Below are 115,343 nucleotides of genomic sequence, written 5' to 3'. Positions count from 1 at the left end.
ACGGACTGGCACAAAGGCGGTCTTGTCCCGCTTGAGCTTTCATATGATATGACGATGGATGACTTGCAGTTTTCTATGCCGATGGGCGTGAAAATGCGGAATGCGGTTATTATGGAGCCATATATGATTGAGATCGACAATTCGATGGAACAGCTCTCGTTTGACCATGATGAAAGTTATTTGACGATGCTCGACAGACACGGGAAATGGCGCGTCAATACGATGATAAAAGGGTTTGCCTCAAGCGTGCAGGGATTTGTAAGCTCCTTTACGACGACGGGCGACATTGTCGCGATTGGAAAAAATAAAGCGGATATGCTGCTCGCTTTCGCCCGCATGAAAGAAATCGGAGGAGGAATTGTTTTAGCGGAGAACGGAAACATTCTGCATGAAATCCCGCTTGCGCTGTGCGGCTGCGCCTCTTCGGAAGCGTATGAAGACGTGCTTGAGAAGGAACAAAAGCTGAGAGATCTTTTGACTGAAAGAGGCTATGAGTTTTGCGATCCTATCTATACGCTGCTCTTTTTGCAAAGTACGCACCTTCCGTATATACGCATTACGCCAAGAGGAATATTCGACGTCATGAAAAAAACTGTACTCTTTCCATCGATAATGCGTTAAAATATAAAAGAGCAGGGAGCCGACATATGAAAAAATGGATGACAGTTTGCGCGCTGTGTTTCGTGTTTTTTCTGCTGGTATCCTGCCAGCAGAAGGATGCTGTCCCGGATACTGCAAAGAAGCTGAAAGCTCCTTTAACGGGGCTAAAGACTGAACAGAAAGTGACTGAACGCCGCCCTGTTGCTGTTGTGGTGAACAATCACCCGAAGGCGAGGCCGCAGTCGGGTCTGTCTAAAGCCGACATTGTCATAGAAGCGCTAGCCGAAGGGCAAATCACAAGATTTCTGGCCATTTTCCAAAGCCAGATGCCTGAAACTGTCGGACCTGTGCGGAGCGCGCGGGAATATTTCGTCACTCTCAGCAATGGCTTTGACAGCATATTTGTCCACCACGGCTGGAGTCCCGGCGCCAAAAAGCAGCTGGAATCCGGAGCTGCCGATTATATGAACGGATTGGATTTTGACGGAAGCTTATTTTGGAGAGCTGATTTCAGCAAACCGCCCCACAATTCCTATACGTCTTATGATTACATAAAAAAGGCGGCAGAACAAAAGGGTTATAAGCTGAAGCAGGAAACAAATCCGCTGCTGTTTCAAACATCAGATGCAAAACCTGCAAATGAATCTTACAATGTTCGGGTAGATTATGGAACAAATAACGTTACAAATCTTGTCGAATACAACTATGATAAAAAAGCTGAATTTTATACAAGAAGCTCTGATGGTGTCATAACGACAGACCGGGAAACCGGAAAGCCGGTTGCAATGCAAAATATTTTCATTGTTGAAGCCAGCCATCATATTATTGATCAAGATGGAAGGCGGGACATCGACTTGGAATCAGGAGGAAAAGGTCTGTTGTTTCAGCACGGAAACGTCATTGAAACAGACTGGAAACAAGTGAATGGCAGAATTGTGCCGGTAAAAGACGGCAAGTGGCTTCCGTTTGTGCCAGGAAAGACTTGGATCAATATCGTACCTGATCTTGATGCGGCTTCCATTAGTAAAGGAGAAGGTGTGTAACGATGCAAATCGATAAATTACGCGGCAAAGAGCTGGACCAGTTATTTAACTCGATCTTATCGCTGAAAGACCTGGAGGAATGTTACCGATTCTTCGATGATCTATGCACAATTAACGAAATTCAATCGCTGGCTCAGCGCCTTGAAGTGGCGCGCATGCTTCGCGAAGGAAACACGTATCATAAGATTGAAACAGAAACAGGCGCTTCCACGGCTACGATTTCCCGTGTGAAACGCTGCTTAAATTACGGAAATGACGCTTATGAAATGGCGCTTGACCGTGTGAAGGAGACGGAAACAGAGTCTTCTTCCAAATAAAAAACCGCCCTGCCGTCTGGCAAGGGCGGTTTCTTTATGAAACAAATTGATGGATCAGGTTGTCGATATTGATGATACTGCCATCCTCTTTCCGATAGACAACATGCTCCTTGGAAAAATGAATCGGCGAATTAATCCCTGCTGCGGCTGCAAGGTTAAATAGTCCCTCGCGCAATGAAATAACGTAGTTGCAGACACGATGCTGTTTTTCCTCAACGCTCAGTGCTTTTTGCAATTTCGGATCTGTCGTCGCCACACCTGCCGGACAGGTGTTGGTGTGGCAGACGAGAGCGCGGATGCAGCCAACGGAAAACATCATGCCGCGTGCGATGTTAACAAAGTCAGCGCCGAGGGCTAAGGCGACCGCGATTTTATCAGGAGTCAGGAGCTTTCCGGAAGCAAAGATTTTCAGCTGGCTGCGCAAGCCGTACTGTTTAAGAAGCGTGTCCACAATAGGCAGCGCTGTCATAATCGGAAGGCCGACTGTATCCGCGAGCTCGTAAAAGGAAGCTCCGGTACCGCCTTCACTTCCGTCGATCGTGATAAAATCCGGATGCTTTCCGCTTTTCTGCATATGAGAGAAAAGCTCATGCAATTCTTCAGGATGCCCTGCGACCAGTTTGATGCCGACTGGCTTTTGTCCGACATCTCTAAGTTTTTCAATAAAGTCGAGCATTTCAGGAGGGTTTGAGAATTCATAAAAGCGGTTCGGGCTGTCAATCGACTTTCCAGGTTCGACATTCCGAATGTCTGCCACTTCCTCTGATACTTTGGCGCCGTCCACATGGCCGCCGCGGGTTTTCGCTCCTTGTGCCAGCTTTAGCTCAAACGCTTTAATCTGGTCAATCCTGCTTTTTCTTTTAAATTCCTCCCACGAAAATTCCCCGTTTCTTTTGCGCACGCCGAATAGGCCCGGTCCGATTTGGCAAATGATATCGGCGCCGCCCTTTAAGTGATATTCAGACAATCCCCCTTCACCTGTATTCATCCAGGTGCCGCCTGCCAGATGGAGCCCTTTTGAGAGCGCCGTAACAGCCCGTTCTCCAAGAGAACCGTAGCTCATGGCAGACTGGCCGACTAAGCCCTTCACATAAAATGGCTTCTCGCATGTATGCTCGCCAATCACCTGTACATCATCAGGATGGAGAAAATACGGGTCTGCCTTGATATGTTCGGCATGCTCCTTGCGTTTGAACAGATTGTCAGCATCCATTTTATAGATTTGGGTTTCAATTTTTGGCGTTTGATTTACGTGCATTTCTTCCCTTTGTTTTGGAAACATAGCGTTACGGATATAATAGCCAGGTTTATCAAAATCTCTTACAGATCCAAAGCCCATCATTCTGCTTTTGTATTTGCCGGAGATGACGGTTTGCTCATATTCCTTTCGTGAAAAAGGCTGCTCCTCATTGTCATTGCTGTATAAATACTGTCTGAGCTCCGGCCCGATTTTTTCAAGGATATACCGAAACCTTCCGATGACGGGATAGTTGCGAAGAATTGAGTGCTCCTGCTGTTTTTCATCCTTTATGTAGATCCAGGCAAACAAGACGATCGGGATAGCGATGATCCCTATGATAAATGCGATGAGTGCTATTATGATGGTTTCCATCTCTCAGCCTCCCTTTTTATGTAACCATTTCCACAGTTGAACACTTTCCAAACAATAGCAGAAGGAATCTGGTGAAAAATGTGTGCTTCTGCCGATACAGGACTCACCATGCAGGTCTGCCTCCTGCTCTCTTTTTTTATGAAAAAAGAATCAAAACACCTTTTTCAGTGAATAACGAGATTAACGGCTTTTTCCGTTTTTCCGCGCTATGTGAATTTGTTATAATGTTTAAATGGTAACAAACGAATGGAGGAACGTATGACGTGTACGATGTAACGGAGTGGAAGCATGTCTTTAAACTCGATCCAAATAAAGATTTGCCTGACGAACAGCTGGAGATTCTTTGCGAATCAGGAACGGATGCGGTCATTATCGGAGGCAGTGATGGTGTGACAGAGGATAATGTCCTGCGGATGATGTCTAAGGTAAGACGGTTTTTGGTGCCGTGTGTCCTAGAGGTATCAGCGATTGAAGCGATCGTTCCCGGCTTTGACTTATATTTTATTCCGAGTGTATTAAACAGCAAAAACGCGGATTGGATTGTCGGAATGCACCAGAAAGCCATGAAGGAATACGGAGAACTGATGTCTATGGAAGAAATCGTGGCGGAGGGCTACTGCATCGCAAATCCAGATTGCAAAGCCGCGGCACTGACTGAAGCGGACGCCGATCTGAATATGGATGATATTGTCGCCTATGCGCGTGTGTCGGAGCTGCTGCAACTGCCGATTTTTTATTTAGAATACAGCGGCGTGCTTGGAGACATAGAAGCTGTCAAGAAAACGAAGGCTGTATTGGAAACGTCCACCTTGTTTTACGGCGGCGGCATCAAGGATGCGGAAATGGCCAAACAGTATGCAGAGCATGCGGACGTGATCGTTGTAGGCAATGCGGTGTATGAAGATTTTGACAGGGCTTTGAAAACAGTAGCGGCTGTGAAAGGCGAGTAGTAAATTGTACGGATTTGGTTTATGATAGAACATATGTTTTGTATAGGCGGGTGAACAAATTTTGAATTATATTAGCAATCAATTACTAAGCGGTTTAAACCCCGTTCAGCAGGAAGCAGTCAAAACAACGGACGGGCCCCTTTTGCTGATGGCGGGAGCGGGAAGCGGAAAGACGCGTGTCCTGACACACAGAATTGCTTATTTAATGGCAGAGAAGCATGTGGCGCCGTGGAACATTCTGGCGATCACATTTACAAATAAAGCGGCACGCGAAATGAAAGAACGTGTGGAAAGCATCCTTGGACCCGGCGCGGACGATATCTGGATTTCCACATTCCACAGCATGTGCGTGCGGATCTTGCGCAGAGATATCGACCGGATTGGGATCAACCGAAATTTCTCCATCCTTGATACGGCTGACCAGCTTTCAGTGATCAAGGGGATTTTGAAGGAGCGCAATCTTGATCCGAAGAAGTTTGACCCGAGAAGCATCCTCGGTACGATCAGCAGTGCGAAAAACGAATTGACCGAACCGGAGGAATTCTCTAAAGTTGCTGGCGGCTACTACGATCAGGTGGTCAGCGATGTATATGCTGATTATCAGAAGAAGCTATTGAAAAACCAGTCGCTCGATTTTGACGATTTGATTATGACGACGATTAAACTGTTTGACCGAGTGCCTGAAGTGCTTGAATTTTATCAGCGCAAATTCCAGTACATCCATGTTGATGAGTATCAGGATACGAACAGGGCGCAATACATGCTCGTTAAGCAGCTTGCCGAGCGTTTCCAGAACCTTTGCGTTGTGGGGGATTCTGATCAGTCAATCTACAGATGGCGCGGCGCGGATATCACCAACATCCTTTCATTTGAAAAAGATTATCCGAATGCAAGCGTGATTTTGCTAGAACAAAACTATCGTTCAACGAAACGGATTTTGCGCGCGGCAAACGAGGTCATTAAAAACAACTCTAACCGCAAACCGAAAAATTTGTGGACGGAAAACGACGAGGGCATCAAAATTTCCTATTATCGCGGTGATAATGAATTCGGTGAAGGACAATTTGTGGCCGGTAAAATTCATCAGCTTCACAGCTCAGGCAAGCGGAAGCTGTCGGATATCGCCATTTTATACCGGACAAACGCGCAGTCCCGTGTGATTGAGGAAACGCTTCTCAAAGCGGGTTTGAACTATAACATTGTCGGCGGCACAAAGTTCTATGACAGAAAAGAAATTAAAGACATTCTTGCGTACCTGCGCCTCGTATCCAATCCGGATGACGATATCAGTTTCACGCGCATTGTCAATGTGCCGAAGCGCGGAGTCGGCGCGACATCACTTGAAAAAATCGCTTCGTATGCGGCCATAAACGGCTTGTCCTTTTTCCAAGCGATTCAGCAGGTTGATTTTATCGGCGTCAGTGCCAAAGCGGCAAACGCGCTTGACAGCTTTAGACAGATGATTGAAAACCTGACCAATATGCAGGATTACTTATCCATTACAGAGCTGACAGAAGAAATTCTTGATAAGACGGAATACAGAGAAATGCTGAAGGCCGAGAAATCGATCGAAGCCCAAAGCCGTTTAGAAAACATCGACGAGTTCCTGTCTGTTACGAAAAACTTTGAACAGAAAAGTGAAGACAAGACACTCGTTGCGTTCCTGACAGACTTGGCGTTAATCGCAGATATTGATCAGCTCGACCAGAAGGAGGAAGAGTCAGGCGGCAAGGATGCAATCACGCTGATGACACTGCACGCCGCGAAAGGACTGGAGTTCCCGGTTGTTTTCTTGATGGGGCTTGAAGAAGGCGTCTTCCCGCATAGCCGTTCACTCATGGAGGAAGCGGAAATGGAAGAAGAACGCCGCCTTGCGTACGTTGGGATTACAAGGGCTGAACAGGAGCTTTATCTGACCAATGCTAAAATGCGCACCTTGTTTGGCCGGACAAATATGAACCCGGAATCTCGCTTCATTGCTGAAATACCGGATGATTTATTGGAAAACCTAAATGAGAAAAAAGAAACGAGAGCGACGTCTGCGAGAAAAATGCAGCCGAGACGCGGCCCTGTTTCACGCCCGGTATCCTACGCCAGCAAAACAGGCGGCGACACCTTGAACTGGGCAGTCGGAGATAAGGCGGGCCATAAAAAATGGGGAACAGGAACTGTCGTCAGCGTGAAAGGCGAAGGAGAAGGGACGGAGCTCGATATTGCCTTCCCGAGCCCTGTCGGCGTGAAACGCCTGTTAGCAGCATTTGCTCCTATTGAAAAGCAGTAATTGAAGAGGAAAGGAAGAAGCAGATGGACAAAGAAACAGCGAAGCAGCGGGCAGAAGAACTGCGCCGCACCATCAACAAGTATAGCTATGAATATTACACCTTAGATGAACCGAGCGTCCCAGATGCCGAATACGACAGATTGATGCAGGAGCTGATTGCGATTGAGGAGGAGCACCCAGACCTCAGAACGCCTGACTCTCCTACGCAGCGCGTCGGCGGAGCTGTGCTTGAAGCGTTTCAGAAAGTCACCCACGGCACACCGATGCTCAGTCTGGGCAACGCCTTTAATGCTGATGATCTTCGTGATTTCGACCGCCGTGTGCGCCAAGCCGTCGGTGACGATGTGGCGTATAATGTGGAGCTGAAAATAGACGGTCTTGCTGTTTCTCTCCGTTATGAAGACGGCTATTTTGTCAGAGGGGCCACAAGAGGTGACGGAACGACGGGAGAGGATATTACGGAGAATCTGAAGACGATCCGCAATATCCCGCTTAAAATGAACCGTGAGCTGTCGATCGAAGTGCGCGGCGAGGCGTATATGCCGAAGCGTTCGTTTGAAGCACTCAATGAGGAACGGATTAAAAATGAGGAAGAACCGTTCGCCAATCCGCGAAATGCCGCGGCGGGATCTCTCAGACAGCTCGATCCGAAAATTGCAGCGAAACGAAACCTCGATATCTTCGTCTACAGTATAGCGGAGCTTGACGAGATGGGTGTAGAGACGCAAAGCCAAGGGCTTGATTTTCTCGACGAACTCGGATTTAAAACGAATCAGGAACGAAAAAAATGCGGCAGCATAGAAGAAGTCATTACGCTGATCGATGAGCTTCAGGCGAAGCGCGCGGACCTGCCGTACGAAATAGACGGCATTGTCATTAAAGTCGATTCTCTCGATCAACAGGAGGAGCTCGGTTTTACGGCGAAAAGCCCGCGCTGGGCCATCGCGTATAAGTTTCCTGCTGAAGAGGTCGTGACGAAGCTTCTCGATATCGAATTAAATGTCGGCAGAACGGGTGTGATTACGCCGACTGCGATTCTTGAGCCGGTAAAAGTTGCCGGCACAACGGTCTCAAGAGCATCCCTTCATAACGAAGATTTAATTAAAGAGAAGGACATTCGGATTTTGGATAAGGTTGTCGTCAAAAAAGCGGGCGATATCATCCCGGAAGTTGTGAATGTCCTCGTTGACCAGCGCACAGGAGAAGAAAAGGAATTCAGCATGCCGACGGAATGTCCTGAATGCGGCAGTGAACTCGTCCGGATCGAAGGAGAAGTGGCGCTTCGCTGCATTAACCCTGAATGTCCGGCGCAAATCCGGGAAGGGCTTATCCATTTCGTTTCCCGGAATGCCATGAACATTGATGGGCTCGGCGAACGAGTGATCACACAGCTGTTTGAGGAAAACCTTGTCCGCAATGTGGCAGATTTATATAAGCTGACGAAGGAACGAGTCATCCAGCTCGAGCGCATGGGCGAAAAGTCCACTGAAAACCTGATCAGCTCCATCCAAAAATCAAAAGAAAATTCGTTAGAGCGCCTGCTGTTTGGGCTTGGCATCCGTTTTATCGGATCAAAGGCCGCAAAGACGCTTGCCATGCATTTTGAAAGCTTGGAGAACCTGAAAAAAGCCTCTAAAGAGGAACTTCTCGCGGTAGATGAAATCGGTGAAAAAATGGCTGATGCTGTGATCACCTATTTTCATAAAGAAGAAATGCTTGAACTCTTGAATGAACTTCAGGAGCTGGGCGTAAACACGCTCTACAAAGGCCCGAAAAAAGTAAAAGCAGAGGACAGCGACTCTTACTTTGCTGGTAAAACAATTGTTCTGACAGGAAAGCTGGAAGAGCTGTCAAGAAACGAAGCCAAAGCGCAAATCGAAGCGCTGGGCGGAAAGCTGACTGGAAGCGTCAGCAAAAACACAGACTTAGTCATCGCCGGAGAAGCGGCGGGAAGCAAGCTGACAAAAGCACAAGAGCTGAACATTGAAGTGTGGAATGAAGAACAGTTAATGGGAGAGCTAAAGAAATAAGAGGAGTGTTTTCTATTGAAAAAGACGTTGGCATTGGCGGCAACGGCGGCAGTATTAATGCTGTCTGCCTGCTCGTCAGGTTTCGGGGGGAGAAGGAGGAAGAGATTACGCAAAAGACGGCGAAATCGTCAGAAAAAGCGATTGTCCCGAAATATAATATCTCTGACTCCTATTACAAAATGGTGCTGCCGTTTAAGGCAGGCAAAGCGCGCGGCTTAACAACGGAACAGCTGAATACAAGGCTGGACATTGACGAATTTGAAACAGGGCTGATGCGCCTTGCCCAAGATTCTTTCTCAACTGACGATTATCTGTTCCAAGAAGGACAATATTTAGATGAGGATACAGTATTAAGCTGGCTGGCACGGAAAAAAACGGGCTCTGATTTGAAAAAAGCCGAAAAAGAAGATAAGAACTTCAAAAATGAAGGCTTGAACCCGGCGCTCCCGAGTTCTGGTTCAACAGAAGAAAAGAACGAAAGCAGCCCGATTTATTTAGCATCCATGCTTGAGCACGATTATTTAGTCAGAAAAGACAAGAATTCTATCCAGCTTGGCGGCGTCATGATCGGACTGGCGTTAAACTCCGTGTATTACTATCGTGAAAAAACTGGCGACCCGCAAAAAGAAGTGGAGATTAAGGACAGCACGCTCCGCCAGCAGGGAGAAAAAATTGCACAGGAGGTTATTAACCGCCTCCGTAAAAAAGATAACTTGAAGAATGTGCCGATTACTGTCGCACTCTACAAGCAGGCGTCAAAAACATCGATTGTGCCGGGGAACTTCATCGCCAAAACAGAGGTCAAAGCAGGCTCTACTGATATCTCAAATTGGGATGATATTAATGAAAAATATGTATTCTATCCGGCAGATACAACCACAGCAGAAAAATACCCGGATGACACCGAGGTCTTTAAGCGGTTCAAAAACTCAATTGAAGAATATTTCCCGAACTATACAGGCGTTGTCGGTACAGCGCTGTATGAAAATGATGAAATGAAGAAAATGAAGATTGACATACCAATGCAATTCTACGGAAAAAGTGAAGTTGTCGCGTTTACCCAGTTCTTAACGGGTGAAGTGATGGACTACTACTCTAAGAGCTCAGTTGATGTCGAAGTCAATATCACGTCCTCAGACGGACAGGAAGCGGTCATTATCCGCAATGCCGGAGATAAAGAGCCGACTGTTCACATTTATGACTGATAGAAAACCCTTGTGCCATATTGGCACAAGGGTTTTTATGTTACAATTAACAGGAAAAGGGAAATTGTTTCCGCTTCTGCCGAAACACAAATCAAGGGGAGGTATGTTGATGCTGGAAATCGTGTGAAAACAATCATTATCAAATCTATAGCAATGAAAGGATGTTAGACGTGCATAAAGATATCAAAAAAATATTTCATGAAGAGCAGGTTTTGGCAGAAGCTGCAGCGAGATACGGTTTCTCAAAAGATCAGGTGCGTTTTCTGGCTGATGCGGAAAACTATGTATATGAATGTATGAAAGACAATCAACCTTATATTTTAAAGATTACCCATACGATTCGGAGATCTTCTGATTATATAATGGGAGAGATGGAATGGCTCCGTCACCTTGCAATAGGGGGAATTTCAGTAGCCAAACCGCTCCCGTCGCTGAACGGAAAAGACGTAGAAGCAGTGCCGGACGGAAACGGCGGGTCATTTTTATTGAGAGTGTATGAGAAAGCTCCGGGGCAAAAAGTGGATGAATCGGACTGGAATGAAACGCTATTTTATGAGCTTGGCAGATACACAGGCAGCATGCACAGCCTGACAAAAAGCTACAAATTGAGCAATCCCGCTTTCAAAAGACAGGAATGGGATGAAGAGGAGCAATTAAAGCTGAGAAAATATGTGCCTGAAGATCAGATAAAGGTGTTTCAGCAAGCCGATTCTTTGATGAATGAACTGCGGAGGCTCCCGAAAAGCCAGGACAGCTACGGCTTGGTGCATGCGGATCTGCACCATGGCAATTTTAACTGGGATCATGGCAAAATCACGGCATTTGATTTTGATGATATCGGCTACAACTGGTTTGTTAACGATATTAGCATTCTTCTCTACAATGTCCTGTGGTATCCTGTTGTGCCATATGATGATAAAGCTGCGTTTACAGAAGAATTTATGACGCATTTTATGAAAGGGTACTGGGAGGAAAATGAGCTTGACCCTGCATGGCTGATGATAATACCTGATTTCCTCCGCCTTCGCCATATGCTGATTTACGGATTGCTGCATCAGATGTTTGACCTTAACACAATAGGAGAAGAAGAAAAAGAAATGCTGGCCGGTTTCAGAAGAGATATAGAGAATGGCACGCCGATTACAGCATTTGATTTTTCAGCACTGGTGTAGATAGAAAAAGCCAATGGGATTCCAGTCCCATTGGCTTTTATAATGTATCACACTTCACGCCGACTACGCCTTCAATGGCTTTAATGTCATAGTAGACATCGGTCGTGTATCTGTTTTTATGGACGCGGACCTTCACTTCCATAATTGGAAAATCCTTTTCGCCCAGGTCGTCGATCCGAACGGAGTGTGCTTTGATATCTCTTCTTTTCATTTCTTTTAAAATCTCTGTCATTTTGTCTTTATCAGAAAGCGACATTCTGATGCGGATGTCTTTTTCCTGCAGGCGGTCGGGGCCTATTTTTCTGACCACCCATGGGAGAAATTCCACGCTGATCAGGATGAACAGAAGACTGGCAAACGCTTCTTTATAAAAACCGGCTCCCGTAGCAAGCCCGAGCCCCGCTGCCCCCAGATCATGGCCGATGTCGTCAGGCCGGAAATGACATCATTGCTTTTTCGCAGGATGACACCGGCTCCGATAAACCCGACGCCGGAGATGATTTGTGCCGGCAGACGAAGCGGATCCATCATGATGCGGTAGTATTTAGGGAAATGATATGCCGCATTAATACTGACGATCGTCAGCATGCATGAGCTGACTGCGATGACAATACAGGTTTTTAATCCGAGCGGCTTATTTTTTAATTCGCGTTCAAGCCCGATGACCATGCCAATCAATGTGGCAATGCCCAATTTCAATAAAATATCAGGATCAATATACCAGCTCAACAGCAACTTCCCCCTTCTCTATGGTGTTTTTAAATAAATATGATTTTCTCACAGTATTTATAGCAAAACAAGAGCACAAAAGCCACCAAGCTGCGCTTGATGGCTTATTGCTTACTTTTTGCGTTTTAACAGCTTTTCCATGACACCGAATAATCGGTAAGAGGCTTTTGCAGGACGTTTTGTGATCATGCTGACAATGATGCCGGCAATCATACTGAGAATAAACCCAGGGATGATTTCGTACACACCGGTTGATTTTGCCAGGCCGGTTGTAATCCAGATCAACACGGTCGCAGCCCCGACAATCATGGCAGCAAGCGCGCCCCATTCGTTCATTCGCTTCCAATATAGACTGAGCAGAATCGCAGGTCCGAAAGCTGAACCGAAGCCGGCCCAAGCGTATCCGACCAAATCAAGAATGGTGCTGTTCGGGTTCAATGACAAGAGTACCGCGATAACGGCAATGACTAAGACGGACAATCGCCCGATCATGACCAATTCTTTATCAGAAGCTTTTCGTCTGAAAAATGACCGGTATAAATCCTCTGTTACAGCACTTGCTGTAACCAAGAGCTGTGAGGAAATCGAACTCATGATGGCAGCCAAAATAGCTGACAATAAGAACCCTGTAATTAATGGGTGGAACAAGATTTTAGAGAAGATAATGAAGATCATCTCCGGATCTTTTACAGCAACTCCGAATTTATGGGCGTATGCAACACCGATTAAACCCGTCAGCACGGAACCTAGAACTGTAATGATCATCCAGCTCATGCCGATTCGGCGTGCAGGCTTCAAATCTTTAATGTTTTTAATCGCCATAAATCGGACGATGATATGAGGCTGGCCGTAGTAGCCCAAGCCCCAGGCTAAATAGGAAATAATGCTAATGACGCTCGCGCCTTTAAAAATATCCAATAAGTGTGGGTTAACAGCGCCGATTTCATGGAGAGTCGGAGCAACGCCGCCCACATGGGTAAAAGCAACGATCGGCACAAGCACTAGTGCTGCAAACATGATCGCACCCTGCACGAAGTCAGTCAGACTGACAGCAAGGAAACCGCCAAACAGTGTGTATAACACGACAACTGCGGTGGTCAGAAACAGGCCTAATTTGTAATCCGCACCAAAAGCAGATTCAAACAGCCGTCCGCCAGATACCATACCGGAAGAGGTATACAATGTGAAAAAGATCATGATGATCAATGCAGATACGATTTTCAGCAGTGATGAAGAATGCTGGAATCGTTTATCAAAGAAATCAGGAATCGTAATCGCATCATCCGCCGCTTCCGTATAAGCACGCAGCCTTGGAGCCAGCAGCAAGTAATTTGAGTACGCCCCGATTGTAAGACCTAAAGCAAGCCATAAGGTGGACAGCCCTGTCGCAAACATCGCGCCGGGAACACCCATCAGCATCCATCCGCTCATATCGGCCGCACCGGCAGACAAAGCAGTAACGAATGGTCCGAGGCCTCTTCCTCCAAGCATGTAATCATTGATGTCAGTGGTTTTCTTGAATGCATACCAGCCGATTAACAGCATGGCAATAAAGTAAATTCCTAAAGATATAATAATTTCAATACTCACGTTTTACCCTCTCTTCATTTCTAATAATGTTGCATCACCTCTCAAATTGATGGTGCCAGTTAAGCAGCCTGGCGTAAGTGCAAAACAAAAGAAATTCCTTTGCGGGTGCACTTGGTAACTTAACCTAACAAAGTATTCCCGGCCATTCAAGCGATGAAACCTTGATCATGAGCGGGGAAAACCGTTGCAAACCTAGAAGGGAATAAAGAATAAAACGCTTTCAAGAAATAATTAAAGTAAAAATATTCAGAAAAATATTTCGTTTCTCCTTCTCCTCATTTTAGTATAAAATATATAGGGTATTGTTTCGAAAACACAGGCCTGTCTCAAGGCGTTTTGTTGCTTTAAAGGGCTTGTTTTTGATATGATCAGTATTATATGACTTAACGGAGAAATATGTGGAGGTGGATCATATGTCACGAATTTCAATAGAAGAAGTAAAGCACGTTGCGCACCTTGCAAGACTTGCAATTACTGAAGAAGAAGCAAAAATGTTCACTGAACAGCTCGACAGTATCATTTCATTTGCCGAGGAGCTTAATGAGGTTAACACAGACAATGTGGAGCCTACAACTCACGTGCTGAAAATGAAAAATGTCATGAGAGAAGATGAAGCGGGTAAAGGTCTTCCGGTTGAGGATGTCATGAAAAATGCGCCTGACCATAAAGACGGCTATATTCGTGTGCCATCAATTCTGGACTAAAGGAGGGACACAAGAATGTCATTATTTGATCATAAAATCACAGAATTAAAACAGCTCATACATAAAAAAGAGATTAAGATTTCTGATCTGGTTGACGAATCTTATAAACGCATCCAAGCGGTTGATGATAAGGTACAAGCCTTTTTGGCATTAGATGAAGAAAGAGCGCGCGCATACGCGAAGGAGCTTGATGAGGCGGTTGACGGGCGTTCTGAGCACGGTCTTCTTTTCGGTATGCCGATCGGCGTAAAAGATAATATCGTAACAAAAGGGCTGCGCACAACATGCTCCAGCAAAATTCTCGAAAACTTTGATCCGATCTATGACGCTACTGTCGTTCAGCGCCTTCAAGACGCTGAAGCGGTCACAATCGGAAAACTGAACATGGACGAATTCGCCATGGGATCATCTACCGAAAACTCAGCTTACAAGCTGACGAAAAACCCTTGGAACTTAGAAACAGTTCCCGGCGGTTCAAGCGGCGGATCTGCGGCTGCGGTTGCTGCGGGAGAAGTTCCGTTTTCTCTTGGATCTGACACAGGCGGCTCCATCCGTCAGCCGGCATCTTTCTGCGGCGTTGTCGGATTAAAACCTACATACGGACGTGTATCTCGTTACGGTCTGGTCGCATTTGCGTCTTCATTAGACCAAATCGGGCCGATTACACGTACGGTTGAGGATAACGCGTTTTTACTTCAAGCGATTTCCGGCGTAGACAAAATGGACTCCACGAGTGCAAATGTGGACGTGCCTGATTTTCTTTCTTCATTAACTGGCGACATCAAAGGACTGAAAATCGCCGTTCCGAAAGAATACCTTGGTGAAGGTGTCGGCAAAGAAGCGAGAGAATCTGTCCTGGCAGCGCTGAAAGTCCTTGAAGGTCTCGGCGCTACATGGGAAGAAGTGTCTCTTCCGCACAGTAAATACGCGCTTGCGACATATTACCTGCTGTCATCTTCTGAAGCGTCAGCGAACCTTGCACGCTTTGACGGCATCCGTTACGGCTACCGCACAGACAACGCGGATAACCTGATCGACCTTTACAAGCAAACGCGCGCTGAAGGTTTCGGAAATGAAGTCAAACGCCGCATCATGCTCGGAACGTTTGCTTTAAGCTCAGGCTACTACGATGCGTACTACAAAAAAGCGCAAAAAGTGCGTACGTTGATTAAGAAGGATTTCGAGGACGTATTTGAAAAATATGATGTTATTGTTGGACCGACTACACCGACACCTGCGTTTAAAATCGGTGAAAACACGAAGGATCCGCTCACAATGTACGCAAACGATATCTTAACGATTCCGGTCAACCTTGCCGGCGTACCGGGAATCAGCGTGCCATGCGGATTAGCAGACGGACTTCCGCTCGGCCTGCAAATCATCGGAAAACACTTTGATGAAAGCACTGTATACCGCGTTGCTCATGCATTTGAACAAGCGACAGACCATCATAAAGCAAAACCTGAACTGTAAGGGGTGAAAAGAATTGAACTTTGAAACGGTAATCGGACTTGAAGTCCACGTTGAGTTAAAAACAAAATCAAAAATTTTCTCAAGCTCTCCAACGCCATTCGGCGCGGAGGCGAATACGCAGACAAGCGTTATTGACCTCGGATATCCGGGCGTCCTGCCTGTTCTGAACAAAGAAGCCGTTGAATTCGCAATGAAAGCCGCTATGGCGCTCAACTGTGAGATCGCAACGGATACGAAGTTTGACCGCAAAAACTATTTCTATCCTGACAACCCGAAAGCGTATCAGATTTCTCAATTTGATAAGCCAATCGGCGAAAACGGCTGGATCGAAATTGAAGTCGGCGGAAAAACAAAACGCATCGGCATCACGCGCCTTCACCTTGAAGAAGATGCCGGAAAACTGACACACACAGGCGACGGCTATTCTCTTGTTGACTTCAACCGCCAAGGAACGCCGCTTGTTGAGATCGTATCAGAGCCGGATATCCGCACGCCGGAAGAAGCGTACGCGTATCTTGAAAAGCTGAAATCCATCATCCAGTATACAGGCGTTTCTGACTGTAAAATGGAAGAAGGCTCACTTCGCTGTGACGCCAATATCTCTCTTCGTCCGATCGGCCAAGAGGAATTCGGCACAAAAACAGAATTAAAAAACTTGAACTCCTTTGCGTTTGTTCAAAAAGGCCTTGAGCATGAAGAAAAACGCCAGGAGCAGGTTCTTCTTTCCGGCGGCGTCATCCAGCAAGAAACTCGCCGTTATGATGAAGCAACGAAGAAAACCATTCTTATGCGTGTCAAAGAGGGATCTGACGACTACCGTTACTTCCCAGAGCCGGATCTAGTCGAGCTCTACATTGATGATGAATGGAAGGAACGCGTAAAAGCAAGCATTCCTGAGCTTCCGGATGAGCGCCGCAAGCGTTATATCGAAGAGCTTGGCTTGCCTGCATATGACGCGATGGTTCTGACGCTGACAAAAGAAATGGCTGATTTCTTCGAAGAAACCGTTCAAAAAGGCGCTGAAGCCAAACAAGCGTCTAACTGGCTGATGGGTGAAGTGTCAGCTTACCTAAACGCTGAGCAAAAAGAGCTTGCCGATGTTGCCCTGACACCTGAAGGCCTTGCCGGCATGATCAAATTGATTGAAAAAGGAACCATTTCTTCTAAGATCGCGAAGAAAGTGTTTAAAGAATTGATTGAAAAAGGCGGCGACGCTGAGAAGATTGTGAAAGAGAAAGGCCTTGTTCAGATTTCTGACGAAGGCGTGCTTCTGAAGCTTGTCACTGAGGCGCTTGACAACAATCCTCAATCAATCGAAGACTTTAAAAACGGAAAAGACCGCGCGATCGGCTTCCTAGTCGGACAGATTATGAAAGCGTCCAAAGGACAAGCCAACCCGCCGATGGTCAACAAAATTCTGCTTGAAGAAATTAAAAAACGCTAATAAAAAAGCAGCCCTTAGAGGCTGCTTTTTTTATGGTCAAATTGAGATAAAGACAGAGATGAGGGCCCGAAGCCTTTCAACTTCTTTGTCGTTGGTTCCGGTCAAATTGGACAGCATGCCTTTAATAATCGGCTTGCGCGGTTTATCCTGAGTCAATTCTTCCTCGATAACATCAAGTGACACGGTGATATCCTCGGGCAGCGTGCTGTTTTCTTTCACTTTCTGAATGTCCTCAAGCAGCTGGTCTTTTCCCGCAGGCATCGGGTTGAAAATGTCTTTTGATACAATCGGATTGAGTGCAGAACGGCTCAGCCCCTGTACAAGATCATTCAGTCTCTCAATAATAAAGGCTGAGATTTCTTCTGCATCGATATTAAGCTCACCGTTAAATACCATCACGTTCATATAGGAATGCACAATGCCTCTTGCCATGATGGACAGATCTGCGACATACCGCTCGATTCCTTCGCCATAGGATACCAGCAAGGCGTTCCGGTACAGCTTATCCGTCTCCATGGTTACTTTGTAAAAGTATTGCTTGATTTCTTGATTTTCCGGAATGATATTTTCGGTAAGCAAAAGAACGATAAAATCTTTATGATCGCGAAAATCCTCAAATTGAGCGCCAATTTGCTTTTTTAACACTTCCTTAGGGGGCTTTCCGGCGAGATCTTCTTCTATATTTTTCATTTTGTTCATAGACATACCGATATAATATTCACAGGCAGATAACAGCAGCGCTTCTTTCGATTTGAAGTGCAAATAAAAAGCGCCCTTCGAAATGCCGCATTCACTGGCGATTTCTTGGATCGTCGTAGCTGCGAATCCTTTTTTCGCAAATAAACGAATGCTGGTTTTTATGATTCTCTCTTTTTTTTCATTCATGACGTGCTTCCCCTTAATCCTTGAAAAATTTAGTAAAATTTTCTGGTATATGAGTTGACGTTGTTGCGTTATAACGTTTAGTATTATATAGAATGACCAGTCAGTCAATAAAAAATGTAATGGAGGATATGATGAATCACGTTATTAATTTCGTTCTGAAAAACAAATTCGCCGTATGGCTGATGACGATTATTGTAACGGCAGCCGGCTTGTATGCGGGTATGAATATGAAGCAAGAGTCTATTCCTGACGTGAACATGCCTTACTTGACGATCAGCACGACATATCCGGGTGCGACACCAAGCCAAGTGGCTGATGAAGTGACCAAACCGGTTGAACAAGCCGTGCAGAACTTGGACGGTGTCAGTGTTGTGACTTCGACGTCCTATGAAAACGCATCGTCGGTCATGATTGAATATGATTATGAGAAAGATATGGACAAAGCGAAAACAGAAGCAGCTGAAGCGTTAGAAAACGTCAACCTGCCTGATGACGCGAAAGATCCGGAGATTTCACGCTACAGCTTGAACTCATTCCCGATTCTGACGCTGAGCGTGTCCAGTGATAAAGATAACCTGCAAGAGCTGACGAAACAAGTGGAGGACAGCCTCGTTTCTAAACTTGAAGGCATAGAAGGCGTTGCGTCCGTCCAAGTATCAGGCCAGCAGGTGGAAGAGGTTGAATTCTCTTTCAAAGAAGACAAACTGAAGGAATACGGCCTTGATGAAGATACAGTCAAGCAAGTGATTCAAGGTTCAGATGTGACAACTCCGCTTGGATTGTACACATTCGGAAATGAAGAAAAATCTGTCGTCGTCAGCGGCGATATTGAAACAATTAAAGATTTGAAGAATATGAGAATCCCGACGGCATCTGCTTCAAGTGCAGGCAGCAGCGCAGCATCTCAAGCGGGTGCGCAGAGTGCTCAAGCAGCCCAAAGCGCACAAGCGGCAGCACAGGCGCAGCAAAGCGCAAGCACAGCAGTGCCGACAGTCAAGCTTTCTGACATTGCTACAATTAAAGATGTGAAAAAAGCTGAATCTGTTTCACGCACAAATGGCAAAGACAGCATCGGCATCAATATCGTCAAAGCAAACGATGCGAATACGGTAGAGGTTGCCGACAATGTCAAAGCTGAGCTGAAGAAGTTCAAAGAAGACCATAAAGGCTTCAATTACAGCGCAACTCTCGACATGGCGGAGCCGATCACACAGTCAGTTGACACGATGTTAAGCAAAGCCATCTTCGGTGCTATTTTTGCGATTGTGATTATTCTCTTATTCTTAAGAGATATCAAATCAACATTAATTTCTGTTGTTTCAATTCCATTATCATTGCTGATCGCACTCCTTGTGCTGCAGCAGCTTGATATCACATTGAATATTATGACGCTCGGCGCAATGACCGTTGCCATCGGACGTGTAGTCGATGACTCCATCGTTGTGATCGAGAACATTTACCGCCGCATGAGACTCAAAGATGAGCCGCTCCGCGGAAAAGCATTGGTTCGTGAAGCGACGAAGGAAATGTTTAAACCGATCATGTCATCAACGATTGTGACAATCGCGGTATTCCTGCCACTCGCACTTGTAGGCGGACAAATCGGTGAATTGTTTATTCCATTTGCCTTAACGATTGTTTTTGCGCTTGCCGCATCCCTGGTGATTTCAATCACGCTTGTGCCGATGCTCGCACACAGCCTGTTCAAAAAATCATTAACGGGTGCGCCGATTAAAGCGAAAGAACACAAACCTGGCAGACTTGCAAACATCTATAAAAAAGTATTGAACTGGGCGCTGAGCCACAAATGGATCACGTCTATCATCGCTGTTCTGATGCTCCTTGGAAGCTTGTTCCTCGTACCGCTAATCGGTGCCAGCTACCTGCCGTCCGAGGAAGAAAAAACGATGCAGCTCACATACAGCCCAGAACCGGGTGAAACGAAAAAAGAAGCCGAAAATGAAGCTGAAAAAGCGGAAAAAATCCTGCTTGACCGCAAGCATGTCGATACGGTTCAGTATTCATTAGGCTCTGGCAGCCCGCTTGCCGGAGGAGATTCTAACGGCGCGTTATTCTATATCAAATATGAAAGCGACACACCTGACTTTGATAAAGAAAAAGATAACGTTCTGAAGGAAATCCAAAAGCAATCTGACCGCGGAGAATGGAAGTCACAGGACTTCAGCTCTTCAGGCAATAACAACGAATTAACATACTATGTGTATGGCGATTCTGAAAACGATATTAAAAACACGGTTAAAGACATTGAAAAAATCATGAAAGATGAAAAGGATCTGAAAAACGTAAATTCAGGCCTTTCCAGCACATATGATGAGTACACATTTGTCGCTGACCAAGAAAAACTAAGCAAACTCGGTTTAACCGCGTCTCAAATTTCTCAGGCCTTAATGTCACAAACATCGCAAGAACCGCTCACAACCGTGAAAAAAGACGGCAAAGAGCTTGATGTGAACATTAAGACAGAAAAAGACGAGTATAAGAGTGTGAAAGATTTAGAGAATAAAAAGATCACTTCCGCGACTGGCCAGGAAGTCAAAATCGGCGATGTGGCAAAAGTGAAGGAAGGATCAACATCAGATACCGTGTCAAAACGTGACGGAAAAGTCTATGCGGATGTCACAGGTGAGGTTACCTCTGACAACGTCACAGCCGTATCAGCTGCTATCCAGAAGAAAATTGATAAGCTTGACCATCCTGATAACGTATCGATTGACACAGGCGGCGTATCAGCGGATATCGCTGATTCCTTCACGAAGCTCGGTTTAGCGATGCTGGCAGCAATAGCGATCGTTTACCTTGTGCTCGTGATTACCTTCGGCGGAGCACTAGCGCCATTTGCAATCCTGTTCTCATTGCCGTTCACCGTCATCGGTGCACTTGTCGGACTTTACGTATCAGGTGAAACGATCAGTCTGAACGCAATGATCGGTATGCTCATGCTGATCGGTATCGTTGTCACGAATGCGATTGTCTTAATTGACCGCGTGATTCATAAGGAAGCGGAAGGCCTGTCTACGAGAGAAGCGCTCTTGGAAGCCGGCTCTACACGACTCCGTCCGATCCTGATGACAGCCATTGCGACAATCGGTGCCTTGATTCCATTAGCCCTCGGCTTCGAAGGCGGAAGCCAGGTCATTTCAAAAGGACTCGGCGTCACGGTTATCGGCGGTTTGATCAGTTCAACGCTTCTGACGCTCTTGATCGTGCCAATCGTATATGAAGTATTGGCGAAGTTCCGCAAGAAAAAACCGGGAACAGAAGAAGAGTAAAAAACAAAAAGCCTCAGCTCTGCTGGGGCTTTTGTGCGTTTTCACCTGTAAGATTATGTACATTTTGTTGCGATTTTTTTAACTCATAGTATAATTAAAGGTTGTTAGTGTAAAAATGGATCGGATACTCTTAAGTAGGATGATGAGATAATGAAACGTGCACGCATAATATACAATCCGACTTCAGGACGGGAGATCTTTAAAAAGCATCTTGCCCAGGTCCTGCAAAAATTTGAACAAGCCGGCTATGAAACCTCCACCCATGCGACGACATGCGCAGGAGACGCTACACACGCTGCCAAGGAAGCGGCATTGCGTGAGTTTGACCTGATCATTGCGGCAGGCGGAGACGGAACGATCAACGAGGTCGTCAACGGGCTTGCGCCTTTAGACAACCGTCCGACACTCGGTGTGATTCCTGTCGGCACAACGAACGACTTTGCCAGAGCGCTCGGCATTCCGCGAGAGGATATTTTAAAAGCGGCAGATACTGTCATTAACGGCGTTGCCCGCCCAATTGATATCGGACAGGTCAACGGCCAGTATTTTATCAATATCGCCGGAGGAGGCCGTCTGACAGAGCTGACGTACGACGTGCCAAGCAAACTCAAAACAATGCTAGGCCAGCTTGCTTATTATTTAAAAGGAATGGAAATGCTGCCTTCACTTCGTCCGACAGAAGTCGAGATTGAATATGACGGCAAGCTGTTTCAAGGTGAAATCATGCTGTTTTTGGTCACGCTGACAAATTCCGTCGGCGGGTTCGAAAAGCTCGCGCCGGATTCCAGCCTGAATGACGGCATGTTTGATTTGATGATACTAAAGAAAGCAAACCTTGCTGAATTTATCAGGGTCGCCACGATGGCGCTTCGCGGCGAACACATCAACGACCAGCACATTATTTATACAAAAGCGAACCGCGTGAAAGTCAATGTATCAGAAAAGATGCAGCTGAACCTGGACGGCGAGTACGGCGGCATGCTGCCGGGCGAATTCGTGAATCTGTATCGACACATTCACGTCGTCATGCCGAAGGAGAAAGCGGAACAGCTGGATGACTAAAACTTGGCTTGAATAGCCAAGTTTTTCTTTCGCTTAAAACAAGAGGTGAACATACATGAAAATGAAACCCCCAGTAGAAAAAAATGAATACTACGACGTGACATTTGAGGATTTGACCCACGAAGGAGCGGGCGTCGCAAAGATCCAAGGCTTCCCGATCTTCGTGCCGAACGCCCTGCCGGAGGAAAAAGCCCAAATCAAAGTGACACGCGTCAAAAAAGGGTTCGCCTTCGGCCGTCTGATTGAGCTGAAGGAAGAAAGCCCGCATAGAACGGACGCCCCATGCCCGATTTACAAGCAATGCGGAGGCTGTCAGCTTCAGCACATGACCTACGAAGGACAGCTCCTGTTTAAACAGAAACAAGTCAAAGACGTCTTAGAACGCATCGGCAAGCTGGACCTTTCAAACGTCACCGTGCACCCGACTCTCGGCATGGAAGACCCGTGGAACTACAGAAACAAAGCGCAGGTGCCGGTAGGAGAACGGGAAGGCGGACTCGTCGCGGGATTCTATCAGCAAAGAAGCCATGACATCATTGACATGAGCGGCTGCCTGATCCAGCAATCCAAAAACGACGAAGCCGTCCAAGCCGTCAAAGACATTTGCGCAAACTACGGTGTCAAAGCCTACAATGAAGAACGCCACAAAGGCTGGCTCCGACACATCATGGTCAGATACGGCGTTGTTACGGGCGAAATGATGATCGTCTTCATCACAAAAACAAACGATTTCCCGCATAAAGCGAAGATCATCGAAGACATCACAGCTCAATTCCCGCACGTCAAATCCATCGTGCAAAACATCAACCCGAACAAAACAAACGTCATTTTTGGCAACGAAACAAACGTCATCTGGGGCGAAGAATACATCTACGACCTCATCGGAGACGTCAAATTCGCCATTTCCGCCAGATCGTTTTATCAGGTCAACCCAGAGCAGACAAAGGTGCTCTACGACAAAGCGCTTGAGTACGCGGAGTTGAAAGGCGAAGAAACCGTCATTGACGCCTACTGCGGCATCGGAACGATTTCTCTCTTCCTGGCAAAGCAGGCGAAAAAAGTGTACGGTGTAGAGATTGTGCCGGAAGCAATTGCAGATGCGAAGCGAAATGCTGAATTAAACGGCATCACAAACGCTGAGTTTGCGGTTGGAGAAGCGGAAACCGTGATTCCGAAGTGGTATGAAGAAGGCATTACGGCCGATACGCTAGTCGTCGACCCGCCAAGAAAAGGCTGCGACGAAGCCCTCCTGCGGACGATTGTGGAGATGAAGCCGAAGCGGGTGGTGTATGTGTCCTGTAATCCGGGGACGCTTGCGAGAGATTTGCGGGTGCTTGAGGATGGCGGGTATCAGACGCTCGAAGTGCAGCCTGTGGATATGTTTCCGCATACGAATCATGTGGAGTGTGTCTCACAATTAATTTTAAAAGATAGTTGAGGGGGATAAATCCTTCTCAACTTTTATGATTTTTTATAACTTTACCTTCAGTTCCATACCGACTGTTCTAAATGTAGAAACACAACTACTAAATTGTTTTCTTGATGGCAGTAATGTGAGTGAAAGCGCTTTCTTATCTTGTGTAGTTTACTCTACAAAAATTTTAAAATCTTTGTTATGAAAAGTGTAATGTAAAATGAGAATAGATTGATTTGTAGAGAAAAATAGACAAATACTGATAAAAATATGGCATAATTAAACATAGACGTATATTATAGTTAATAACGTAATGTCAATGGTTATGAAAGAGGGTAATTAGATGATTGATTTAAGTAAGTGTGAACTTGAAAAAGCAATTATACACTATATCGCAAATCCTCTGGAAAAGGTGAAAAGTGTTATTTCAAACAATGTGATAGATGATAACGTACTTTTTCAAAAACCATTCTTAAAATTATCTTTTAATAAATTTGAAGAAAATGAAATATGCGAATTTTCCCATGAATCAGAGATAAATCTTAATGAGGTTTATTTTTTTTCTAGTCAAATACTAAAAGACGGGCATGATTTTATTACAAATTCTCAGAACATAGCAAAACACCTTATAGAAGTATCTCGGCATCCAAACATTAAAGGTGGAGAATTACTCATATTAAAATTTAAAGGTGCTAGATACGAAGATAAAGAAGTGGAAATCTTAAGTATTATAAAAGTTGAAGATAAAGAGCAATTTTTACAAGTTAATAATTTGGATGAAAAACTAACCGTTTCCAGTTTCAAGGGCATTGACCTAAAACAAAACAATAAACTCGGATTAATTATGTTTTTTAAGGAAAAAAGTGAATTCTTAGTTTTTGTAAATAATAGAAGAAAAGATGATGCAGTATTTTGGAAAGAGAACTTTCTAAATGTAAAGTACAAAGTTGATGATAGGTATAAGACAGAGCATCTATTAAAAGAGTGTAGAAAATTTATAAGTAATAGTTCTAAATTTTCTCCAGAAGAAAAAGTAGAGTATCTATCAAAAAGTATTGAATTTTTTAAAGAGGAAACTTATTTTGATACTGAGAAGTATTTTGAAAAGGTATTTAAAGAGAAAAATGAGGATATTGATTATTTGCATGAGCAAATAAAGCCATTAGAAACCAATATTGCTCCAGATACAGTAAGAAAAGTTGAGAAGAAGTTTGTTAAAACAATAGTACTTGATGATGATATAAAAATAAGAATATCAATGGGTGATATCGGTGGAATGAGTGATATATTGGAAAAAGGTTTTGATGTAGAGAAAAATAAGAGTTTTTACAAGATTTATTTTGAGGAGGAGAAATAGAGTGGCAGGAGGAGAGGGAGCAAAAAATTCAGGAGAACTTGGAGAAAAAATTGTAGCTAGATTGTTAGAGATGTTCGGTTGGATAAAGCCAGATAGCGGGGTTACAATAAAATGTATTCGAAGTAAAAAACATGGTAATGAAACTAAATCTAGGCTAAAACATGGAATTGATAATGTATATCAATATAAATCAAACCTAATAGATAATACTAGACAAGACGTATTAGTGAGCGTGAAGTGTAGAGATAAATATCCGGCTACTGAAGTAGGAATAAAATCCAAATTCAGAGAATTTTATGAAGATCTTTCTGCAGCAGCAGAATGCTATCCATCTTCAGATTTGTTTAAGAGAAGAATTAAAGGTACAAAGGCAAGAAAAATAGATGGTGTAATTTTCTGGATTGATAGGAATGCTAGTGAAGGCACAGAGTATATTGGTTTGTTGGATAAGTTAGATAACGTTAGGGTAACAGAAACATCTGCATTAGACTCTTTAACACTTGTGGACAATAAAAGAGCGCAATTTCTCTTTGAGGCAATTTCTTTTGCACATCAAGAATATGGGGAAAAAAATGTGGAGTATTTTTATCTTGATTCAGGTTTAAATAACTCTTCAATAGATAAAATATATTCAGGAAAACAGTTACCGCTTGAATATATTTCCTCACCTGTAATACCATTTTCTATTAATATTAACGGAAACAAGACATTACTTTTGGTAACTGAAGAACTTTTCGATGAGAATTATTTAAAGCGATTAATTGGTTTAGCTCAATCTTTTACAAGGGATTGGTCAAGTGAAGTGGTAATTGTTTTTCCTGACTATCATGATTTGCATCATAAAGATGCGGTAGGGAATGCTTACAGTTCTTTTAGTTCAGAGGAATTTATTGAGAAGGTAAAATTGAAGAAGTTGAATCCTGACTTTAGGGATGGTGTTTTTCAATGAATAGAGATTCATCGGTATTACTCCCAAACGGAGAAAAATTAAAGCCACTATTAAAGAAATCAGTAATTACGGAAAGCGATATGCAAAAGCTTTTGAAAAAAAGAGGTGTCTTTAATGTAAGTAAAGACAGAAAAAATGCTGTGCAATTTCTTACAACAACGTTGATTAGTCCGAAAGAGTTTGAAGAATTACAAGAAATTCAAAAAACAAAAGAAGATAATGTGAAAGTGAGAAATACTGCTTTACAAAGTAAGACTAAAAACGATCTTGTTGAAGTAATTGACACTGATTTGATAGATAGTGAGGAATTAGAAAAATTAGAGGATACTTGTACTTTTCAAACAGACACGGCCTTAAATGTAGAAAATGAAAATCATTTATATATCGAGTATGAAGTACTAAGAGAAGATGTGACATTAGATTGGGCACATATTAATAGAAAATTTTCAGGTAGAATAGATATTATCAAAGATGTTGATACAGGTGACATACGTTTTTCTAGTGAGTATACGTCAGGTGAAACTGAAGAAATTAATTCTGAGATAATTAAAAAAATAAGCACCTCATTAAAAGAACAAGATGAAATTGAGACGAGTACTATATTAGCACAGTACAGCTCGGATAAATTGAACAATAGTTATCGAATGAAATTTATGTTAGCTCTAGCGAATGATATTCACGAAGAAAATCTAAAATTTAACGCCGTTAAAAATATTGAGATTGGTAGAGATAAAGCTCAGCAAGTTGCAATGCAAGAAGCAGGGTTACTTTTTGATGATGGTGTTAGAAATGTGATAATTAATGGTGAAAAGGGGGAAACATTAAATAACATAGAATATATTGTTAATGAAGCTTATTACAATTTTTTAATACTTAGAGCACTTCAGGTTGAGTATAAATTTGATTATGGATATGCAAAAGGTGTTTGTATTCTTGAATTTGGGTTTCCGCATTTTTTCAGGAAATCTAAAAAGTCTAAAGAGTTTGAAGTTATAGTTAATAAAGTATTTCTTAATAAAGGGAGTAGGAGTGAGAATATAAAATCAGTTACAAGGAAGATACTAAAAGATTTTAATAGTTTCTATCAAAAAGAATTTAATGCTATGCAGGAACAACAAGAACATCACGACTAGGGATCGTAAACCACTATACATAAGTCCTAAACTTATCTAAATAAATATTTATTATTTGATTTCACATATCTTTAAAAAGTTATTGTTAAATGTGGAATGTGTCCGTTGTGCTTTTCAAGAAAGACAAATTAAAAATATAAGCCTCTCGAGTTCAGAGAGGCTTATATTCGTTTATATAAAGTTTTATATATTAAATCAAGTCCTAATTTTACAAGTCAGTTAACAATTAGGGAATGCATGTTACTATAAGAATATCAACAAGCAAAAAATGAGAGTTTTATAATCCTAACTTTGTGGTGTGTTAAAGAAAAATAAACTTCTGATAAATCTCAAATATTTCCGCATAAAGAACGATTTTTGTCCATTCAGATGGAATCATTTCATTAAGTTGTTCTGCTATTTGTTGATATAACTGTCCCATATCAGAAATTAATTTAAATTTTTCCTTCGTTAGCCTTGATATACTCCTCTAAAAAGTCTCTTACCGTTTTCCTTTTTGGCAGTAAACCTAGATTTTTATACACCCAAACAGCCTTTCTTTGAGATCCATTTAGCTCTGAAGCAATTACATCTTCATAATTATAATCTATAGAAAACTGGCCTGTCCTATTTAGTTTCAAAGTCAAGTTCGTCCAAGTTTCTGGATTATTTTCCTTATATTCTTCGCGTAATTCTTCGAATGATTCTTGAAGTTCGATTAATAAATCATCATAAATATCTTCGCTTACATTAAAATGTTCTGGAATGTTATGTGAGTATAAGAATTCATTCTCGCCCGGTATATTAAAATAAAAATATACTTCCGAAGAGTCGTCTAATATTTCAGCGTAAAGATATACATTTTCCCATTCAGAGGGAATGATTGCATTTATCTGATTTGCTATTCTTTGATATAAGTCACCCATTTTTGGTGTTTCCATGATCTCAACCTCCGGATTGATTCTTTAATGTTACTTTTTCAAAATCAGCATCTCCAATTCTGTACTTAACGATGAATTTGTCTGGTCTTAGTGAATCACCTTTATATATGGCTTTTATATTAACGTTAACTTTTTGCGGAGGTTCTTCTTTAAGAGCCTTTGCCCATTCTTGCTCCATTTCATACCATCTGCCGCCGCTCCTATTAATCTGAGAATTCATCGGCACGATGTTGTCGAATTGACCTGAGCCTTTGAATTGAGTGGCGATTAGGTGGCCTCCGTCGTCATCAGTCAGACGGTCTGGTTTACCTGCTTTTGACTGTGCATATTGGTTGCGTTTTGCTTCTCCCAGCTGCAAGTCTGCTTTGACACTTGTAATTCTACCATAGTTGTCAGTGGTGTACGTGTAGCCTTCTTTTGTTTTATAGATGACATTCGGCTTCAATACTTTCTTCCTGGTCCATTTTGCGTAGTGCTCGCCATATTTGACGGTTACCGGCGGTACATGTGGCGCTGGAGTTCGTCTTCCGCTTGATGACGTTCCGTATGGTTTCGGAAGGATGACCTTGGCGAATTTTTGCAGTCCCTCTTTAAGTGTGACCCCGTTGACTGCGTTGTAAGGAACGCCTGCCGGCACTAAATCGTGACGGGGATGATAGGGGAGAATATCCGCAAGTGTGAGATCACCGATTTGATTTAACTTGGTTTTGACGTGTTTTTTTGATACTTCAATGCCTGTGTTTACTTTTTGTTTGATGTGATCAACGGTTTGTTTTGAGACCGTTATGGCTTTTTGGGCTGTTGCTGATTTGCTTGCTGCTGTTTTGACTTTGGTCGTCACTTTGGCGGCTGTGCCAGTTTTTGAGACGGCTCCTACGCCTTTTGTGCCGACAATTGATGTGACAACAGTGCCAACCGCATATGACACCCATCTTGCTCTTGAGTAGGTGTCACCATTCACCATGTCTTTTTGATACGATTCTTCGATTGCCGCTGAAATGGCTTCATACGTTTTGATCGGGTGAGCCATCGCTCCGGTAATCGCTTCAACGGTTCCTCCCGGATCTGTGACCATATCCCACAGGCCTACGACCGCGTCTTTCCCGGAATCATAAAGGCCGACGGCAACCCCTTTGAAGCCTGCTTCAAACTCACGCGTGTTTTCAATTTGGGTGAAATATCTCTGTTGTTCTGCTGTCAGATTTTCATAGCCGATCGTTTTTGCCATTTCGTAGAATTCATCGGCATCTGCATAATCGTAGTTTTTCAGTCTTTCTTTTAATTTTTCAATCTTGCGTTCCTTCGCTTCCTCTTTCTTAATCTTCAAGTAAGCATCCGTCCGCTTTTCAATGTCGCCTTTTTTCTTATGTATGTCGCTCTCACGGTAAGCCTTGGCGTTGTAGTGGATGGGTGTGGCGTTTTTGCCTTTGCCTGTTGCTTCTTGGAGCTTTTGGAAGTCGGATTTGATGAATTGTTCGTTTGGTTCTGACAGGGCGTATTCTGTCTTCAGGTCTTCGTCCAAGGCGTCCAATTTTTCCAGTGTTTTTTTGCGTTTGTCGTTGGCATCTGCCAGCTCGTCTTTGAAGGTTTCTGTTGAAAACAGGTCGAGCGGGAGGATGTCGTCGATATCGTTTAAGATATCTTTCATCGCTTTTTTCTGTTCAGACATGATGGATTTCGATTTTTTGTGCGCATTTTCCAGTTCATGCTCCAGGAAAGATTCTTCGATGTATGCGTCAGAGAGGCCTTTGTCCTCGGCGGCTCCGGCGATGCTGTTGAAAAATGCGATTTTCATGTCGATGTAGTCGATCCATTGGTCGGTGACGCCGACGTGGTCGTGATAGAAGGCTTTGATGTTGCTGGCGCCTTTTCCTGAAAATTCGCTGTCACTGAGATCAGCGACGCTTTTTAACGCTTTTCTCAAATTTACCATTTGCGTTCTTAGTTCTTTGTACTCTTTTGCACGGTCTGTCGCTTCCGAAAGCAGTGTTTTCGCTTCAAATACTTTCATGACCATTTCCCTTCTTTTATTCGCTCAATATCAAAATTTTACCACGGGGCGGGATGGGGGTGGGTGTGAGAACGTGTTTTGGTGGAAAAATGAGTCATTTGGCATGTGTCTAAGTGCACCGTTTTGATAAGATGATGATAGATCAATAAAAAGGGGAAGAGCTCATTTGGATAAAGATTTCTTAATCATAAAGATCAAGGATATTCAAAAAGGCGACACGCTAACGAACCGCGCTTGCGGGAACTGGGATATGAAATTGTCCAGAGCAAAGGAATGTAAACGGGCAATTGTTGTTCGGAGCGGTGTGATTTTAAATGTTTACAAGATCGTTGACGCTTGGGAATCTGAAGAACCCGCCAAGATCACTAAAACGAATAATAGAGTCCGGTTTCAATTGGCAGAGTGCCGTGACTATTCTTATTTAATTGGCAGTACACTGAAAACAAAAACGCAAAATCCGGTTTCGAGTCTATCCTTAGAAACCTTAATGGAACTAGTAAAATAAAAGGAGCCCAGCATGTATCTCTATAAAGTAAACAACCAAAATCAGCTAGAAGATATTCGCGAGAAACCGTTTAAAAAAGAAAAAGAGATTCAGGATTTATTTGAGACCAATCTTCAGCAAATGTTGGGGCTCAGTTTTGTGAAATCTGAATTCAGGATTAGCAATTTCCGCATTGATACGTTAGCGTTTGATGCTGAGACGAAATCTTTTGTGATTATCGAGTATAAAAATACGAAGAACTTCAGTGTTGTTGACCAGGGCTACGCCTATTTAGCGGCAATGCTCAATCATAAAGCTGATTTCATTCTTGAGTACAATGAGAATCATGATCGTCCGTTAAAGCGGGATGATGTGGATTGGTCGCAGTCGAAGGTCATTTTTATTTCACCTGTTTTTACGGTGTATCAAAAGCAATCCATCCATTTTAAAGACCTGCCAATTGAATTATGGGAGATTAAAAGGTACGAAAATGATCTGATCCAGTTGAATCAAATGAAGGCTGATGGCGTCTCCGAGTCGATTAAGACCATTTCGCAGCAAAGTGAGACCATTCAAGAGGTCAGCAAAGAAATTAAAGTGTTTTCTGAAGAGGATCATCTTGCAGATAAACCGTTTGACATCATAGAGCTTTATCAGCAGCTAAAGGAATTCATTTTTAATTTGGACGATCATATTTCAATCAAACCGACAAAGCTTTATATTGCGTTTACATCTAGTAAGCGAAACTTCGTTGATATTCTACTTTTAAAAAGCGGACTTAAGGTGTGGGTGAATATGAAAAAGGGAGAATTGCATGATCCCGAGGAGAAAATGCGCGATGTCTCTGAGACCGGTCACTGGGGAAATGGAGACTATGAGATTTTCATAAAAGATGACGAACACATTGAATATATTATGGGGTTGATCAAACAATCCTATGAGAAAAATAAGTGAGAACTTCCATTGAGAAGTTCTTTTTTATTGTGGCATAGCTAAAGAAGAATTCATTTCAGTCTCTTTCTGCCTATGTAAAAATCAAATGTACAAACCTACAAAAGACCTATAAAATAAGAAAGCTACCATGAGAGAGCAGAAGGGTGAGAAGAGACAATGAGTTATAAATTGGGTGCGCTGCTTTTATCTGTTTTATTCCTATTATCGGCGTGTTCTGATAGCGGAGCTTCTGATAAGGATCAGGAAAAGCAAGCTGTGAAGAAAGCGAGCGTTGCGAAGCTGACAGAGCAGGAAGTAAAATCAGCTTTGAAAAACGATATTGATTCGATCTTCAACGCATTTGATAAAGCGGGAACAGAAAACGGCTGGAGCACAACGAATAAGGCTGATTTCAGCAAGCTGCGGCCTAGTCTGCTGCCTTATGCAACAGAGACGTTTGCAGATCAGACCTTAAAGGATTTGGCTGGGGAGTACTTTTGCGAGTGTGATGCTCCTTTTCAATCCGGCACTGATTTTGATGTGCGTTTTACATATGAACAGAACAAGAATAAGATAGAGGCTTCATCAATAGACCCGGCAACAGAATTAAACAACATGGGCACGGCATGGACATTTGAATTGGTGAAGCAAGATGGCGATTGGAAGATCAACAAATGGGACAGTAAGTCGCTTCAAGGGGATGATATCAAGCTGACAAAAGAAGAAGCAAAAACGATTCTGTCTAGAAACGGTGAAACGGCGGAATTTGTGAAGTCCTATGAATCGAAGGCTGCCGGCGGAACAGCTTATCTTTTCAATGTGAAAAGTTCAAATGGGGAAAGACAGGCGGCGATCAGCTCAAAGGATACCAGTATAGTGAGTGATAATGAAGACGAGACTGAGGCTCCGGAGCAAGAAAAAGTTCAAACGGCTGAGGAAACCGAGTCATCAGATAACGCGGATACACAGAGCAGTGAGCAGGAAAAGGGAAACACAAAAGCAGATTATGCTGCCAAATTGTCAGCGACAGAACAGAAAGAAAAGCACAATGACTATCAAAGTGATTATCAGATGATTGAGGATTACGGTTACAATTATCAAATGTGGGACGGATTGCTGAACGAGATATACGGCGTGCTGCAAAAACAGCTTCCTGCTTCAGACATGGCGGCATTAAAAGTGAAACAGCGCCAATGGATGAAGGATAGGGATGCTGCGGCCCAGAAACGATATGATGAGGAGGGCGGCGGTTCATTATCCCGAGTCGTCCAAACGGAAGAGCTTGCCAAACAGACGAAAGAGCGCTGTTACGAGCTCGTGAATACGTATATGAAATAGAATGACAAAGACCCTTGGGTAAAGGGTCTTTTTTGCGTAGAAAAACAAATTGACAGGATGAAAAAACAATTTCTTCCTTCTGTATTGTTTTCAAAATTTGGGATTGATAGAATATGACATATCTCATAGAGAAGGAGGGAAGCCGTTGAGTCAAGCCATACCGTCTTCGCGTGTTGGTGTTAAGATTAATGAATGGTATAAAATGATTCGCCAGTTCAGTGTTCCGGATGCTGAGGTTCTGAAAGCGGAGGTGGAGCAGGACATTCAGAGGATGGAAGAGGATCAGGATTTGCTGATCTATTATTCTCTGATGTGTTTCCGGCACCAGCTGATGCTGGATTATTTGGAGCCGGGACAACCTTACGGGAATCGCCCTACAGTGACAGAGCTTCTTGAATCGATTGAGACCCCTCAGAAAAAACTCACAGGCCTTTTGAAATACTACTCTTTGTTTTTCCGCGGCATGTATGAATTTGATCAAAAAGAATATGTGGAAGCGATCGGGTATTATCGCGAGGCGGAGAAAGAACTGCCGTTTGTGTCAGATGAAATTGAGAAAGCGGAATTCCATTTTAAAGTGGCCGAAGCGTATTATCACATGAAGCAAACCCATGTGTCGATGCATCATATTCTTCAAGCCTTAGACATTTATCAAAAAAATCCCCTATACAGCATTAGAACGATACAAAGCTTGTTTGTGATCGCCGGCAACTATGATGATTTCAAACATTATGATAAAGCGCTCCCGCATTTAGAGGCGGCGCTGGAATTGGCAATGGACATTCAAAATGACAGGTTTATCGCCATTTCTCTATTGAACATCGCGAACAGCTATGACAGATCAGGAGATGATCAGATGGCTGTAGAACATTTCCAAAAAGCGGCGAAAGTAAGCAGAGAGAAAGTGCCTGATCTGCTTCCGAAAGTCTTGTTTGGATTAAGCTGGACATTATGTAAAGCGGGCCAAACACAGAAGGCGTTTCAGTTCATAGAGGAAGGATTAGACCATATCACAGCACGTTCTCACAAATTTTATAAAGAATTGTTTCTGTTCTTGCAGGCCGTGTACAAGGAGACTGTTGACGAACGAAAAATTCATGATCTTATAAGCTATTTCGAAAAAAAGAACCTGCACGCGTACATTGAAGCATGTGCCCGGAGTGCTGCCGCTGTTTTTGAAATCAGCTGTCACTTTGAACAAGCCGCTGCGTTTTATCGGAAAGTGCTGAAAGCCCAAGAAGATATTCTAAAAGGAGAGTGTTTATATGCCTATTAAGAAAAAAGTGATGATGTGCCTAGCTGTTACTCTAGTTTTCGGAAGCATGTCGTTTCCAACCCTGACAAACTCCGGCGGATTTAAGAAATCAACAGATCGAAATACGACGTATATCGATCATTCCCCTTACAAACTCAGTGATCAGAAGAAAGCCCTTAGCTAGGGCTTTTTCTTGCTTTACGGAAGACGTTCCATTTTCCACATCGCGGCATTCCTTCTATTTCTAACGCAAGACACTCGAAACAACCAAACCATTTGAGGTATAATGGATAAAGTGAATAACAGTATTTAGATTGATATATATGAAAGAGAGTGGAACATCATGGGCCGTAAGTGGAACAATATTAAAGAGAAGAAGGCGTCTAAGGACGCAAATACGAGTCGGATTTATGCGAAGTTTGGCCGTGAGATTTATGTGGCGGCGAAACAGGGCGAGCCTGATCCGGAATCCAACCAGGCGCTGAAGGTTGTGCTTGAGCGTGCGAAGACTTACAGCGTGCCGAAAAACATCATTGAACGTGCGATCGAGAAGGCGAAGGGCGGAGCGGAAGAGAATTACGATGAGCTTCGCTATGAGGGCTTCGGGCCGAACGGATCAATGATTATCGTTGATGCGCTGACGAATAATGTAAACCGTACGGCGCCGGAAGTGCGTGCGGCGTTCGGGAAAAACGGCGGAAACATGGGTGTGAGCGGATCTGTTGCTTACATGTTTGATGCGACGGCTGTAATCGGTGTGGAAGGCAAAACTGCTGACGAAGCGCTTGAAATCCTGATGGAAGCGGATGTTGATGTACGTGACATTTTAGAAGAGGATGACAGCGTGATCGTATATGCTGAGCCTGATCAATTCCATGCGGTGCAAGAGGCGTTTAAAAACGCGGGTGTCGAGGAATTTACAGTAGCGGAGCTGACAATGCTTGCGCAAAGTGAAGTAACGCTTCCGGATGATGCAAAGGAACAGTTTGAAAAATTGATTGATGCATTAGAAGATTTGGAAGATGTTCAGCAGGTATATCATAACGTTGATTTAGGTGAGTAAGGAGTGAGCAGGCTGTTATGGCCTGCTTTTTTTGTCCTGGAAATTGTTTTAGCTGTATGTAGGCGGCCGCCTATACGATCTGTAAGATATTCTCATACTCTGGACTGTAACCTATGTGAAGGAGAGAGTGAATATGACTGATACAAGACATATGTATGGCGGACCTGGTTTTGGTCATTATCAGGGCTTTGGTATTGGCTATCCGGGCTATGGCATGCAAAGCACAGGCTATCCGGGCTATGGCATGTATGGAGGCTACCCAGATCATGGCATACATGGCGGAGTCGGCGGGTATCCGGGCTATGGTGGTGGGTACGGTGGTTACCCAAGCGGCGGCTATGGAGGCTCTCCGGGAACTGTAAGTTATCCGAACATGCACCATGAAAATGATGGCCATCACCACTATTATCACCATCATCATGATGGAAAAGATAACCTTCATCACCATCATCACCATGTTGGAAAGGATAATCACCACCACCATCATGATGGTCATTATGGCCACCATCACCACCATATGGGCCACTGGGGAAAAGACGGTTATAAATAAAGAAGATGATGGTATAAAGAGGACACTCTTGCAGATCAAGAGTGTTTTTTATCTTTTTTTCTTGATTGTTCAGTCTGGAAACTGGTAACATTTGTTTCGGGAGGTGATCGTCTTTTGGGGAGGAATAAAGAATTTGATACGGCGCTTGTTCTTCACAGGGCGATAGAGGTTTTCGGAGAGTATGGCTACGAAGGAACGTCTCTTCAGGATCTGCTCTCTCATTTAGGCATTGCGCGCCAGAGCTTGTATGATACGTATGGCACGAAGCGTGATTTGTTTTTGTCCGCTGTGAAAACGTATCTTGAAGGGAAAAACACTGCCGTTATGGAAAGGCTTGAAGCGCCAGGAGCTGTAAAAGAAGCCATTCGTGATATTTTTCAGGAAGGTGTCAATGCTTTGAGGGATCCTGAACGGGCGAAGGCGTGCTACATTATGAACAGTGCGATTGAACAGATCCCGCATGACCCTGAGCTTGCCCGGTATTTTGAAAGACAATCCAAGCAGCTTGAGGACGCTTTTTATCAGGCGCTTTTAAGGGCGAAGGATCAAGGAGAATTGAATGGCGAAGATCCTGATATATCTGCGCTCGCCCGGTACCTGAATCAGAGCAGGCTGTCACTGACATTTATTGCAAAAGTGACGGCAGATATGGATCGGCTTCAGGACCATGTTGACGTGAGTTTATCAGTGCTTGATTAACATGTGGTAAAGGATTCTTTGCCCATGTATGTACTTTTTGGACTGAATAGTCTAGAAATAAAAATGAGGTGATGATGAATGTTGATGAATGAGTTTGAAAAAGCATGTGAAACATTGAGAAAGTTTATGGCTTATATGCTTGAGAAGGACATGAAGAGCTGGATGGAGCTTTGGGATGAGGATGCTGTATTTGAGTTTCCTTATGCGCCGGAGGGATCACCAAAAAAAATAGAAGGAAAAGCGGCCATTTACAACTATATTAAGGATTATCCTAAGCAGATTCATCTTTCTTCATTTACCACTCCGACAGTGTACCGTTCAGCAGACTCGAATACAGTGATTGCGGAGTTTCAATGTGACGGCCATGTGATTGAGACTGGACTGCCTTATCGCCAAAGTTATATCAGTGTCATCGAAACGAGAGACGGCTGCATTGTGCGTTATAAGGATTATTGGAATCCGCTTGTTGTAAAAGAGGCCTTTGGAGGATCATTTTTGCAAACAGAGGAGAGTGGGAAATGATGAAACAGAATCCGATTTTAATCACGGGCGGGACTGGCACAGTCGGCAGTCGAATCGCCAGCCGTTTAATAAAGCTGGGATACAGAGTGCGTATTGCAAGCCGAAAAAAGGGCGCGCTTGCAAGTGCGGAGTATGTGTATTTTGATTGGAAGGATGCCTCTAGTTTTACGCTTGCTCTGGAACAGGTAAAAGACATCTATCTTGTTGCTCCGGTTGGTGTACTTGATCCGGCTCCCTATGTGCTTCCCTTTTTAAAGGAAGCAAAGCGTCTCGGCGCAAAGCGGGTAGTGATGCAAAGTGCGTCTGTTGTCTCCGAGAACGGTCCCGTGTTTGGCGCGCTTCACCAGGCAGTGCGCGAGTTTCCAGAATGGACGGTGCTGCGGCCCTCATACTTTATGCAAAATTTCATCAATGTCCAGCATCGCATGTCTATTCAAACGGAGGGGCGCATCACAACGGCTTCGGGTGAAGGAAAACTTGGGTTTATTGACGCTGATGACATCGCAGAAACAGCCGTCAGGGCTTTGATTGATGATGTTCCTCATCAAACACATCATATTCTGACAGGTCCCGAGGCGCTGAGCTATGCCGAAGCGGCGGAGATCATTGGAGCTGCGGCGGGACGCCGGGTGGAGCATGTCAGCATTTCTCGTTCCGAGCTGCAGCATAAAATGGAGGCAGGAGGTTTGCCCGCGGATTATGCCCATTTTATGGCGAAGCTTGATGAGGCAATCAGCCATGGTGCGGAACATCGGGTAACGGATACAGTGAAGCGTGTGACGGGAAAAGAACCTCGTTCGCTGTCAGAGTTTGCGGCTGCTCATGCTGTGTATTGGAAACACTGATCTTATTTCAGACTAAATAGTCTAGAAAGACCTTCGGCGCTTCCGAAGGTCTTCTTATTGAAAAAGCTAAGTCGTGTTTCAGTCATAATCCTGCCTCCTGCCTCATACCTATTAAGGTCATTGTTTTTGAGAAAGGAGGAGCCGGAATGAAGGATATGCAGCCGTTTACGCCTGTCAAATCATATACGCCCTTTCACAGCCGTTTTGATCCCTGTCCGCCTATAGGGAAGAAATATTACAGAACGCCCCCTAACCTTTATATGACCTTTCAGCCTGAGCACATGGAGCAGTTTTCGCCGATGGAGGCTTTGAGGAAAGGCACCCTTTGGAAGGATCTCTATGATTTTTATGAAAACCCTTATCGAGGGGGAGACGCACATGGCAAAAAAGGTTGACGCCGAATATTATCGTCAGCTTGAGCAAATACAGGCTGCTGATTTTGTGCTTGTTGAGCTGAGTCTTTATTTAAATACACATCCTCATGATGAAGATGCGCTGAAGCAATTCAATCAATATTCCGGCTATTCAAGGCACTTAAAAAGACAGTTCGAATCCTCTTACGGACCGCTTCTGCAGTTCGGAAACAGCCCCGCGGGCAAGGATTGGGATTGGGGAAAAGGGCCATGGCCGTGGCAAGTATAAGGAGGAATGCCTGAATGTGGGTGTATGAAAAGAAGCTGCAATACCCTGTCAAGGTCAGTACGTGCAACCCGACGCTGGCGAAGTATTTGATTGAGCAGTATGGCGGAGCGGACGGCGAGCTGGCCGCAGCTCTCCGGTATTTGAACCAGCGTTATACGATTCCTGATAAGGTCATCGGCCTTTTAACAGATATCGGCACGGAGGAGTTTGCCCATTTGGAAATGATTGCGACCATGGTCTATAAGTTAACAAAAGACGCCACACCGGAGCAGCTGCGTGAAGCTGGGCTTGGCGATCATTACGTCAATCACGACAGCGCGCTTTTTTATCATAATGCGGCGGGCGTGCCGTTTACCGCGAGCTATATCCAAGCGAAGGGCGATCCGATTGCCGATTTATACGAAGATATTGCCGCAGAAGAAAAGGCGCGGGCGACGTATCAATGGCTGATTGATATTTCGGATGATCCTGATTTAAACGATTCCCTGCGTTTTTTGCGTGAGCGTGAAATCGTACACTCTATGCGCTTCAGAGAAGCGGTTGAAATTTTAAAAGAAGAACGGGATAAAAAGAAGATTTTCTAATAGGCAGATTGGCCTCTCTTTCATACACCCTTTTACATACAGAGAAAATGGTCTGTTTTTGCAGTTTGGTCTGCATTATAATCAAGATGTGTGTGCAAGCTTACTTTTTGATTGGGAGGCCTTTATGTCAGCTTTTAAGATTGAGAACGAAACGATTGCAGATGGATTTTACGCGTGTCCGGCCGTCTATGAGGATGCAGAATCGATTACCGGGTTGCTCGTCCGAACAGCTGAATGGCTCCGGGATCGGGGTTCTAACCAATGGAGCGGACTTCTAAAAGGGCAAGATATACATGATATCACGGGGTCAATTGAAAAGGGACATGTGTTTGTGTTTAAAAAAGATGAAGAGCTTGCGGCTGTCGTGATGCTGCTGCCTGAACCGAGCGAGTGGGACCGGGCGCTTTGGGGAGACGATGGGCATGAGGAGTCCATTTATTTGCATCGCCTCGCAGTAAGCCGCCGGTTTGCGGGACAGGGGCTTGGAGCCCGCGTCCTTCAATGGGCGGAGACGGGCATACACTTTCCGGAAAAAACGCGGATCCGGCTTGACTGTGTCGCTGATAGCGACGCCCTGCATTCCTTTTATCGGCGTATGGGATATGAATTCATGGGTGCTGATGCGTCCGGATATCATTTGTTTGAGAAAGAGATTACGGCAGAATAAGCGTCCTTTGCAGGGGGCTTTTTTGTCTTTTTCTAAAAGGGAGGGCAGGCGATGTGTGGGCAATATTATTTGTGACAGGGATCGTGACGGCTTGTCTGTTTGCTGGCGTATCCGTTTTGATGCGGATGAGATTTCCTGACAAAAGTCGGCCGGAATGGATGTTGGCCGGGCTGATCGTCCTTGGTGTGTTTCTGATCTGGTAGAGCCTCGTGTATGTACGCGGCTGGGAAGGGGCTGCGCTCGGAATGCTTGGATTCAATGTCATTTTCGGAGCCATTGCCGGATATTTGATCGATAAGGCCATCCGGCGTTACAGGAAAAGATAAGGCTGCTGCCGTCTCTCATCATGTCGAAATTTTCACAGACCGGCAGGAATTTTCTTTCGAAAGGAGAAATACATATTACTTTAAAATGAAAGCGTTTTCCAAAGCGGGAAGGTGATGTTGATGATACACAGTGTGACAAATGGGCTGAATGGTTTTTGTACGTGGGTGATGAGATTGGCCTATTTGAATGTGCTTTGGATTTTGTTTTCTCTTGCAGGCCTGGTTGTGTTTGGGCTGATGCCCGCTACTGCCGCGATGTTTACAGTGGCGAGAGAATGGGCGAAGGGGAATACAGATGCCCCGGTGTTTTCTGTCTTTTTTCGGACGTTTAAAAAGGAATGGCGGGCATCACAGATCCTCGGGCTTATCGTTGTGACGGCTGCCCTGTTTCTGTTTGCGGATATGCGGATAGCGGCACAGATGGACCAGCCTGTGCTCGTCAATGTATTCCTGAGCATTAGTTTGATTTTCGCGTTTGTTGTGCTGTATGTGTTCCCGGTATTTTCTCATTTTGACGTAAAAATCAGAGAGGTGCTGAGCATCAGCTTTTTCATTGCTTTCAGCCGTCCGGCGGTGACGCTTTTGATGGCGGCGGGCGCTGTCGGTGTGCTTTGTCTCGTTCTGTTTCATGTCACGTTTCTATTGTTTTTCAGCGGGAGTTTACTCAGCCTGATCTTAACGAAGCTGTCCTTTAAAGCGTTTCGGTCAATGGATCAGCGGCAGGAGAAAGAAAAGGCGGCATGAAGAAAAGAGTTGCTGGCTGGTACAGGCGGATGAAGATTAAGGATAAGCTGTTTGTGTTTCTATCGTTGATTATGGCCGTATCCTTTCTGTTTGTATACAGCGGGGTCCAGTATGCCTTTCATGTGTATGATGAGCAGATTTACCGCAAGTCCTCGGAGGTGCTTCGGATGTCTTCTGAAAGGATCGAAGACGAGCTGAAGAAGATAGAGGATGTGTCATATGAAATCATTACGGACGAACAGATTCAGCGCATCCTGAGCATGCAAAATCGCGATGATACGTACGATCAGTATCAAATGAAGCAGGAGCTCTGGGATCAGCTGGCTGGATATGCCAGCGATGAAAAGTACATCGATTCCATTCATGTGATTGATGCCCGCGGCTCAGAGTATTCAGCCGGAAGCAGTTCTTCAGATCTTTTGCAGCAGGAGCAGGAAGAGGTATTTAAGCGAGTGAAAGCGAAAAATGGAAGAAATCTTTGGATGACGCTCGGCGGGTCAGATCCTGTCCTGATTTCAGCACGGCAGATCAGGTCCTATCACCAGCTGAGTCTGAACGGCTTGGGCATGGTGCTGATCCAAGTCAATGTAAAACAAATGATTCGTGATGTGCCGAAGGATTGGGGCGATTCAGTCGGAGACATTATGATTGCTGACCAAGGCGGGAATTTGGTGTATACGGCACATGCATCAGCGCATGTTCCTGAGGCAGCAAAAGAGACGCTGAAGCACCCCGGTTATGACTTGATAAAAAAGAATGGCAAACGTTACTTTATTTCTTATCTTCAATCATCCTACCAAAATTGGAGCTACTATAACGTTATCCCCTTTGATCAGATATTCGCGAAAATTTCCTTTATGAAAACAGTGATCGGCACATGCTTTCTCCTCTTTTTCTGTGTGGTTTTGCTTTTCGGAAGGAAAATCGCCAACAGCATCACGGAGCCGATTGAACAGCTTGTGACCGCGATGAAATCGGTGCAGCACGGCGGCATTGAAGCAGGTGTGTCGCTTTCTCTGCCGGAACATACACAGGATGAGGCCGGCATGCTGAACCGTCATTTTACTGTCATGATGAAACGGATTAATGAGCTGATGGAAGAAAATGTGGAAAAACAGCTCATCATTAAAGAAACCGAATTGAAAGCACTGCAAGCCCAGATCAATCCGCATTTTTTATATAACACGCTCGAGTCCATCAATTGGCTGGCCAAGGCGAATCAGCAAAAGCAAATCTCAAAAATGGTGGAATCGCTCGGTTTTCTTCTGCGAAACAGCATACATATGAAGAAGGATATCGTGACCATTCAGGAGGAGGCGGACATCGTACTCCACTATATGACCATTCAGCGATTTCGATTTGAAGAGCGTCTGAACTTCACGTTGGATATTGACGATGAGGTCAAGCATTGCCTCATTCCGAAACTGACGCTCCAGCCGCTTGCGGAAAATGCGATTCAATACGCGCTTGAACCCTTTACAAGGCCGTGCGCCATCCGGATTCAGGCGAAAAAGGTGAAGGGCTGTGTCTGTATGACGGTCGAAGATAACGGCCCTGGCATGGATGGACGGATTCTTGAATCAACGGGCGGAAGAGGAATCGGACTTTGGAATATTCGCGAGCGCATCAGCCTGACATTCGGAGAGCCATACGGCTTGCGGATTCATAGTGAGCATGAAAAGGGGACGAGGATTGTGATCACAATACCGTGCCGAAATGAGGTGGTGTGATGTATAAAATACTGCTGGCTGATGATGAGAGGATTATCCTTGATGGAATGGCGGGAATCATTGAGTGGGAGTCGCTTGGCGCCTCATTGATCGGTAAAGCGCAGAACGGACATGAAGCATATGAAAAGATTGTACATAAGCAGCCGCATATCGTCATCACAGACGTCAAAATGCCCGGCATGGACGGACTTGAGTTGATCAAAAAGGTGTCGGCCATCAGCCCGTCGGTGCAATTTATCGTCCTGTCCGGGTTTGGAGAGTTTGAGTACGCAAAGGAAGCCATGAAATATGGGGTGAAGCATTATTTGCTGAAGCCCTGCAATGAACAGCAGATTATCAGCTCGCTGGAGGAAATCATTGCTGAGCTGAAGCGGCAAGATGTGCACGAAAAGAAAACAGCCCATCTGAAACACGAGCTGGACCATATCCGTTCCTTTGCAGCCGATCAATACTTGGAAGGCTTGATCGCCGGTGTGGCCCAGCTGTCTCCGCCGCCTTCACTTGCCGGAAAAAAGATCCGCCTCTTGATCTTAAAAGGGGAACAATCTATTGATGCCGCAGCCAGAGAGGCATTCGGGTCGGCACTGACAGCGGTTTGCAGCAGCGGAGAATGGACCGTACTCGCCGTAGAGGAGAACGCCGCTGAAAAGGTGGCGGAGGTTTTTGCAACCCGCAAGCTGGCCATCAGTCAGGCGGGAGAACTCCGGCACGCGGGGCAGCTGTTTCGTGACACAGCTGAAGCGTCTGGTGACCTGCATGGGAGCGCAGTGATTTCAAAAATGATCAGGCTTATTGCCGACGAGCTCGGAAATCCGAATCTATCCTTAAAATGGGCGGCGAAGGATATGCTGTTTATGAATCCTGATTATCTCGGGAAGTTATTTAAGCAGGAAACAGGCGAGAAATTTTCCCAATATGTTACACGGGTGCGTCTTGAGCATGCGATGAAGCAGATGAAAATAAAGAGGGACGTGAGCGTTTCAGAAATTGCTGAAGAAATCGGGTTTGGCGATAATCCGAAGTATTTCAGTCTTGTTTTTAAAAAATATACCGGTCTGACACCGTCAGAATTCAGAAGAAAACAGGGAGGCGCTTCCGCAGGATAGCCATCTCTGTTTTTTTGACTTTCGCCACTGTTTTTTGAGTGTTTCGCCCTATCCGAACGCTTTAAAATAAAATGTAAGCACTTACATTAAAGGGGGGATTGGTTTGAAGAAGATTTGTTACGTGCTGTTATCCCTTGTCTGCGTCTTTTTTTTCAGCGGATGTTCAGCGGGTGAAGAGGCCTCGGGAAAAAAAGAAGACGTTACACTCAGAATCGCGTGGTGGGGCGGGCAGCCAAGGCATGATTATACAACAAAGGTAATTGAACTTTACGAGAAAAAGAATCCGCACGTCCATATTGAAGCGGAATTTGCGAACTGGGATGACTACTGGAAAAAGCTCGCGCCCATGTCTGCCGCCGGCCAGCTTCCGGATGTCATTCAAATGGATACCGCTTACTTAGCCCAATACGGAAAGAAGAACCAGCTGGAGGATTTAACGCCGTATACAAAGGATGGAACGATTGACGTCAGTTCAATCGACGAGAATATGCTGTCAGGCGGAAAAATCGACAATAGGCTTTATGGATTTACGCTAGGTGTCAACGTGCTGTCTGTGATTGCCAATGAAGATTTGCTGAAAAAAGCCGGTGTGTCTATCAATCAGGAAAACTGGACGTGGGAGGATTACGAGAAGCTGGCGTATGATCTTCAGGAAAAAGCCGGTGTCTACGGTTCCAACGGAATGCATCCGCCTGATATTTTCTTCCCTTATTATTTGCGCACAAAGGGTGAGCGCTTTTATAAAGAAGACGGCACTGGCCTCGCGTATCAAGATGATCAGCTGTTTGTCGATTACTTTGAACGGCAGCTGAGGCTGGTGAAAGCGAAAACGTCCCCAACACCTGATGAAAGCGCACAGATTAAAGGGATGGAAGACGATTTTATCGTCAAAGGCAAGTCAGCGATTACATGGAACTACTCCAATCAATATTTGGGCTTTGCCCGGCTGACAGACTCGCCGCTGTCTCTCTATCTGCCGCCGGAGCAAATGAAGGAAAAGGCGCTGACATTGAAGCCGAGTATGCTGTTTTCCATTCCGAAAAGCTCTGAGCATAAAAAAGAGGCAGCGAAATTTATTAATTTCTTCGTGAATAATGAGGAAGCGAACCAGCTGATTAAAGGCGAGCGAGGCGTTCCAGTCTCCGACAAGGTGGCGGATGCGATTAAACCGAAGCTGAATGAGGAAGAAGCCAACATCGTGGAGTATGTAGAAACCGCGTCAAAAAACATCAGCAAAGCCGATCCGCCAGAGCCTGTGGGAAGCGCGGAGGTCATCAAGCTGCTGAAGGATACGTCAGATCAGATTCTGTATCAGAAGGTATCGCCGGAAAAAGCCGCCAAAACGTTCCGAAAAAAGGCCAATGAGATATTAGAGAGGAATAATTGACGGGAAATGGGGCTGACGCAATGAAAAAAAGCCGGAGTATAAGAAAAGACAATCTGGCGGGATATGCTTTTATTTCTCCGTTTATCATCGGGTTCCTATGCTTTACGGTGATCCCGATGGGGGCGTCCCTGTTTCTGTCCTTCACGAGCTATGACTTGTTTACGGCGCCGAAATGGATCGGGCTCGACAACTTTAAGGAAATGTTTACGGGTGACGAAAAGTATTGGCAGTCTCTGAAGGTGACATTTACGTATGTGCTTGCCGGGGTTCCGCTCCGCCTCGGCTTCGCGCTTTTTATCGCTGTCATTTTAAACAATGCAGCAAAAGGAACGGCCATTTACAGAACGCTCTTTTATCTGCCTTCGATCATCGGCGGGAGCGTCGCCGTGGCAATTATGTGGCGCAATATTTTTGGCAATGACGGGGTCATCAATGCGCTGCTGTTTTTTGTCGGGATTGATCAAAAAATTCTTTGGTACCAGAATCCGACAAGTGCGCTGTGGACATTGATTCTGCTGTCCGTCTGGCAGTTCGGGTCGTCAATGCTGATTTTTCTGGCCGGGCTGAAAAACATTCCGTCTTCGTATTTGGAAGCGGCAAGTGTGGATGGGGCAAATCGGGTGCAGCGTTTCTTCAAGATCACGCTTCCGATCCTTACACCGATTATTTTCTTTAACCTAGTGATGCAGACGATTTCTGCTTTTATGACATTTACACCTGCCTATATCATTTCGAAGGGCGAGGGCGGGCCGCTTGACGGGACACTTCTCTATTCGCTCTATTTGTTCCAGCGGGCGTTTAACTATTTTCAAATGGGCTACGCATCGGCGATGGCGTGGGTCATGCTTGTCATTGTCGGGCTGATTACGCTCATATTGTTTAAAACATCGTCATATTGGGTTCATTACGAGTCAAAGGAGGAATGACGGATGGAGCCGGTCAACCAGCCTGTCAGAGAAGTCCCGGTTTTTGAGAGAAAAAAAGTCGGGCGCGTCAGGCCCAACCGCATACTGTTCCATGTTTTTACGGCAACGCTGGCGGTGTTGCTGCTGTACCCGGTTATTTGGCTGTTTGTCAGCTCGTTTAAAGAAAGCGCCAGTATTTTTACAACCTCACATTCTCTCATTCCCGACCCTTTTATTCTCAGTAACTATGCTGAAGGGTGGAAGGGTATCGCGGGACAGCCGTTTCTGACGTTTATTAAAAACTCGGCGATTATTGTCGGACTGTCAACAATCGGTGCCGTCCTGTCATCGGCTGTCATTGCGTACGGATTTGCGCGTATACCGTTTAAGGGAAAAAAATTTTGGTTTGCATGCATGATGGGGACGTTAATGCTGCCTCATGAAGTGTTGATGATTCCGCAGTATATTATGTTTGCGAAATTAGACTGGCTGAATTCCTTTAAACCAATTGTCGTTCCGCAATTTTTCGGGCATGCGTTTTTTATCTTTCTGATGATCCAGTTTATCCGGACGATTCCCGAGGAGCTGGATGAAGCCGCGCGAATCGACGGATGCGGGCGCTTTGCCTGCTTTTGGCGAATCATTCTCCCGCTGATTGCCCCCGCGCTTGCGACGTCTGCGATTTTCTCCTTCTATTGGAAGTGGGAGGAGCTGATTCAACCGCTTTTGTATTTGAATAAGCCGGAGCTTTATCCTGTTTCACTTGCGCTGAAGCTTTTTCTCGATACAGAGTCGGCTTCGAACTGGGGCGCGATGTTTGCCATGTCGGCCGTCTCGTTATTGCCTGTGATTCTTGTTTTCTTTTTGTTTCAGAAATATATCGTTCAGGGCATCAGTACGACCGGATTAAAATAAAAAGGAGTGTTGCAGATGGCACAGCTTATCTTTGATGAAGAAAAGGTGACGTCCGTCATTGATCGGATCGTGAAACGGACATTTCAGATGGATTTTGCGTGGGATTGGCCGGGCGGCGTCGCGTTTTACGGCGTGGCGGAGGCCTATGAAGCGACGGAAAACGAGGAATATATCAATCTGTTAAAAACATGGGTGGATGAACAGCTGGAGGATGGGCTGCCGCCGCTTTCAATTAACGGAGTTTCCATCGGGCATACGCTTTTGTTCCTCCACAAGGTGACGGGTGATGACGTGTATTTGGAAACAGCGGCCGAGATGGCGGAATATGTGCTGCATAAGGCGCCGCGCTTTGGCGAGGGTATCCTTCAGCATACGGTGAATGCGGCAGAATATGTGTTTCCTGAGCAGGCATGGGCGGATACGCTGATGATGGCTGGGCTGTTTATGCTGAGAATTGGGCGGATCATGGAGCGTGAGGATTATTTTGAAGACGGCCTGCGCCAGTTTCACGGACATGAGGATGTGCTTCAGGACCCTGTCACGAATTTGTACTACCACGCCTGGGACAACAAAGCGCAAAATCATCTGTCGGGGATTTATTGGGGCAGGGCGAACGGCTGGGCGGCACTCACGATGGCAAAGGCGCTCCCGCTCATTGAGGTGACACATCCTTCCTTTATGATCATCGACGGATCGCTCAGAGACCAGCTGAGCGCGCTTGTCCGGCTTCAGGATGAATCAGGGCTGTGGCATACGATTTTGGATGATCCGGATTCTTATCTGGAGGTTTCGGCATCAGCGGGTATTGCTTCTGCTTTGATATCGAGCGGAAAGCTGTATACAAAATATGTGCAGAAATCGCTTGCCGCCATTTTGGATGCGGTGGAAGAGGACGGACGGGTCAGCAAGGTATCTGCCGGGACAGCTGTCATGAAAAATGCCGAAGGATACAAACAGGTGCCTTACAAACGAATACAAGGATGGGGGCAGGGACTTGCGCTGACGTTTCTTGCTGATGTTTTGAAAACGAAAAAACGCGTGTATCAGTAAAGACAGCGGCGGGGGGAAAGGGATGAAAAAACAGCCTCAACAGAAGGAACGGGTTTCTCGCTGGAAGGGAACGTATTTCAAAAGAAACTTTGTCTTCATTTTGCTGATTGCCTGTATTCCCGGATTGCTGACTGGCGGCGCAATCTACTTTCTTTCGATCGACAAGGTGGAGAAAGAGCTGCAGAGATCGCATGAAACTCAGGTGGCGCGTGAGGTCAGCCGAATGGATGAGAAGCTGGGAGTGCTTGAACTGGCACTCACCCAGATGGCCTACGATTCTTCACTGATGAACGGATTGGCCGAGAGGGATTTGGAGAAAGACTTTACGTTCTCCTATCAATTAACGAAAAAGCTGTTTCTTTTGCGGGACCAGCAGCCGCTGATCAAGCAGGCTTCCATCTTTCTGAACAGCCCCCGGCCACTTGTGCTGAGCCCTGAATACAGCGCTTTGACAGAACAGGAGGCGCTTCGCAAGTATCGCTCGCTGCTTGCCTCAGACCACAGCATTTATTGGAAACGGTCGAGAAACCAAGCGATGCTGATCCAGCTCATTCCGGGCGCGGCGGAGAAACCGTTCGGCGCGATCATGCTGGCGGTTGATCCGAAAGAAATGGAATCAATCCTGCAAAGCTTGTCCCCCTATCCTGATAGCAGTGCGCTGCTTTTAGATCAAAATCGAGAGGTGCTGTTTCATGAGGGGGAAAAAGATTTTGAAAAGACTTTACTTCATGAGATAAAAAAACAGCCTGCTGAGAAAGGTCATTTTCAGATGGAATGGGAAGGCAAGGTGTATTCTGTCTCCTTTGGAGAAATGAACCGGATGCATCAGCAATGGACCTTTGTGTCAGCGGCGCCTCTTTCAGCTATTACAGCGCCGATGGTGTTTTTATCAAAAGTGATCATCGTGATGCTGGTCATTTGCATCGGTTTGGCGGTATGCATGACATGGTATGCATCAAAAAAAATCTATCGTCCCATTCAGCATTTGCTTGGCTTGTTTACCGGTGGAGAGAAGAAAGTATGGCAGGCGTCCGGGCAGGATGAATTCAAGTGGATTGAAAAGAGATGGCAGGATCTATCCCTTGAAAGCCGGAAGCTCCAAGAGCAGCTCCTGCGGCAGACGCCCCATATGAAAAAGAGTTTTTTGCAGCACCTCTTGCAGGGGGATTTTTACTATGACAACGAGGACAGTCTCAGATCTCGGATGGAGGAGGCTGGCTGGAACATCGGCGGAAACGTGTTTCATGTGCTTGATCTGCAGGTGACAGGGCTCCGTTGTGAAAAAAGCATCTTCCGTGAAGGTGATGAACAGCTTGCCGTGTTTACCCTGACCAATCTGGCTGAGGAATTGGCGACCAAACGCGTTTTTCAGCTCTCTATACTTGATATCGGCCGGCTTTCTGTCACCATTCTTGTGATGAAAACAAACAGCTCTGATCTGAAGGCGTATATAACGGAGCTGGCACGCCAATTTGGGGATGTAACCGGACTATGTCTGACCTCGACATTGAGCAGCAAAACGGAGCGTATCACGGAAATCCCTTCTTTATTTCAGAATGTGAAAAGCGGCAAATCCCGCAGGAAGTTTGCTAACCGGGATCAGGTCATTGATTTGCAGGCCGACTTCCCTCAGGATGAGCAGTTCGCTCCTTATTACCCTTTTGAGCTGGAAAAACAAATTGTTCAGGCCATCCGGCTGGAAAGAAAACAGGAAGCCAAGGAACTGATAGATGGATGTATGAGGGAACTGGCGGAAAAGGCAGCCATAGACAGGCATGTGCATTCCGCCCTGATTCAGCTGTTTTCCCGCATTCAGGAGGATATTTTGCATTCCGGGCTCAATCCCAGCGAATTATTTCAGCACCGGAATCCGTTTCTTGATATTTCAGAATTGCGCGAACCTAATGAAGCGGCGGCCTGGCTGATGGTTGTAGTGGTGACGCCTTACCTTTCCAAGCTTGAGGGCAGAAAAAACAGACAGCAAAAGCAGCTGGCAGAACGTGTGATTGCGATGATTCACGAACAGTATATGGCGGACATTTCATTGGAAAGCTGTGCCGATGCGCTTGGCATGAATTCATATACGTTAAGCAAGGCATTTAAGCAAGTGACCGGCATTAATTTTATCGATTATGTGACCCAGATCAGAATCGAAAAGGCGAAAGAACTGCTGGTCAATACGAATAAAAAAATTCATGACGTGTCAGAAGAAGTCGGCTACCGCCACAATTACTTTAACCGGATTTTTAAAAAACAGGTCGGCATGCCGCCGGGTGTCTTCAGGCAAATGTATCAGGAAACGCCGTGAAAGGAGAGAACATGTGATGAAAAAACCGATTCAAGTATTTTTAGCGGGAGATTCCACTGTGAGTGACTGCCCGCCTCATGAAGCGCCGATGGCGGGGTGGGGGCAGGTATTCGGGCAATTGTTTTCTGAAGGTGTGCTGGTCCGCAATCATGCCAAAGGTGGAGCGAGCACCAATTCTTTTGTGGAGGAAGGAAGGCTTCAAGCAATTGCCGAACGCATCACACAAGGCGATTATTTGTTGATTCAATTCGGCCACAATGACCAAAAACCGCGGGGGACGAAGCCGTACTCCACATTTCAGCAGTTTCTTACCTTGTTTGCAGATACGGCACGCGAAAAGGGCGCGCATCCTGTGTTCGTCACATCGGTGCAGCGCCGCCGCTTTGATGAAAACGGACGGATCGAGCATACGCTCGGTGAGTATCCCGATGCGATGAAAGCACTGGCGAAGGAGCTCGATGTACCTGTGATTGATCTGCTTGCGAAAACAAAGGTGCTGTATGAAGCATACGGGCCGGAGGAGTCGAAGCGATTGTTCGTTTGGTTTCAGCCGAATGAACATCCGAATTACCCGGACGGCATTGAGGACAATACGCATTTTTCGGAAGAAGGTGCAATGGAGGTTGCGAAGCTTGTGGCAGAAGGCATTGAAGAGCTCGGACTTCCGCTTAAGGACCATCTTGTGAGCCGGGAGGGGAAAGAACATGTATAAGGAAGGCGCGTGCCTGTACCACAATCCGCTCCGGTCAGTTAGTGATGTAAAGGACTGGCGGATGGAGGGAGGCGGACAGATCTCATTTGACGATCACAGCTTGCACCTGTCACATGTCCAGGACGAAGCGCACTTTGTCTTTTGGTGTCCGGAAACCTTTCCAGACGGCATCATTGTGACATGGGACTTCTCTCCGATCGAGCAGCCGGGATTGTGTATGCTGTTTTTTTCTGCTGCGGGAATGGGAGGCGAGGATTTGTTTGATCCAAGTCTCCAGAAAAGAACGGGAAAATACCCCGAGTATCATTCGGGGGACATCAACGCTCTCCACCTGTCGTATTTCCGCAGAAAATACGCGGGGGAAAGAGCGTTCCGCACCTGCAATTTAAGAAAAAGCCGCGGTTTCCACCTCGCCGCAATGGGGGCCGATCCGCTGCCTTCTCCAGACGACGCTGATTCTCCGTATCGTATGAAGCTGATCAAAGACAAAGGCTATGTGCACTTTTCAATCAATGGTCTGCCCATTCTTGAGTGGATGGACGACGGCAGCACATATGGGCCTGTGTTAACAAAAGGAAAAATCGGGTTCCGGCAGATGGCCCCCATGAAAGCAGCTTACAGGGATTTTGCCGTACATCAAGCGGTGAGAAGATGAAGACGACTGTAACGGACGCGCTTTATGCAGGCTGCGAAGCGGTGGTGAAAATAGCATGGCTCAACGGGCTGTGGCTGTTGTTTACACTTTTGGGCGGCGTTCTTTTCGGATGGGCGCCGAGCACAGCCGCGATGTGTGCCGTTATAAGGAAATGGCTGATGGGGCAAAAGGATGTCCTGATATTTCCGTTATTTCTCGATACCTATAAAAAAGAGTTTCTCAAGGTTAATGCGATCGGATTGGCGTTTTCGGCTCTTTTGTTCATATTGTCCGCGAACTATCATTATTTTTCTGCCAGTACGGATTGGCTGTCCTTTGCCGTAACAAGCTGCACGCTGCTTGCAGGGCTTTTGTATATCATCGCGCTGATGTATGTGTTTCCCCTTTATGTGCATTACCAGCTCCCGCTTCGCAAATATATACCGCAGGCACTGCTGTTTGGCGCCATGAGACCGCTGACAACTGGCTGTATGCTGATCGGGTGCGGATTTGTCCTTTATTTGCTGTATACGCTTCCTGGCCTGATCCCATTTTACGGCCCGTGTTTATTTGGGCTTGTGTTGATGTTTTTTGCTCTTAGGGGATTTCAAAAGACGGAGGCCCAGCACCATCAAGCCGGGTAACAAAAAAATGACAAATACGCAAAAAAGTGCAGTGTCCGAAATAGGCAGATGCAAAAAAGTGAAATTGAAGACAGCTCACACAGCGCATAAAATCCAATTTAAGTAAGCGCTTACAGATAAATGAGAAGGAGCTGTCTGATGATTACACGAAGGAAACGCATGTTTACCGCTGTTACGTTGCTGGTCTTGTTGGTGATGGGAACCTCTGTATGTCCTGTGAAAGCTGAAGGGGCAGCGCGGCAGATGGAAGCGCTGAACCGGGGGCTTGTAGCGGTCAAGACGGACGGGGGCATTTTTGTCAGCTGGCGGTTTCTTGGAACTGAAAACGCATCTGTTTTGTTCAATGTGTACAGAGACGGGCAAAAACTGAATGCTGCGCCTGTCAAAACCACGAACTATGTGGATAAAAACGGATCGGCGGGCTCAACGTATAGGGTTCGGGCTGTTGTAAACGGTACCGAACAGCCGGCTTCTGAAAAAGCCTCCGTATGGGCGCAGCCGTATCATTCCGTCCCGCTGGATAAACCGGCTGGCGGCACGACGCCAAAGGGTGAAGCTTACACGTACAGCGCTAATGACGCAAGTGTTGGCGATGTGGATGGTGACGGGCAATACGAGCTGATCCTGAAATGGGACCCGTCTAACTCAAAAGACAATTCACAGGATGGCTATACGGGTGACGTGCTGATTGACGCGTATAAACTGGACGGCACAAAGTTATGGCGGATCAATCTCGGCAAAAACATCAGAGCGGGCGCGCACTACACCCAGTTTATGGTGTATGACCTTGATGGTGACGGAAAAGCAGAAGTGGCAATGAAAACGGCAGACGGGACAAAAGACGGCACGGGCAAAGTAATTGGAGATGCCAATGCAGATTACAGAAATGAACAGGGGCGTGTGCTTTTAGGCCCTGAATATCTCACTGTGTTTCAAGGTTCAACCGGGAAAGAGCTTGTCACCGCAAATTTTGAACCGGCGCGCGGCAATGTGTCGGATTGGGGAGACAGCTACGGCAACCGTGTTGACCGTTTTCTCGCCGGCATTGCCTACCTTGATGGACAGAGGCCGAGCCTGATCATGACCAGAGGGTATTACGCTAAAACCATGCTAGTTGCCTATAACTTCAGGGATGGAAAGCTGTCAAAGCTTTGGACGCTGGACTCCTCAAAGTCAGGAAATGAAGCGTTTGCCGGACAGGGGAATCACAACATGAGCATCGCGGACGTTGACGGGGATGGAAAAGATGAGATTATTTTCGGCTCAATGGCTGTTGATCATGACGGGAAAGGCATGTACTCGACCGGCTTAGGCCATGGGGATGCCCTCCATACAGGAGATCTTGATCCGGGACGGCCGGGGCTTGAGGTGTTTCAAGTACATGAGGACAAAAATGCAAAATACGGCTTATCTTTCCGGGATGCTGCAACCGGAAAAATCCTTTGGGGCGTTTATGCCGGCAAGGATGTAGGCCGGGGAATGGCTGCTGATATTGACCCGCGTTATCCGGGACAGGAGGTGTGGGCAAACGGTTCTCTCTACTCGGCGAAAGGGGTCAAAATCGGAAGCGGGGTTCCGTCCTCGACCAACTTCGGCATCTGGTGGGACGGCGATCTGCTCCGGGAACAGCTGGACAGCAACCGAATTGATAAGTGGGATTATCAAAACGGCGTATCGAAAAATGTGCTGACTGCATCAGGCGCAGCGGCTAACAACGGCACAAAAGCAACACCGGCGCTTCAGGCTGATCTGCTCGGTGACTGGCGCGAGGAAGTGGTGTGGAGAACGGAGGACAGCAGTGCACTGCGCATTTACACGACGACCATTCCGACTGAGCACAGGCTGTATACGCTGATGCACGATCCGGTGTACCGGCTTGGCATCGCCTGGCAAAATGTCGCCTATAACCAGCCGCCGCACACAAGCTTCTTTTTAGGAGACGGCATGGCGGAACAGCCAAAACCGAATATGTATACGCCTTAACTGAAAGGGGGAAGGAACGGGCTGCGCGCAGCCCGTTCCCATTAAAATGAAACCAAAAAAGAGGCAAATGGAATACCTGACCAGAGGTTTGATTGCGGTAAAGACAGAACAGGGCGTGTTTGTCAGCTGGCGTTTTCTCGGCACGGATCATGAGACGACGGCTTTTCACCTTTATCGGGATGGAAAGCGGATCACCCGCGATCCAATCGCTGAAAGCACTAATTTTCTCGATCAAAACGGAACGGCTGACTCTGTTTATCAAGTGGCGGCTGTCAATAAAGGACGGGAAGAAAAGCTTTCCAAGGAAGCTCGAGTTTGGCAGGAAAATGTCCTGGAGGTTCCGCTTGCCAAACCGGAAGGCGGTGTGACGCCGGACGGAAAGCCGTACACTTACAGCGCCAATGATGCCAGTGTCGGGGATGTAGACGGGGATGGAGAATATGAAATCATCCTGAAGTGGGACCCGTCCAATTCAAAAGACAACGCTCATGACGGTTATACCGGGGAGGTGCTCATAGATGCCTATAAACTGGACGGCACCTTTTTGTGGCGCATCAACCTCGGCAGAAACATCAGGGCGGGCGCTCATTACACGCAATTTATGGTGTATGACCTTGACGGTGACGGAAAAGCAGAAATCGCCATGAAAACAGCTGACGGCACAACAGACGGGAAAGGACATATCATCGGTGATGAGCAGGCCGATTTTAGAAACGAACAGGGCAGAATTTTGTCCGGCCCGGAATATTTGACGGTGTTTAAAGGAGAAACCGGTGAGGCGCTCACGACCGTGGAATATGAACCGCCCCGCGGCAAGCTGGAGGATTGGGGAGACGGATATGGAAACCGGATGGACCGTTTTCTCGCTGGAATCGCTTATTTGGATGGGGAGCGGCCGAGCCTTGTAATGGCACGCGGCTACTATACGAGAGCCGTGCTCGTGGCATACGATTTCAGAAACGGAAGGCTCAAAAAACGCTGGGTATTTGACTCCAACCAGCCGGGACATGAAGCATACGCAGGACAGGGGAACCACAGCTTGAGCGTGGCGGATGTCGATGGAGACGGAAAGGATGAAATCATATACGGCGCAATGGCGGTCGATCATGACGGAACCGGCCTGTACTCAACGGGGCTCGGGCACGGAGACGCGATGCATGTAGGGGATCTGGACCCGTCACGAAAAGGGCTTGAAGTGTTCCAGGTACATGAGGACGCCACGAAGCCGTACGGACTGTCACTGCGAGATGCCGGAACCGGTGAGATATTATGGGGCGTCCATGCTGGAACTGACGTTGGCCGGGGCATGGCAGCTCATATTGATCCAAGCTACAAAGGGTCGCTCGTCTGGGGAATTGATCCGCCGGGCAATGATGGCATGTCGTATGGGCTTTTCACGAGCAAAGGCGAAAAAATCAGCGACAAAGCGCCCGCTTCAGCCAATTTCGCCATCTGGTGGGACGGTGATTTGGTCAGAGAACTGCTTGATCATGACTGGGACGGAACGATCGGCAGGCCAAAGATTGAAAAATGGGATGCTGAAAACGGCTGTCTGAAGACGATATTTCAGCCGGTTGGCGTGCTGTCCAACAACGGCACGAAAGGAAACCCGGTTCTTCAGGCCAACCTGTTCGGAGACTGGCGGGAAGAAGTGATATGGAGAACGGAAGACAGCAGCGCGCTCCGTATCTATACAACGACACATCTCACCCGCCACCGCTTTTACACGCTGATGCATGATCCGGTTTACAGGCTCGGCATCGCCTGGCAGAATACCGCCTACAACCAGCCGCCGCACACGAGCTTTTACCTCGGAACGGGAATGAAAAAACCGCCGAAGCCCGCCCTGTACATAGCGGGAAGTAAAGCGGAGGCACCGCTGTAGGAGGACTAAGGGATAAGACGCAAAGGCTGAACGCTACGACAAGATGATTAACGAACGGGCAGGACGAACCAATGCTCAAGCGCTGTACGCACCGGTCTTTTTCAAGGGAAGAGCTATCCGTGATGGAAGCTGTATAAAAAACGAGGGGGAATGAAAAATGGCAAATCATATTTATCTTGCCGGCGATTCGACTGTTCAAACGTATGGAGACAGCACAAATCAAGGGGGCTGGGGGCAGTTTCTCGGCTCGCATCTGCCGGAGCATATTCAAGTGATCAACAGAGCGATCGGGGGAAGAAGCTCGAAAACATTTGTGGAAGAGGGCAGGCTTCAGGCAATCCTCGATGTGATTGAGCCGGATGATTGGCTGTTCGTGCAGATGGGCCATAATGACGCGTCAAAAAATAAGCCGGAGCGCTACACCGAGCCCTATACTACTTATAAACAATATTTAAAGCAGTATATCGCAGGCGCGCGGGAAAAAGGCGCCCATCCGCTTCTCATTACCCCCGTAGCCCGCTTTCATTACGAAAACGGCGTGTTTTTGAACGATTTTCCTGATTACTGCATTGCCATGAAGCAGACGGCTGAAGAGGAGAATGTCCAGCTCATTGATCTGATGGAGAAAAGTCTCGCTTTCTTTACTGAGAAGGGCGAGGAAAAAGTGTACACCTATTTTATGATTTCAGAAGGGATTAATGATTACACGCATTTTACAAAAAAAGGCGCAAATGAAATGGCGAAACTTGTGGTAAAAGGCATAAAGGAGCTCGGCCTGCCATTGACAGAATCGATCATCAAAGAAAGGTGAAAATGGGATGAGAAAACTGTATCATGGCGCTTGCTATTATCCGGAATTATGGGATGAAGAGACGATTCAGCAGGACATTGACATCATGCGTGAAGTTGGCGTAAATGTTGTGCGGATCGGCGAATTTGCCTGGTCTGTCATGGAACCTGAAGAAGGAAAAATTGACGTCGGTTTTTTCAAAGAAATCATCGCCCGGCTGTATGAAAGCGGGATCGAAACGATTATGTGCACGCCGACGCCTACCCCGCCAATTTGGTTCTCACACGGCCGGCCCGAACGCATGCATGTCAATGAAAAAAGAGAGATCATGGGGCATGGCTCCCGTCAGCATGCCTGTACGAACAACCCGTATTTCCGAAAAAAAGCCGCCATCATCACCACAGCCATCGCCAAGGAGCTTGGCCGGCTCCCGGGGCTGATCGGATGGCAGCTAGACAATGAGTTTAAATGCCATGTTGCAGAATGCATGTGTGAGACATGTTTGCGCTTATGGCATGACTGGCTCAAAAATCGCTACGGGGTGATTGAGCGCTTGAATGAAGCTTGGGGAACCGATGTGTGGAGCGAAACCTATCAGACGTTTGAGCAAGTCCCGCAGCCGGGACCGGCCCCGTTTCTGCATCACGCTTCTCTAAGCACCATGTATCAGCTGTTTTCGATGGAGATGATCGCTTCGTTTGCGGATGAACAGGCCAAAATCATCCGCTGCTATTCAGATGCGCCGATCACGCATAACGGATCAGTCATGTTCAGCGTGGACAATGAGCGAATGTTTCAGAATCTCGATTTTGCCTCCTATGACACGTACGCTTCGCAGGAAAACGCCTCTGCCTTTTTATTGAACTGTGATTTATGGAGAAATCTGAAACAGGGGCGCCCGTTTTGGATTTTGGAAACGAGTCCGTCGTATGCCGCCTCGCTTGAAAGCTCCGCTTACCCGCACGCAGACGGGTATTTGCAGGCCGAAGCCGTATCGTCCTACGCCTTAGGAAGCCAGGGATTTTGCTACTGGCTATGGCGACAGCAGCGTTCAGGCAGCGAGATTTCCCACGGTTCGGTTCTCAGTGCCTGGGGCGAACCCGCCATTGGCTACCAAAATGTGCTGGCGGTTGAGCGGGCAAGAAAGGAAATCGAGCCTATTATTCTATCGACTGAACCCGTTCAAGCCGAGGCGGCGATGACTTACTCTGACAGAGCAAAAGCATTTATTAAAACTGAGCCTCACCGGGGACTCCGGCATCGTTCGCTTGTGACGCATTTTTATGAACGTATTCTCAACACGGGGATTCACCGTGACCTTATTCCGGAAGGCGCTCCACTGGACGGCTATCGCTTGCTGTTTACGCCATTTGTGCCGTATTTGTCTTCTGAATTTATCAAAAAAGCTTCGGCATTCGCTGAAGCGGGCGGCATCTGGATCACGGGGCCGCTGACAGGAGGGCGCACATGCGAGCATACCATTCATACCGATTGCGGACTTGGCGAACTTGAGAAAACGTCAGGGATCAAAACACTTTTTACCTTTCCGATGAATGAGAACGTGAATACAGGAAAAGCGTTTGGCATCACGGCGCCGCTCGGACTATGGAGCGCGGTGTTTGACACAGAGAGCGGAAACACCCTTGGCACGGTTGAATCAGGACCGGGGGCGGGCCATGCATTTCTGACGGAACGGAATTACGGCGAGGGGAAAATTGTCATGCTGGGCTCGCTTCCATCCGGGAAAGAAGGGGATGCGATGCTGGAAGCGCTCGTTAGGCATTACGCGGAGGAAGCTGTTATTTCCAGCCGGTCGGATGTTACGCCCGGCACAATCGTTGCCCCGCGCAAAGGCGATAACGGCCTTGTGTGGATCATCGTGAATATGGATGGAAAAGGAGGAAGTGTGACACTGCCGGAAGCGGGAACAGATCTGTTGACGCACCGCTTGGAAAAGGCGGGGAGGCTGGCGGTCGGACCGCATGAATACCGTGTGATTCAATTTGACAATCCCAGCTGATTCTTTGCATCGAATCAGCTTTTTTCTATGGAGGGAGAGACCGATGAAAAAGATCAAATGGTTATCAGGACAGCCAAAGGTGATAAGCGGTGTGACGTGGGGCGTGCCATGGAAAAAAGGAGAATTAAAAAAGGGTGACCGTCTGGCGCTTATGAATGAAAACGCGGAAACGCGATATGTGCAAAGCGAACCGTCGGCCTATTGGCCGGACGGGAGCATCAAGTGGACGAAGCACGCGGCGGTGTTTGGCGGTCAGGAAAACCAAAGCTTTACAGTGCACAAAAGAGAAGTGCCGCAGCCAACTGAATCGCTCAGCATTCATGAGACAGAGCATGATATCCAAGTGGATACAGGAGCACTCGTTTGTACCATTCATAAAACAGGATCTGATTTCATTCAATCATTCCAGATCAATGGAAAGCCGATCGCCGCAGGCGGGAGGCTCGTTGCCATAAGAGAAACGAGAAAAGAGTCGGCGGTGGAAACGGTTCTATTTCAAGAAGCATCTGTCAGCTTTATCAAACGGGCGACGATTGAGCAGAGTGGTCCTGTCAAAGCAGTAGTCAAAATCGAGGGAGTGCATGTGCTCCATAAAACGAATGAAGAATGGCTGCCGTTTGTCATCCGATTGGTGTTTTATGCCGGGCTGTCTGAGATCGGCCTTGTGCACACGCAGCTGATTGACAGGAACGGTAAACAAGAATTCATTAAGGGGCTCGGCATCGAATTTGACCTTTTTTTGGAGGGGGAGCCGTACAACCGCCATTTCCGCTTTGCGGCAGAGAAGGGGATGTACAAAGAACCCGCCCAGCTGTTTGGCACACGTAAATTCAATGAACGGTATCCGCTTTATGAAAAACAAATCAATGGCGAAACACTGTCACCAGATGAAGAGCATAAGGAATGGTTTGCACATGGCACACAGAATGCGGTTTGGGACGATGTGAAGCTTGTTCAGGATTCAAGCGATCATTACAGCCTGTCAAAACGGACCGGAAAAGATTATGCGTGGGTTGGAATGCTGCATGGCAGCCGGGCGAAGGGGCTTTGCTATGCGGGCGGAGAAAATGGCGGTGTGGCTCTCGGCCTGCGGTATTTCTTTGAGAAATACCCTTCAGCACTGGAAATCACAGGTCTTGCCGGCAGCCGCCCCAAAATGACCGTCTGGCTTTGGCCCCCGGACGGCGAAGCGATGGATTTGCGGCATTATACAGGAAACACCCACGTGGCCAGCGCGTATGAAGGCTTTGATGAAATGCGCTCTGATCCGACAGGCATTGCGAACACAAATGAAATAAGCCTGGCGTGCTTTTCGCACATGCCGTCTGACGAAGTCCTCAATGCACTCGCTGACAAATGGCAGGCGCCGCCGCTCATTGTATGCGAGCCGGACGTCTATTACGAATCAAAAGCACTCGGGGTTTGGAGCATCATTGACACATCCCATCCGCTCAAAAAAGAGCTGGAAGAACAGCTCGATGCGGCCTTTCTGTTTTATAAAAAGGAAGTAGAGCAACGCAGATGGTACGGTTTTTGGCATTATGGCGATGTCATGCATACGTATGACCCGATCCGGCATATGTGGCGGTACGATCTCGGTGGATACGCATGGCAAAACAATGAGCTCGTTCCGACCCTATGGCTGTGGCAGGCGTTTTTCCGCTCAGGCAGAGAGGATATCTTTCGCATGGCAGAAGCCATGACCCGCCATACGAGCGAAACGGACAGCTTTCACCTCGGTGAATACGCCGGGCTTGGTTCACGGCATAACGTTGTGCACTGGGGATGCGGCTGCAAGGAAGCGAGAATCAGCATGGCCGGGCTTTATAAATTCTATTATTATCTGACGAGTGATGAGCGGACGGGAGATCTTTTGACAGAAGTGAAGGATGCCGATTATGCCCTCGTCAAAACCGATCCGATGCGCGCTTTTTACGAGAAAGGCAAGCACCCGACTCACGCCAGAACGGGACCGGACTGGGCGGCGTTTTGCTCGAACTGGCTGGCGGAATGGGAGCGGACCGAAAATCCGGAATATCTCAAAAAAATCGAAACGGGAATCAACTGTCTGAAGCGGCTGCCGCTCCGCTTATTATCTGGCCCGACATTTGAATATGATCCGGCGACCTCGATGCTTCATCATATGGGAGACGGCATTGCGGGCGGATATCATATGATCATTGCCTTCGGCGCGCCGCAAGTGTGGATGGAGCTGGCTGAGCTTCTTGATGACTGGGAATGGGAGGATATGCTGAGTGAATTCGGCGAATTTTACACACTAAGTGATGAGGAAAAACGAAAAAAAAGCGGAGGCGCTCTTCATGACGGGCATTTTCACTGGCCGATGTTCGCCGCCAGTATGACAGCCTACGCCGCAAGAAAAAAACAAGATCCTCATCTCGCCGCCAAAGCGTGGAATCTTTTGCTAGAAGATAAGCTCAGCCATACGCCGCTTCCGATCAAACCAGAGCGCATCGAGACATGGACGCAGCTAGAGGAGCTTCCATGGGTGACAACGAACACTGTCTCTCAATGGTGTTTAAATGTCATAGCGGCGCTGGAACTGATCGGAGATTCCCTTCCGGCAAAAAAAGAAACATCGGGCAAAAAAGGATAACAGCCGGAATTTCATAGGAGAAATGGTGCAAAAAATGAAGATTGCAAGAATTTATGTAAGCGCTTTATATTGAGAGGGGCAAAGGGGAAATGCAAATTGAAAAAAGGGGGACTTACGCAACATGAAAATAAGAATGCGAAAAAAATGGATGGCCTTGCCGCTTGCTGCCATGATGATCGCCGGATGCAGCCATTCGGAAACATCCAATTCAGCAAGCGGTTCGAAAGATACGATCAAAATTATGGCGCCGCTTTTATCGCCGGAAAGCCCGAGTGATAAGAGCCCTTCATTAAAAGCGCTCGAAAAATACACAGGCAAAGAGATTAAGGTCACATGGGTGCCTGATTCATCCTACAACGACAAATTCAACATCGTCATGGCTTCAGGAGAGATGCCTCACGCGATTGTCATTAAAGATAAGTCAGCCGGCTTTATCAAGTCTGTCAAAGCAGGGGCGTTTTGGGAGCTGTCTCCTTATTTAAAAGACTACAAGAATTTAAGCCAGGCAGATGAAAAGATTTTGAAGAACAGCTCGGTGAACGGCGAGGTGTACGGAATCTATAGAACGAGGGATCTGATCAGGGCGTGTATGATCATCAGAACCGACTGGCTGAAAAATGTCGGTCTGGATATGCCGGAAACGCTTGATGATTTCTATGAAGTGCTGAAAGCCTTTAAGGAAAAAGATCCTGACGGAAACGGCAAGGATGATACGTACGGCATGGTCGTGCCGAAATGGATGGGACTCGGCAACGGAAGCCCATGGGATGTTCTGCAAATCTGGTTCGGCGCTCCGAACCGCTACGGTGTTGAAAACGGAAAGCTGATTCCGGATTTTACAACGAAGGAATACATGGATGCGCTCACGTTTTTTAAAAAGCTCTATGATGAGGGATTGATTAATAAGGACTTTGCTGTCATGGATTCTGCGAAGTGGAATGATCCGGTTGTAAAAGGAAAAGCGGGTGTCATCGTTGATACAGGCTCAAGAGCGTCTCAAATCCAAAGCGCGATGGAGGAGGCGGATGAGTCGAACAAGGATATCATTGATATCGTCGGCTCGCTTGAGGGACCGAATGGCAAGCGCACCTTCCCGACATCTGGTTATTCAGGCATGATCACGATACCAAAATCAAGCGTCAAAACCGAAAAAGAGCTGAAAGAGGTGCTGTCCTTCCTCGATAAGATGAATGATAAGGAAGCGCAGATTCTCACGAACAACGGAGTGAAGGGCCGCAATTACGAGCTCAAGGACGGCGTATTCACCTCACTTGAAAAAAACAATAAATCTCTCCTGTATGAGCATGAAGGCTTGGCACAGTTCAGCATGTCGATTCCGAAAAGCGAGTATTACATCGAAGACCAGAAAACCAAGCTCTTCCAGCATCGCAAGGACATCATAACCGAAGGAGAAAAAATAGCCGTCTTTAACCCGGCTGAGTCGCTTGTATCTGATGTCTATACCCAAAAAGGAGCCCAGCTTGACAACATCATCCTCGACGCGAGAACACAATTTATCATTGGAGAAATTGATGAAAAAGGGTTCGCTGATGCGGTGGAGCTTTGGAAAAAAAGCGGCGGCAATGAACTGATGAAGGACTTGAACAAATTGTACCAATCGTCAAAATAAACCGATGCGCCTGCCGTTCGGCGGGCGCCCCGGTAACATGAAAGGAGAACAGATATGGAAACAGTGCCGAAGAAGGGAGATGCACCTGTTCTCACCGCTGGAAAAGGCATCAGCTGGATGGCTGCGCTCAAACGGGACAAATGGCTTTATCTTCTTCTTATTCCCGGTCTGCTTTATTTCTTGATTTTCAAATACTTGCCGATGTGGGGTGTGCTGATCGCTTTTAAAGACTATTCGCCATATCTCGGCTTCTGGAAAAGCGAATGGGTCGGCTTTGATTATTTCAAAGACTTTTTTATGAATCCGGATTTTTTCCGGCTGCTGCGCAACACCCTCATGCTGGCGAGTCTGGATCTTTTGTTTGCCTTTCCCGCGCCTCTCATTTTGGCCCTGCTTTTGAATGAGGTAAGAAAGGCCGTGTATAAAAGATGTATCCAAACCTTTATTTACGTACCACATTTTGTATCATGGACAATTGTGGTCAGCATCACCTTCGTTTTTTTTACTGTCGATACAGGTGTGATCAACAAAATGATCATGAGCCTGACAGGTGAGCAGATTTCTTTCTTGTCGGATGCAGACTGGTTCCGGCCGATGATTGTGATGCAAAGCATTTGGAAGGAAACAGGCTGGGGAACGATTCTATTTTTGGCAGCGCTTGCTACGGTTGATCAAGAGCAGTATGAAGCGGCCATCATGGACGGAGCGGGACGGTTCAGGAGAATGTGGCATATTACGCTGCCGGCGATCAGAAGCACCATTATCGTTTTGTTGATTTTAAGAATCGGCAGCTTTTTGAATCTTGGCTTTGAACAGGTGTATTTGATGACGAACTCACTCAACCGCAGTGTGGCTGACATCTTCGACACGTATGTGTACATGATGGGGATTACCCAAGGGGCGTATAGCTACAGCACGGCGGTCGGTTTGTTTAAATCAGTTGTCGGGATTATCTTGATTTTTGGCGCCAATTACATTGCGAAAAAGTTTGATCAGGAAGGGTTGTTTTAGAGGAGGGAGAGGTATGGCTGAAATTCACACGATGCACAACACCAAAGCCGGACGGGTGTTTGACGTCTGCAACATTCTGTTTCTCGGCGGTGTCGGCGCGATTACCATTTTGCCGTTTTTATATATTATCGCCGGTTCCTTTGCGACAGAAGCGGAACTCGCCCAGCGGAGCTTCTTTATTTTCCCGAAAACCTTTACACTTGATGCTTACAAGTATGTGTTTTCGACACCGACGTTCCTTCGAAGCATGGGTGTGTCCATCCTCATCACCGTGGTCGGGACGGCTGTACAGCTGTTTTTCACCTTCACGATGGCGTATCCGCTGGCGAAGCGGCATGTGAAGGGACGGAATCTGCTGTTGAATCTGGTGATTTTCTCCATGCTGTTTTCAGGCGGCATGATTCCGACGTACCTTGTCGTAAAATCACTTGGCCTTTTGGATACGTATTGGGCATTGATTCTGCCGATGGCGATTAATCCGTTCAACCTTATTATTATCAAAAACTTCTTTCAGCAGCTGCCGCGCGAGCTGGAGGAATCAGCAAAAATTGACGGCTGTTCCGAAATCGGCGTCTTCTGGCGGATCGCCCTGCCACTGTCAAAGCCAGTCATAGCGACCTTTGCGCTGTTTTATGCGGTCGGGATTTGGAATGATTTCTTCCACGCTCTCTTATATATCAATGACAGTGCAAAATGGCCGCTGCAAATGATGCTTCGCCAAGTCACGATTTTATCGGATTTAACGGCGACCAATGGCGATACGATGCAAAATGCCGTTCCGCCGGAGCAGGGAATTAAACTCGCTGTCATTGTCATAGCGACGCTGCCGATTTTGGCGGTCTATCCATTTTTACAAAAACACTTTGCAAAGGGAATGCTGATCGGTTCGGTGAAAGGCTGAGAAAGGGAGTGTTTCATATCAGTACATTAGATCAGATTAAGATTGCCTATATTGGCGGGGGGTCCCAAGGCTGGGCCAGAAGCCTGATGAGTGATTTGTCGATTGATGAACGTATGTCAGGCACGGTGGCGCTCTATGATCTTGATTTTGAAGCCGCTCAGAAAAATGAAGTGATCGGCAATCACAGCGGGAACGGCAGATGGAGATATGAGGCTGTTTCTACTTTGAAAAAGGCGTTATCAGCCGCGGATATCGTCATTATTTCCATTTTGCCGGGATCACTGGATGATATGGAAGTCGATGTCCACTTGCCTGAGCGCTGCGGTATTTATCAGTCTGTAGGTGATACTGTCGGGCCTGGAGGGATCATCAGGGGCTTGCGTGCTGTGCCGATATTTGCGGAAATTGCCCGGGCAATAAGAGACTACGCACCTGAATCATGGGTCATTAATTATACAAACCCGATGTCTGTCTGTACAAGAGTGCTGTATAAAGTGTTTCCCGGCATCAAAGCGATTGGCTGTTGCCACGAGGTATTCGGGACGCAAAAGTTATTGGCGGAAATGGTCACGGAAAGGCTGGGGATTGAGGTGCCGCGGCGTGAGGATATCCGCGTTAATGTGCTCGGCATTAACCATTTTACATGGATCACAAAAGCCTCTTACCGCCATATTGACCTGCTGCCTATATTCCGTGAATTCAGCGCGCACTATGGGGAATCAGGATATGAGCTGGAGGGGGAAAGCTGGAGGGACAGCGTCTTTTGTTCGGCACACCGTGTTGCGTTTGATTTATTTGAAACGTATGGCGCCATCCCTGCTGCGGGAGACAGGCATCTGGCAGAGTTTCTTCCCGGCCCATACCTCAAACAGCCTGAAGTATGGAAATTTCATCTCACACCTATATCATTCAGAAAACAAGACAGAGCTGAGAAACGACAAGAAACAGAACGGTTGATCGTGCAACAACGGGGCGTTGCTGAGAAAGCTTCGGGAGAAGAAGGCGTGAACATCATAGCGGCTCTTCTCGGATTGAGTGAACTCGTCACAAATGTAAATATGCCGAATCAAGGCCAGGTCTCAAACCTTCCTATACAAGCCATTGTCGAAACAAACGCATTCATCACAAGGAACCGTGTCCAGCCGATTTTGTCCGGAGCGCTTCCGAAAGGTGTGGAAATGCTGGCGGCTAGGCATATATCTAATCAGGAGGCAGTGGCGGACGCAGGTTTAACAAAGGATGCTGGCCTCGCGTTTCAAGCCTTCCTCAATGACCCGCTTGTCCAGATTGACCGCAGTGATGCAGAGCAGCTTTTCAATGACATGCTCCAATTCACCATGCAACGTTGAGCGGAGCTTTTCCGGTTTAGAAAGGAAAGCATTGACCATACTGATAGTATTATCAAGAAGTAGGTGCTATCAATATGGGAAATTATTTAAGCGTTGCGGTAGAACTGGTCTGCGGTTTAGGCATTTTATTTATCATCTTAAAGCTTCTCGGGAAAACCCAATTTTCTCAAATTACGCCGTTTGACTTTATCTCTGCTTTAATTTTAGGAGAATTGGTCGGAAATGCCGTTTACGATCATGAAATCAAAATCAAAGAAATTATTTTTGCTTCGCTATTGTGGGGCGTGCTGATTTATATTATTGAATTTATCACGCAAAAAATGAAATCATCGCGAAAGTTCTTGGAGGGCGAGCCGAATATCGTCATCCGCAAAGGGGAGCTTCAATATAAAGTATTGAAGAAAAATAAGATGGACATTAACCAGCTGCAAAGCCTTTTGAGGCAAGCGGGGAGCTTTTCGATTCAAGAAGTAGAATATGCGATTTTGGAAACAAACGGGATGGTCAGTGTGCTTCCAAAATCCGACTTTGACAAACCGACCAATAAGGATTTGCAGGTTCCTTCGAAGTCTGTTTCCCTGCCAATCACGTTAATCATAGATGGAGAGCTTGTCCGGGATAATCTGAAGGAAGCAGGTGTGGATGAACAGTGGCTGAAGCAAGAATTGAAAAAGAAGAACATTGATAAGACGGAGGACGTGTTATTTGCAGAATGGCATAAAAATAAGCCGCTGTATACCGTAACATACGAACAAAGCAGATCAACATGACTCTTAGAAAAAAGCTTGCAGCAAGGCGCAAGCTTTTTATTGATTGTATGTCCCTTGTTTGACAGCACGTACATGGTACATGCTCACTTCAGTGCTGATCAGATAGTCAGGCTTTGGTTTGCCTTTGTTTGCTTTGTGGCCGGCGATATGCGCATCGCTTTTTTCCCATTGCTTCCAGCGATCCTTTGATTCCCAGCGAATCATGACAACAACTTCCTCATCACCGCGGCGTACGTTTTTCTCAAGCACTGTCACATCAATTAAACCTTCTTGTTTTTCAATGATTCCTTCAGCGCTGAAACGTTCTATGACTTTATCTGCAAAGCCTTCTTTTACCGTCATTTTTCTCAACTGAACAAACATTCGTCTCACTCCAATCATTCTCACATATGAATAATTGTAAATGAAATTCATTCTCATTGTCAAAGAAAGCGCAGGGCGGAATCGAACCGCCGTGCGCAACAGTTTATTCTTTTAATAAAAACACATTTCCGTCTTCGTCCTTAAATTGAACGAAGGTGCCCCACTCCATTTGATTGGGCTCACCGAGAAATTCTACACCGTTTGTCTTCATTTTCTCGTATGTACCAAAGATGTCTTCGCATTCAAACACAATAGAAGCCTTCATTTGCTCTGAGCCTTTCATCATGGCTTTCGGGTAAATGACTAAACGAGTCTCGGCTCCTTTTGGCGCAACCTCCAGCCAGCTTGCTTCAGGTCCCATTGGGTGGTCCGCTGCAATATCAAAGCCTACCTTCTCTGTCCAAAATTGCTTCGCTTTCTGCTGGTCCTCGACATATACAGCAACAGTGCCAATTTGTTTGATCATAGGGAAACCTCCAAGTTGAAAAGATAATAATACTATAACCTGTTTACGGCCGAAGTAACATAAAAAAATCAGCCGGGAAACCGGCTGATTATTAAAATGAGCAGCTTACAACATCGATGTGATTTGTGTCTAAGGCGAAATAAACCCAGCGGCGCCGTGAGGAATCCCAATAAAAGCCGCCGACGGATCTTCTGCCAAGGATGATCGGGTAAAACCAAAATGAGCGGCCATTGGTTAACCAAACATAGGTAAATCGGAAAAGGCAAGGACGAATGGTGATTGGTTCAACTAACAAAACGGCTCCTTGAGAACCCTGCGGTTTTGGGGGTTTCGCTGGTATTTGGGAAGGAGGAGGTCCCTGCGGCGCACCGCCGAAGCCTGGGCTGGCACCGCTGCCAATACCAGGGCCGGAGCCGCCGCCAAAGCCTGGAACAGCACCGCCGCCAATGCCAGGGCCGGAGCCGCCGCCAGAGCCCGGAACAGCACCGCTGCCAATGCCAGGCCATGGATATCGGTATTCATATTCAAAAGCAGGCCAAGGCTCATAAAAATGCCCCGCAAACATATAAGGATCAACATAATACATGTGATAACGTCCTTTCTCATTGTAAACTGTACACTGCAGTTTATGCGGGCGGACTCTTATTGGTGCATTCGCCTAAGGATATGAAGCTGAAATGCTCTCAGAGAGCAGAATCATTTGATTTTTCTCTAGTCTTATTCACAATTCCGATTTATCATTTTATAATGAAAGTGCTTCTATTACGAAAAAGGAGACAGACCGTGAATATCGATCAATTATTATATCAATATATCATAGACAACACTGCGGATATTACTGAGAAATGGTTCAGTTTGCGTTGCCAGCTAAAAGGCGAGCTATATTCCGCCAGCCATTTAAGTGAAGAAACGAAAACACTTTTAACCGAGCAGCATACATTTACCAATATAACAATCGCAAGCGCATTTCTGGAGGATCAAACCGATTTTCAAGACAACATGACAAAATGGGCGGAAAACGTTGCGAAAAACAGGGTAGAGCAGGATGTTCAAGTGCATGAGGTCGTAGAAGCCATATCCAATTCTAGAATCTCATTCTGGGACGCAGTCGTCACATTTATAAAAGAGAATCAGGAGATTGTGACAAATGAGGATGCAGACCGATGGAACCGCATTGTGAATCAGTCGTTCGATAAGCTGATTATTGAATTCTCCGAGCAGTACCAAAAATTCATGCTGATGAGGCTTACATCTCAGCAGGAACTGATCTCAGAGCTTGGCTGCCCGGTCATTTCCATTGCCGATGGAATCGGGATATTGCCGCTTATCGGCTCCATTGATACAAAACGGGCACATGTCATTTTAGAAACAGTGCCGGTCCGCTGTGTCGAGAGAAAAATCACAAGCCTCGTCGTTGATCTTTCAGGTGTTCCGATTGTGGATACCATGGTGGCTCAGCAATTGTACAACCTGTCTAAAACGCTTTTCTTATTAGGCGTCAAAGCCGTATTTTCAGGGATTCGCCCGGATGTGGCCCAAACATCGATTCAATTGGGGCTTGATTTTAGTGAATATGAAACGTACGGCACGCTGAAGCAGGCATTAGAAAACATGGGTGTCCGCTGTATTGTTGAGGAATTGGAAGAAAACAAATAGAAAGTTTCCAGGCATATGATTGTCCGTCACCGGGTGATCATATGCCTTTTTGATTTGAACAGAAATCACCATTGATTTATCGAAAAAAACATAATATTATAATTCTTATAAGAATACTGTGAATTAAAACCTATTCAACAGGGGGGAAGGTCTTTTGGTTTCAAAATCAACGATTGATCCGGAAGTGATTGAAAAAATCATCAGCTCGCTGGAAACACTCGATTTCGGCACCGTTCAGATTACGGTTCATGATTCTCAGATTACCCAAATTGAGAAAATAGAAAAGCACCGTTTTTCGCTGAAAAGGAAAGAATCAAAATGATAATGTAAAGGGCGTTTGTTTTCATTAAATTCTCCTTAAAACATATACATATTTCATCCAATTTTTATATAATAGACCTTTAAGATCATTTTTTAGGAGGATTTTTGACATGCAAGCTACGGTTCACGAGAGTAAGCAATCGATCATGCAACGCATTTTGACAGTCTTTGTCTTCACTTTGCTGATCGCGACTGTCGGCCTTTTTATCGGCCAATTTGTTCCTGTCGCTTTGATGCTGCCGCTTTCTATTCTTGAAGTGGCGATGATTATTCTGGCCTTCTGGATGCGCAGAAGAAAAGCGGTCGGGTATGCGTTTGTATATACATTCGCGTTCGTTTCCGGCATTACCTTATTTCCGATCGTCAGCCATTACGCTTCCATCGCCGGCGCCTATGTCGTGCTTGAAGCCTTTGGCTCTACATTTGTCATTTTTGCCGTCTTAGGCACAATCGGAGCAAAAATGAAGAAGGATTTATCCTTCCTGTGGTCGTTTCTGCTGGTAGCGATGCTCGCCCTCGTTGTGGTAGGGATTTTCAACATTTTCAGCCCGTTAAACTCAGCGGCGATGATGGCGTATTCCGTGATCGGAACCATCGTCTTTTCCCTTTATATTTTGTATGATTTGAACCAAATCAAACACCGCCACATTACGGAAGACTTGATTCCGGTTATGGCGTTATCGCTGTACCTAGACTTTATCAACTTGTTCATCAACCTGCTCCGCTTCTTTGGCATTTTGAGCAGTGATGATTAATGAAAAAGCGCCTGTCATTGGATAGGCGCTTTTTGCCATACATCAAAAAGGCAGGTGGAGTCGTGCGTCTGTCATGTTGTCAGGCGTGATATTGAAGGAGCGTTTGAGCTTGTGCATACTGTGTGTCATCAGCGGCATATTTGTTACGGTCATAAAGAAAAAACAGCCGGATGCGTATCCGGCTGCAGAAGAAAAGACGCTATAGCCTGTCCGGATCGGACGGGTTTTTTAGTCTTTAAACACGCTCAGCCTTTCAAAAAGATCACCAAGCATCTTCACGAACATGTCTTTTTCCTCGTCGCTGTAGTTTTCCATGACCGCTGAGATTTTGCTGAAATGGCCGGGCAGAAATTGCTTCAGGCGTGCTTTGCCTTCTGTTGTCAGTTCAATGCTGATTTTTCGTTTATCCTCTGTGTGATGCCTGCGGCTGACAAAACCGTCTCTCGCCAGCCCGTCCAGCAGGCCTGTAATTGTTGCTTTCGTGACATTTGACCGCTTGGCAAGCTCTGTCGGACTTAACCTATGATCCTTGGCATCAAAGAGCAGCATCAGGATTTTGAATTTTCCTTCTGACAGCCCTCGGCCAGCAAAGTAATGCTCCATCACATGATTCATTTTTTTTGAAATATCAAAAAGAGATAAAAACAATTCAAGAGAGCCGGCGTCAATATTGGCATACGTTTCGGCGTGCTCTGTTATATGCTTATATTTCGGTAAATGTTTTAATTCCATCGCAAGTAGCTCCCGTACATTCGTTGTGACACGATTATAAAGGAGGGAAAACCATAACGCAACTTGGCTTGGAGATGATTGACAGATTTTCTTGGGACATAGTAAGGTTATATAGTTAGGCGCCTAACTAATACATATAGAGCTGAAAAGGTGGTTATTGATATGAAACATATGTTAATTGCAGGAGGCGGCATCGGCGGCTTGTCAGCGGCCATTTCTCTCCGTAAGGCAGGGTTTTCCGTCACCTTATGTGAAGCGGCTTCAGAAAACCGAAAAACAGGTGCGGGGATTCTTCAGCCGCAAAACGCACTGGCGGTGTTGAAAGAACTGGGCGTATTCGAAGAGTGCTGTAAGCACGGCTTTCAAACAGAATGGTTTAAAACGTTTGATGAACAGGGGAATTTGCTGTTTCAAGTCAGTGAATCCTTTTTAGACGATTCACTTCCGGGACGCAATAATATCCTGCGCAAAACGTTAAATGACATTCTCATGAAGCATGCCGAGGCAGTGGGTGTAGACATCAAGTGGGGGAAAAAGGTTGTCGCTTATGAAGAAACAGCTGAATCGGTCACTGCCGTATGTGAAGATGGAGAAAAGATGCAGGCTGACATTCTGGCGGGCTTTGACGGCATTCACTCCGTTGTTCGCGATATAATGCTGCAAAAGGAGACGGAAAAAGAGCATCTCGGCATGGGAGCGTGGCGCTTTTATATCGAACTTCCTGATTACACATTCGAGGACGCAACATTCATGTATAGAAGCGGAGACACACAAATCGGGGTGGTGCCATTGGCAGAACACGCTGGCTATGTCTTCGTCCTCCAGCCTTGCACGAGCGATTACTGGGATGAGGAAGATACCCGGTTTGATAGAGTAAAAGAGATTCTTTCTAGTTTTCGGGGGCTGGATTTTGTCACAAAGCACATGTCAAAACAGCATCCTGTCATCTTTAACAAACTGGAGCAGGTCGCCGTGCAGGAGCCATGGCATAAAGGCCGCGTCATCATCGGAGGAGACGCCGCCCACGCCGGCGCGCCGACCCTGGCGCAAGGAGCGGCAATGGCGATCGAGGATGCCATCGTCCTCGCCGAAGAACTCCAAAACCACGCCGACCACGAAACAGCATTACAGGCGTACTACAAAAGAAGAGCCCCACGAGCGCTCAAAGTCCAGAACCTATCATCGGAAATCGTCCGCCGTGGGCTGAAAGGAGAGCCGGGAGCGGAAGAACTGATTGGGGAGTGCTATGCGGTGTTGAGGGAAGGGTATTAAATAGGAAAAGTCCAGAAAGTGATTTCTGGACTTTTTTGTTTAGAAAGACACAAGTGTTTAACTAAATTATCTAGAAATTGATAACAATAAATGATGTAAAATCATCCGGTATTTGGTAAAATTAAGTCAAAAAATATAAGTTTCTGTTAGAATATCATTATGTAAAATAGGGGGACATTATGGAAAAGTGGATAGGTAAACGCCCTACAATAGGTCAAAAAACCTTAGTAACAAAGTATGGAAGATTATTACAAGAAGCGGAAATCGCAACCTTATCGTCGCAGGAAAGCGTTCTAAAGATTATCGAAGCTGAATGTGATGAAAAAAGTGGTAGAGAATTAAAAGGGATATTAGCACTTACTACACAATCCATTTTCTTTGTTTCTAAGCACGAACAGATGACTTATGAATATTCACAAATTAATGATATTGAAGTAAGGACTAATGGAAAAGATAAAAATAGTTGGAGTTTAAGCCTTAAAATAGGCCGTAAAAAACGTACATTCGATGATATTAAGAAAAACGATGATAGCCAAGAATTTATAGAGATTTTAGAATACATAATAACTAATCAATCAAAAGAAATTCTAACGACAGTTACACATGATTTTGATTATTTTTTACATGCTGAAAAATTAAATGATTTACAAAATCGAAATGTTAAAATTACTTCATTTCTAATGAAGAGGGACAATCTAAATCTGTCGAAAAATGGTGAACGATTATTGCGTGAAAAGCATAAAGGTGCTTCCTTGATAGCGGAAGGCTTTTTTCAAGAGGATAGACAAAGTAAGGGTAATTTTATTGTACTCGACAATCAAGTGGTGTACTTATATGAATTTAATAATAAAGAAAGAAAAGCCAAACTATTAAATAAGTGGGATTTTAAATATTTTTCTCATGCGGTTATTGATCGATTTGCAATAAAAACAGTTATCAATGTTACGGAGACAGGAAAAAGTTTAATTATAAATCTATCTGGCAAGGAATTTGTTTCTATTTTAAATGATGCAAATATTCCCCTACATCAGAAGAAGAGGAAATGGTACCAAAAAATCCTAGGGTTCCGAAGTGGTAAGTGGTGGAAGAGAGCTATTGCTTCATTGGTTTACCTGCTGATATTACTGTTAACCTTTAACGCATTTTTTGGTGAAAACAATAAAGAAGCTAGCTCTGTAAAATCAAGTGATAAAACAGCTGTTTCAAAGACCGAACAAAAGGAAGAACAGACAGAAAATCAAAGCAAACAGGAAGGTAATGAACAACAAGATAATAAGAGTAAGAAAGAAGAAAAAGCAAAAAAGCAAGCAGAAGAGAAACGTAAGCAAGAGGAAGAAGCGCGATTAGCAGAAGAGAAACGTAAGCAAGAGGAAGAAGCGCGATTAGCAGAAGAAAAACGCAAGCAAGAGGAAGAAGCGCGATTAGCAGAAGAAAAACGCAAGCAAGAGGAAGAAGCACGACTAGCACAAGAAAAGCGCAAGCAAGAGGAAGAAGCGCGACTAGCACAAGAAAAGCGTAAGCAAGAGAAAGAGATACAACAAGCAGAGGCACAAGAACAACAGACGAATGTCTATTACAAAAATTGTACCGTAGCACGGCAAGCTGGTGTTGCACCTATCCATTCTGGTGAACCGGGATATGCAAAACATCTTGACCGTGATGGTGATGGAATTGCTTGTGATCGCTAATTCATATATGGTTATCTAAAGAAAGAGAGAATACTGAAATATTCTCTCTTTTATTATTTTCAACAAACGTTAATCGTCATTTATATTTTTCCCTTTTATCCGCTCAATCACCTCATGCAGTCCCTCAGGCTTATAAAACTCCACCGGTGAACTGCCTTTCTCAAACGAAATCGTCTCGGCTTCAATCAGCGCGACATAGCGCCCGTTTACTTTTGCGAGATGAATAGAATCGCCAAAATCCGCTAGCAATCCCTTAATCTCTGTTTCTCCGACTTTCATTTTCAGCTGGGCCTCTGGCGTGTGCTCGATGATTTGGGCGGAGGCTTCGATGACTTGATGGGTGTCGAGGCGCTCTTGGATTTCCCGTTTTTCGCTTGCTTCCCAAATCTCAATGTCGTGCTCGAACTGCTTGAGTTCTTCGCTGTTGTCTTCAAATGTCTCGTAGACGTGCTCTTGTACCATGTTCATGACCTGATTTTTCATGATTTCTGGCATTGATTCTCCGTACTCGACGAATTTCAGAAAGTCCTCAAAATAGCGGGCGTGTGAGGCCTGGTGGATTTTCAGTTCACCTTCCTCGACCATTCCTTCCTCTGGCATGTACGGGTATTGGATGCTTTTCATGTTTTTTGTCGTGATCGCCATTTCGACTTTTTTAATGAGAGAAGACGCGTCAGAGATGCGGGCGACCTTCGGCTCAAAATCACATTTCATAATAAAGACAAATGACTCGTCAAAGTATTTTCTCGGTACGGCCGAAGCGACGAGAAACACGCCGCCGCGAACCGCGCTTGTGTCAAGGTACGTGCGGACGAACTGCTCGCTCAGCTCATTGAAGTCTTCTTTTGTTTCCGCCAGACGCGCGCGGTTGAACATGTTGTAGTTTGGGTTAGAATCGAGCTCGTGGCCGGGCTCGACGATAAAATGGCCGATTTTCGTCGGGACCTGCTCGGACTGCGGATGGCGGTCTGCTTTCCGTTTGACGATTTTTTTCAGTTCCCCGTCGAGAAAGTCCTTCAGCTCGCTTTCTTCAAATTCGCCCGTATCAAGGGTCTGGAAGTGCTTGAACTGCTTGTTCGCCTGCTCATCTTTGCCTTCCACCTGTATGACATAAAAGGATAAAAACCGAATTTCAAAATCCATATATAAACTCACCTTATTCGCGTATTGTACAGCTTCTCAAGTATAGAAAAAACAGCGATCATGCGTCAATTGGGAGAACGGAATAATCATGACCATGAAAGGGAAATGTAGTCAAATAGAAGGCATCTCATACGGAAAGGAATGGTTCGATGAAGGAAACAAGCCCGATTCCTCAACCGAAGACGTTTGGGCCGCTCGGCAATTTGCCTTTAATCGATAAAGACAAGCCGACGCTTTCGCTGATCAAACTGGCGGAAGAACAGGGCCCGATTTTTCAAATCCATACACCCGCGGGCACGACCATTGTAGTGTCCGGCCACGAATTGGTGAAAGAGGTTTGTGATGAAGAACGGTTTGATAAAAGCATTGAAGGCGCCTTGGAAAAGGTTCGCGCATTTTCCGGTGACGGATTGTTTACGAGCTGGACGCATGAGCCTAACTGGAGAAAAGCGCACAACATTTTGATGCCGACGTTCAGCCAGCGGGCCATGAAGGACTATCATGAGAAAATGGTCGATATCGCTGTTCAGCTCATTCAAAAATGGGCAAGGCTCAACCCGAATGAAGCAGTCGATGTCCCGGGAGATATGACCCGGCTGACGCTCGACACCATTGGGCTATGCGGGTTTAACTACCGCTTTAACAGTTACTACAGAGAAACGCCCCACCCGTTTATCAACAGCATGGTGCGGGCGCTTGATGAAGCGATGCATCAAATGCAGCGGCTTGATGTTCAAGATAAGCTTATGGTCAGAACAAAGCGGCAATTCCACCATGATATTCAAACGATGTTTTCGTTAGTCGACAGCATTATTGCAGAGCGCAGATCGAATGGAGACCAGGATGAAAAAGATTTGCTCGCCCGCATGCTGAATGTGGAAGATCCGGAAACGGGTGAAAAGCTCGACGACGAAAATATCCGCTTTCAAATTATTACGTTTTTGATTGCCGGCCATGAAACAACGAGTGGCCTGCTTTCCTTTGCGACTTATTTTTTATTGAAGCATCCTGACAAACTGAAAAAGGCGTATGAAGAGGTCGATCGGGTGCTGACAGATGCAGCGCCGACCTATAAACAAGTGCTGGAGCTTACATACATACGGATGATTTTAAATGAATCACTGCGCTTATGGCCGACAGCTCCGGCTTTCAGCCTTTATCCAAAAGAAGACACAGTCATTGGCGGGAAATTTCCGATCACGACGAATGACAGAATTTCTGTGCTGATTCCGCAGCTTCATCGTGATCGAGACGCTTGGGGAAAGGACGCAGAAGAATTCCGGCCGGAACGGTTTGAGCATCAGGACCAAGTGCCTCATCATGCGTACAAACCATTCGGAAATGGACAACGGGCCTGTATCGGCATGCAGTTTGCCCTTCATGAAGCCACACTTGTGTTAGGCATGATTCTAAAATATTTCACATTGATTGATCATGAGAATTATGAGCTTGATATCAAACAAACCTTAACACTTAAGCCGGGCGATTTTCACATCAGGGTTCAAAGCCGTAATCAGGATGCCATTCATGCAGACGTCCAGGCAGCTGAAAAAGCCGCGTCTGATGAGCAAAAGGAGAAAACGGAAGCAAAGGGCGCATCAGTCATCGGTCTTAACAACCGCCCGCTTCTCGTGCTATACGGCTCAGATACCGGCACCGCAGAAGGCGTCGCCCGGGAGCTTGCGGATACTGCCAGTCTTCACGGCGTAAGGACAGAGACAGCACCTCTGAACGACCGGATTGGAAAGCTGCCGAAAGAGGGAGCGGTTGTCATTGTGACCTCGTCTTATAATGGAAAACCGCCAAGCAATGCCGGACAATTCGTGCAGTGGCTTCAAGAAATCAAACCGGGTGAGCTTGAGGGCGTCCATTACGCGGTATTTGGCTGCGGCGACCACAACTGGGCGAGCACGTATCAATACGTGCCGAGATTCATTGATGAGCAGCTTGCGGAGAAAGGCGCGACTCGGTTTTCTGCGCGCGGAGAAGGTGATGTCAGCGGTGATTTTGAAGGGCAGCTTGACGAGTGGAAAAAAAGCATGTGGGCGGACGCCATTAAGGCATTCGGACTGGAGCTGAATGAAAACGCCGATAAGGAACGAAGCACGCTAAGCCTTCAGTTTGTCAGAGGGCTGGGCGAGTCTCCGCTGGCTAGATCGTACGAAGCCTCTCACGCATCCATTGCTGAAAATCGTGAACTCCAGTCCGCAGACAGCGATCGAAGCACCCGCCATATCGAAATCGCATTGCCGCCGGATGTTGAATATCAAGAGGGCGACCATCTTGGCGTATTGCCAAAAAACAGCCAAACCAATGTCAGCCGGATTCTCCACAGATTCGGTCTGAAGGAAACCGACCAAGTGACATTGTCGGCAAGCGGCCGCAGTGCGGGGCATCTGCCATTGGGCCGTCCTGTCAGCCTGCATGATCTTCTCAGCTACAGCGTCGAGGTGCAGGAAGCAGCCACAAGAGCGCAAATACGTGAACTGGCGGCATTTACAGTGTGTCCGCCGCATAGGCGCGAATTAGAAGAACTGTCAGCAGAGGGTGTTTATCAGGAGCAAATATTGAAAAAACGAATTTCCATGCTGGATCTGCTTGAAAAGTACGAAGCGTGCGACATGCCGTTTGAACGATTTTTAGAGCTTTTACGTCCGTTAAAACCGAGATATTATTCAATTTCAAGCTCTCCAAGAGTGAATCCGCGGCTAGCATCGATCACAGTCGGCGTCGTGCGCGGCCCTGCGTGGAGCGGCCGTGGCGAATACAGGGGCGTGGCTTCAAATGATTTAGCTGAGCGCCAAGCCGGTGATGATCTCGTGATGTTTGTACGCACACCAGAATCTCGGTTTCAGCTTCCAGAAGACCCTGAAACGCCAATCATTATGGTCGGACCTGGCACGGGAGTCGCGCCATTTCGCGGTTTCCTTCAAGCCCGCGAAGTTTTAAAGCGGGAGGGGAAAACGCTCGGTGAAGCTCATCTCTATTTTGGATGCAGAAACGATCGTGATTTTATATACCGCGATGAGCTTGAGCAGTTTGAAAAAGACGGAATCGTCACTGTCCACACAGCCTTTTCCCGCAAAGAAGGCATGCCGAAAACGTATGTCCAGCATGTCATGGCTGACCATGCAGAAACGTTAATATCGATCCTTGACCGCGGAGGCAGGCTTTATGTATGCGGTGACGGCAGCAAAATGGCCCCGGATGTGGAGGCGGCACTGCAAAAGGCGTATCAGTCTGTCCATGGCACCGGGGAGCAAGAAGCGCAAAACTGGCTGAGACATCTGCAGGATACCGGTATGTACGCTAAGGATGTCTGGGCAGGGATATAGATAAAGAAGACTGGAGACATCCAGTCTTTCAGCGTGTCGGCAAACCCTCGCATTCGTTGTCAGGACTGCGCTTCGGTGCTCAATGCGAAGTGGATCAACGGCTAAATTCTCAGGCGTCCTGCCTAAACGCCGTCGTCATCACATCCTGTGAATATCCGCTCCTATGCTCGTCCTTCCTAGACTTCAAGGGTTTTCAATCACGCTGAAAAGATGACAAAATCCTAAAATGGTTTTCATTTTAGGATTTTGTCAACAATCTGGAAGACTGGAGACATCCAGTCTTTTTTGTCCTTTCGAAAAAATGGTGATCGCGCTAAACATTGATGCATACAATAACTTCAGTCCGCCGGAAGGGCGGGCTGTCTGCAAAACCTATTTTTCGTTTTTGCTAGTTTATGTTATTCTTATACTCGGTATCTATTTCTTTTTTCAAAGGCACACATGACAAAAGAAATCCTTTTTTTATTTCGGAGAAAAAAATGTGAAACGAAATGAAGGTTTCTTTCGTCCAGTGATTGGTTTCCAAATGGTTGTAATAAAAATGATATGGTGCGTAACATAAATATTCCGGCTTGCCGCGGTGTATTTCTTGTTGTGTGATGCCTTGATTTTGTTTGGAAAGAAGGAATTGGAAGGCAGGATATAAAGAGCAGGTAAATATGAATGAAGAACTTAAAGTGTTTAAGAAAGTAGAGGTTGCCATGAAGAAACTTTTTTCTTACAAACTTAGCTTTTTTGTGCTGGCTGTTATACTGTTTTGGGCAAAAACGTATTTATCCTACAAGACTGAGTTTAATCTTGGGGTAAAAGGCACAACTCAGGAGATCCTCCTGATATTTAACCCATTCTCAAGCGCCGTCTTCTTTTTAGGACTGGCTTTGCTGGCGAAAGGGCGTAAATCAGCCATTATTATGCTGATTATCGATTTCTTGATGACATTTGTGTTATATGCAAATATTTTATTCTATCGTTTCTTTGACGATTTCTTGACGTTCCCGAACATTAAACAGTCTGGAAACGTTGGAAACATGGGAGACGGGATTTTCAGTATCATGGCCGGTCATGATATTTTCTATTTCTTAGATATTATCATTTTGATTGCGGTATTGATCTGGAGACCTGAATTAAAAGAATACAAAATGAAAAAACGCTTTGCATCTTTAGTGATCCTTTCTGGGATCGCACTGTTTTTCATCAACCTGCACTATGCGGAAAAAGACCGTCCGCAGCTGCTGACAAGAACGTTTGACCGCAATTATATTGTGAAATATTTAGGTTTATACAACTACACCATTTATGACGGTGTACAGACGGCTCAAACAGAAACGCAACGGGCCTATGCAAGCAGCGATGATTTAACAAGCGTCGAGAATTACACGACGTCTCATTATGCGAAACCGAACGCCGAGTACTTCGGCTCTGCCAAAGGCAAAAATATCATTAAAATTCACCTCGAAAGCTTCCAGTCATTCCTGATTGACTACAAGCTAAACGGTGAAGAGGTGACGCCTTTCTTAAATAAGCTTGCGCACGGCGGGGAAGATGTGACGTATTTTGATAACTTCTTCCATCAGACAGGCCAGGGAAAAACATCTGATGCCGAGCTGACAATGGATAACTCGATCTTCGGTCTTCCTGAAGGCTCCGCGTTTGTGACGAAAGGCGAAAACACCTACCAGTCGCTTCCTGCGATTTTAGACCAGAAGGAAGGCTATACAAGCGCCGTCCTGCATGGTGATTACAAATCGTTCTGGAACCGTGACCAGATTTACAAACATATCGGATACGACAAGTTCTTTGACGCAAGCACGTACGATATGTCGGATGAAAATGTGATTAACATGGGACTTAAGGATAAGCCGTTCTTTACTGAATCGATTCCAAAGCTTGAATCTCTTAAACAGCCGTTTTACGCGCATTTGATTACATTGACAAACCATTATCCGTTTAACTTAGATGAAAAAGACGCGTCTCTTAAAAAAGCGACAACTGGCGATAACACAGTTGACAGCTACTTCCAGACAGCGCGTTACCTTGACGAAGCGCTTGAGCAATTCTTCAAGGAGCTGAAGGAAGCCGGCCTGTATGACAACTCAGTCATCATGATTTACGGTGACCATAACGGTATTTCTGAAAACCATAACCGAGCGATGAAAGAGATTCTTGGAAAAGAGATCACAGATTATCAAAACGCACAGAACCAGCGTGTGCCGCTGATGATCCGCGTTCCTGGCAAAAAAGGCGGAGTGAACCATACGTATGGCGGCGAAATTGACGTCATGCCGACACTTCTGCACTTAGAAGGAATTGATTCTCAGAAATACATCAACTTTGGTACTGACTTATTCTCTAAAGACCACGACGATACAGTGGCATTCAGAAACGGAGACTTCGTAACGCCGAAGTACACATCAGTCGACAATATCATTTACGATACGAAGACAGGTGAAAAACTGAAAGCGAATGAAGAAACGAAGAATCTGAAAACAAGAGTGAACCAGCAGCTGAGCCTTTCAGACAGTGTCCTGTACAAAGACTTGCTGAGGTTCCATAAACTAAATGATTTCAAAGCTGTTGATCCGTCAGACTATCATTACGGCAAGGAAAAAGAAATCAAATAAGATGAAAAAGAGCCTTGAGCGGGCGCATTGCCTTCGCTCAAGGCTCTTTTTTTGGTTATACAACCAACTTGAAAAAATAGATTCCATTTGGTCACCAAGGCTGGCTTTCTCTCATATCATTACAGTAGATTTTGAAACCGGATTGAAATCGGACAAATTATCGGGGAAATGCCTTGATAGATTGTGAAGATGTACCAGGTTTCGAACTCAATATTCATAGAGATGAGGGGTAGAGATGAAAGCGGTCATTCTCTGCGGCGGAAAAGGAACGAGAATGAGTGAAGTCACGAATGACATTCCTAAACCGCTCGCCATGATAGGCGGCAAACCGATTCTATGGCATATTATGAAAATTTATCAGTACTACGGAGTAAACGAGTTTATTCTGCTTTTGGGCTATAAAGGAGAAAAAATCAAGGAATACTTTCTCGACTATGAATGGAAGCACAACAGCCTGACACTCGACAGCTCTACGGGAGAGGTACAGATGCTGGGACAGCCTGAAACGTGGAAAATTACGTTTTTGGAGACTGGGGAAGATACGCTGACAGCCGGAAGAATCTTGCAGGCGAAAGACTATATCGGTGATGAAACATTTCTGCTTACCTATGGGGACGGGCTGGCCAATATCAATCTTTTCCATCTCATCAGCTATCATCAGACAAAAGGTGCTGCCGCGACTGTCACCGGCATTGACAAAGTCTCGCAGTTTGGCACCTTGACGGTTGAGGACGGCATGGCGAAAACATTTTCTGAGAAGACATCAAGTGACGGAATCATCAACGGCGGATTCTTCGTTCTCAGTCCAAAGGTTTTCGAGTATTTGCCGAAGGACGGGAACGCGATGTTCGAAGATGAACCGCTGAAGAACCTTGCCAAAGACGGGGAGCTTGCTGTGTACCGCCATTACGGATTTTGGACGGCCATCGATACGTATAAAAATCTCTTAGAAGTCAACAAAATGTGGAATCAAGGACAACAAGTATGGAAGGTATGGTGAATCGATTTGAGTTTCTGGAAAAATAAAAACGTATTTGTCACGGGATCCACAGGTCTTTTAGGAAGCTATTTGGTGAAAGAGCTGATCGATCAGGGCGCAAACGTTACGGGGCTTGTCAGGGATCATGTGCCTCAATCCAATCTTTATCAGGGAGAACATATCAAGAAAATGAATATCGTGCGGGGCTCTCTTGAGGACTTGGCTGTGATTGAACGCGCGCTTGGCGAGTATGAGATCGACACTGTCTTTCATCTCGCTGCACAAGCGATTGTCGGCGTAGCAAACCGCAACCCGATTTCTACCTTTGAAGCGAATATCCTCGGCACCTGGAATATTCTCGAAGCCTGCCGCAAGCATCCGTTAATTAAGCGGGTCATTGTCGCTTCAAGTGATAAAGCTTACGGCGATCAAGAAAACCTTCCATACGATGAAAACATGCCGCTGCAAGGCAAGCACCCGTACGACGTCTCAAAAAGCTGCGCAGATCTGATCAGCCACACCTATTTTCACACGTACGGGCTTCCGGTCTGCATTACGCGCTGCGGAAACTTATACGGCGGCGGAGATTTGAACTTCAACCGCATCATTCCTCAGACGATTCAGCTTGTGCTGAACGGGGAAGCGCCGGAAATCCGAAGCGACGGCACATTTGTACGGGACTACTTCTATATTGAAGACGCCGTTCAGGCTTATCTGCTTCTTGCAGAAAAAATGGAAGAAAACAATCTTGCCGGAGAGGCCTTTAACTTCAGCAATGAGATCCAGCTGACCGTACTTGAACTGGTAGAGAAAATATTAAAGAAAATGAACAGTAATCTGAAACCTAAGGTGCTGAATCAGGGAAGCAATGAAATCAAACATCAATATTTATCCGCGGAAAAAGCAAGAAAGCTGCTGAATTGGACACCGGCCTACACTATTGATGAGGGACTTGAAAAAACGATTGAGTGGTATACGGAATTCTTCAAAAAGTAATGTGAAACGAGGTGAACAAGACTGTGACCAGCGCGTATTGCACCGTTTTATCAAAAGGAAGATTATATCAGGCAGTCGCTTTGTTTAAGTCGTTAGAGCAAGTTGATCAAGACAGTCCCATTTTTATACTTTGCATGGATGAAGATACGCACCGCGTGTTACAGAAGCTGAAGATGAAGCAGCTGAACCTTGTGCCGGTGGCCGCTCTTGAAAATGAATTGCTGCTGAAGCTGAAGGAAACTAGAGATCAAAGTGAGTATTGCTGGACGATGAAGCCGATCTTTCTGCAAGCTGTGCTGAACAGCAATCCCGAGCTGGAGCGCGTGACGTATATTGACGGGGACCTCTTTTTCTATGCAGATCCATCGCCGATTTTTGAAAACCAGCCGGACTGCTCGGTGCTGCTTTCACGGGGGGATATTGTAATCCCTTCTTTTGAGAAAGAGCAGATTGACATGCTGCAGCGTCTTTTAGGCAGATATAATTCCGGGTTTATCAGCTTCAAGCATGATGATGCAGGCACGGATTGCTTGGAGTGGTGGAAGGAACGCTGTCTTGAGGAATGCAAAAATGCACCGGGTGAAGGGAAATTCGGTGATCAGGGCTATTTGGATTATATGTCTGAGCTGTTTCCGAATGTGTGTGACATTACAACACCCGGCGTGAACATCGGCCATTGGAATTATGGACAGCATACGTTTTCCTGGAAAGATGGCCGGATCGTGCTGGAGGATGGCAGTCCGCTGATCTTTTATCATTTCAGCGGATACCGAATCGTCAGCATCAATGAAATCAAACAGATTCATGAAACAACCCGCACAGATCTGCCGTTTGTGCATGAACTGTATCAAGAGACACTGCCGCATATCATTCAGCACATGAAAACGTTAGACCCTGAATTTAACGGTTTTGCTTCAAAAGATGACAACAAATAAATGAGTAAATACAGGAAGTGAAAATGAAGTGAAAGCAAGCGTTATTATTCCTGCATATAATTCAAAGGAGCGTCTTTACAACAGCCTTCTGTCATTAAACCAGCAGGAGTGCGATGAAGAATTCGAAGTCATTGTAGCGGACAATGGCTCTGAGGACGGGACGCTCTCGATGCTTGAGTCATTTCAAGCTGATTTTCCGCTGATCTTTACACGGATTAAAGAAAACAGGGGCATTGCGTACGGACGAAATCAGGCGCTTCGCAATGCCAGAGGAGACATCCTGATTTTCCATGACAGCGATATGCTTGCGGCAAAGGACCTTGTGGCAAAACATATTAAAGCCCATGAGAACGAAGAGAATCTCGTCGTGTGCGGGTTGTTTTGGAAACGGATCTACAGTTTTTACTATGAACGGTTTGAAGAAGAACATAAGGAACAGCTCGCAAAGCTCACAGGTGAAATGCCGAAGAAAGACAAACAAAAGCTGCTGGAGGAAGCGGACATCAAAAACGGAAGCTTTCTTGATAAAAGCTTTGACCTCGATACCGACTTTATAGACGTGCTCAAGAAGATTTTAGATGAGTACGGCGATGACTTGAAAGGCTATCATATGCCATGGCGCTTTTTTATCACGAATAATTCCTCTGTGAAACGCAAGCATGTGGTTGACCTCGGTTTATTTGACGAAGGCATTGTGCGGTACGGGTTTGAGGATTATGACCTCGGGATCAGGCTTCATCAGGCCGGATTGACCTTCAGGCTTCGCCGTGATATTGTCAGTGTTCATCAGGAACATCCAAGCAATTGTAAGTCTGTAGACGATATTCGGGCAAACATTGCCTATATGTGCGATAAATACAATAACATCCGCTCCTTAGACGTTCATCTCGCTTTTAATGGGCCGTTCCCGCCTGACATGACGAACAGAATCATGGCTGATATTCAAAAGCTGCTGGAATCACAGAAATATGATATGCTGCTGAATCTGTTTCTTGAGCTTCTGCATGTTGTTAAAGAGCGCAACATTGATCCGGATTGGCGAAAGAAATCCCCAAGGGTGACGGCGAAAAGCTTTGATTTACAAACTGTCCGCAAGCTTCTGCCTAAGGCGAAGAAAAAGCTAGGCGTGAACGATTTTGCCAACGCACTGTATGCGCTTGTCAACGATTTGCTGCACGTGGATCTTAGATCATTGGATGTGGTATAAGTGAGTACATTTCATTTTTCAACGATAGTGTCAAGGACACATATCTTTAAGCTCATGCCTATGATTCATTCTCTCCATGAGCATTGCGATGATTTTCATTTATATGTGCTGTGTGTCGACCAGAAAGCGTATGAATTGCTTCAGCACGTGCCATGGGAGCATGTAACCTTTGTGCAGCTGCATGAAATGGAAGACCCGGAGCTGCTGAAAGCGAAAAGCAACAGAACGTTTCATGAATATTGCTGGACGTTAAAGCCCGCCTTTTTGTTTCATGTGATGAGCAAGTGGGATGACGCTGAATACTTTGCCCATATGGATACGGATCTATTTTTCTTTTCTGATCCGGCACGTATTTTTGCAGAAAACCCAACGGCGTCTCTGTATTTGACTGATCATCGTAATTCGCCGCGCTTCATGTCCTACTACGACCGAACCGGACGCTTTAATACAGGCTTTGTCGGCGCCGGTAATACAAAGGAAGCATATGAAGCGGTGTGGCAGTGGAGACAGGACTGTATTGAATTTTGCACGGTCGAAATGGATACGGAACGAAAGACATATGGTGATCAAAGATATGTGGAGAAATGGCCGGAGCAGTTTAAAGGTGTTCATGTTGTCAAATCCATAGGAGCCAATACAGCGCTTTGGAATATCGAAAACTATAAGGTCGGGCAAAAGGACGGCCGCGTGTATATAGATGAAACGCCGCTGATTTTCTATCATTTCTCTGGGTTTACGCTGGTGACAGAAAAAGAGTTTAATCTTTGCTGGTACTACCGGATTGAAGACGAAGCGACAATTAAGATGATTTATATGCCCTATATATTAAATCTGAAAAGATGGATTGATGAAATACAGTCGGCGTTTCCGGACTTTGCGGATGGCTTTATCCCGAAGCACGCAGTGCCTGACACTCATTTTATCCAGCTGGATTAAAAAACCCCCTGCCGCCTGGCAGGGGTTTTTTCAGCTATGCCATTCTCTCAGCTTCTGGTCACTTGGCAATAGGAAGGCAAGGATGCCGAGGACAGGGAGAAAGGCAATGGCGATCATCGTCGGGGTCAGTCCCGCGGCATCAATCAGAGCGCCCAGCGCCACAGCGCCGATTGCGCCCATCCCGAAGGCAAGCCCGACGGTTAAACCGGACATTGTGCCGATTTTTCCAGGAACTAGCTCCTGTGCGTAGACGACCGTTACAGAAAAGCTCGACATCAGAACCAAGCCAATCAATGCGAGCACGCCGTAGGCGAGAACCGGGCCGGCAAATGGCAGCACAATCGCCAGCGGCGCCGAGCATAACAGCGAACCGAGGATAACGAAGCGTTTTCCAAAACGGTCTGCAAGCGGGCCGCCGAGAAACGTGCCGATCGCGCCGAACAGCAAGAAGACAAAAATATAGCTTTGTGCCTGCTGAATGCTTACGTGATAGGTATCCATCGCGTAAAACGTGTAAAAGTTACCGATCGCACTCGTATACCAAGAACGAGCAAAAATGAGAAATATAATAATAATAAGAGCAGATACAACAGATTTGGTGATGGCCGTGTTTTCAGCCGTTTTCTTTTGCTTGCCTGATTTCTGGGCAAGGCTGCCGAGACGTGAGGCGTACCATTTCGCAATATACATGAGAAACATAACAGCAAGCGCGGCGACAAGCGTGAACCAAACAGCGCCGAATTGCCCGAGCGGCACAAGGATCAGCGCGGTGATCAGCGGTGCCATCGCCTGGCCTGAGTTTCCGCCCACCTGATAAATCGATTGGGCGAGCCCGCGTTTTGTGCCGGCGGCCATATACGCCACACGGGAGCCCTCCGGATGGAAAATGGCCGAGCCTAATCCAATGAAAAACACACAGCATAAGATCGTTATGAATGACGGGGCAAATGCAAGGCCCAAAATGCCAAGCATGCTGGCGGTCAAACCGACTGGCAGCGCATACGGCCGCGGCCGTTTATCGGTATACCAGCCGACAACAGGCTGCATGACGGATGACACCATGTTTAATGTGAAAGCAATGATGCCGAGCTGTGTAAACGTCAGGCTCATGGAGCGTTCCAAAATAGGGAACATGGCCGGAATCACAGCCTGAAGCGAATCGTTGAGCATATGGCAAATTCCGATAATAATCAAAATCGGATACACCGTGGTGCCTGGTTTTTGAACTGTTTTTTCTTTTAACGGGGCGGCGATAGCCATTGAGTCTCCTCCTTACATATATAACCAAAGCATACCACCATATTATTCATAAGGTGAAGAATTTATCAAGAGGAAAAAAGATTCTTATGAAAGAAATACCGTCAGCCTGATTAGCAGCTGACGGTATTTTCGATATTCAAAATGTGATATAGCTCTTCAAGCTTACGAATCTCATAGGTTGGTATGATCTCTGGCACATTCGGCTTCATGTCAGGGTTCATCCAGCAAGTATCAAGCCCGGCGAGCTGTCCGCCTTTGATATCAGCAGTTAGTGAATCCCCGATGATTAATGTGTGCTCTGCTGAAAATTGAGGAATCCGTTCAAACACGTAATTGAAATATTCCTTCATCGGCTTTTGGAAGCCGGTGTCTTCAGAAACGAAAATGTCCTTGAAGAATGGAAATAATCCTGAATCACGGAGACGCTTATATTGTGTGTGAGACACGCCGTTTGTCACGATGTACAAATCAAACTGTTGCTGCAGATTTGAGATGAGATCAAATGCACCGTCAATAAGCTGATGTCCTTCTTCAAGAAAGCGGCGGTATTTTTGCTCAAGCAAAGCGCCGTCCGCTTCGTAACCGTACTCCTTGAGCAAAGCGGAAAAACGTGTGTTTACGACTTCATCCCGTGTCATCTTACCTTCTTCAAAGGCTCTCCAGAGACCTTGATTGATGGTTTTATACTGCGCCTTCATGTCATTTGTTAAAGGAATGTTCTGATCTTCAAACAGCAAACGCAGGGCTAAAGCTTCTGCCGCTTGAAAATCAAGGATGGTATCATCTACATCAAATAATAAAGTGCGGTATCGCTTCATCTGTGTGTCTCCCTTTCTCATATGTATTCAAAGTATAGCACATAAAAAAAGGAAAAAGCCGGCGGGTGAGGCACCGCCGGCTGAAAAGAGATTATTTGTTTAATAAGCTGTGTTTTCTCGAATATAGGAAGTAAACCAGCGTTCCGACAGCGATCCAGATGACAAATGAAAGCCATGTGACGCCGGGAAGGCTGTACATGAACCAAAGGCAGATGCCTGCGCTGATAATCGGCACAACCGGAACGAATGGCACTCTGAAGGACGCTTTGATTTCAGGATGTTTCTTTCTTAACACAATGACAGCAATGGAAATGACCGTAAACGCGGCAAGTGTTCCCATGTTCACCAGATGGGCCAGCGTTCCGAGGTTAATAAAGCCGGCGATTCCCGCTGCAACGATCCCTGTCAGCCATGTGTTGCGGAACGGGGTTTTAAATGACGGATGAACCTTTGCGAACAATCCAGGCAGAAGGCCGTCTCTGCTCATGGCAAATGTCAAGCGGACCTGTGCGTACAGCAAAGCGAGCATCACCGTCGTAATCCCGATAATCGCACCGACAGAAATAATTCCGGCAACAGCGTCCTGTCCGACGAATTTCAGCGCAAAGGATACAGGATCTCCGACATTCAATTTGGCATAAGGCATCATGCCTGTCAGCACAAGCGATACCGCGATGTACAGAACCGTACAGACGGCTAGAGCTGAAATAATGCCGACGGGCATGTTTTTTTGCGGATTTTTCACTTCCTCTGATGCGTTAGAAACCGCGTCAAACCCAAGGTACGAGAAGAATACAGTGGCAGCGCTAAGTATGACGCCTTTCATCCCGAATGGCATAAAAGGAGACCAGTTATCCGGTTTCACATAGCCGATGCCGACAATAATGAACAATAATATGATCGCGATTTTCATCAGTACGATGACGTTGTTAAAGCGTGTGCTTTCCTTGACGCCTCTGCTGACAATCGCAGTGATGAGGAGAATGATCACCGCAGCCGGAAGGTTAAATACGGCGCCCGCCGTGCTTCCCGGCGCTCCTGTCAGTGCAGCCGGAATATGAAGATTGAAGCCGGCAAGCAGTGATTGAAAGTATGAAGACCAGCCGGTGGCAACCGCCGACAGTGCAATGACATATTCAAGCATGAGATCCCATCCGATCAAAAAGGCGAGCAGCTCTCCAAGTGTCACGTATGAGTATGAGTACACGCTTCCCGAAATCGGAATGGAAGACGAAAACTCAGCATAACAGAAAGCAGCCAGCGCACAGGCGAGCCCCGCTAAAATAAACGATATGATGAGGGCGGGACCTGCACCGGTCGCTGCCACTGTTCCTGTAATGACAAAAATCCCTGTACCGATGACACAACCGATACCGAGCAAGGTTAAATCAAATGCGCTTAACGTACGGGCAAGGCTTTTTGACTTGCTCTGCGCACTCAATGTTTCAAGCGGTTTTTTTCTAAATAATGAACTCATCAAAAGTTCCTCCTAGAAATATTCAAAATATTCTAATCATTATATGCAGTTCTTGTTGTATTATATTGTCGAAATTTGACGTAGTCAATAAAATATTTTTCTGCTTTAAATGATAGAAGCGAAACAGCGTTGTCGTATCATAGGATAGTAATTTTTACTAATCGTATATTCAATTTTATGCAAGATGAACCGATAGAAAAAATAGATTCGCCCATATTTTGATTTGCGGTTATAAAGGAGATGCTGACCATGTTTCAATATGAAGAGTTGAATAAACAGTTTATCGGCGGGAAATGGCAGGAGGGCAGCAGCCCAAATGTATTGGAAAACAAAAATCCTTATACTCAAAAAACATTCACAACATTCCGTAAAGCGACTGCTGACGATGTAGATGAAGCGTATCGGGCAGCGGCGCTGGCAAAGAAAAAATGGGATGCGGTCAACCCGTTCGAGAAAAGAACCATTTTAGAAAAAGCCGTCACGTATATTGAAGAAAATGAAGAAGCCATTATTTATTTGATTATGGAGGAGCTAGGCGGTACAAGGCTCAAAGCAGCTTTTGAAATCGGTCTTGTCAAAAACATCATAAAAGAAGCGGCAACGTTCCCAATCCGCATGGAGGGGAAAATTCTTCCGTCAACAATAGATGGCAAGGAAAACAGATTATATCGCGTGCCGGCAGGCGTTGTCGGTGTCATCAGTCCGTTTAACTTCCCATTCTTTTTATCTATGAAATCAGTGGCGCCTGCACTCGGAGCCGGCAATGGCGTTGTGCTAAAGCCGCATGAGGAAACGCCGATTTGCGGCGGAACGCTGATTGCGAAAATTTTTGAGAACGCGGGAATTCCAGCGGGGCTGCTGAATGTTGTTGTCACAGACATTGCTGAAATCGGCGACAGCTTCGTTGAGCATCCAGTGCCGCGGATCATCTCATTTACCGGTTCTACGAAAGTCGGCAGCTACATCGGACAGCTTGCGATGAAGCATTTTAAAAAGCCGCTTCTTGAGCTTGGCGGGAACAGCGCCTTCATCGTACTTGAGGATGCAGATATAGAATATGCGGTCAATGCGGCGGTGTTCAGCCGATTTACACATCAAGGGCAGATTTGCATGTCAGCCAACCGCGTGCTTGTTCATTCTTCTATTTATGACAAGTTCCTTGAGCTGTACCAGGCAAAAGTGGAATCGCTGAAAGTCGGCGACCCAATGGACCCTGATACGATTATCGGGCCATTAATCAACAGCAGACAGACGGACGGGCTGATGAAGACTGTAGAGCAAGCAATTGAAGAAGGCGCTGTACCAGTGAAGCTTGGCGGATTTAACGGGACGATCGTGGAACCGACGATCTTAAAAGACGTCAAACCGTTCATGAGCATTGCCAAGGAAGAGCTGTTCGGACCAGTCGTCTCCTTTATGAAGTTTGATTCAGAAGACGAAGCGGTGGATATCGCAAACGAAACCCCGTTTGGCTTGAGCGGTGCCGTACATACGTCAAATCTTGAGCGCGGCGTGGCTTTTGCGAAACGCATTGAAACAGGCATGATTCACGTCAATGACACGACCATCAATGATGAACCGAATGTAGCCTTCGGCGGTGAAAAGCAATCAGGCCTCGGCCGTTTAAACGGTGAGTGGAGCCTCGAAGAATTTACAACGCTGAAATGGATCTCGGTCCAGCACGAAAAACGCAGCTTCCCTTATTAATGAAAAGGAGTGAATGGAATTGACCATAAATACGGAAAAAGAAACCGCAGATATTCTGGACGCATTTATCAAAGTAGCCCCTTATTTAAACAGCCTGGTTCAGGATGATATTACAATCGGCATTTATGATACGGAAAAACTGCTCGTGAATATACCGGCCAAAACCTTTTCGCTGAACGTAAAAGCCGGCGATCCGCTGCAGGAAGGGGATATCATCACAGATGCCATCCGCAGCAATCAGAAGAAGACGAGCATGGTTCCGAAAGAATTGTTCGGCTTCCCATTGATCGCGCGTGCCATCCCGCTGCACGACGAGAATGGAAGAGTCATTGGAGGCGTCGGCCTCGGAACGAGCCTTGAGGAGTCGTCAAAGCTGCATGATGTCGCGGAAAGCTTATCAGCTGTTGTTGAACAAACAGCCGCGGCTATTTCCGACATTTCTGAATCAATTAACGGGTTTTCAACTCAAATGTCGGGCATTTCCTCTCAGGCGAAAAAAGTAAGCGAAAGCGCCGGTGAAATCGCCGATATTTCAGTAACTGTTAAAGGCATCTCGGACCAAAGCAATCTGCTCGGCTTGAACGCCGCGATCGAAGCGGCAAGAGCAGGGGAGTCCGGAAAAGGATTCTCTGTCGTCGCAGATGAGATCAGAAAGCTAGCGACGCATTCAAAAGAAAATGTCGGCCAAATTGACCAGATTACGAAAAAAATCCACAGCCTGCTGAAAGGGCTGGAGGAATCCATTGAGTCGATTAACCAGCATACAGACGGACAAGCCGCTGCTGTTGAACAAATTTCCGCCACGATGCAGGAGATTTCAGGAAGCGCGCAGCATCTTGCGAAAATGGCCGAAAAAGCGCTTGAGGAAGAGTAAGAGACCGGGGACAAACATCCCCGGTCTTTTTCTTATCCTGCATTTCCATGAAATTCGTCTGACGTTTTACTAGTTTTATTCCAGCGGCTGATTTAAAATGTACACATGAACTTACGTGAGGATTGATAGGAACCATGAGCATATTAAAAGCGGAAAATCTTTATAAAACATACGGAGATAAAACATTATTTGACCATATCTCCTTTCATATTGAAGAGAATGAGAGAATCGGATTAATCGGGCCGAACGGAACAGGAAAATCAACGCTGTTGAAAGTGATTGCCGGCTTGGAATCTATCGAAGAAGGAGAAATCACGAAATCCGGAAGCGTGCAGGTCGAATTTCTTCATCAAGACCCGGAGCTGCCTGCGGGGCAAACAGTGCTGGAGCATATCTATTCCGGTGAATCGGCTGTGATGAAAACCTTGCGTGAATATGAAAAAGCGCTGTATGAACTGGGGAAAGATCCCGAAAATGAACAGCGCCAGAAACACCTGCTGGCAGCACAAGCGAAAATGGACGCGAACAATGCATGGGATGCAAACACCTTGGCAAAAACCGTATTGTCTAAGCTGGGCGTCAACGACGTAACAAAACCGGTCAATGAGCTCTCAGGCGGCCAGAAAAAACGGGTGGCCATTGCCAAAAACTTAATTCAGCCCGCTGATTTGCTCATTTTGGACGAGCCGACAAACCATTTGGATAATGAAACGATTGAGTGGCTTGAAGGGTATTTAAGCCAATATCCCGGCGCCGTCATGCTGGTGACGCACGATAGATATTTCTTAAACCGTGTCACCAACCGCATTTATGAGCTTGAAAGAGGCAGCCTCTACACTTACAAAGGCAACTATGAAGTGTTTTTAGAAAAACGCGCGGAACGGGAAGCGCAGGCTGAGCAAAAGGAAACGAAGCGGCAAAACCTGCTGCGCCGCGAACTGGCTTGGCTCAGACGAGGAGCGAAAGCCCGCTCCACAAAACAAAAAGCGAGAATTGACCGGGTAGAGACGCTTAAAGAGCAGACAGGCCCTCAGTCATCAGGTTCACTCGATTTTGCCATTGGCTCGCACCGTCTCGGAAAACAGGTTATTGAAGCGGAGAACGTCATGATCGCTTATGACGGCCGCATGCTCGTCGACCGTTTTAATGAACTTGTCATACCAGGTGAACGGATCGGGATCATCGGGCCGAACGGCATCGGGAAAACAACGCTGTTAAATGCCCTTGCCGGCCGTCATACGCCGGACGGAGGCGATATTACGATCGGACAGACGGTCAGAATCGGCTACTATACTCAGGATCATAGTGAAATGAACGGTGAGTTAAAAGTCATTGACTATATAAAAGAAACGGCGGAGGTCGTAAAAACGGCAGATGGCGATATGATTACAGCTGAACAAATGCTCGAGCGTTTCCTCTTCCCGCGTTCGATGCAGCAGACGTATATCCGCAAGCTGTCCGGCGGGGAAAAACGCCGTTTATACTTGCTTCAGGTTCTCATGCAGGAGCCGAATGTCCTGTTTCTCGATGAGCCGACGAACGATTTGGATACTGAAACATTAAGCGTTCTTGAGGATTATATTGACCAGTTCCCAGGCGTCGTCATCACCGTATCCCATGACCGCTATTTCCTTGACCGCGTCGTCGACCGTTTGATTGTATTTGAAGGAAATGGTGTCATTTCCCGCTTTCAAGGCTCCTATAGCGACTATATGGAGGAGTCAAAAGCGAAAAAAGCGGCCCCAAAACCGGCAGCTGAGGAAAAAACGGCTGAAGCCGAGCCGAAGAAAAAACGGAAAAAGCTTTCTTACAAAGACCAGTTGGAATGGGACGGCATCGAAGATAAAATTGCCCAGCTGGAAGAAAAGCATGAACAGCTTGAAGCTGACATCGCCGCAGCAGGCAGTGATTTTGGCAAAATCCAAGAGCTGATGGCCGAGCAGGCGAAAACGGCGGAAGAGCTTGAGGCTGCGATGGACCGCTGGACAGAATTGTCCCTCATGATCGAAGAACTGGAAAGCTAAAAAGCGTGGCCGCAGCAGGCCGCGCTTTTTTTCACATAATGGACAAAAACGAACCGGCCTGCTTATGTTAGGATAAAGTTGTGTGTCAGCGGCACATGGAAAACTAACGGAGATGATGAAGTATGACATGGGCGATCGTGATGTTAATTCTCATGAGTCTGGTGAAAATCGTATTAACCTGTCTTCCTACAGGCGTCATAGAATGGCTGCTCGGCAAATTTGAAGTGCACGCCAAGCTGAGTGACGAAAATGCGAGTCTCTCTCTAGATGGAAAACGCCTCGAGGGTGCAGAGAAGCAGAAAGTGATTGATCAATTTAACGAAGCTATCTTCCTGGAAAAATATTATATCTATCCAGGTGATGAAGAGCGTTATTTACATCCGGAAAACGGCGGCACGCCTCTGGTGATAGATACAAAAAAAGGAAAAAAAGACGTGAAGCTGTTCGTGTACCGCTACGACGACCATATCGACGTCGTGAAACAGTACAAGAAGAAAGTGATCGCGTATCGAGTGCTTTCTGAAAGCCTTCAAAAAGAGTCTCTGTCAGTGGCGGGAAGTTTAGCTTAAACAGGAAAGTGAAAGACGGGTGCTGTATGCTGCTCGTCTTTTTTATTGTTTTTTAAAACTTAACGTTTACGTTAAGGTTCAAAAGGTGTATAATGGTAACAGAAACGGCGAAGGGGGATTTACCTTGGAATGGATGAAGATTGATCAAGTGGCCAAAAGAAGCGGGCTGACAAAGCGGACCATCCGGTTTTATGAAGAAATCGGCTTGATTCCGGCGCCGAAACGGACAGACGGCGGTGTAAGGCTTTATTCAGAGGATGATATGGAGGAGCTTGAGAAAGTCATCAGCACAAAAGAGGTGCTCGGTTTTTCCCTTCAGGAGCTTCAGCATTTCATGGAAACCAGCCGCCAGCTAGAGTTAAACAAAGAGGGGTATTTGTTGTCACTGGATCCTAAGGAACGGAAAGAAAAACTGGAGGAAATTCAGGAAACCCTGAATCACCAGCTGGATTTGATTGATGAGAAAATCCGCACATTCCAAAGCTTTAAAGAACGCCTGCAGGGCATGAAAGGCAAAGCGGAACGCGCCATTCAATCAATCGAATGAAAAGTTTGTTAAACGCTATTTTTGTAGCGTTTCTTTTAATGGAATAAAGATGGAGGTCAGGTCAAATGGATAAGACAACACAAGTGAATCAGAAAACAGGCTTGCTCAGCCAGCCGAAAGCGGTATGGGCTGTCGCGTTTGCCTGTGTGATTTCCTTTATGGGAATCGGGCTGGTTGATCCAATTCTTCCGGCCATTGCCGCACAATTACATGCTTCACCTAGTGAAGTATCACTCTTGTTTACAAGTTATTTGCTTGTAACCGGATTTATGATGTTTTTCTCAGGAGCCATTTCCAGCCGCATCGGCGCGAAATGGACATTAATTCTCGGACTTATTTTTATTATTGTGTTTGCGGGGTTTGGCGGCAGCTCAAGCTCAATCGCTCAGTTAGTCGGCTATCGCGGCGGCTGGGGATTAGGGAATGCTTTGTTTATTTCAACAGCGCTTGCGGTCATCGTCGGTGTATCAGTCGGAGGAAGCGCCCAAGCGATTATTTTGTATGAGGCTGCGCTCGGTCTCGGGATTTCTGTCGGGCCGCTTGCGGGCGGAGAGCTTGGAAGCATTTCATGGCGTGCACCGTTTTTCGGAGTATCTGTCCTGATGTTTATTGCGTTAATCGCGATTTCTTTCATGCTTCCGAAATTGCCGAAACCGGCGAAACGCGTCGGTGTGTTTGATGCGATGAAGGCGCTCAAATATAAAGGCCTTTTAACAATGGCGGTATCGGCATTCTTATACAACTTTGGATTTTTTATTTTGCTTGCTTATTCTCCGTTCGTTCTGGATTTAGATGAACACGGTCTTGGATATGTCTTCTTCGGCTGGGGCCTTCTGCTGGCAATTACGTCAGTCTTTACGGCGCCGCTCGTGCACAAAGCGCTGGGCACAGTGCGTTCGCTCGTCGTTCTCTTTATCGCCTTTGCGGCCATTCTCGTTATTATGGGGATCTGGACAGACCATCAGACTTTGATTATTACATGTATCGTTGTCGCCGGTGCTGTCCTCGGTATGGTGAATACGATCATGACAACCGCTGTGATGGGTTCTGCGCCGGTTGAACGTTCAATCGCGTCTTCAGCCTACAGCTCAGTCCGCTTCATCGGCGGCGCGCTCGCCCCGTGGATTGCAGGAATGCTGTCAGAACACTTTACTGCAAGCACACCATATACAGTAGGCGGAATCGTCGTTTTTGTCGGCATGCTTGTCCTTCTCATGGGACGTAAACATCTTGCTGGAATTAAGGCGGGGCATTAATAACGAAAGACACTGCACAGATGCAGTGTCTTTTTTAAGTTGCTAAATCTACTTATCATAATAGTGTTATAGTATATTCTCGTTTATTTTAGGGGACTAAGAGGACTATTCATCGCGTTGAGTTCCCTGAAGAGACAGGTTGTTATAAAAATTTTAAAATTGCATTTCTCGAACATTAGTTTATGAGAGGATCTTTGATCTTTTAAAAGCTCTTTTTCTTTCATAATACAATGTCTTATGTCCTGTTTAGAGCTAACTAGTAAGGTCATCATCTTATGATTATCCTATTAGCAGCACTTTTATGACGCATCTTCTGTTAATACTAATTGGTATCAGAAGGTTGTATAATATTAACTTTATGTCCTTAATATGATATACTACAAAAAAACATACGAGGTGCGTTTTGTCAGATGGAAACGAATCCAAAAACAGTTCAGCAAGATGATGATAAATTTTTTGGCTTTGTTTTAGCAGCAGTTAGTATCCTTGTGGGTTGTGTTTTATATTTTTCTTGGGATACTTTTGGTAATGAAACCGCAATGAAACTGCTATCGATGATATTTTTGGTATTTGTGGCCTAGGAGTCGAATTAAGTAAAGTAACCCTTAACGATGGTGCGTTAGAGATGTGTATAGGGTTGGGGTTTACGTTAATACCAATAATCCTAAAAGATATTTTTATTAGTTTCCCAAATCTTTTGGCTTTATTTATTATTGCATTTGGGTTTCTTTTTATCGGGAAATCTGCTCTTCGCCTATACAAACCTAAACCTGATAAACCAAAACCAAAGCTTATATTTCGTATTATGATAGCAACAGGACAGTTTCTCGGGTTCATTGTTAATGTAAATAATTTTGTAAAGATGTTTTTTTGAATGATAATCTTAAAATGAAAGTTTGAATTCACATCTCCATTGCATCTCATTTTAAAAGACAGAGAGCTTTTGAGAATCGTTCAGAAAAAATGGCAGTAAAAAACCCGCCCTTCAGCAGGCGGGTTTTTTTATAAATTAAAGCACTTTCGTCGTCCAAGACTCGCAGTTCCATGTTTCTGTCGCGATATCCATATAAAAGTCTGGCTCGTGGGAAATGAGCAGAATGGAGCCTTTATATTCTTTCAGGGCGCGCTTGAGCTCTTCCTTGGCATCGACATCCAAGTGGTTTGTCGGCTCATCGAGCACCAGCAGGTTTGTTTCTGAGTTGATTAGCTTGCACAATCTGACTTTCGCTTTTTCGCCTCCGCTTAATACGGAGACGCGGCTTTCGATATGCTTTGTCGTCAGCCCGCATTTTGCCAGAGCGGCACGGATTTCATACTGCGTATAAGAAGGGAATTCGCTCCATACTTCTTCGATGCACGTATTGTTGTTTGTTTCCTTGACCTCTTGCTCGAAATAGCCGGTATAGATGTGCTCACCGCGTTCAACAGAGCCCTCAAGCGGCTGGATTTCGCCAAGCAAACTTTTCAGCAACGTCGTTTTTCCGATCCCGTTTGCGCCGTAAAGGGCGATTTTTTGGCCGCGTTCCATGCGGAGGTTGAGTGGACGGGACAGCGGGGAATCGTAACCGATCACGAGATCCTTCGTTTCAAAAATCAGCTTGCCTGACGTTCTCGCCGGCTTAAAGTGGAATTCCGGCTTTGGCTTTTCTGCCGCAAGCTCGATCATATCCATCTTATCGAGTTTCTTTTGGCGGGACATCGCCATGTTTCTCGTGCTGACACGCGCTTTGTTGCGGGCAACGAAATCCTTCAGCTCCGCGACTTCCTGCTGCTGCTTTTTGTAGGCCGCTTCAAGCTGCTGTTTTTTCACCTCGTAGACTTCCATAAACTGATGGTAGTCGCCGACATAACGTGTCAGCTCTTGATTTTCAACGTGATAAATCAGGTTGATGACACTATTCAAGAACGGAATATCGTGGGAAATCAGGATGAACGCGTTCTCGTATTCCTGCAGGTAGCGTTTCAGCCATTCAATATGCTGTTCATCAAGATAGTTGGTCGGCTCATCGAGAAGCAGAATTTCCGGCTTTTCAAGGAGAAGCTTAGCGAGAAGGACCTTTGTGCGCTGTCCGCCGCTCAAATCGGTGACATCCCGCTCTAAACCGATATCGCTCAAACCGAGACCGCGGGCGATTTCTTCCACCTTGGAATCAATGACATAAAAATCATTGTTTGTCAGCGCGTCTTGAATGACGCCGACTTCTTCAAGCAGCTTTTCGAGCTCGTCGGGATCAGCCTCGCCCATTTTGTTGTATATCTCGTTCATTTCCTCTTCCATCGCAAATAAATAATGGAATGCGTCTTTCAGGACGTCTCGAATGGATTTTCCTTTTTCCAGCACGGTATGCTGATCAAGGTATCCGACACGGACGTTTTTTGACCACTCGACTTTTCCCTCATCAGGTTCAAGCTTTCCGGTAATAATATTCATGAAGGTTGATTTTCCTTCACCGTTTGCGCCGATCAAACCGACGTGCTCGCCTTTTAACAGGCGGAAGGAAACGTTATTAAAAATGGCCCGGTCCCCGAAACCGTGGCTTAAATCCTTTACAGATAAAATACTCATGTTTACACCTCTATCGTTATCAAACACGCACAATCGGCGTGTAATATTCACTCTTTTGATTATAAAGGAGGATTCGGAATGTTGAAAGGTATAGGAAAGAAAAAGAAAAATTGCGTTCCGGGCGAGGTTTTGAGATACTATGGAATAGATTTCAGGAATTGAGGAGAACAAAATGACGCAAACTTGGCCATTTTTACATAATGCACAATCATTTATACAAGAGAATTGGAATGCTTCCGGCTTTCAAACGCCAACCCCTGTTCAAGAGCAGGCAGCCCAGCTGATCATGGACGGAAAGGACGTCATTGCAGAATCGCCGACAGGTACAGGGAAGACGCTGGCGTATGCGCTGCCGGTCTTGGAGCGGATCAAACCAGAGCAAAAGCATCCGCAGGCTGTGATTTTAGCGCCTTCCCGTGAGCTGGTCATGCAGATTTTTCAGGTGATTCAGGATTGGAAAGCGGGCTCAGAGCTGCGCGCGGCTTCCTTAATCGGCGGGGCGAATGTGAAGAAGCAGGTCGAAAAGCTGAAGAAACATCCGCATATCATCGTCGGCACGCCAGGCAGGGTATTTGAACTGATTAAAGCAAAGAAACTCAAAATGCATGAAGTGAAAACGATTGTACTTGATGAAGCGGATCAGCTTATCCTGCCGGAGCATCGCGAAACGATCAAACAAATTATTAAAACGACATTAAGAGACCGCCAGCTTCTATGTTTTTCCGCGACACTCAAAAAGGAAACAGAGGATGTGCTCCGCGAATTGGCGCAAGAGCCTGAGGTGTTGAAGGTACAGCGAAGCAAGGCGGAGGCAGGGAAAGTGAAACATCAATACCTGATTTGCGACCAGCGCGACAAAGTGAAGCTGCTGCAAAAGCTGTCAAGGCTTGAAGGCATGCAGGCACTCGTATTTGTGAGAGACATCGGCAACCTGAGTGTATATGCGGAAAAGCTGGCATATCACCACGTTGAACTCGGCGTTTTGCACAGTGAAGCGAAAAAAATGGAGCGGGCAAAAATCATTTCCGCATTCGAAGACGGAGAGTTTCCTCTTTTATTGGCGACTGACATTGCCGCACGCGGTTTAGACATTGAAAACCTGCCATACGTGATTCATGCTGATATTCCAGATGAAGATGGCTATGTCCACAGATCAGGACGAACAGGCCGGGCCGGAAAAGAAGGCAACGTGCTGAGCCTTGTGACAAAATTGGAGGAATCAAAGCTGAAAAAAATGGCGAAGAAGCTTGGTGTTGAGCTGAGTGAAGCTGTGTATGCAGGCGGAAAACTGAAGACGAAATAAAAAGGAGGGCGGAAAGCCCTTTTTTTGTTGTAAAATAATAGAAAAGATTTTGCGCGGAGGTGGGAAAATGGCTTCAATAGACAGGTTTCAAGTAATGCAGGAGCCAGAGCTGAAAATACTTGAACACTGGTTTGAGAATGAGGATACCAGACGGAGAATGGATGGGATGCTGCCATTAGATGAGTGGTACGCACGAGTAAATAAAGATAAACACGATACTGTCATCATGGCGTATGATGGACAGCTGCCGGCAGGGATGGTCGTTATTGAGTTCGGAGAGGAGCGGACGTATATTGGATTGATCGTCAATCCTTTGTACCGGCTTCAAGGGTACGGAAAACGGATACTGCAAAAGCTGATGACCGAACCTGATTTTACTAGCGTGCGAGAATGGGTGGCATGCATTGAAGAAGACAATCGAATCAGTTTAGCTTGCTTTCAAGCAGCAGGATTCACTTTAGAAGACACGGAACCTGATGAAGATGGTTTTCTTACGCTGATTCTTCGCAACTGATCTCATCGAAACACAAAAGGAGGGCAAAAAGCCCTCCCGTTTTCATCTTCATTCAGCTCGGATCACTGACCTTGATCAGCTGTTTCCCTTTATTTTCTCCCTTAAATAAACCGAGAAACGCGTCAGGAATGTTTTCGAAGCCTTCTGTGATGGTTTCCTCGTAATGGAGTTTACCAGCCTTCAGCCATTCGGCCAGCTGTTTTGCTCCCTCAGAAAAACGATCGGAGTAGTCGCTTACGATAAAGCCTTGCATCAGCGACTTCGTTTTAATGAGTTTTGATTGGACACGAGGGCCCATGTCATCTGCTTCGCTTTCTGCGTTATAGGAAGAAATGGCGCCGCACACCGGAATGCGGGCAAATTCATTGAGCAGATTCATCACCGCGTCTGAAATCGGTCCGCCGACATTGTCAAAATACACATCGACACCGTCAGGACAAGCGTTTTGAAGCGCTTTTTGGATATCATCCGCTGTTTTGTAATTGATGGCTTCGTCAAACTGAAGCTCCTGTTTTAAATAGTCGATTTTTTCATCAGAGCCCGCGATGCCGACGACTCGCGCGCCTTTGATTTTGGCAATTTGCCCGACTGTTGAACCGACGGCTCCGGCAGCTCCTGAGACAACCACGGTTTCGCCTTCCTTCGGGCGTCCGATGTCCAGCAATCCGAAGTATGCTGTTAAGCCGGTCATTCCCAAAATGCCGAGATAGGCCGAAGCGGGAGCAAGGCTTGTATCAATTTTTCGCAAGGCAGACTCGCTCACAGCGGAAAATTCCTGCCAGCTGAGATTTCCGATGGCGATATCGCCTTTTTTCAGATGATTCCCGTCTGACACAACTTCAGCGATAACCCCGCCAGAAAGCGCTTCATCCAAGGCGAATGGCTCAACATATGACTTCGTATCCTGCATACGGCCGCGCATATAAGGGTCAACCGAAACATAAAGCGTTTTGACAAGCACTTCCCCTTGCTTGGGTTCAGGAACCGGAATGGTTTCAAAGCGAAAGTCTTCATGAACAGGAATACCTTGTGGACGTCTTGCTAATTGAATTTGCTGCTGAGATGCTGTCATTTTCATCCTCCTATCACTTGGTTGACACCACTGTAACATGGACAGGAGAGGAAATACAAAAGGTAAGCTGGCATACAAAAAAGGTTATAGATGAGCTTATGCTTTCTACAAGCTCTTTTGTTTTAAAAGTTCTCTTTAGTCATTTATCATTATTAGAAAACAGAACAGAAAAAGAGCTCCTGTACACCTAGCTAAGATTGGCTAGTGTGTATGTCGATTCTTTTTCATATTCTTGCAAGCATCTGCGAGGGGGAGCTTAGTCGTTCACATTTTGCTTTCGCATCAATCTGCAATAGCAAAGTCTATGCGATTTTTTTACATCAGCAAAGATTTGTTCAATTTTTTCCTTTTATGCCGAGTTTTTCTGAAACAGATAATTGATGGTACTCAACCATTTTCTTTTGGTCAATAAAGTAATGTTTACTTATTAATTAAACACGCGAAAAAGCAAACGAAAACATAATTAAATTTTATATATTTATTAAAAGCTTATATGTTTATTTACCTTTTTTTTGAATTGTAATTGAGAAAATCCATATATTGCGGACACTAATAAAAGAATACCTGCTGAAACATAAACTAAACGAACTCCAAGGAAATCTGAAATAGCCCCTATAGCCAGAATTGAAAACATAAAAATGAACTGTACTAAAGAAGACCTTGCAGACATTATATTAATTCGAGTTTGCTCGGTTGTTATGTTCTGAATAAGTGTTTCTTGTGTAAGATCTCTTAATATATAAGCCGGCCCCATAAAGAGAACCAAAATTAGAGCTAAGTATGAATTACTTATAAAACCATATATTAAAGTTAAACTTCCATATGAGACAGCGCCAATTAACATAAAATTAATTAACTTATTTTGAAATCTCTCCGACAGCTTATATATTATAAATCCCCCTATCATCGAACCTAAATAATATGCTCCATTAATAAATCCCCACCATGATTCTCCTTTATGCAAGACTTCGTTAACGAAAGCTAAAGAGACAGATCCTATCCAAATCATTCCTGCCCATGACTCAATTAAATCCATAATAATAATTGTTCTAAGTTTCTTTTGGCTAAATAAATACCGCCAACCACTTACTATACTCTTATTGGGAGAATTTTTTTCACGTATGACAGAATTAGCGTGGCCATGTGGTAGACAAAATAAAAGAGAAAGAAGAGATGTAAACAACAAAAAGATAGTAAGTATAATGGTATATCCCTCACCTAAAAATGCAATTATGAGACCACCTAAAGACCAGCCTACAAATTGAAAAGTTTGGTCCACTGTAGATAATAATCCATTTGCTTTTACTCTTCTATCAGGAGAGATTATTTCCCCTATAATTGCACTTTTTAAAGGTGAGAACCATCCATTAAAAAAGGAAATACAGCTAATAATAATAAAGACTAAAATGAGAGTTTGATTAGAGTAAGTTCTTAATAAAGCATAGAACAAACATATTAATAACAGCATTTGTATCAATTGAGAAATAATTATTGTAAGAGGCAGTTTTAATCGAATTGTTATTAACGGTAATATAGCACTTCCAAAAATACGAAAAATAATACTTATTAATGTCACCATAGAGGCGATGGTTGTCGAATTGGTCATTTTAAACAAAAACGAAATCACTACCATAGTATATAGAGAAAAACCTAAATTTGTAGTGGTCTGGCTAAATAAAATAGAATAATAACCTTTACTCATATGTATCCTCCCTTGGAATAATTTTTCTCGGTAAAGAGCTTAAACATATTTAAACACCTTAAAACAACAAAAGTAAAGAAAAAATTTCCTTGTAAACTATTTACTTTTATTCTATTTATTGTTATTGTTTATTTAAGTTCTCTGACTATTCTATCAATATTCAGGGAACCACATATCTTATTAAAGGGGGGAAAACCATGAGAAAATTAAGAAAAAACTGGAGAAAATCGATTGTTAGCCCGGTTCTTTATACTAATGAAAAATGGTAAACACTTAGGGAATAGCATTTAATGCTATTCCTTATTTCAACAAACAAATCGGGAGGTTATCGTAATTTGACTCTATTAATGCAAGATCATAAATCAATTTACAATAAAGATATAGAAATATTAATTGAAGTTGAAGAACTTATTACTTCTGTTCCAGAAAATAAAAAAAATGATTTTAAGAGTTTAATCGATAATAGAATTATGACTCTACTAAATAAAATTCAACACCCTGTAGCAGCGGAAAATGTGTTTGGGATGTGTATTGCTTATCCGAATACTTACATAAGGTATAGATTAATTGATTTCGTTGAAAAATGGGTACCTTATTTCTCTGCTGTAGAAACTATAATCAATCTAACCCAGGATCCGGATGATTTAGTTTCTTTTAAAGCTATGGATGTCTGTGCAAATCATAAAATTGAAGAATCTGTAGCATATTTGTCTTCGATTATTGATGATGTCCGGGAGAGTATAAGCTACCCTAAAAAACCTGTGGGATTAGGGGCCCAAAAAGTATTAAGTACATTATTAGATATATTCGGTGTTGAAAAACATGAAGAGCTAGTAATGCTAAAAAATTATTTTGATCAAAATGGTATACTTCCTAATAACTTTGACTTTGAAGAAAAAATTCCTCAAAGTCTAATAGAGGAATTCGAAAAAACAGAAGAAGATGGGATGATTTTAATTCCGGGTGGCTTTTTTGAATTCGGTTTAAATGAAAATGAAATTCCTGACAAAACATTTAATTGGAAAGATGCTGTTCCTAGACAAAAAGTATGGTTACCTCCATTTTTTATCGATAAGTATCCTGTTACAAATAAAGATTATGATATCTTTACCGAGTTCATAGAGGAAAATGGGCATATATTCTGTCATCCTAATGAACCGCAGAATAAACAACATAGAAGAAATACATATTGGGATGATAGGTATTTAGATAATCATCCCGTTACAGGTATAGATTTTTATGATGCATTTGCTTACGCAAGATATAAGGGGAAAGAATTGCCAACCGAGTTTCAATGGGAAAAAGCTGCTCGAGGCGAAAAGGGTAATGTCTGGCCTTGGGGAGATAAATTTGATCCTGCAAAGGTTCAATATGCTGGAAGTCTTTATAATGAACCCATTACTTCTTTAAAGTCCTGGAGAGAAAATTTATTAAAAGCTCATGCTGATAAAGAATTAAATCATTTAACAAGTGATATTTTTGAACAAAATGGTGAAAGTCCCTATGGAGTATGCGGTATGATCGGCGGAACATGGGAGTGGACTAGAAGTGAGCTTAAAACAAAGAGAGCTTTCCACCCTATTTTTGAGAATGTACCATTTAATAGTGTTAACTCATTTGCCGTTCTTAAAGGAGGATCATTCTTCTCTCATCCAGGCTTAATGTTCCCTTCTTTTAGAGCAAAAGATATTCCTTTCTGTCGACACAATGAAATGGGGATTAGATGCGTAAAGAATATTCCAGTATATAAAATTAGAGAATCAATTAATGGGCCAATTACTAATAAAGCAATTTATTAATCATTCTAGGTTAGAGACTTGATAAAAGTATACTAACATTGTGTAGTAATGTTCAGCTTGTAGAAAAAACAATGTTTTTTCTACAAGATTTTATTTTAAATGCTTTTCAAAATTATCAGGGATTGAGAATCAGAAAAAGAGCCATTAAGCTCGATCTTAGCTAGGTATTACGATCTTCTGTATATTATTGTGAGAAATATAGAAGATTCAGTTAGTTAGCATTTCGATTTTAAGCTGAGCCTGCAATAGCAAAGCATCTGTTTTGATTATTCTTTTTCTGATACATAAGCTAATTTTGTCGCTTTTCTTTTTTGTCTTTTCACGCATTTCGAGGATGACTTACTATAATTCTTTCAGCTTTTCTATGTGTTAAGATTCGAATAGATGAAATAACTTTAACAAGTTGGTCAATAAGAACAGATTTAACTTTATGTTAAAAGAGTATCTCGTATAGAACATAAGAAGAATGACGAGTTTTTTAAGATTATCATCAATTATGTGAGAATAAAATATTATAAGGGAAAATGAAGGCTGTCACGTTTCTCGACAGCCCTAGGGAATTCCTCTCCTTTTCATTTCGCCCGTAATTTCGGGCACAGTCCCGTCGGCAGGCACATTGGCTTCTGGTCGATCGGGCTTCTCATGATGCAGCATTCCAAGCCGAAGACTTCACGGAAAAATGGCTGGGTGAACACATCTTCCGGTGTTCCGGCGTTGTATATTTTTCCGTCCAGCACACTGATCAGATAGTCAGCATATTGAGCGGCTTGGTTTAAATCATGGAGCACCATGACAACGGTGCGGCCATGGTCGCGGTTCAGCTTTTTCAGCAGTTCAAGCACTTCAATCTGATGTGAGATGTCTAAATACGTGGTCGGCTCATCAAGCAAAAGCAAATCAGTGCCTTGCGCAAGTGCCATGGAAATCCAGGCTCTTTGTCTTTGGCCGCCTGAGAGGGCATCAAGTGTCCGATCCTTCAGTTCAATCATGCCCGTTGCTTCCAGCGCCCACTCTACCATGTCATGATCCTCTTGGGTATGCTTGGATAACAGCTTTTTGTGAGGATGTCTGCCAAAATAGCATAATTCCTCTACCGTCAATCCTTCAGGAGCCTGAGGAGATTGTGGAAGAATGGCCAGTTTTTTTGCGACTTCTTTTGATGGCTGGCGGTGGATGTCTTTTCCTTCTAGTAGCACTGTACCGCTTTTTGGGGCCATCAGCCTGGCGAGCGATTTGAGGATTGTTGATTTACCGCAGCCATTAGCGCCGATGAGCGCAGTGATTTTTCCTTCTTCTATCTTTAAGTCGACTCCGTCAATAATCACTGTACTGTCATATGAAAGAGTGAGCTGGTCTGCAGCCAGTTTTCCCATGGTATCCTCTCCCTACTGTTTCCTCGCTTCGAATTTCAATAAATATAAGAAATAAGGCGCGCCGATCACGGCTGTCAGTATTCCGGCAGGTATTTCAACCGGAGGCATGATGCCGCGCCCTAACGTATCTGCAATTAATAATATAATAGCACCAATCAATGCCGATGCAGGCAGTAAATATTTAGCTTTTTCTCCGGTAAGCCGTCTGGCGATATGCGGAGCAAGCAAGCCGATAAAACCGATTGAGCCGACGACGGCTACACAGCTTCCCGCCAGCGCCACCGCGGTGAAAATCAGGATGAATCTCAGCCGGTTTGCGTTTTCTCCGAGACCCTGTGCAAGCTCATCCCCGAGTGACATAAGATCCAGCTTCGGTATGAGTATGCAGACGATCGGAAAAAGAATCAAAAGCCATGGCGCAAGCAGCTTGACTTCTTCCCAGTTTCTTCCCCAGAGGCTTCCTGTCAGCCAAATGAGTGCAGCATTCACGTCGCCTGGAAACTTGACCATCATATATTGCATTCCGGCGTGGCAGACCGCGCCTAAAGCAATGCCTGATAAAGCCAGTGAAGAGGGCTGAATGCTCTTTTTTCGGGCTATCATTAATAATAGTACAGCAATAATGGCGGCTCCGGCAAATGCGGAGAACGGAAGCACGTATACCGGCGACTCAGGAAAGATGAGAATCACAGCCATCGCTGCAAGTCCGGAGCCTTTTGAAATGCCGACAACGTCCGGGGAAGCGAGCGGATTTCGGATCACACCCTGTAAAATCGCTCCGGCAGCGGCAAGCCCAGCACCGGCCAAAATCGCTAATATAATGCGGGGCAGACGATATTGCTGGATGATAAATTCAAAGGAATGATCCAGTCCCAGCAGATTCGTCACTACCGCATCAGGTGAAATGTATAATGCACCGATTCCAATGCTGATGACGGACAGAACGATTAAAATCACGGCCAATATGAGTATCGCCAGCAAGGGGCGTTTTTGTTTTCTGGTTGTTTTCTTCATTTCAGATGCCGCCCTTTCCTTGCCAAATATAAGAAAAACGGCGTTCCGATAATCGCGGTGACAATGCCGACCGGTGATTCATAAGGAAATGCAATCCATCTGGCCAGAACATCTGCGTACACCAGCAAAATGGCACCGAACAGTGCCGAAAACGGAAGCACGTATTGATAATGTTCTCCGATCAGCTTGCGGACAATATGCGGGACGAGCAGCCCGACAAAGCCAATCGGCCCGGCGACGGCTACGGAAGCGCCGGAAAGAATTAAAATAATCAAACTGATCAGAATCCTGATGCCGTTCATATTTTGTCCAAGCCCTTTTGCTGTTTCGTCTCCGAGACCGAGAACAGAAACAGAACCGGAAAATACGAGGGCAAGCCCGATGCCAATGACAGAAAAAGGAGCGATGGTTATGACGTCCTGCCAGTTGCTGCCGTCGATTGCGCCTGTCATCCAGTACAGAACATCCTCACCTGACTCATTTAAAATAATGATGGCCTGTGTCATAGAGGAGAGGAACAAGTGCACGGCCATTCCTGACAGCGCCAGCTTGACAGGCGTCATTCCGCCGGATGAGGCAATCATATACACAATCGCGCCGCCTGCTGCCGCACCCGCAAAAGCGAATATAACAGATGAATAGGGCGATGCCGGCAGAATGACGAGAGAAGCAACAACAAAAAGCGATGCACCCGCATTCACACCGAAAATTTGGGGTGAAGCCAGAGGATTTCTGGTCATAGCCTGCATCAGCGCCCCTGCTACAGCTAGGCTGGCGCCGACAAAAACGCCGATTAATGTGCGGGGAAGGCGAAGAGTAGAGATGATGAGCTGTTCCTTTGAACCGTCCCATACAAAAAGATATTTCAATGAATCTATGATGCTGATGTCTGAGGCTCCTACTGAAAGATTCAGCCCAAGCCCAAATATAAAAATAATCAGTGCAATGATAAACATCATCAGTCTTGATGATGAGCGCCGTTTGGCTGAATGATACAACAGTCTCACTTCCTTACTGCGTCTGGTTGCAAAAACGAAGAAGCAAGGATTCCCCTCGCTTCTCATTTGTCCTATTTATTATACACTTTTTTAAGCACATCTTTGGCGCTTGTTTCACTAGACTTGATGCCTCTGAATCTTGTCCAAGTGTCACGGTCCGCATCATAGACTTGTCCATTTTTCACCGCTTTGAGATTTTTCCAGAGCGGGTTCGTTTTCCACTCATCTACAATGGTTTTGCCTTCGTTGGCTGAGATGAACAAAATATCAGGATCGATTTTGCTCAATTGCTCAAGGCTGACCTCTTGATAGGCGTTATCTGACTTCACAGCGTGTGTAAAGCCTAGCATTTTAAAGATTTCTCCGTCATAGGATGATGATGTATGAAGCTGGAAGGAATCCGCTCTTGCAACGCCGAGAACGATGTTGCGGTTTTCATCTTTCGGAAGTTCGGCTTTTAGATCGTTGATGACTTTTTTGTGCTCGGCAAGCTTTTCTTTTCCTTCATCTTCTTTATTTAATGCTTTAGCAATGGTCGTAAAGCTGTCGATCGTTTCGTCATATGTCGCTTCACGGCTTTTTAATTCAATCGTCGGGGCGATTTTTTTCAGCTGTTTATAAATGTTTTTATGGCGCTCAGCGTCAGCGATGATTAAATCAGGCTTCAAGGAACTGATGACCTCAAGATTGGGTTCGCTGCGTGTGCCTACAGATGTGTAATCAATGGAGCTGCCGACAAGCTTTTTAATCATATCTTTTTTGTTGTCATCGGCGATGCCCACCGGCGTAATGCCGAGATTGTGAACGGCATCCAAGAATGAAAGCTCAAGCACAACCACCCGCTTAGGTGTGCCGCTTACTGTCGTTTTTCCTTCTTCGTCATGGATCACTCTGGAATCCTTAGACTCGCTTTTGCCGCTTCCGTTGTTATTCTGGCTTGATGAACAGCCGGATACAATGAGGCAGGCGAGCAATAAAACACTCATGATGGCAATCAACTTGTTAGAATAGGTGCGCATGTCATTCTTCCTTTTTTCAGATTTAGTAATGAGAATCATTATCACATGTAACACTATAATAGCATGGCTTATCATGTCAATATTTTTTTAGTAAAGAAAGCTGCGTTTTTTACTGCTTTCTCATGAAAGCATCATCAGACACAAATAAGTGGTTTGAAGCGTTACCGTGTCTTCGAGACAAAAACGCATGGGCGTTGGCTTTAGAGGTTTCGAACATATCAGCAGTGACATAAGGAAGGAGAGTGCTGAGATAACCGGACAATTTCTTTTCTATTTCATCTGTTAGTGCAAATTCAATGTCGCCGATATTCATGATAATCGAGAAAACAAAGTCGATATCGATATGAAAATGTTCCTCGGCAAAAACCGCAAGCTCGTGAATTCCTGGTGAACATCCGGCACGCTTATGGAAAATCTGTTTGACTAAATCACTCACAATCCAAGCATTGTATTGCTGTTCTGGTGAAAAGTATTGCATTAGACATACCTCCTGCTCGTACGGATAAAGGTAGCGTTTCATGGTCGTGTGCTCCGTGCAGCGGCTTCTCTTTAATTTTGATTTTTCTGAAAATAAGTCCCGTTCCTATCACTTTACCATGGACGGAAAACAAATAGCTACTACCATTCCTCCTGTTTTTCTCTTTAATGTTCTGGAATCTGTTTCAGGTACAGACGATCGGGTATGAAAGAAATATAGAAAACATGAAGGAGGAATATCGACATGAAACCAGTTGTAAAAGAGTATACAAATGACGAACAGCTCATGAAGGATGTAGAGGAATTGCAGAAAATGGGTGTTGCGAAAGAGGATGTATACGTCTTAGCTCACGACGATGACAGAACGGAACGCCTGGCAGACAACACGAATGCCAATACGATCGGAGCCAAAGAAACAGGTTTCAAGCACGCGGTGGGAAATATCTTCAATAAAAAAGGAGACGAGCTCCGCAATAAAATTCACGAAATCGGTTTTTCTGAAGATGAAGCCGCTCAATTTGAAAAACGCTTAGATGAAGGAAAAGTGCTTCTCTTTGTGACAGATAACGAAAAAGTGAAAGCTTGGGCATAAAGCAGGGAAAAAACCAAAAGGCCAGTGTTGGCCTTTTGGTTTTTTTGCGGTCTTTGCGGTGGTATTTTGCAGAATGCCGCAATAGGATAGCGGAACATTTTCGGTTCTGCATGTCCCTCAATTTGCTATTATATTTTTGTGATAAATTGGAATAAAATCTCACAAAATAGAAAATGGGGGTACATAGTGGATGAAAAAAGTGATGTTAGCTACGGCTCTGTTTTTAGGATTGACTCCAGCTGGCGCGAACGCAGCTGATTTAGGCCACCAGACGTTGGGATCCAATGATGGCTGGGGCGCGTACTCGACCGGCACGACAGGCGGATCAAAAGCATCCTCCTCAAATGTGTATACCGTCAGCAACAGAAACCAGCTTGTCTCGGCATTAGGGAAGGAAACGAACACAACGCCAAAAATCATTTATATCAAGGGAACGATTGACATGAACGTGGATGACAATCTGAAGCCGCTTGGCCTAAATGACTATAAAGATCCGGAGTATGATTTGGACAAATATTTGAAAGCCTATGATCCTAGCACATGGGGCAAAAAAGAGCCGTCGGGCACACAAGAAGAAGCGAGAGCACGCTCGCAGAAAAACCAAAAAGCACGGGTCATGGTCGATATTCCTGCAAACACGACGATCGTCGGTTCAGGGACTAACGCTAAAGTCGTGGGAGGAAACTTCCAAATCAAGAGTGATAACGTCATTATTCGCAACATTGAATTCCAGGATGCCTATGACTATTTTCCGCAATGGGATCCGACTGACGGAAGCTCAGGGAACTGGAACTCACAATACGACAACATCACGATAAACGGCGGCACACACATCTGGATTGATCACTGTACATTTAATGACGGTTCGCGTCCGGACAGCACATCACCGAAATATTATGGAAGAAAATATCAGCACCATGACGGCCAAACGGATGCTTCCAACGGTGCTAACTATATCACGATGTCCTATAACTATTATCACGATCATGATAAAAGCTCCATTTTCGGATCAAGTGACAGCAAAACCTCCGATGACGGCAAATTAAAAATTACGCTGCATCATAACCGCTATCAAAATATTGTCCAGCGCGCGCCGAGAGTCCGCTTCGGGCAAGTGCACGTATACAACAACTATTATGAAGGAAGCACAAGCTCTTCAAGTTATCCTTTTAGCTATGCATGGGGAATCGGAAAGTCATCTAAAATCTATGCCCAAAACAATGTCATTGACGTACCGGGACTGTCAGCTGCTAAAACGATCAGCGTATTCAGCGGGGGAACGGCTTTATATGACTCCGGCACGTTGCTGAACGGCACACAGATCAACGCATCGGCTGCAAACGGGCTGAGCTCTTCTGTCGGCTGGACGCCGTCTCTGCATGGATCGATTGATGCTTCTGCTAATGTGAAATCAAATGTTATAAATCAAGCGGGTGCGGGTAAATTAAATTAAGAAAGTGAAAAACACAAAGGGTGCTAACCTTTGTGTTTTTTAATTAATTAAAATGTTTATTAACTTAGTTAAGGAGTAGAATGGAAAAGGGGATCGGAAAACAAGTATATAGGAGGAGACCTATTTATGGCTTCAGAAAAAGACGCAGGAAAACAGTCAGCAGTAAAGCTTGTTCCATTGCTTATTACTGTCGCTGTGGGACTAATCATCTGGTTTATTCCCGCTCCGTCCGGACTTGAACCTAAAGCTTGGCATTTGTTTGCGATTTTTGTCGCAACAATTATCGGCTTTATCTCCAAGCCCTTGCCAATGGGTGCAATTGCAATTTTTGCATTGGCGGTTACTGCACTAACTGGAACACTATCAATTGAGGATACATTAAGCGGATTCGGGAATAAGACCATTTGGCTTATCGTTATCGCATTCTTTATTTCCCGGGGATTTATCAAAACCGGTCTCGGTGCGAGAATTTCGTATGTATTCGTTCAGAAATTCGGGAAAAAAACCCTTGGACTTTCTTATTCACTGCTATTCAGTGATTTAATACTTTCACCTGCTATTCCAAGTAATACGGCGCGTGCAGGAGGCATTATATTTCCTATTATCAGATCATTATCCGAAACATTCGGATCAAGCCCGGCAAATGGAACAGAGAGAAAAATCGGTGCATTCTTATTAAAAACCGGTTTTCAGGGGAATCTGATCACATCTGCTATGTTCCTGACAGCGATGGCGGCGAACCCGCTGATTGCCAAGCTGGCCCATGATGTCGCAGGGGTGGACTTAACATGGACAAGCTGGGCAATTGCCGCGATTGTACCGGGACTTGTAAGCTTAATCATCACGCCGCTTGTGATTTACAAACTGTATCCGCCGGAAATCAAAGAAACACCGGATGCGGCGAAAATCGCAACAGAAAAACTGAAAGAAATGGGACCGTTCAAAAAATCGGAGCTTTCCATGGTTATCGTGTTTCTTTTGGTGCTTGTGCTGTGGATTTTTGGCGGCAGCTTCAGCATCGACGCTACCACAACCGCATTGATCGGTTTGGCCGTTCTCTTATTATCACAAGTTCTGACTTGGGATGATATCAAGAAAGAACAGGGCGCTTGGGATACGCTCACTTGGTTTGCGGCGCTTGTCATGCTCGCCAACTTCTTGAATGAATTAGGCATGGTGTCTTGGTTCAGTAATGCCATGAAATCATCCGTATCAGGGTTCTCTTGGATTGTGGCATTCATCATTTTAATTGTTGTGTATTATTACTCTCACTATTTCTTTGCAAGTGCGACAGCCCACATCAGTGCGATGTATTCAGCATTTTTGGCTGTCGTCGTGGCAGCGGGCGCACCGCCGCTTTTAGCAGCGCTGAGCCTCGCGTTCATCAGTAACCTGTTCGGGTCAACGACTCACTACGGTTCTGGAGCGGCTCCGGTCTTCTTCGGAGCAGGCTACATCCCGCAAGGCAAATGGTGGTCCATCGGATTTATCCTGTCGATTGTTCATATCATCGTATGGCTTGTGATCGGCGGATTATGGTGGAAAGTACTAGGAATATGGTAGAAAGAAAAAGGCAGACGCGGTCTGCCTTTTTTTTATTTTCACTCCTTCGCAAGAAAACGGATTTTGAAAAATGAGAAAATTCCCTGTGAAAAATGGTATGATCTAGGTAGAAAGGACGGCTGGTGCTGTGGTGAAAAAGCGGTTCCATTTTTCCCTGCAAACAAAAATAATGGGGCTGATTGCGGCTCTGCTGGTCTTTGTCATTGGTATGCTGACCATTACGTTAGCCGTTCAGCATACACAGGGAGAACGGAGACAGGCAGAGCAGCTGGCGGTTCAAACGGCGAGAACCATTTCCTATATGCCGCCGGTTAAAGAGCTCATTGAGAAAAAAGACGGACATGCGGCTCAGACGCAAGAGGTCATTGAACAAATGAAAGAACAGACTGGCGCGTTTGCCATTTATGTTTTGGACGAAAAAGGAGACATTCGCAGCGCCTCTAGAAAAAGCGGATTAAAGAAACTGGAGCGCAGCAGAGAAATTTTGTTTGGCGGTTCGCATGTTTCTGAAACAAAAGCGGATGGACGAAGAGTGATCAGAGGGAGCGCGCCGATTATAAAAGAACAGAAGGGATACAGCCAAGTGATCGGCAGCGTATCTGTTGATTTTCTGCAAACGGAGACAGAGCAAAGCATCAAAAAGCATTTGAAAAATTTGAGTGTGATTGCTGTGCTTGTACTGCTGCTCGGATTTATTGGCGCCGCCGTGCTGGCGAAAAGCATCAGAAAGGATACGCTTGGGCTTGAACCGCATGAGATCGCGGCTCTATATCGTGAGAGGAACGCAATGC

General features: G+C 45.5%; 98 protein-coding genes and 6 pseudogenes (2 of these 104 only partly in view). 81 read left to right on the top strand and 23 right to left on the bottom strand.

Annotated elements, in window-relative coordinates:
- The 3 genes in view from BGM23_RS18480 to BGM23_RS18470 are tightly spaced (at most 26 nt apart) and all read left to right on the top strand, a layout consistent with a single transcriptional unit that may run on beyond the window.
- A protein-coding gene (locus tag BGM23_RS18480; protein WP_003233929.1) for an adenine deaminase crosses the window boundary here: on the top strand, window positions 1–621 show its 3' portion. The gene continues 1,122 nt to the left of window position 1, outside the view; the window shows 621 of its 1,743 coding nt (coding positions 1,123–1,743); the start codon falls outside the window, past its left edge; the stop codon is at window positions 619–621.
- Between the two features lie 26 nt (window positions 622–647).
- Window positions 648–1,643, top strand: coding sequence for a DUF3048 domain-containing protein (locus BGM23_RS18475; protein WP_003233927.1), 996 nt, complete (start codon window positions 648–650; stop codon window positions 1,641–1,643).
- 2 nt (window positions 1,644–1,645) lie between these two features.
- A complete protein-coding gene (locus BGM23_RS18470) occupies window positions 1,646–1,960 on the top strand; it encodes a YerC/YecD family TrpR-related protein (protein ID WP_003219429.1) in 315 nt (104 codons plus the stop codon).
- 34 nt (window positions 1,961–1,994) lie between these two features.
- Here BGM23_RS18470 and BGM23_RS18465 read toward each other — a convergent pair whose 3' ends face one another.
- A complete protein-coding gene (locus BGM23_RS18465; protein ID WP_003233925.1) occupies window positions 1,995–3,572 on the bottom strand; it encodes an FMN-binding glutamate synthase family protein in 1,578 nt (525 codons plus the stop codon).
- A gap of 263 nt (window positions 3,573–3,835) precedes the next feature.
- Between BGM23_RS18465 and BGM23_RS18460 the strand changes: the two genes are divergently transcribed.
- The 5 genes and pseudogenes from BGM23_RS18460 (at window position 3,836) to BGM23_RS18440 (ending at window position 11,210) form a co-directional block, all read left to right on the top strand.
- On the top strand, window positions 3,836–4,522 hold the full coding sequence (locus BGM23_RS18460; RefSeq protein ID WP_029726604.1) for a heptaprenylglyceryl phosphate synthase: 687 nt from the start codon (window positions 3,836–3,838) through the stop codon (window positions 4,520–4,522).
- Window positions 4,523–4,583: 61 nt separating this feature from the next.
- The gene (gene pcrA, locus BGM23_RS18455; protein ID WP_015383008.1) at window positions 4,584–6,803 is read left to right on the top strand and encodes a DNA helicase PcrA; all 2,220 of its coding nucleotides are present in this window, start codon (window positions 4,584–4,586) and stop codon (window positions 6,801–6,803) included.
- A 23-nt stretch (window positions 6,804–6,826) separates the two neighbouring features.
- Entirely contained in the window at window positions 6,827–8,833 is a 2,007-nt protein-coding gene (ligA, locus tag BGM23_RS18450; RefSeq protein ID WP_029726605.1) for an NAD-dependent DNA ligase LigA, read from the top strand.
- Between the two features lie 15 nt (window positions 8,834–8,848).
- Window positions 8,849–10,038, top strand: a pseudogene (locus BGM23_RS18445) (CamS family sex pheromone protein).
- A gap of 161 nt (window positions 10,039–10,199) precedes the next feature.
- On the top strand, window positions 10,200–11,210 hold the full coding sequence (locus BGM23_RS18440) for a phosphotransferase enzyme family protein (protein WP_003233909.1): 1,011 nt from the start codon (window positions 10,200–10,202) through the stop codon (window positions 11,208–11,210).
- Between the two features lie 37 nt (window positions 11,211–11,247).
- Here the strand turns inward: BGM23_RS18440 and BGM23_RS18435 are convergent.
- Window positions 11,248–11,945, bottom strand: a pseudogene (locus BGM23_RS18435) (MgtC/SapB family protein).
- Window positions 11,946–12,050: 105 nt separating this feature from the next.
- Window positions 12,051–13,529, bottom strand: coding sequence for a proline transporter OpuE (gene opuE / locus BGM23_RS18430; RefSeq protein ID WP_003233905.1), 1,479 nt, complete (start codon window positions 13,527–13,529; stop codon window positions 12,051–12,053).
- A 413-nt stretch (window positions 13,530–13,942) separates the two neighbouring features.
- Between opuE and gatC the strand changes: the two genes are divergently transcribed.
- From gatC to gatB, 3 genes are read left to right on the top strand one after another with little or no spacing between them, the layout of a single operon-like run.
- On the top strand, window positions 13,943–14,233 hold the full coding sequence (gene gatC, locus BGM23_RS18425) for an Asp-tRNA(Asn)/Glu-tRNA(Gln) amidotransferase subunit GatC (RefSeq protein WP_003219442.1): 291 nt from the start codon (window positions 13,943–13,945) through the stop codon (window positions 14,231–14,233).
- Between the two features lie 15 nt (window positions 14,234–14,248).
- Window positions 14,249–15,706, top strand: coding sequence for an Asp-tRNA(Asn)/Glu-tRNA(Gln) amidotransferase subunit GatA (gene gatA, locus BGM23_RS18420; RefSeq protein WP_003233901.1), 1,458 nt, complete (start codon window positions 14,249–14,251; stop codon window positions 15,704–15,706).
- A gap of 13 nt (window positions 15,707–15,719) precedes the next feature.
- Complete coding sequence (gene gatB / locus BGM23_RS18415; protein WP_003219444.1) at window positions 15,720–17,150, top strand: Asp-tRNA(Asn)/Glu-tRNA(Gln) amidotransferase subunit GatB; 1,431 nt, start codon at window positions 15,720–15,722, stop codon at window positions 17,148–17,150.
- 14 nt (window positions 17,151–17,164) lie between these two features.
- Here gatB and BGM23_RS18410 read toward each other — a convergent pair.
- Window positions 17,165–18,035, bottom strand: a pseudogene (locus BGM23_RS18410) (TetR/AcrR family transcriptional regulator).
- 131 nt (window positions 18,036–18,166) lie between these two features.
- Between BGM23_RS18410 and srfP the strand changes: the two are divergent.
- The 6 genes from srfP to BGM23_RS18380 all read left to right on the top strand — a co-directional run bounded on the left by srfP (window position 18,167) and on the right by BGM23_RS18380 (window position 27,240).
- Window positions 18,167–21,325 carry a surfactin resistance protein SrfP gene (gene srfP, locus BGM23_RS18405; protein ID WP_029726608.1) on the top strand — a complete coding sequence of 1,053 codons (3,159 nt, stop codon included), beginning with the start codon at window positions 18,167–18,169 and terminating at the stop codon, window positions 21,323–21,325.
- Window positions 21,326–21,475: 150 nt separating this feature from the next.
- Window positions 21,476–22,387, top strand: coding sequence for a diacylglycerol kinase (locus BGM23_RS18400; protein ID WP_003233894.1), 912 nt, complete (start codon window positions 21,476–21,478; stop codon window positions 22,385–22,387).
- Between the two features lie 55 nt (window positions 22,388–22,442).
- Complete coding sequence (rlmD, locus tag BGM23_RS18395; protein ID WP_029726609.1) at window positions 22,443–23,825, top strand: 23S rRNA (uracil(1939)-C(5))-methyltransferase RlmD; 1,383 nt, start codon at window positions 22,443–22,445, stop codon at window positions 23,823–23,825.
- A 319-nt stretch (window positions 23,826–24,144) separates the two neighbouring features.
- On the top strand, window positions 24,145–25,158 hold the full coding sequence (locus tag BGM23_RS18390) for a nucleoid-associated protein (protein WP_029726610.1): 1,014 nt from the start codon (window positions 24,145–24,147) through the stop codon (window positions 25,156–25,158).
- Window position 25,159: 1 nt separating this feature from the next.
- Window positions 25,160–26,107 (top strand): GapS4a family protein, encoded by a 948-nt coding sequence (gapS4a, locus tag BGM23_RS18385; RefSeq protein ID WP_029726611.1) that lies wholly within the window; start codon window positions 25,160–25,162, stop codon window positions 26,105–26,107.
- Window positions 26,104–27,240 (top strand): hypothetical protein, encoded by a 1,137-nt coding sequence (locus BGM23_RS18380; protein WP_029726612.1) that lies wholly within the window; start codon window positions 26,104–26,106, stop codon window positions 27,238–27,240. The genes gapS4a and BGM23_RS18380 overlap by 4 nt, the downstream gene beginning before the upstream one ends.
- Before the next feature lie 301 nt (window positions 27,241–27,541).
- Here BGM23_RS18380 and BGM23_RS22435 read toward each other — a convergent pair whose 3' ends face one another.
- Genes BGM23_RS22435 through BGM23_RS18370 form a run of 3 tightly spaced genes read right to left on the bottom strand, consistent with a single transcriptional unit; the run spans window position 27,542 to window position 30,171 of the window.
- Window positions 27,542–27,619, bottom strand: coding sequence for a hypothetical protein (locus tag BGM23_RS22435; protein WP_375847161.1), 78 nt, complete (start codon window positions 27,617–27,619; stop codon window positions 27,542–27,544).
- Between the two features lie 55 nt (window positions 27,620–27,674).
- Window positions 27,675–28,160 (bottom strand): LXG family T7SS effector immunity protein YezG, encoded by a 486-nt coding sequence (locus BGM23_RS18375; protein ID WP_053581898.1) that lies wholly within the window; start codon window positions 28,158–28,160, stop codon window positions 27,675–27,677.
- A gap of 4 nt (window positions 28,161–28,164) precedes the next feature.
- On the bottom strand, window positions 28,165–30,171 hold the full coding sequence (locus BGM23_RS18370; protein ID WP_029726614.1) for a T7SS effector LXG polymorphic toxin: 2,007 nt from the start codon (window positions 30,169–30,171) through the stop codon (window positions 28,165–28,167).
- Window positions 30,172–30,337: 166 nt separating this feature from the next.
- On the opposite strand from BGM23_RS18370, the gene BGM23_RS18365 reads away from it, so the two are divergent.
- The 36 genes and pseudogenes from BGM23_RS18365 to BGM23_RS18190 all read left to right on the top strand — a co-directional run bounded on the left by BGM23_RS18365 (window position 30,338) and on the right by BGM23_RS18190 (window position 67,170).
- Window positions 30,338–30,676, top strand: coding sequence for a hypothetical protein (locus tag BGM23_RS18365; RefSeq protein ID WP_029726615.1), 339 nt, complete (start codon window positions 30,338–30,340; stop codon window positions 30,674–30,676).
- Between the two features lie 12 nt (window positions 30,677–30,688).
- Window positions 30,689–31,609, top strand: coding sequence for a DUF5655 domain-containing protein (locus BGM23_RS18360; RefSeq protein ID WP_029726616.1), 921 nt, complete (start codon window positions 30,689–30,691; stop codon window positions 31,607–31,609).
- Between the two features lie 156 nt (window positions 31,610–31,765).
- The gene (locus BGM23_RS18355) at window positions 31,766–32,926 is read left to right on the top strand and encodes a lysozyme inhibitor LprI family protein (protein ID WP_029726617.1); all 1,161 of its coding nucleotides are present in this window, start codon (window positions 31,766–31,768) and stop codon (window positions 32,924–32,926) included.
- A gap of 145 nt (window positions 32,927–33,071) precedes the next feature.
- Window positions 33,072–34,202 (top strand): response regulator aspartate phosphatase RapH, encoded by a 1,131-nt coding sequence (gene rapH, locus BGM23_RS18350; RefSeq protein ID WP_029726618.1) that lies wholly within the window; start codon window positions 33,072–33,074, stop codon window positions 34,200–34,202.
- A complete protein-coding gene (gene phrH, locus BGM23_RS18345) occupies window positions 34,192–34,365 on the top strand; it encodes a phosphatase RapH inhibitor PhrH (protein WP_029726619.1) in 174 nt (57 codons plus the stop codon). Before rapH ends, phrH begins: the two co-directional genes overlap by 11 nt.
- Window positions 34,366–34,524: 159 nt before the next feature.
- On the top strand, window positions 34,525–35,244 hold the full coding sequence (locus BGM23_RS18340) for a YebC/PmpR family DNA-binding transcriptional regulator (protein WP_003233863.1): 720 nt from the start codon (window positions 34,525–34,527) through the stop codon (window positions 35,242–35,244).
- A gap of 133 nt (window positions 35,245–35,377) precedes the next feature.
- Window positions 35,378–35,794: a spore coat protein YeeK gene (yeeK, locus tag BGM23_RS18335; protein WP_029726620.1), complete on the top strand. Its 417-nt coding sequence runs from the start codon at window positions 35,378–35,380 to the stop codon at window positions 35,792–35,794.
- A gap of 114 nt (window positions 35,795–35,908) precedes the next feature.
- Complete coding sequence (locus tag BGM23_RS18330) at window positions 35,909–36,493, top strand: TetR/AcrR family transcriptional regulator (RefSeq protein ID WP_029726622.1); 585 nt, start codon at window positions 35,909–35,911, stop codon at window positions 36,491–36,493.
- 78 nt (window positions 36,494–36,571) lie between these two features.
- Window positions 36,572–37,015: a nuclear transport factor 2 family protein gene (locus tag BGM23_RS18325; RefSeq protein ID WP_029726623.1), complete on the top strand. Its 444-nt coding sequence runs from the start codon at window positions 36,572–36,574 to the stop codon at window positions 37,013–37,015.
- Window positions 37,012–37,860 (top strand): NmrA family NAD(P)-binding protein, encoded by an 849-nt coding sequence (locus BGM23_RS18320; RefSeq protein ID WP_029726624.1) that lies wholly within the window; start codon window positions 37,012–37,014, stop codon window positions 37,858–37,860. The genes BGM23_RS18325 and BGM23_RS18320 overlap by 4 nt, the downstream gene beginning before the upstream one ends.
- A 146-nt stretch (window positions 37,861–38,006) precedes the next feature.
- Entirely contained in the window at window positions 38,007–38,255 is a 249-nt protein-coding gene (gene cotJA / locus BGM23_RS18315; RefSeq protein WP_003219489.1) for a spore coat-associated protein CotJA, read from the top strand.
- Window positions 38,239–38,502: a spore coat protein CotJB gene (gene cotJB / locus BGM23_RS18310; RefSeq protein WP_003219491.1), complete on the top strand. Its 264-nt coding sequence runs from the start codon at window positions 38,239–38,241 to the stop codon at window positions 38,500–38,502. The genes cotJA and cotJB overlap by 17 nt, the downstream gene beginning before the upstream one ends.
- Before the next feature lie 14 nt (window positions 38,503–38,516).
- Window positions 38,517–39,086, top strand: coding sequence for a spore coat protein CotJC (gene cotJC / locus BGM23_RS18305; RefSeq protein WP_003233850.1), 570 nt, complete (start codon window positions 38,517–38,519; stop codon window positions 39,084–39,086).
- A gap of 124 nt (window positions 39,087–39,210) precedes the next feature.
- Entirely contained in the window at window positions 39,211–39,753 is a 543-nt protein-coding gene (locus tag BGM23_RS18300; RefSeq protein WP_019712805.1) for a GNAT family N-acetyltransferase, read from the top strand.
- A 22-nt stretch (window positions 39,754–39,775) separates the two neighbouring features.
- A pseudogene (locus BGM23_RS18295) lies at window positions 39,776–40,079 on the top strand (YesK-like family protein).
- A 114-nt stretch (window positions 40,080–40,193) separates the two neighbouring features.
- Entirely contained in the window at window positions 40,194–40,823 is a 630-nt protein-coding gene (locus tag BGM23_RS18290; protein ID WP_082359967.1) for a YesL family protein, read from the top strand.
- A complete protein-coding gene (gene yesM, locus BGM23_RS18285; protein WP_029726626.1) occupies window positions 40,820–42,553 on the top strand; it encodes a two-component system sensor histidine kinase YesM in 1,734 nt (577 codons plus the stop codon). Before BGM23_RS18290 ends, yesM begins: the two co-directional genes overlap by 4 nt.
- Window positions 42,553–43,659, top strand: coding sequence for a two-component system response regulator YesN (yesN, locus tag BGM23_RS18280; protein ID WP_029726627.1), 1,107 nt, complete (start codon window positions 42,553–42,555; stop codon window positions 43,657–43,659). The genes yesM and yesN overlap by 1 nt, the downstream gene beginning before the upstream one ends.
- A 103-nt stretch (window positions 43,660–43,762) precedes the next feature.
- On the top strand, window positions 43,763–45,046 hold the full coding sequence (locus BGM23_RS18275) for an ABC transporter substrate-binding protein (protein WP_029726628.1): 1,284 nt from the start codon (window positions 43,763–43,765) through the stop codon (window positions 45,044–45,046).
- Window positions 45,043–45,972: a carbohydrate ABC transporter permease gene (locus BGM23_RS18270; RefSeq protein ID WP_003233835.1), complete on the top strand. Its 930-nt coding sequence runs from the start codon at window positions 45,043–45,045 to the stop codon at window positions 45,970–45,972. The genes BGM23_RS18275 and BGM23_RS18270 overlap by 4 nt, the downstream gene beginning before the upstream one ends.
- A gap of 3 nt (window positions 45,973–45,975) precedes the next feature.
- Window positions 45,976–46,866 (top strand): carbohydrate ABC transporter permease, encoded by an 891-nt coding sequence (locus BGM23_RS18265; protein WP_046664339.1) that lies wholly within the window; start codon window positions 45,976–45,978, stop codon window positions 46,864–46,866.
- 15 nt (window positions 46,867–46,881) lie between these two features.
- Window positions 46,882–47,916, top strand: coding sequence for a rhamnogalacturonyl hydrolase YesR (yesR, locus tag BGM23_RS18260; RefSeq protein WP_038428562.1), 1,035 nt, complete (start codon window positions 46,882–46,884; stop codon window positions 47,914–47,916).
- A gap of 22 nt (window positions 47,917–47,938) precedes the next feature.
- Window positions 47,939–50,224: a transcriptional regulator YesS gene (gene yesS, locus BGM23_RS18255; RefSeq protein ID WP_046664338.1), complete on the top strand. Its 2,286-nt coding sequence runs from the start codon at window positions 47,939–47,941 to the stop codon at window positions 50,222–50,224.
- A gap of 13 nt (window positions 50,225–50,237) precedes the next feature.
- A complete protein-coding gene (rhgT, locus tag BGM23_RS18250; protein WP_080477801.1) occupies window positions 50,238–50,936 on the top strand; it encodes a rhamnogalacturonan acetylesterase in 699 nt (232 codons plus the stop codon).
- A complete protein-coding gene (locus BGM23_RS18245) occupies window positions 50,929–51,591 on the top strand; it encodes a YesU family protein (protein WP_029726631.1) in 663 nt (220 codons plus the stop codon). Before rhgT ends, BGM23_RS18245 begins: the two co-directional genes overlap by 8 nt.
- Window positions 51,588–52,214: a YesL family protein gene (locus BGM23_RS18240; protein WP_029726632.1), complete on the top strand. Its 627-nt coding sequence runs from the start codon at window positions 51,588–51,590 to the stop codon at window positions 52,212–52,214. The genes BGM23_RS18245 and BGM23_RS18240 overlap by 4 nt, the downstream gene beginning before the upstream one ends.
- A 138-nt stretch (window positions 52,215–52,352) precedes the next feature.
- Window positions 52,353–54,197, top strand: coding sequence for a rhamnogalacturonan lyase (rhgW, locus tag BGM23_RS18235; RefSeq protein WP_029726633.1), 1,845 nt, complete (start codon window positions 52,353–52,355; stop codon window positions 54,195–54,197).
- 46 nt (window positions 54,198–54,243) lie between these two features.
- The gene (gene rhgX / locus BGM23_RS18230) at window positions 54,244–56,082 is read left to right on the top strand and encodes a rhamnogalacturonan exolyase (protein WP_046664337.1); all 1,839 of its coding nucleotides are present in this window, start codon (window positions 54,244–54,246) and stop codon (window positions 56,080–56,082) included.
- A 157-nt stretch (window positions 56,083–56,239) separates the two neighbouring features.
- A complete protein-coding gene (locus BGM23_RS18225; protein WP_046664336.1) occupies window positions 56,240–56,893 on the top strand; it encodes a rhamnogalacturonan acetylesterase in 654 nt (217 codons plus the stop codon).
- 7 nt (window positions 56,894–56,900) lie between these two features.
- Complete coding sequence (yesZ, locus tag BGM23_RS18220) at window positions 56,901–58,892, top strand: beta-galactosidase YesZ (protein ID WP_046664335.1); 1,992 nt, start codon at window positions 56,901–56,903, stop codon at window positions 58,890–58,892.
- Between the two features lie 43 nt (window positions 58,893–58,935).
- Window positions 58,936–61,509 carry an exo-rhamnogalacturonan lyase family protein gene (locus BGM23_RS18215; RefSeq protein ID WP_046664334.1) on the top strand — a complete coding sequence of 858 codons (2,574 nt, stop codon included), beginning with the start codon at window positions 58,936–58,938 and terminating at the stop codon, window positions 61,507–61,509.
- Between the two features lie 121 nt (window positions 61,510–61,630).
- The gene (locus BGM23_RS18210) at window positions 61,631–63,139 is read left to right on the top strand and encodes an extracellular solute-binding protein (RefSeq protein WP_046664333.1); all 1,509 of its coding nucleotides are present in this window, start codon (window positions 61,631–61,633) and stop codon (window positions 63,137–63,139) included.
- Between the two features lie 54 nt (window positions 63,140–63,193).
- Window positions 63,194–64,150: an ABC transporter permease gene (locus BGM23_RS18205; protein WP_017695596.1), complete on the top strand. Its 957-nt coding sequence runs from the start codon at window positions 63,194–63,196 to the stop codon at window positions 64,148–64,150.
- Window positions 64,151–64,163: 13 nt separating this feature from the next.
- Entirely contained in the window at window positions 64,164–65,051 is an 888-nt protein-coding gene (locus BGM23_RS18200) for a carbohydrate ABC transporter permease (RefSeq protein ID WP_046664332.1), read from the top strand.
- Window positions 65,052–65,059: 8 nt separating this feature from the next.
- Window positions 65,060–66,400: an alpha-galacturonidase LplD gene (lplD, locus tag BGM23_RS18195; RefSeq protein ID WP_046664331.1), complete on the top strand. Its 1,341-nt coding sequence runs from the start codon at window positions 65,060–65,062 to the stop codon at window positions 66,398–66,400.
- Between the two features lie 74 nt (window positions 66,401–66,474).
- A complete protein-coding gene (locus BGM23_RS18190) occupies window positions 66,475–67,170 on the top strand; it encodes a DUF421 domain-containing protein (protein WP_015252601.1) in 696 nt (231 codons plus the stop codon).
- 36 nt (window positions 67,171–67,206) lie between these two features.
- Here BGM23_RS18190 and hmoA read toward each other — a convergent pair whose 3' ends face one another.
- From hmoA to BGM23_RS18175, 3 genes are all read right to left on the bottom strand, one after another.
- A complete protein-coding gene (hmoA, locus tag BGM23_RS18185; RefSeq protein ID WP_046664330.1) occupies window positions 67,207–67,533 on the bottom strand; it encodes a heme-degrading oxygenase HmoA in 327 nt (108 codons plus the stop codon).
- A gap of 103 nt (window positions 67,534–67,636) precedes the next feature.
- The gene (locus BGM23_RS18180) at window positions 67,637–67,999 is read right to left on the bottom strand and encodes a VOC family protein (RefSeq protein WP_003233803.1); all 363 of its coding nucleotides are present in this window, start codon (window positions 67,997–67,999) and stop codon (window positions 67,637–67,639) included.
- A gap of 91 nt (window positions 68,000–68,090) precedes the next feature.
- Window positions 68,091–68,585 (bottom strand): hypothetical protein, encoded by a 495-nt coding sequence (locus BGM23_RS18175; protein ID WP_003244106.1) that lies wholly within the window; start codon window positions 68,583–68,585, stop codon window positions 68,091–68,093.
- 197 nt (window positions 68,586–68,782) lie between these two features.
- Between BGM23_RS18175 and BGM23_RS18170 the strand changes: the two genes are divergently transcribed.
- From BGM23_RS18170 to BGM23_RS18155, 5 genes and pseudogenes are all read left to right on the top strand, one after another.
- The gene (locus BGM23_RS18170) at window positions 68,783–69,655 is read left to right on the top strand and encodes an STAS domain-containing protein (RefSeq protein WP_038427514.1); all 873 of its coding nucleotides are present in this window, start codon (window positions 68,783–68,785) and stop codon (window positions 69,653–69,655) included.
- Between the two features lie 154 nt (window positions 69,656–69,809).
- Window positions 69,810–69,977, top strand: coding sequence for a YezD family protein (locus tag BGM23_RS18165; RefSeq protein WP_003244522.1), 168 nt, complete (start codon window positions 69,810–69,812; stop codon window positions 69,975–69,977).
- Window positions 69,978–70,086: 109 nt separating this feature from the next.
- A complete protein-coding gene (locus tag BGM23_RS18160) occupies window positions 70,087–70,731 on the top strand; it encodes a Bax inhibitor-1/YccA family protein (protein ID WP_038427515.1) in 645 nt (214 codons plus the stop codon).
- Window positions 70,731–70,796, top strand: a pseudogene (locus BGM23_RS22430) (hypothetical protein); the annotation flags it as partial. The gene BGM23_RS18160 and the pseudogene BGM23_RS22430, both read left to right, overlap by 1 nt.
- A pseudogene (locus BGM23_RS18155) lies at window positions 70,796–70,936 on the top strand (DMT family transporter); the annotation flags it as partial. The pseudogenes BGM23_RS22430 and BGM23_RS18155, both read left to right, overlap by 1 nt.
- 23 nt (window positions 70,937–70,959) lie before the next feature.
- On the opposite strand, the gene yetL reads toward BGM23_RS18155, so the two are convergent.
- Window positions 70,960–71,463, bottom strand: coding sequence for a transcriptional regulator YetL (gene yetL, locus BGM23_RS18150; RefSeq protein WP_015252596.1), 504 nt, complete (start codon window positions 71,461–71,463; stop codon window positions 70,960–70,962).
- 162 nt (window positions 71,464–71,625) lie between these two features.
- Here yetL and BGM23_RS18145 point away from each other — a divergent pair, with 162 nt between their 5' ends.
- Entirely contained in the window at window positions 71,626–72,735 is a 1,110-nt protein-coding gene (locus BGM23_RS18145; protein ID WP_015715487.1) for an FAD-dependent oxidoreductase, read from the top strand.
- A 179-nt stretch (window positions 72,736–72,914) separates the two neighbouring features.
- A complete protein-coding gene (locus BGM23_RS18140) occupies window positions 72,915–74,423 on the top strand; it encodes an excalibur calcium-binding domain-containing protein (RefSeq protein ID WP_046664328.1) in 1,509 nt (502 codons plus the stop codon).
- 69 nt (window positions 74,424–74,492) lie between these two features.
- On the opposite strand, the gene BGM23_RS18135 is transcribed toward BGM23_RS18140, so the two are convergent.
- A complete protein-coding gene (locus BGM23_RS18135; RefSeq protein ID WP_014479133.1) occupies window positions 74,493–75,566 on the bottom strand; it encodes a DUF3900 domain-containing protein in 1,074 nt (357 codons plus the stop codon).
- Between the two features lie 149 nt (window positions 75,567–75,715).
- Between BGM23_RS18135 and cypD the strand changes: the two genes are divergently transcribed.
- The 7 genes from cypD (at window position 75,716) to BGM23_RS18100 (ending at window position 86,575) form a co-directional block, all read left to right on the top strand.
- Entirely contained in the window at window positions 75,716–78,901 is a 3,186-nt protein-coding gene (gene cypD / locus BGM23_RS18130; RefSeq protein ID WP_046664327.1) for a bifunctional P-450/NADPH--P450 reductase, read from the top strand.
- A 701-nt stretch (window positions 78,902–79,602) separates the two neighbouring features.
- A complete protein-coding gene (gene ltaS1, locus BGM23_RS18125) occupies window positions 79,603–81,522 on the top strand; it encodes a lipoteichoic acid synthase LtaS1 (protein WP_003243930.1) in 1,920 nt (639 codons plus the stop codon).
- Window positions 81,523–81,757: 235 nt separating this feature from the next.
- Window positions 81,758–82,522, top strand: coding sequence for a glucose-1-phosphate cytidylyltransferase (locus BGM23_RS18120; RefSeq protein WP_029726884.1), 765 nt, complete (start codon window positions 81,758–81,760; stop codon window positions 82,520–82,522).
- A gap of 6 nt (window positions 82,523–82,528) precedes the next feature.
- Window positions 82,529–83,497, top strand: a complete 969-nt coding sequence (locus BGM23_RS18115; protein WP_032679065.1) for a GDP-mannose 4,6-dehydratase — start codon at window positions 82,529–82,531, stop codon at window positions 83,495–83,497.
- 23 nt (window positions 83,498–83,520) lie between these two features.
- Complete coding sequence (locus tag BGM23_RS18110) at window positions 83,521–84,432, top strand: putative nucleotide-diphospho-sugar transferase (RefSeq protein WP_017695588.1); 912 nt, start codon at window positions 83,521–83,523, stop codon at window positions 84,430–84,432.
- A 28-nt stretch (window positions 84,433–84,460) separates the two neighbouring features.
- On the top strand, window positions 84,461–85,639 hold the full coding sequence (locus tag BGM23_RS18105) for a glycosyltransferase family 2 protein (RefSeq protein ID WP_003233779.1): 1,179 nt from the start codon (window positions 84,461–84,463) through the stop codon (window positions 85,637–85,639).
- The gene (locus tag BGM23_RS18100; RefSeq protein WP_009966783.1) at window positions 85,640–86,575 is read left to right on the top strand and encodes a putative nucleotide-diphospho-sugar transferase; all 936 of its coding nucleotides are present in this window, start codon (window positions 85,640–85,642) and stop codon (window positions 86,573–86,575) included.
- Between the two features lie 30 nt (window positions 86,576–86,605).
- Here the strand turns inward: BGM23_RS18100 and BGM23_RS18095 are convergent, their stop codons facing one another.
- From BGM23_RS18095 to BGM23_RS18085, 3 genes are all read right to left on the bottom strand, one after another.
- The gene (locus BGM23_RS18095) at window positions 86,606–87,835 is read right to left on the bottom strand and encodes an MFS transporter (RefSeq protein ID WP_003243467.1); all 1,230 of its coding nucleotides are present in this window, start codon (window positions 87,833–87,835) and stop codon (window positions 86,606–86,608) included.
- A gap of 110 nt (window positions 87,836–87,945) precedes the next feature.
- A complete protein-coding gene (locus BGM23_RS18090) occupies window positions 87,946–88,653 on the bottom strand; it encodes a YjjG family noncanonical pyrimidine nucleotidase (RefSeq protein ID WP_003244307.1) in 708 nt (235 codons plus the stop codon).
- 91 nt (window positions 88,654–88,744) lie between these two features.
- Window positions 88,745–90,130, bottom strand: coding sequence for a branched-chain amino acid transporter BcaP (locus tag BGM23_RS18085; protein ID WP_046664326.1), 1,386 nt, complete (start codon window positions 90,128–90,130; stop codon window positions 88,745–88,747).
- Between the two features lie 249 nt (window positions 90,131–90,379).
- Between BGM23_RS18085 and yfmT the strand changes: the two genes are divergently transcribed.
- The 7 genes from yfmT (at window position 90,380) to BGM23_RS21945 (ending at window position 97,688) form a co-directional block, all read left to right on the top strand.
- On the top strand, window positions 90,380–91,837 hold the full coding sequence (gene yfmT, locus BGM23_RS18080) for a benzaldehyde dehydrogenase (protein WP_003244104.1): 1,458 nt from the start codon (window positions 90,380–90,382) through the stop codon (window positions 91,835–91,837).
- Window positions 91,838–91,850: 13 nt separating this feature from the next.
- On the top strand, window positions 91,851–92,711 hold the full coding sequence (locus BGM23_RS18075; protein WP_003233767.1) for a methyl-accepting chemotaxis protein: 861 nt from the start codon (window positions 91,851–91,853) through the stop codon (window positions 92,709–92,711).
- A 134-nt stretch (window positions 92,712–92,845) separates the two neighbouring features.
- Window positions 92,846–94,735, top strand: a complete 1,890-nt coding sequence (locus tag BGM23_RS18070) for an ABC-F family ATP-binding cassette domain-containing protein (RefSeq protein ID WP_003244423.1) — start codon at window positions 92,846–92,848, stop codon at window positions 94,733–94,735.
- 122 nt (window positions 94,736–94,857) lie between these two features.
- Window positions 94,858–95,304, top strand: coding sequence for a YfmQ family protein (locus tag BGM23_RS18065; protein ID WP_003243426.1), 447 nt, complete (start codon window positions 94,858–94,860; stop codon window positions 95,302–95,304).
- Window positions 95,305–95,428: 124 nt separating this feature from the next.
- Window positions 95,429–95,851: a MerR family transcriptional regulator gene (locus BGM23_RS18060; RefSeq protein ID WP_003243655.1), complete on the top strand. Its 423-nt coding sequence runs from the start codon at window positions 95,429–95,431 to the stop codon at window positions 95,849–95,851.
- A gap of 65 nt (window positions 95,852–95,916) precedes the next feature.
- Window positions 95,917–97,107 (top strand): MFS transporter, encoded by a 1,191-nt coding sequence (locus BGM23_RS18055; RefSeq protein ID WP_015715492.1) that lies wholly within the window; start codon window positions 95,917–95,919, stop codon window positions 97,105–97,107.
- A gap of 410 nt (window positions 97,108–97,517) precedes the next feature.
- Entirely contained in the window at window positions 97,518–97,688 is a 171-nt protein-coding gene (locus BGM23_RS21945; RefSeq protein ID WP_153912164.1) for a hypothetical protein, read from the top strand.
- A 428-nt stretch (window positions 97,689–98,116) separates the two neighbouring features.
- Here the strand turns inward: BGM23_RS21945 and BGM23_RS18035 are convergent, their stop codons facing one another.
- Entirely contained in the window at window positions 98,117–99,673 is a 1,557-nt protein-coding gene (locus BGM23_RS18035) for an ABC-F family ATP-binding cassette domain-containing protein (RefSeq protein ID WP_014476110.1), read from the bottom strand.
- 172 nt (window positions 99,674–99,845) lie between these two features.
- Between BGM23_RS18035 and BGM23_RS18030 the strand changes: the two genes are divergently transcribed.
- Both BGM23_RS18030 and BGM23_RS18025 read left to right on the top strand, forming a co-directional pair.
- Window positions 99,846–100,976, top strand: a complete 1,131-nt coding sequence (locus BGM23_RS18030) for a DEAD/DEAH box helicase (protein ID WP_015715493.1) — start codon at window positions 99,846–99,848, stop codon at window positions 100,974–100,976.
- A gap of 67 nt (window positions 100,977–101,043) precedes the next feature.
- Window positions 101,044–101,490 carry a GNAT family N-acetyltransferase gene (locus BGM23_RS18025; protein ID WP_015252579.1) on the top strand — a complete coding sequence of 149 codons (447 nt, stop codon included), beginning with the start codon at window positions 101,044–101,046 and terminating at the stop codon, window positions 101,488–101,490.
- Between the two features lie 52 nt (window positions 101,491–101,542).
- On the opposite strand, the gene BGM23_RS18020 is transcribed toward BGM23_RS18025, so the two are convergent.
- Both BGM23_RS18020 and BGM23_RS18005 read right to left on the bottom strand, forming a co-directional pair.
- Window positions 101,543–102,562: an NADP-dependent oxidoreductase gene (locus BGM23_RS18020; protein ID WP_015715494.1), complete on the bottom strand. Its 1,020-nt coding sequence runs from the start codon at window positions 102,560–102,562 to the stop codon at window positions 101,543–101,545.
- 481 nt (window positions 102,563–103,043) lie between these two features.
- Window positions 103,044–104,264, bottom strand: a complete 1,221-nt coding sequence (locus BGM23_RS18005; RefSeq protein ID WP_003233743.1) for an MFS transporter — start codon at window positions 104,262–104,264, stop codon at window positions 103,044–103,046.
- A 335-nt stretch (window positions 104,265–104,599) separates the two neighbouring features.
- Here BGM23_RS18005 and BGM23_RS18000 point away from each other — a divergent pair, with 335 nt between their 5' ends.
- Entirely contained in the window at window positions 104,600–106,063 is a 1,464-nt protein-coding gene (locus BGM23_RS18000; protein ID WP_003244287.1) for a formylglycine-generating enzyme family protein, read from the top strand.
- Window positions 106,064–106,635: 572 nt separating this feature from the next.
- On the opposite strand, the gene yfmF is transcribed toward BGM23_RS18000, so the two are convergent.
- The 5 genes from yfmF to BGM23_RS17975 form a co-directional block, all read right to left on the bottom strand.
- A complete protein-coding gene (yfmF, locus tag BGM23_RS17995) occupies window positions 106,636–107,436 on the bottom strand; it encodes a Fe(3+)-citrate ABC transporter ATP-binding protein YfmF (protein ID WP_003233737.1) in 801 nt (266 codons plus the stop codon).
- Between the two features lie 12 nt (window positions 107,437–107,448).
- The gene (gene yfmE, locus BGM23_RS17990; protein ID WP_003243506.1) at window positions 107,449–108,450 is read right to left on the bottom strand and encodes a Fe(3+)-citrate ABC transporter permease YfmE; all 1,002 of its coding nucleotides are present in this window, start codon (window positions 108,448–108,450) and stop codon (window positions 107,449–107,451) included.
- Entirely contained in the window at window positions 108,447–109,448 is a 1,002-nt protein-coding gene (gene fecD / locus BGM23_RS17985) for a Fe(3+) dicitrate ABC transporter permease FecD (RefSeq protein ID WP_046664325.1), read from the bottom strand. Before fecD ends, yfmE begins: the two co-directional genes overlap by 4 nt.
- 71 nt (window positions 109,449–109,519) lie before the next feature.
- Window positions 109,520–110,467, bottom strand: coding sequence for a Fe(3+)-citrate ABC transporter substrate-binding protein YfmC (gene yfmC, locus BGM23_RS17980; RefSeq protein ID WP_003243996.1), 948 nt, complete (start codon window positions 110,465–110,467; stop codon window positions 109,520–109,522).
- A 109-nt stretch (window positions 110,468–110,576) separates the two neighbouring features.
- Window positions 110,577–110,945 carry a YfmB family protein gene (locus tag BGM23_RS17975; protein ID WP_029726878.1) on the bottom strand — a complete coding sequence of 123 codons (369 nt, stop codon included), beginning with the start codon at window positions 110,943–110,945 and terminating at the stop codon, window positions 110,577–110,579.
- 243 nt (window positions 110,946–111,188) lie between these two features.
- Here BGM23_RS17975 and BGM23_RS17970 point away from each other — a divergent pair, with 243 nt between their 5' ends.
- The 4 genes from BGM23_RS17970 to yflR all read left to right on the top strand — a co-directional run.
- Complete coding sequence (locus BGM23_RS17970) at window positions 111,189–111,536, top strand: YflT domain-containing protein (protein ID WP_003233729.1); 348 nt, start codon at window positions 111,189–111,191, stop codon at window positions 111,534–111,536.
- Window positions 111,537–111,726: 190 nt separating this feature from the next.
- Complete coding sequence (locus BGM23_RS17965) at window positions 111,727–112,989, top strand: pectate lyase (RefSeq protein WP_029726877.1); 1,263 nt, start codon at window positions 111,727–111,729, stop codon at window positions 112,987–112,989.
- Between the two features lie 126 nt (window positions 112,990–113,115).
- Window positions 113,116–114,552, top strand: a complete 1,437-nt coding sequence (locus BGM23_RS17960; RefSeq protein ID WP_046664324.1) for an anion permease — start codon at window positions 113,116–113,118, stop codon at window positions 114,550–114,552.
- Window positions 114,553–114,679: 127 nt separating this feature from the next.
- A protein-coding gene (gene yflR, locus BGM23_RS17955; RefSeq protein ID WP_046664323.1) for a two-component sensor histidine kinase CitS crosses the window boundary here: on the top strand, window positions 114,680–115,343 show its start. Its footprint extends 965 nt past the window's final position; only the first 664 of its 1,629 coding nucleotides appear in the window; it begins with the start codon at window positions 114,680–114,682; the stop codon falls past the right edge of the window.

It is taken from the genome of Bacillus sp. FJAT-14266 (assembly GCF_001719225.1).
GTDB lineage: Bacteria > Bacillota > Bacilli > Bacillales > Bacillaceae > Bacillus > Bacillus subtilis.
This window is presented reverse-complemented; position numbering and strand designations above follow the sequence as displayed.

Excerpts from the sequence above, each read along its gene's own strand:
- BGM23_RS18475 (WP_003233927.1), top strand. The coding sequence starts at position 648 with ATGAAAAAATGGATGACAGTTTGCGCGCTGTGTTTCGTGTTTTTTCTG.
- BGM23_RS18470 (WP_003219429.1), top strand. The coding sequence starts at position 1,646 with ATGCAAATCGATAAATTACGCGGCAAAGAGCTGGACCAGTTATTTAAC.
- BGM23_RS18465 (WP_003233925.1), bottom strand. The coding sequence starts at position 3,572 with ATGGAAACCATCATAATAGCACTCATCGCATTTATCATAGGGATCATC.
- ligA (WP_029726605.1), top strand. The coding sequence starts at position 6,827 with ATGGACAAAGAAACAGCGAAGCAGCGGGCAGAAGAACTGCGCCGCACC.
- BGM23_RS18440 (WP_003233909.1), top strand. The coding sequence starts at position 10,200 with ATGTTAGACGTGCATAAAGATATCAAAAAAATATTTCATGAAGAGCAG.
- gatC (WP_003219442.1), top strand. The coding sequence starts at position 13,943 with ATGTCACGAATTTCAATAGAAGAAGTAAAGCACGTTGCGCACCTTGCA.
- gatA (WP_003233901.1), top strand. The coding sequence starts at position 14,249 with ATGTCATTATTTGATCATAAAATCACAGAATTAAAACAGCTCATACAT.
- srfP (WP_029726608.1), top strand. The coding sequence starts at position 18,167 with ATGAATCACGTTATTAATTTCGTTCTGAAAAACAAATTCGCCGTATGG.
- BGM23_RS18400 (WP_003233894.1), top strand. The coding sequence starts at position 21,476 with ATGAAACGTGCACGCATAATATACAATCCGACTTCAGGACGGGAGATC.
- rlmD (WP_029726609.1), top strand. The coding sequence starts at position 22,443 with ATGAAAATGAAACCCCCAGTAGAAAAAAATGAATACTACGACGTGACA.
- BGM23_RS18390 (WP_029726610.1), top strand. The coding sequence starts at position 24,145 with ATGATTGATTTAAGTAAGTGTGAACTTGAAAAAGCAATTATACACTAT.
- BGM23_RS18380 (WP_029726612.1), top strand. The coding sequence starts at position 26,104 with ATGAATAGAGATTCATCGGTATTACTCCCAAACGGAGAAAAATTAAAG.
- BGM23_RS22435 (WP_375847161.1), bottom strand. The coding sequence starts at position 27,619 with ATGATTCCATCTGAATGGACAAAAATCGTTCTTTATGCGGAAATATTT.
- BGM23_RS18375 (WP_053581898.1), bottom strand. The coding sequence starts at position 28,160 with ATGGAAACACCAAAAATGGGTGACTTATATCAAAGAATAGCAAATCAG.
- BGM23_RS18370 (WP_029726614.1), bottom strand. The coding sequence starts at position 30,171 with ATGAAAGTATTTGAAGCGAAAACACTGCTTTCGGAAGCGACAGACCGT.
- BGM23_RS18360 (WP_029726616.1), top strand. The coding sequence starts at position 30,689 with ATGTATCTCTATAAAGTAAACAACCAAAATCAGCTAGAAGATATTCGC.
- BGM23_RS18355 (WP_029726617.1), top strand. The coding sequence starts at position 31,766 with ATGAGTTATAAATTGGGTGCGCTGCTTTTATCTGTTTTATTCCTATTA.
- phrH (WP_029726619.1), top strand. The coding sequence starts at position 34,192 with ATGCCTATTAAGAAAAAAGTGATGATGTGCCTAGCTGTTACTCTAGTT.
- BGM23_RS18340 (WP_003233863.1), top strand. The coding sequence starts at position 34,525 with ATGGGCCGTAAGTGGAACAATATTAAAGAGAAGAAGGCGTCTAAGGAC.
- yeeK (WP_029726620.1), top strand. The coding sequence starts at position 35,378 with ATGACTGATACAAGACATATGTATGGCGGACCTGGTTTTGGTCATTAT.
- BGM23_RS18325 (WP_029726623.1), top strand. The coding sequence starts at position 36,572 with ATGTTGATGAATGAGTTTGAAAAAGCATGTGAAACATTGAGAAAGTTT.
- BGM23_RS18320 (WP_029726624.1), top strand. The coding sequence starts at position 37,012 with ATGATGAAACAGAATCCGATTTTAATCACGGGCGGGACTGGCACAGTC.
- cotJA (WP_003219489.1), top strand. The coding sequence starts at position 38,007 with ATGAAGGATATGCAGCCGTTTACGCCTGTCAAATCATATACGCCCTTT.
- cotJB (WP_003219491.1), top strand. The coding sequence starts at position 38,239 with ATGGCAAAAAAGGTTGACGCCGAATATTATCGTCAGCTTGAGCAAATA.
- cotJC (WP_003233850.1), top strand. The coding sequence starts at position 38,517 with ATGTGGGTGTATGAAAAGAAGCTGCAATACCCTGTCAAGGTCAGTACG.
- BGM23_RS18300 (WP_019712805.1), top strand. The coding sequence starts at position 39,211 with ATGTCAGCTTTTAAGATTGAGAACGAAACGATTGCAGATGGATTTTAC.
- BGM23_RS18290 (WP_082359967.1), top strand. The coding sequence starts at position 40,194 with ATGTTGATGATACACAGTGTGACAAATGGGCTGAATGGTTTTTGTACG.
- yesM (WP_029726626.1), top strand. The coding sequence starts at position 40,820 with ATGAAGAAAAGAGTTGCTGGCTGGTACAGGCGGATGAAGATTAAGGAT.
- yesN (WP_029726627.1), top strand. The coding sequence starts at position 42,553 with ATGTATAAAATACTGCTGGCTGATGATGAGAGGATTATCCTTGATGGA.
- BGM23_RS18265 (WP_046664339.1), top strand. The coding sequence starts at position 45,976 with ATGGAGCCGGTCAACCAGCCTGTCAGAGAAGTCCCGGTTTTTGAGAGA.
- yesR (WP_038428562.1), top strand. The coding sequence starts at position 46,882 with ATGGCACAGCTTATCTTTGATGAAGAAAAGGTGACGTCCGTCATTGAT.
- yesS (WP_046664338.1), top strand. The coding sequence starts at position 47,939 with ATGAAAAAACAGCCTCAACAGAAGGAACGGGTTTCTCGCTGGAAGGGA.
- BGM23_RS18245 (WP_029726631.1), top strand. The coding sequence starts at position 50,929 with ATGTATAAGGAAGGCGCGTGCCTGTACCACAATCCGCTCCGGTCAGTT.
- BGM23_RS18240 (WP_029726632.1), top strand. The coding sequence starts at position 51,588 with ATGAAGACGACTGTAACGGACGCGCTTTATGCAGGCTGCGAAGCGGTG.
- rhgW (WP_029726633.1), top strand. The coding sequence starts at position 52,353 with ATGATTACACGAAGGAAACGCATGTTTACCGCTGTTACGTTGCTGGTC.
- rhgX (WP_046664337.1), top strand. The coding sequence starts at position 54,244 with ATGAAACCAAAAAAGAGGCAAATGGAATACCTGACCAGAGGTTTGATT.
- BGM23_RS18225 (WP_046664336.1), top strand. The coding sequence starts at position 56,240 with ATGGCAAATCATATTTATCTTGCCGGCGATTCGACTGTTCAAACGTAT.
- yesZ (WP_046664335.1), top strand. The coding sequence starts at position 56,901 with ATGAGAAAACTGTATCATGGCGCTTGCTATTATCCGGAATTATGGGAT.
- BGM23_RS18215 (WP_046664334.1), top strand. The coding sequence starts at position 58,936 with ATGAAAAAGATCAAATGGTTATCAGGACAGCCAAAGGTGATAAGCGGT.
- BGM23_RS18210 (WP_046664333.1), top strand. The coding sequence starts at position 61,631 with ATGAAAATAAGAATGCGAAAAAAATGGATGGCCTTGCCGCTTGCTGCC.
- BGM23_RS18205 (WP_017695596.1), top strand. The coding sequence starts at position 63,194 with ATGGAAACAGTGCCGAAGAAGGGAGATGCACCTGTTCTCACCGCTGGA.
- BGM23_RS18200 (WP_046664332.1), top strand. The coding sequence starts at position 64,164 with ATGGCTGAAATTCACACGATGCACAACACCAAAGCCGGACGGGTGTTT.
- BGM23_RS18190 (WP_015252601.1), top strand. The coding sequence starts at position 66,475 with ATGGGAAATTATTTAAGCGTTGCGGTAGAACTGGTCTGCGGTTTAGGC.
- hmoA (WP_046664330.1), bottom strand. The coding sequence starts at position 67,533 with ATGTTTGTTCAGTTGAGAAAAATGACGGTAAAAGAAGGCTTTGCAGAT.
- BGM23_RS18180 (WP_003233803.1), bottom strand. The coding sequence starts at position 67,999 with ATGATCAAACAAATTGGCACTGTTGCTGTATATGTCGAGGACCAGCAG.
- BGM23_RS18175 (WP_003244106.1), bottom strand. The coding sequence starts at position 68,585 with ATGTATTATGTTGATCCTTATATGTTTGCGGGGCATTTTTATGAGCCT.
- BGM23_RS18160 (WP_038427515.1), top strand. The coding sequence starts at position 70,087 with ATGCAAGCTACGGTTCACGAGAGTAAGCAATCGATCATGCAACGCATT.
- yetL (WP_015252596.1), bottom strand. The coding sequence starts at position 71,463 with ATGGAATTAAAACATTTACCGAAATATAAGCATATAACAGAGCACGCC.
- BGM23_RS18145 (WP_015715487.1), top strand. The coding sequence starts at position 71,626 with ATGAAACATATGTTAATTGCAGGAGGCGGCATCGGCGGCTTGTCAGCG.
- BGM23_RS18140 (WP_046664328.1), top strand. The coding sequence starts at position 72,915 with ATGGAAAAGTGGATAGGTAAACGCCCTACAATAGGTCAAAAAACCTTA.
- BGM23_RS18135 (WP_014479133.1), bottom strand. The coding sequence starts at position 75,566 with ATGGATTTTGAAATTCGGTTTTTATCCTTTTATGTCATACAGGTGGAA.
- cypD (WP_046664327.1), top strand. The coding sequence starts at position 75,716 with ATGAAGGAAACAAGCCCGATTCCTCAACCGAAGACGTTTGGGCCGCTC.
- ltaS1 (WP_003243930.1), top strand. The coding sequence starts at position 79,603 with ATGAAGAAACTTTTTTCTTACAAACTTAGCTTTTTTGTGCTGGCTGTT.
- BGM23_RS18120 (WP_029726884.1), top strand. The coding sequence starts at position 81,758 with ATGAAAGCGGTCATTCTCTGCGGCGGAAAAGGAACGAGAATGAGTGAA.
- BGM23_RS18095 (WP_003243467.1), bottom strand. The coding sequence starts at position 87,835 with ATGGCTATCGCCGCCCCGTTAAAAGAAAAAACAGTTCAAAAACCAGGC.
- BGM23_RS18090 (WP_003244307.1), bottom strand. The coding sequence starts at position 88,653 with ATGAAGCGATACCGCACTTTATTATTTGATGTAGATGATACCATCCTT.
- BGM23_RS18085 (WP_046664326.1), bottom strand. The coding sequence starts at position 90,130 with ATGAGTTCATTATTTAGAAAAAAACCGCTTGAAACATTGAGTGCGCAG.
- yfmT (WP_003244104.1), top strand. The coding sequence starts at position 90,380 with ATGTTTCAATATGAAGAGTTGAATAAACAGTTTATCGGCGGGAAATGG.
- BGM23_RS18075 (WP_003233767.1), top strand. The coding sequence starts at position 91,851 with ATGGAATTGACCATAAATACGGAAAAAGAAACCGCAGATATTCTGGAC.
- BGM23_RS18070 (WP_003244423.1), top strand. The coding sequence starts at position 92,846 with ATGAGCATATTAAAAGCGGAAAATCTTTATAAAACATACGGAGATAAA.
- BGM23_RS18065 (WP_003243426.1), top strand. The coding sequence starts at position 94,858 with ATGACATGGGCGATCGTGATGTTAATTCTCATGAGTCTGGTGAAAATC.
- BGM23_RS18055 (WP_015715492.1), top strand. The coding sequence starts at position 95,917 with ATGGATAAGACAACACAAGTGAATCAGAAAACAGGCTTGCTCAGCCAG.
- BGM23_RS21945 (WP_153912164.1), top strand. The coding sequence starts at position 97,518 with ATGGAAACGAATCCAAAAACAGTTCAGCAAGATGATGATAAATTTTTT.
- BGM23_RS18035 (WP_014476110.1), bottom strand. The coding sequence starts at position 99,673 with ATGAGTATTTTATCTGTAAAGGATTTAAGCCACGGTTTCGGGGACCGG.
- BGM23_RS18030 (WP_015715493.1), top strand. The coding sequence starts at position 99,846 with ATGACGCAAACTTGGCCATTTTTACATAATGCACAATCATTTATACAA.
- BGM23_RS18025 (WP_015252579.1), top strand. The coding sequence starts at position 101,044 with ATGGCTTCAATAGACAGGTTTCAAGTAATGCAGGAGCCAGAGCTGAAA.
- BGM23_RS18020 (WP_015715494.1), bottom strand. The coding sequence starts at position 102,562 with ATGACAGCATCTCAGCAGCAAATTCAATTAGCAAGACGTCCACAAGGT.
- BGM23_RS18005 (WP_003233743.1), bottom strand. The coding sequence starts at position 104,264 with ATGAGTAAAGGTTATTATTCTATTTTATTTAGCCAGACCACTACAAAT.
- yfmF (WP_003233737.1), bottom strand. The coding sequence starts at position 107,436 with ATGGGAAAACTGGCTGCAGACCAGCTCACTCTTTCATATGACAGTACA.
- yfmE (WP_003243506.1), bottom strand. The coding sequence starts at position 108,450 with ATGAAGAAAACAACCAGAAAACAAAAACGCCCCTTGCTGGCGATACTC.
- yfmC (WP_003243996.1), bottom strand. The coding sequence starts at position 110,467 with ATGCGCACCTATTCTAACAAGTTGATTGCCATCATGAGTGTTTTATTG.
- BGM23_RS17975 (WP_029726878.1), bottom strand. The coding sequence starts at position 110,945 with ATGCAATACTTTTCACCAGAACAGCAATACAATGCTTGGATTGTGAGT.
- BGM23_RS17970 (WP_003233729.1), top strand. The coding sequence starts at position 111,189 with ATGAAACCAGTTGTAAAAGAGTATACAAATGACGAACAGCTCATGAAG.
- BGM23_RS17965 (WP_029726877.1), top strand. The coding sequence starts at position 111,727 with ATGAAAAAAGTGATGTTAGCTACGGCTCTGTTTTTAGGATTGACTCCA.
- BGM23_RS17960 (WP_046664324.1), top strand. The coding sequence starts at position 113,116 with ATGGCTTCAGAAAAAGACGCAGGAAAACAGTCAGCAGTAAAGCTTGTT.